Origin of the sequence: Spirillospora albida, assembly GCF_000718255.1 — a bacterium.
GTDB lineage: Bacteria > Actinomycetota > Actinomycetes > Streptosporangiales > Streptosporangiaceae > Spirillospora > Spirillospora albida.
This window is the reverse complement of record NZ_JOFJ01000021.1, coordinates 1-89,084: the sequence shown is the minus strand read 5'-3', so window position 1 is coordinate 89,084 and position 89,084 is coordinate 1. Positions and strand designations below refer to the sequence as shown.

The 89,084-nt window shown below is 71.7% G+C and carries 81 protein-coding genes; 46 read left to right on the top strand and 35 right to left on the bottom strand.

Going from position 1 to position 89,084, the window contains the following annotated elements; genetic code table 11:
- Positions 1–251: 251 nt before the first annotated feature.
- The 4 genes from IE99_RS0124410 to IE99_RS0124395 are packed head-to-tail and all read right to left on the bottom strand — an operon-like array spanning position 252 to position 3,246.
- A complete protein-coding gene (locus tag IE99_RS0124410) occupies positions 252–1,037 on the bottom strand; it encodes an SDR family NAD(P)-dependent oxidoreductase (RefSeq protein ID WP_030175429.1) in 786 nt (261 codons plus the stop codon).
- A gap of 1 nt (position 1,038) precedes the next feature.
- Entirely contained in the window at positions 1,039–1,827 is a 789-nt protein-coding gene (locus IE99_RS0124405; protein WP_030175426.1) for an SDR family NAD(P)-dependent oxidoreductase, read from the bottom strand.
- Complete coding sequence (locus IE99_RS0124400) at positions 1,817–2,095, bottom strand: ferredoxin (RefSeq protein ID WP_245623325.1); 279 nt, start codon at positions 2,093–2,095, stop codon at positions 1,817–1,819. Before IE99_RS0124400 ends, IE99_RS0124405 begins: the two co-directional genes overlap by 11 nt.
- On the bottom strand, positions 2,095–3,246 hold the full coding sequence (locus IE99_RS0124395) for a 3-ketosteroid-9-alpha-monooxygenase, oxygenase component (protein WP_030175421.1): 1,152 nt from the start codon (positions 3,244–3,246) through the stop codon (positions 2,095–2,097). The genes IE99_RS0124400 and IE99_RS0124395 overlap by 1 nt, the downstream gene beginning before the upstream one ends.
- 183 nt (positions 3,247–3,429) lie before the next feature.
- Between IE99_RS0124395 and hsaA the strand changes: the two genes are divergently transcribed.
- Positions 3,430–4,596 carry a 3-hydroxy-9,10-secoandrosta-1,3,5(10)-triene-9,17-dione monooxygenase oxygenase subunit gene (gene hsaA, locus IE99_RS0124390; protein WP_030175418.1) on the top strand — a complete coding sequence of 389 codons (1,167 nt, stop codon included), beginning with the start codon at positions 3,430–3,432 and terminating at the stop codon, positions 4,594–4,596.
- A 51-nt stretch (positions 4,597–4,647) separates the two neighbouring features.
- On the opposite strand, the gene IE99_RS0124385 is transcribed toward hsaA, so the two are convergent.
- Together IE99_RS0124385 and IE99_RS0124380 are read right to left on the bottom strand one after the other, a co-directional pair.
- Positions 4,648–5,799 (bottom strand): alpha/beta hydrolase family protein, encoded by a 1,152-nt coding sequence (locus tag IE99_RS0124385; protein ID WP_245623326.1) that lies wholly within the window; start codon positions 5,797–5,799, stop codon positions 4,648–4,650.
- A gap of 5 nt (positions 5,800–5,804) precedes the next feature.
- Complete coding sequence (locus IE99_RS0124380) at positions 5,805–7,346, bottom strand: FAD-dependent oxidoreductase (protein ID WP_030175412.1); 1,542 nt, start codon at positions 7,344–7,346, stop codon at positions 5,805–5,807.
- A gap of 178 nt (positions 7,347–7,524) precedes the next feature.
- On the opposite strand from IE99_RS0124380, the gene IE99_RS0124375 reads away from it, so the two are divergent.
- From IE99_RS0124375 to IE99_RS0124365, 3 genes are read left to right on the top strand one after another with little or no spacing between them, the layout of a single operon-like run.
- A complete protein-coding gene (locus IE99_RS0124375) occupies positions 7,525–8,151 on the top strand; it encodes a TetR/AcrR family transcriptional regulator (RefSeq protein ID WP_030175410.1) in 627 nt (208 codons plus the stop codon).
- Between the two features lie 48 nt (positions 8,152–8,199).
- Entirely contained in the window at positions 8,200–8,949 is a 750-nt protein-coding gene (locus IE99_RS0124370; protein ID WP_030175408.1) for an SDR family NAD(P)-dependent oxidoreductase, read from the top strand.
- 10 nt (positions 8,950–8,959) lie between these two features.
- The gene (locus IE99_RS0124365) at positions 8,960–9,736 is read left to right on the top strand and encodes an SDR family oxidoreductase (RefSeq protein WP_030175405.1); all 777 of its coding nucleotides are present in this window, start codon (positions 8,960–8,962) and stop codon (positions 9,734–9,736) included.
- 53 nt (positions 9,737–9,789) lie between these two features.
- On the opposite strand, the gene IE99_RS0124360 is transcribed toward IE99_RS0124365, so the two are convergent.
- Entirely contained in the window at positions 9,790–10,710 is a 921-nt protein-coding gene (locus IE99_RS0124360; protein WP_030175396.1) for a 3-oxoacyl-ACP reductase, read from the bottom strand.
- A gap of 155 nt (positions 10,711–10,865) precedes the next feature.
- On the opposite strand from IE99_RS0124360, the gene IE99_RS0124355 reads away from it, so the two are divergent.
- From IE99_RS0124355 to IE99_RS0124330, 6 genes are all read left to right on the top strand, one after another.
- Positions 10,866–12,467, top strand: a complete 1,602-nt coding sequence (locus IE99_RS0124355) for an acyl-CoA synthetase (RefSeq protein WP_030175393.1) — start codon at positions 10,866–10,868, stop codon at positions 12,465–12,467.
- Between the two features lie 73 nt (positions 12,468–12,540).
- Complete coding sequence (locus IE99_RS0124350; protein WP_030175390.1) at positions 12,541–13,671, top strand: steroid 3-ketoacyl-CoA thiolase; 1,131 nt, start codon at positions 12,541–12,543, stop codon at positions 13,669–13,671.
- A gap of 8 nt (positions 13,672–13,679) precedes the next feature.
- Positions 13,680–15,833: an acyl-CoA dehydrogenase family protein gene (locus IE99_RS0124345; RefSeq protein ID WP_030175387.1), complete on the top strand. Its 2,154-nt coding sequence runs from the start codon at positions 13,680–13,682 to the stop codon at positions 15,831–15,833.
- Between the two features lie 2 nt (positions 15,834–15,835).
- Complete coding sequence (locus tag IE99_RS0124340) at positions 15,836–16,435, top strand: PaaI family thioesterase (protein ID WP_030175384.1); 600 nt, start codon at positions 15,836–15,838, stop codon at positions 16,433–16,435.
- Positions 16,436–16,576: 141 nt separating this feature from the next.
- Entirely contained in the window at positions 16,577–17,974 is a 1,398-nt protein-coding gene (locus tag IE99_RS0124335; protein ID WP_030175381.1) for a pyridoxal phosphate-dependent decarboxylase family protein, read from the top strand.
- Positions 17,971–19,581, top strand: a complete 1,611-nt coding sequence (locus IE99_RS0124330) for a xylulokinase (RefSeq protein ID WP_084219897.1) — start codon at positions 17,971–17,973, stop codon at positions 19,579–19,581. The genes IE99_RS0124335 and IE99_RS0124330 overlap by 4 nt, the downstream gene beginning before the upstream one ends.
- Here IE99_RS0124330 and IE99_RS0124325 read toward each other — a convergent pair.
- Both IE99_RS0124325 and IE99_RS0124320 read right to left on the bottom strand, forming a co-directional pair.
- Positions 19,527–20,138, bottom strand: coding sequence for a dihydrofolate reductase family protein (locus IE99_RS0124325; RefSeq protein WP_030175375.1), 612 nt, complete (start codon positions 20,136–20,138; stop codon positions 19,527–19,529). The genes IE99_RS0124330 and IE99_RS0124325 overlap by 55 nt on opposite strands.
- Before the next feature lie 173 nt (positions 20,139–20,311).
- Positions 20,312–21,391 (bottom strand): alkene reductase, encoded by a 1,080-nt coding sequence (locus IE99_RS0124320; RefSeq protein ID WP_030175372.1) that lies wholly within the window; start codon positions 21,389–21,391, stop codon positions 20,312–20,314.
- 100 nt (positions 21,392–21,491) lie between these two features.
- On the opposite strand from IE99_RS0124320, the gene IE99_RS0124315 reads away from it, so the two are divergent.
- The gene (locus IE99_RS0124315; protein ID WP_030175370.1) at positions 21,492–24,095 is read left to right on the top strand and encodes a helix-turn-helix transcriptional regulator; all 2,604 of its coding nucleotides are present in this window, start codon (positions 21,492–21,494) and stop codon (positions 24,093–24,095) included.
- A gap of 59 nt (positions 24,096–24,154) precedes the next feature.
- Positions 24,155–24,547, top strand: coding sequence for an SgcJ/EcaC family oxidoreductase (locus IE99_RS0124310; RefSeq protein WP_030175368.1), 393 nt, complete (start codon positions 24,155–24,157; stop codon positions 24,545–24,547).
- On the opposite strand, the gene casG is transcribed toward IE99_RS0124310, so the two are convergent.
- Positions 24,548–26,164 (bottom strand): steroid-24-oyl-CoA synthetase, encoded by a 1,617-nt coding sequence (casG, locus tag IE99_RS0124305; RefSeq protein ID WP_030175365.1) that lies wholly within the window; start codon positions 26,162–26,164, stop codon positions 24,548–24,550.
- Positions 26,165–26,382: 218 nt separating this feature from the next.
- Here casG and IE99_RS0124300 point away from each other — a divergent pair, with 218 nt between their 5' ends.
- From IE99_RS0124300 to IE99_RS0124230, 15 genes are all read left to right on the top strand, one after another.
- Complete coding sequence (locus tag IE99_RS0124300) at positions 26,383–27,144, top strand: SDR family NAD(P)-dependent oxidoreductase (RefSeq protein WP_030175356.1); 762 nt, start codon at positions 26,383–26,385, stop codon at positions 27,142–27,144.
- A gap of 65 nt (positions 27,145–27,209) precedes the next feature.
- The gene (locus IE99_RS0124295; protein WP_030175353.1) at positions 27,210–28,613 is read left to right on the top strand and encodes an ABC transporter substrate-binding protein; all 1,404 of its coding nucleotides are present in this window, start codon (positions 27,210–27,212) and stop codon (positions 28,611–28,613) included.
- Between the two features lie 25 nt (positions 28,614–28,638).
- Complete coding sequence (locus IE99_RS0124290; RefSeq protein WP_030175352.1) at positions 28,639–30,867, top strand: branched-chain amino acid ABC transporter permease; 2,229 nt, start codon at positions 28,639–28,641, stop codon at positions 30,865–30,867.
- Positions 30,854–31,585 carry an ABC transporter ATP-binding protein gene (locus tag IE99_RS0124285; RefSeq protein WP_030175350.1) on the top strand — a complete coding sequence of 244 codons (732 nt, stop codon included), beginning with the start codon at positions 30,854–30,856 and terminating at the stop codon, positions 31,583–31,585. The genes IE99_RS0124290 and IE99_RS0124285 overlap by 14 nt, the downstream gene beginning before the upstream one ends.
- Positions 31,582–32,283, top strand: coding sequence for an ABC transporter ATP-binding protein (locus IE99_RS0124280; protein WP_030175345.1), 702 nt, complete (start codon positions 31,582–31,584; stop codon positions 32,281–32,283). The genes IE99_RS0124285 and IE99_RS0124280 overlap by 4 nt, the downstream gene beginning before the upstream one ends.
- Positions 32,284–32,288: 5 nt before the next feature.
- Positions 32,289–32,630, top strand: a complete 342-nt coding sequence (locus IE99_RS0124275; protein WP_030175343.1) for a hypothetical protein — start codon at positions 32,289–32,291, stop codon at positions 32,628–32,630.
- Between the two features lie 110 nt (positions 32,631–32,740).
- Positions 32,741–33,922 (top strand): NADH:flavin oxidoreductase, encoded by a 1,182-nt coding sequence (locus tag IE99_RS0124270; protein ID WP_030175336.1) that lies wholly within the window; start codon positions 32,741–32,743, stop codon positions 33,920–33,922.
- A gap of 16 nt (positions 33,923–33,938) precedes the next feature.
- Positions 33,939–35,591 carry a steroid-22-oyl-CoA synthetase gene (gene casI / locus IE99_RS0124265; protein ID WP_030175335.1) on the top strand — a complete coding sequence of 551 codons (1,653 nt, stop codon included), beginning with the start codon at positions 33,939–33,941 and terminating at the stop codon, positions 35,589–35,591.
- Between the two features lie 18 nt (positions 35,592–35,609).
- A complete protein-coding gene (locus IE99_RS0124260) occupies positions 35,610–36,773 on the top strand; it encodes an acyl-CoA dehydrogenase family protein (protein WP_030175333.1) in 1,164 nt (387 codons plus the stop codon).
- Positions 36,770–37,711, top strand: coding sequence for a bifunctional MaoC family dehydratase N-terminal/OB-fold nucleic acid binding domain-containing protein (locus IE99_RS0124255; RefSeq protein WP_030175331.1), 942 nt, complete (start codon positions 36,770–36,772; stop codon positions 37,709–37,711). Before IE99_RS0124260 ends, IE99_RS0124255 begins: the two co-directional genes overlap by 4 nt.
- A complete protein-coding gene (locus IE99_RS0124250) occupies positions 37,711–38,793 on the top strand; it encodes an acyl-CoA dehydrogenase family protein (protein ID WP_030175329.1) in 1,083 nt (360 codons plus the stop codon). Before IE99_RS0124255 ends, IE99_RS0124250 begins: the two co-directional genes overlap by 1 nt.
- On the top strand, positions 38,790–39,203 hold the full coding sequence (locus IE99_RS0124245; RefSeq protein ID WP_030175327.1) for a MaoC family dehydratase: 414 nt from the start codon (positions 38,790–38,792) through the stop codon (positions 39,201–39,203). Before IE99_RS0124250 ends, IE99_RS0124245 begins: the two co-directional genes overlap by 4 nt.
- Complete coding sequence (locus tag IE99_RS0124240) at positions 39,203–40,378, top strand: lipid-transfer protein (RefSeq protein WP_051713162.1); 1,176 nt, start codon at positions 39,203–39,205, stop codon at positions 40,376–40,378. Before IE99_RS0124245 ends, IE99_RS0124240 begins: the two co-directional genes overlap by 1 nt.
- Positions 40,375–41,199 (top strand): MaoC/PaaZ C-terminal domain-containing protein, encoded by an 825-nt coding sequence (locus IE99_RS0124235; RefSeq protein WP_030175323.1) that lies wholly within the window; start codon positions 40,375–40,377, stop codon positions 41,197–41,199. The genes IE99_RS0124240 and IE99_RS0124235 overlap by 4 nt, the downstream gene beginning before the upstream one ends.
- Positions 41,196–42,764, top strand: a complete 1,569-nt coding sequence (locus IE99_RS0124230) for a FadD3 family acyl-CoA ligase (protein ID WP_030175319.1) — start codon at positions 41,196–41,198, stop codon at positions 42,762–42,764. Before IE99_RS0124235 ends, IE99_RS0124230 begins: the two co-directional genes overlap by 4 nt.
- Here IE99_RS0124230 and IE99_RS0124225 read toward each other — a convergent pair.
- Positions 42,748–43,668: an acyl-CoA dehydrogenase family protein gene (locus IE99_RS0124225; RefSeq protein ID WP_030175317.1), complete on the bottom strand. Its 921-nt coding sequence runs from the start codon at positions 43,666–43,668 to the stop codon at positions 42,748–42,750. The genes IE99_RS0124230 and IE99_RS0124225 overlap by 17 nt on opposite strands.
- Positions 43,665–44,795, bottom strand: a complete 1,131-nt coding sequence (locus IE99_RS0124220) for an acyl-CoA dehydrogenase family protein (RefSeq protein WP_030175315.1) — start codon at positions 44,793–44,795, stop codon at positions 43,665–43,667. The genes IE99_RS0124225 and IE99_RS0124220 overlap by 4 nt, the downstream gene beginning before the upstream one ends.
- Positions 44,796–44,916: 121 nt before the next feature.
- Between IE99_RS0124220 and IE99_RS0124215 the strand changes: the two genes are divergently transcribed.
- The 3 genes from IE99_RS0124215 to dmpG are packed head-to-tail and all read left to right on the top strand — an operon-like array spanning position 44,917 to position 47,656.
- On the top strand, positions 44,917–45,699 hold the full coding sequence (locus IE99_RS0124215; protein ID WP_030175312.1) for a 2-keto-4-pentenoate hydratase: 783 nt from the start codon (positions 44,917–44,919) through the stop codon (positions 45,697–45,699).
- Between the two features lie 9 nt (positions 45,700–45,708).
- Positions 45,709–46,608: an acetaldehyde dehydrogenase (acetylating) gene (locus tag IE99_RS0124210; protein ID WP_030175310.1), complete on the top strand. Its 900-nt coding sequence runs from the start codon at positions 45,709–45,711 to the stop codon at positions 46,606–46,608.
- A gap of 1 nt (position 46,609) precedes the next feature.
- The gene (dmpG, locus tag IE99_RS0124205; protein WP_030175309.1) at positions 46,610–47,656 is read left to right on the top strand and encodes a 4-hydroxy-2-oxovalerate aldolase; all 1,047 of its coding nucleotides are present in this window, start codon (positions 46,610–46,612) and stop codon (positions 47,654–47,656) included.
- 54 nt (positions 47,657–47,710) lie between these two features.
- Here the strand turns inward: dmpG and IE99_RS0124200 are convergent, their stop codons facing one another.
- From IE99_RS0124200 to IE99_RS0124185, 4 genes are read right to left on the bottom strand one after another with little or no spacing between them, the layout of a single operon-like run.
- Positions 47,711–48,340 (bottom strand): GTP-binding protein, encoded by a 630-nt coding sequence (locus IE99_RS0124200; protein WP_030175307.1) that lies wholly within the window; start codon positions 48,338–48,340, stop codon positions 47,711–47,713.
- Positions 48,321–48,692, bottom strand: a complete 372-nt coding sequence (locus IE99_RS0124195) for a DUF742 domain-containing protein (RefSeq protein ID WP_030175305.1) — start codon at positions 48,690–48,692, stop codon at positions 48,321–48,323. Before IE99_RS0124195 ends, IE99_RS0124200 begins: the two co-directional genes overlap by 20 nt.
- 6 nt (positions 48,693–48,698) lie before the next feature.
- Complete coding sequence (locus IE99_RS0124190; RefSeq protein ID WP_030175304.1) at positions 48,699–49,091, bottom strand: roadblock/LC7 domain-containing protein; 393 nt, start codon at positions 49,089–49,091, stop codon at positions 48,699–48,701.
- On the bottom strand, positions 49,088–51,517 hold the full coding sequence (locus IE99_RS0124185) for a sensor histidine kinase (RefSeq protein WP_051713160.1): 2,430 nt from the start codon (positions 51,515–51,517) through the stop codon (positions 49,088–49,090). Before IE99_RS0124185 ends, IE99_RS0124190 begins: the two co-directional genes overlap by 4 nt.
- Positions 51,518–51,704: 187 nt before the next feature.
- On the opposite strand from IE99_RS0124185, the gene IE99_RS0124180 reads away from it, so the two are divergent.
- Positions 51,705–53,285, top strand: a complete 1,581-nt coding sequence (locus IE99_RS0124180; protein WP_030175299.1) for a GMC family oxidoreductase — start codon at positions 51,705–51,707, stop codon at positions 53,283–53,285.
- Positions 53,286–53,306: 21 nt separating this feature from the next.
- Entirely contained in the window at positions 53,307–53,714 is a 408-nt protein-coding gene (locus IE99_RS0124175) for a roadblock/LC7 domain-containing protein (protein WP_030175296.1), read from the top strand.
- A gap of 10 nt (positions 53,715–53,724) precedes the next feature.
- Here the strand turns inward: IE99_RS0124175 and IE99_RS30705 are convergent, their stop codons facing one another.
- Positions 53,725–54,672, bottom strand: a complete 948-nt coding sequence (locus IE99_RS30705; RefSeq protein WP_051713157.1) for a DUF5954 family protein — start codon at positions 54,670–54,672, stop codon at positions 53,725–53,727.
- Positions 54,673–54,808: 136 nt separating this feature from the next.
- Between IE99_RS30705 and IE99_RS0124165 the strand changes: the two genes are divergently transcribed.
- The gene (locus IE99_RS0124165; RefSeq protein ID WP_037560012.1) at positions 54,809–55,675 is read left to right on the top strand and encodes an oxygenase MpaB family protein; all 867 of its coding nucleotides are present in this window, start codon (positions 54,809–54,811) and stop codon (positions 55,673–55,675) included.
- 12 nt (positions 55,676–55,687) lie between these two features.
- On the top strand, positions 55,688–56,299 hold the full coding sequence (locus tag IE99_RS0124160; protein WP_030175287.1) for a TetR/AcrR family transcriptional regulator: 612 nt from the start codon (positions 55,688–55,690) through the stop codon (positions 56,297–56,299).
- Here IE99_RS0124160 and IE99_RS0124155 read toward each other — a convergent pair.
- Positions 56,296–57,891 carry a right-handed parallel beta-helix repeat-containing protein gene (locus tag IE99_RS0124155; protein ID WP_051713155.1) on the bottom strand — a complete coding sequence of 532 codons (1,596 nt, stop codon included), beginning with the start codon at positions 57,889–57,891 and terminating at the stop codon, positions 56,296–56,298. The two genes, IE99_RS0124160 and IE99_RS0124155, sit on opposite strands and share 4 nt — an antisense overlap.
- A gap of 81 nt (positions 57,892–57,972) precedes the next feature.
- Positions 57,973–58,593 (bottom strand): 5,6-dimethylbenzimidazole synthase, encoded by a 621-nt coding sequence (gene bluB / locus IE99_RS0124150; protein WP_030175281.1) that lies wholly within the window; start codon positions 58,591–58,593, stop codon positions 57,973–57,975.
- Positions 58,594–58,686: 93 nt separating this feature from the next.
- Here bluB and IE99_RS0124145 point away from each other — a divergent pair, with 93 nt between their 5' ends.
- Together IE99_RS0124145 and IE99_RS30700 are read left to right on the top strand one after the other, a co-directional pair.
- Positions 58,687–59,310 carry a TetR/AcrR family transcriptional regulator gene (locus IE99_RS0124145; protein WP_030175280.1) on the top strand — a complete coding sequence of 208 codons (624 nt, stop codon included), beginning with the start codon at positions 58,687–58,689 and terminating at the stop codon, positions 59,308–59,310.
- Between the two features lie 132 nt (positions 59,311–59,442).
- Complete coding sequence (locus IE99_RS30700) at positions 59,443–63,027, top strand: WD40 repeat domain-containing serine/threonine-protein kinase (protein WP_051713152.1); 3,585 nt, start codon at positions 59,443–59,445, stop codon at positions 63,025–63,027.
- 37 nt (positions 63,028–63,064) lie between these two features.
- Here IE99_RS30700 and IE99_RS0124135 read toward each other — a convergent pair whose 3' ends face one another.
- Positions 63,065–63,496 (bottom strand): SMI1/KNR4 family protein, encoded by a 432-nt coding sequence (locus tag IE99_RS0124135; protein WP_030175278.1) that lies wholly within the window; start codon positions 63,494–63,496, stop codon positions 63,065–63,067.
- 136 nt (positions 63,497–63,632) lie between these two features.
- Here IE99_RS0124135 and IE99_RS0124130 point away from each other — a divergent pair, with 136 nt between their 5' ends.
- Together IE99_RS0124130 and IE99_RS0124125 are read left to right on the top strand one after the other, a co-directional pair.
- Entirely contained in the window at positions 63,633–64,955 is a 1,323-nt protein-coding gene (locus IE99_RS0124130) for a cytochrome P450 (protein WP_037560010.1), read from the top strand.
- A complete protein-coding gene (locus IE99_RS0124125) occupies positions 64,952–66,517 on the top strand; it encodes an AMP-binding protein (RefSeq protein ID WP_030175276.1) in 1,566 nt (521 codons plus the stop codon). Before IE99_RS0124130 ends, IE99_RS0124125 begins: the two co-directional genes overlap by 4 nt.
- 47 nt (positions 66,518–66,564) lie before the next feature.
- Here IE99_RS0124125 and IE99_RS30695 read toward each other — a convergent pair whose 3' ends face one another.
- The 4 genes from IE99_RS30695 to IE99_RS31470 form a co-directional block, all read right to left on the bottom strand.
- A complete protein-coding gene (locus IE99_RS30695; RefSeq protein WP_157610473.1) occupies positions 66,565–67,008 on the bottom strand; it encodes a hypothetical protein in 444 nt (147 codons plus the stop codon).
- Between the two features lie 220 nt (positions 67,009–67,228).
- Positions 67,229–67,657 carry an STAS domain-containing protein gene (locus tag IE99_RS30690; protein WP_051713149.1) on the bottom strand — a complete coding sequence of 143 codons (429 nt, stop codon included), beginning with the start codon at positions 67,655–67,657 and terminating at the stop codon, positions 67,229–67,231.
- A 64-nt stretch (positions 67,658–67,721) separates the two neighbouring features.
- A complete protein-coding gene (locus IE99_RS30685) occupies positions 67,722–68,351 on the bottom strand; it encodes a DUF5994 family protein (protein ID WP_157610472.1) in 630 nt (209 codons plus the stop codon).
- The gene (locus IE99_RS31470) at positions 68,335–68,760 is read right to left on the bottom strand and encodes a lipopolysaccharide assembly protein LapA domain-containing protein (RefSeq protein WP_169744476.1); all 426 of its coding nucleotides are present in this window, start codon (positions 68,758–68,760) and stop codon (positions 68,335–68,337) included. Before IE99_RS31470 ends, IE99_RS30685 begins: the two co-directional genes overlap by 17 nt.
- 198 nt (positions 68,761–68,958) lie before the next feature.
- Here IE99_RS31470 and IE99_RS0124100 point away from each other — a divergent pair, with 198 nt between their 5' ends.
- The 4 genes from IE99_RS0124100 (at position 68,959) to IE99_RS32115 (ending at position 72,863) form a co-directional block, all read left to right on the top strand.
- Positions 68,959–69,891: a tyrosine-type recombinase/integrase gene (locus tag IE99_RS0124100; RefSeq protein WP_030175258.1), complete on the top strand. Its 933-nt coding sequence runs from the start codon at positions 68,959–68,961 to the stop codon at positions 69,889–69,891.
- A gap of 204 nt (positions 69,892–70,095) precedes the next feature.
- Positions 70,096–70,575, top strand: coding sequence for a SigE family RNA polymerase sigma factor (locus tag IE99_RS0124095; RefSeq protein ID WP_037560006.1), 480 nt, complete (start codon positions 70,096–70,098; stop codon positions 70,573–70,575).
- Positions 70,572–71,762: a hypothetical protein gene (locus tag IE99_RS0124090; protein ID WP_030175252.1), complete on the top strand. Its 1,191-nt coding sequence runs from the start codon at positions 70,572–70,574 to the stop codon at positions 71,760–71,762. Before IE99_RS0124095 ends, IE99_RS0124090 begins: the two co-directional genes overlap by 4 nt.
- Before the next feature lie 405 nt (positions 71,763–72,167).
- Positions 72,168–72,863 (top strand): hypothetical protein, encoded by a 696-nt coding sequence (locus tag IE99_RS32115; protein ID WP_157610471.1) that lies wholly within the window; start codon positions 72,168–72,170, stop codon positions 72,861–72,863.
- Positions 72,864–73,169: 306 nt separating this feature from the next.
- Here IE99_RS32115 and IE99_RS0124080 read toward each other — a convergent pair whose 3' ends face one another.
- Together IE99_RS0124080 and IE99_RS0124075 are read right to left on the bottom strand one after the other, a co-directional pair.
- Entirely contained in the window at positions 73,170–74,486 is a 1,317-nt protein-coding gene (locus tag IE99_RS0124080; protein ID WP_051713143.1) for a hypothetical protein, read from the bottom strand.
- On the bottom strand, positions 74,476–74,976 hold the full coding sequence (locus IE99_RS0124075; protein WP_051713141.1) for a hypothetical protein: 501 nt from the start codon (positions 74,974–74,976) through the stop codon (positions 74,476–74,478). Before IE99_RS0124075 ends, IE99_RS0124080 begins: the two co-directional genes overlap by 11 nt.
- Before the next feature lie 229 nt (positions 74,977–75,205).
- On the opposite strand from IE99_RS0124075, the gene IE99_RS0124070 reads away from it, so the two are divergent.
- Positions 75,206–76,084, top strand: a complete 879-nt coding sequence (locus tag IE99_RS0124070; RefSeq protein WP_030175243.1) for a glycosyltransferase family 2 protein — start codon at positions 75,206–75,208, stop codon at positions 76,082–76,084.
- A gap of 45 nt (positions 76,085–76,129) precedes the next feature.
- Here IE99_RS0124070 and IE99_RS0124065 read toward each other — a convergent pair whose 3' ends face one another.
- From IE99_RS0124065 to IE99_RS32480, 6 genes are all read right to left on the bottom strand, one after another.
- Positions 76,130–77,179: an NAD-dependent epimerase/dehydratase family protein gene (locus tag IE99_RS0124065; RefSeq protein WP_030175240.1), complete on the bottom strand. Its 1,050-nt coding sequence runs from the start codon at positions 77,177–77,179 to the stop codon at positions 76,130–76,132.
- Positions 77,180–77,722: 543 nt separating this feature from the next.
- A complete protein-coding gene (locus tag IE99_RS0124060) occupies positions 77,723–78,118 on the bottom strand; it encodes a hypothetical protein (RefSeq protein ID WP_030175238.1) in 396 nt (131 codons plus the stop codon).
- Between the two features lie 155 nt (positions 78,119–78,273).
- Positions 78,274–78,732, bottom strand: coding sequence for a hypothetical protein (locus tag IE99_RS0124055; protein ID WP_030175235.1), 459 nt, complete (start codon positions 78,730–78,732; stop codon positions 78,274–78,276).
- Positions 78,729–79,574: an SAM-dependent methyltransferase gene (locus IE99_RS0124050; protein ID WP_051713164.1), complete on the bottom strand. Its 846-nt coding sequence runs from the start codon at positions 79,572–79,574 to the stop codon at positions 78,729–78,731. The genes IE99_RS0124055 and IE99_RS0124050 overlap by 4 nt, the downstream gene beginning before the upstream one ends.
- Complete coding sequence (locus tag IE99_RS31465; RefSeq protein ID WP_169744475.1) at positions 79,574–80,383, bottom strand: SAM-dependent methyltransferase; 810 nt, start codon at positions 80,381–80,383, stop codon at positions 79,574–79,576. Before IE99_RS31465 ends, IE99_RS0124050 begins: the two co-directional genes overlap by 1 nt.
- 169 nt (positions 80,384–80,552) lie before the next feature.
- Positions 80,553–81,035, bottom strand: a complete 483-nt coding sequence (locus IE99_RS32480) for a hypothetical protein (protein ID WP_030175226.1) — start codon at positions 81,033–81,035, stop codon at positions 80,553–80,555.
- A gap of 330 nt (positions 81,036–81,365) precedes the next feature.
- Here IE99_RS32480 and IE99_RS30680 point away from each other — a divergent pair, with 330 nt between their 5' ends.
- The 3 genes from IE99_RS30680 (at position 81,366) to IE99_RS32110 (ending at position 83,747) form a co-directional block, all read left to right on the top strand.
- On the top strand, positions 81,366–82,646 hold the full coding sequence (locus tag IE99_RS30680; RefSeq protein ID WP_051713138.1) for a helix-turn-helix domain-containing protein: 1,281 nt from the start codon (positions 81,366–81,368) through the stop codon (positions 82,644–82,646).
- Positions 82,643–83,215, top strand: a complete 573-nt coding sequence (locus tag IE99_RS0124030) for a GNAT family N-acetyltransferase (RefSeq protein WP_030175223.1) — start codon at positions 82,643–82,645, stop codon at positions 83,213–83,215. The genes IE99_RS30680 and IE99_RS0124030 overlap by 4 nt, the downstream gene beginning before the upstream one ends.
- Before the next feature lie 235 nt (positions 83,216–83,450).
- A complete protein-coding gene (locus tag IE99_RS32110; RefSeq protein WP_157610469.1) occupies positions 83,451–83,747 on the top strand; it encodes an SCO4225 family membrane protein in 297 nt (98 codons plus the stop codon).
- 205 nt (positions 83,748–83,952) lie between these two features.
- On the opposite strand, the gene IE99_RS0124025 is transcribed toward IE99_RS32110, so the two are convergent.
- From IE99_RS0124025 to IE99_RS0124015, 3 genes are all read right to left on the bottom strand, one after another.
- A complete protein-coding gene (locus tag IE99_RS0124025) occupies positions 83,953–84,357 on the bottom strand; it encodes a hypothetical protein (protein WP_030175220.1) in 405 nt (134 codons plus the stop codon).
- Between the two features lie 158 nt (positions 84,358–84,515).
- Positions 84,516–87,905 (bottom strand): fibronectin type III domain-containing protein, encoded by a 3,390-nt coding sequence (locus tag IE99_RS0124020; protein WP_157610468.1) that lies wholly within the window; start codon positions 87,903–87,905, stop codon positions 84,516–84,518.
- A complete protein-coding gene (locus tag IE99_RS0124015) occupies positions 87,902–88,084 on the bottom strand; it encodes a hypothetical protein (protein ID WP_030175214.1) in 183 nt (60 codons plus the stop codon). The genes IE99_RS0124020 and IE99_RS0124015 overlap by 4 nt, the downstream gene beginning before the upstream one ends.
- Between the last annotated feature and the right edge of the window lie 1,000 nt (positions 88,085–89,084).

Here is an 89,084-nt window from a genome sequence, read left to right as displayed (position 1 = left end):
CTTGAGGTCCACACCGAGTACCTGGACCGGCAGCAAGCAGCGTAGATCTGCCCGCAGATCACCATCAGTCAGCTGTCCGGAAAGCGCGGGGCCCCTCAAAGACCGCGGTCCTGGTCCATCGTGCTCTCATGGAGGGCTGGATTCGCAATATCCAGGTCGGGTGAATATTTCGATCTCGATTGGTCTGGCGGAGTGGACCATGACCTCACGACCTGGACGGGCGTGAGGTCGACATCGAATTGGTGAGCCGGTCAGCGTTTGGGGAGTATTTGGGCCATGGCGGCGTGGGCGGCGGCCACCTTGCGGTCGCGGGGGAAGCCGCTGCGCTTCTGGGCCGTTTCGTAGTTGCCGCCTGCCACCCAGACCGGGCCGTCGGCGAGGTGCTCCAGGCCCTCGCGGGCCACGTCGTCCGGTTCGGCGACGAGGAGGCCCGGGATGTCCATGTCGAGGCCGGCTCGCGCCATCGCGGGGGTGCGGGTCACGCCGAGGACGAGTTCCAGGACGTCCACGCCGTGCTCGCGCATCTCCAGCCAGAGGCCCTCGGCGAAGATGCGGCCGAACGCCTTCACCGCCGCGTACACGCTGATCTGCGCGTGCCCCATGTAGCCGGAGAGGGAGCCGACCAGCATGATGCCGCCGCGGCCGCGGTCCTTCATGAGGGCGCCGAAGTGGTGCGTCAGGGCGAGTTGGGCCGTGATGTTCAGGTCGATGACGTTCTGGAACGCGGCCAGGTCGCCGGTGACGAACTCGTGGCCGTAGCTGTTCGCGCCCGCGTTGAAGATCAGCAGGCCGACCTCGAGGTCGTCGGTGACCTCGCGGATGGCGGTGAGGGGGTCGGGCGCGATCAGGTCCAGCTCGATCGTCCGAACCTGGACGCCCTTCGCGCGGACGGCCTCGGCGGTGTCCTTCAGCGGGCCGGGCTTGCGGGCGATCAGCACCACGTTGATGCCCGCGTCCGCGAGGCGGTGCGCGAACGCCGAGCCGACGCCCTCCGAGCCGCCGGCGATGACGGCCCAGGGCCCGTACTTCTCGATCAACTCAGTCTCCGTCCAGGTCCGGGGTCCAGGCGACGCCGTTGATGTGGGAGCCGCCGTCCACGAACAGGGTGTTTCCGGTCAGGTAGCGTGCGCCTTCGCTCGCCAGGAAGACGGCGACGGGTGCGATGTCGTCCTCAGGGTCGCCGAGGCGTCCCATCGGGTTGGCGCGGTCGGCCGCGGCCTCGATCTCCGGGTGCTCGGACGCCATGCGCCGGAACGCGGCGCTCTTGGCGCCGGGGCAGATCGCGTTGACCACGACGCCGGTCGGCGCCCACTCGCGGGCGGCGGTGCGGGTCAGCGTCCGCAGGGCCTCTTTCGCCGAGTTGTACTCGAGGGTGCCCATGTGGGCGTTGACCCCGTTGAGGGAGCACATGTTGATCACGCGGCCCCAGCCGCGCGCCTTCATGTGCGGAAACGCCGCTTGCATCGCCCACAGCGGGCCGTAGTAGCCCATGGCGAAGCCGCGGGCGAGCTGGTCGTCGGTCTTGGTCTCGACGCGGGAGACCGTTCCGGCGCCCCAGGCGTTGTTGACCAGGATGTCGACGGAACCCCACGTGGCGACGGCGGTCTCCACCATCGCCTCGACCTGTTCCCGGACGGTGACGTCCGTGCGGACGAACCGGGCGTCGGGCCCCAGTTCCGCCGCGACGCGGGAGCCGGACTCCTCGTTCAGCTCCGCCACGAGGACGCGGGCGCCCTCGGCGGCGAAGCGGCGGGCCACGCCCCGGCCGATGCCGTCGCCCGCGCCGGTCACGATCGCCACGCGACCGGCGAGGGCGTCAGTGGTCATGCGGAATCGTGCTGGGGTCGGGGGTGTGCTCGTCCAGCACCGTGATCGTGCCGGCCAGCGCCGCCTCCTGGATCGCCGAGCGCAGCGCGCCGCAGGTGCCGAGCGGGTCGGCGCCCAGCTCATGGCAGGCGGCCGCCGCTTCGGCGGTCCACTGGATGCTCGTCTGCTCCCAGCTCGCCTTGCGCGCCAGCACCTCCGCCGCGCACGTCCGGCAGCGGACGGGCAGCAGCGGGCCGCCGTCGAGCAGCCGTTCGTCCTCGCGGATCATCAGGCCCGCGCTTCCTCGGCCTCGCGGCGCTTCAGGTTCTCCTCGACCTCGCGCTCCCACGACTCCACCGGACGCGTCGTGTCGATCTCGTACTCGAACCGGTCGGTCATCTCGGGGGTGACGTCGGCGACGTCCACGTAGAACTGCTCGTACCAGCGGCGCAGCTGGTAGACGGGGCCGTCCTCCTCGCAGAGGAGGGGGTTGTCGATCCGGGTCTTGTTCTTCCAGATCTCGACGTCCTGCTGGAAGCCCGCGAGGATGAAGGTCGACAGCTTCTCGGCGGTCGCCTCCGCGGCCGCCGCCGGCAGCTTGTCACTGTGCTGGACGATGATCCCCGAGTGCAGCGAGAACGAGTTCTCGTCGATCGGGTAGTGGCAGTTGATCAGTATCGAGGTCAGGTCGTAGCCCTCGTAGTGGTACGTCAGCTCGTCGATCATGAAGGACGGGCCGTGGTACGCGGCGACCGAGGTGTTGCCGAGCATCCGGGGGCCCTTGCCGCCGCCGTCGTCGCGTCGGGCGTCCGGGCGGCTCTTGCCCTTCATGATCTGGATGGCCGTCTGGCCCTCGAAGATGTTCTTGAAGTACGTCGGGAACGAGTTGTGGATGTAGAAGAAGTGCGCCATGTCCACGACGTTGTCGATGACCTCGCGCGCGTTCGTGTGGACGATCTGCTCCGTCCAGCGCCACTGCGTCCAGTCGTCGCGGCCGACGCCCTCGATGACGGGGATCGTCACGTCGTCGGGGGGCTGCTTGCCCTCGGGGTCGTTCCAGACGAACAGGAGCTGGTTCTTCTCCATCGTGGGGAACGCCGCGGTCCGCGCCCGCAGTGGCACCCGCCGCGAGTACGGGATCTTCTTGCAGCGGCCGTCGCCGCCCCAGCGCCAGTCGTGGAACGGGCAGGCGATCTCGTCGCCCTTGACGGTGCCCTGGGACAGGTCGCCGCCCATGTGCCGGCAGTAGGCGTCCAGGACGTTCGTCTTGCCGTCGCCACCGGTGAACACGACGAGCTTCTGGCCGAAGGCGTGCACCGTGTGCGGCTTGCCGTCCTTGAACTTCTCCGCCGGGCCCAGGCAGTGCCAGCCCCGGGCGAAACGGCTGGAGATCGCCTCCGCCTCGATGCGGCGGATCGCGTCCGACTCGACTGCGGTCACCTTGGATCATCCCTTCGGACGGCGGGTGTCTTCAGGAACGCACGGTATGTCGCAGGTCACGCCGCGGGCCGGCGAGTCCCGGTGGCCGGGACGTCCCGGCGCCTCCTCCGCGCCGCCCGTACTGTTCTGCGATAGGGCGCGGACCAGCGGGAACGCGCTGGCGCGACGGTAGGAGGAACGGAGATGGGCAACGAGGTCCTGGAGGCCGTGCGCGGGCTGCTGCCCGGGATCGCCGAGCGCGCCCCGGACGTCGACGCGTCGGGCCGCATCCCCGAGGCGTCGATCGCGGAGCTCGTCGCGGCCGGGTTCTTCCGCCTGCTGCAGCCGGCGCGGTACGGCGGGCGGGAGGGCGATCCCGCCGAGTTCTACGCGGCGGTCCGCGAGATCTCGGGGGCGTGCGCCTCGACCGGCTGGGTCTCGGCCGTCCTCGGCGTCCACTCCTGGCATCTCGGGCTGTTCCCGGACGCGGCGCAGCGAGAGGTGTGGGGCCGCGACCTCGACACGCTCGTGTCCTCGTCGTACGCCCCGGTCGGGCGGCTCACCCCCGTCGAGGGCGGCTACGAGGTGTCGGGCCGGTGGGGGTTCTCGTCCGGTTGCGAGTTCGCGTCGTGGGCGCTGCTCGGCGGGCTCGTCGTCGGCGCCGAGGGGCGTCCCGTCGACTTCATGACGGTGCTCGTCCCGCGCGCCGAGTACGAGATCCGCGAGACGTGGGACTCCATGGGGCTGCGCGGCACCGCCAGCCACGACATCGTCGTCGACCGGGTGTTCGTCCCGGACCACCGCGCGATGCGCAACTTCGACCAGGCGCGGCTCCGCTCCCCGGGCCGCAAGGTCAACACGGGGCCGCTGTACCGGCTGCCGTTCGGGACGGTGTTCACGATGACGATCACGTCCAGCGTCATCGGCACCGTCGCCGGCTGCTACAGCGCCTACGTCGACGCGATGCGCGACCGCATCCGGCTCAGCCTCGGCGGCGGCCGGTTCGTCGAGGACCAGTTCGCCCAGGTGTCCGTGGCGCGCGCGGCGTCCGAGATCGACGCGGCGGTCCTGCAGACCGAGCGGTCCGTCCGGGAGATCGTGGCGCACGCCCGCCGCAACGAGCGGATCCCGATGGAGACGCGGCTGCGGGCCCGCCGCGACCAGGTGTGCGGCACCGAGCGCGCCATCGCGGCGATCGACATCCTGTTCAAGACGGCGGGCGGCAACTCCCTGCACCGCGGCAACCCCATCGAGCGGGCCTGGCGCGACGCCCACGCGGGCAGCGTCCACGTCGCGAACGATGTGGAACGCGCCCTCGCCATGTACGGCCGGGGCGAGTTCGGCCTGGCGGTCGAGGACAACCTCGTCTGACGGCACGGAACGGCCCGCCCCCGACGGGAGCGGGCCGCCTTCCGGCTTCGATCAGCAGGTGGTCGGCGGGGTGCCGCCCTTGCGCAGGTTCTCCGTGTACGCGATCGCCTCGTCGAACGACGCGTTGATCACACCGCGGTGGTCCTGGCCCGCGTACTCGCTGTACGCGATCTTCGGGTACCGGCCGCACACGTCAGCGACGATGCCCTTCGTCGCTCCCGGGGTGACCTGGTTGTCGGCGGATCCCTGCAGGAACAGCGTCGGAACCTGCAGGTTCAGGCCCATCGGCTCCTGCGAGCGCCAGTACGCGGTGAACTGCGTGAGGTCGGCGTCCGGACGGAACACCTCCGTCGGGGGGACGCCCGCGCCGAGCTCCCGCAGGCCCTTCGTGCACGCGCTCTTGCGGGCCGCGTCGAGGAGCGGCTTGGCGCGCTCCGTCAGCAGATCGTCCGGGACGAACGACGGCTCGGCCGCCTCCATGCCCGCCAGCATCACGAACAGGAACGGCATCGCCCCCTCCGCACCCGGGTACCCGGCGCGGACGTAGGCGGCGGTCTCGCTCATGTGCGACCCCGGCGCGACCGAGATCGCGCCGCGCAGCCGCAGGTCGCGGGGCGGGCGGTCGGCGGCGGCGGTGAACAGCGCCGCCTGGCCGCCCTGGCTGTGCCCGGCGGCGAACCAGTCCCGGCCGATGCGCGGGTCGAGCCGGCGGGCGGCGCGGACGATGTCCAGCACCGTGTTCGCGTGGCTCTCCCCGTTCATGTAGGGGTGCCCGCCGGGCGTGCCGAGCCCCTCGTAGTCGGTCTGCACGACGGCGTAGCCGCGCGCCACCCACTTGTCGAGGTACTGCTCGGTGAAGGCGAGGTAGTCGTGCGCGGGACCGGCCGGGGTGTCGGCGGACGGCGCGCACACGTCGGCCGTGCCGGTCGTGCCATGCGCCCAGCTGAGCACCGGCCAGCCACCGCGCGGCGGCGTGCCCTTCGGCACCGCCACGGTGCCCGACACCGTGATGCGCTTCCCGCCCACGCCCTTCGACGTGTACGTGATGTACCGGTTGGCGGCGGCGCTCGGCAGCGCCGCCGCGTTGGCCAGCGGCCGGACGGTGAGCAGCCTGCCGCGCCGCTCGGGCGCGGCGGCCGCCGGTGCGGCGACGGCGCCGGTCGCGGCGACGGCCAGGGCGGCCGTCGCCGCGAGGGTCTTCACATGCTTCAAGCGGACTCCTTCGTGATGTGCCGGACGGCGCGGTAGGCGAACGCCATACCGGTCGCGATCGGGATGCCGGGGCCGGGATAGACGGCGCCGGTGAACGAAGCGCTGGTGTTCCCCGCCGCGTACAGGCCGGGGATGGGGACGCCGTCCCCGGTGAGGACGCGGGCGTCGGGGTCGGTGCGCAGGCCGCCCTTGGTGCCGAGGTCGCTCAGGACGACCCGTGCCGCGGTGAACGGCGGCTCCGCGACGGGGACGAGGCACGGGTTCGGGCCCTCGCCGGTGGCGAAGAACCGGTCGTAGGCGTCCTCGCCCCTGTGGAAGTCCTCGTCCACGCCCTTCTCGGCGAAGCCGTTGAACCGCTGGACGGTCTCCGCGAGGGCGGCGGGGTCGACGCCGATCTTCTGCGCCAGCTCCGCGAGGGTGTCCGCCCGCGCCCAGGTGCCGGCGGCGAGGTGCTCGGCCGGGTCCGCGCTCGGCATGGAGATCGCGGGAAGGCCGGGGAAGGCCGCGTCGAAGACCAGGTGGGCGGGGACGCGGCCGGGCGCGGCGGCGAGCTCGCGGCCCATCCGGTCGTAGGGGAGGGACTCGTTGGCGAACCGGCGGCCCGACGCGTCCACCATCAGCCCGCCGCGCAGGCCCAGCGTGAACGCGGCCCCGCCGCCCGGCATCGCGAGGCCGGGGCAGAACCAGCCCTCGCGCAGCAGGCCGGTGGCCGCGCCGATCCGCTCCGCCGCCGTGATCGCGTCGCCCGTGTTGGCCCCGGCCGGCGCCATCGTCCAGGCCGCGTCGCCCGGGACGCCCGCCGCGTCCCGCAGCTCGGCGTTCCCCTCGAACCCGCCGGCGGCGAGCAGCACGCCGCGGGACGCCCGCAGCCGCACCGGCCCGTCGGGCGTGTCCGCCTTGACGCCGGTCACGCGGCCGTCCTCGACGATGAGCCCGGTCAGGGCGGTTCGGGTGCGCACGACGCCGTTCCCCGTGTTCGTGAACGCGAGCAGCAGCCGTCCGATGAGCGCCCGGCCCTGGATCAGCGGCGCGTCCGGGTCGTGGCCGAGCCCGGCGCGGTCCCGCTCCACCGGCGGGCGGACGAGGTCCGCGAGCCCCCCGAGCCGGTCGGCGGAGATCGGCTTCGGGATGAACGAGCGGCCGTTCTCGACGCGCCCCTCGGCCGCGAAGTAGTCCGGGAAGGGCTGGAACCTGAACTCGAGCGCCGGGTCGTCCTCCAGGAACTCGACCAGTTCCGGCGCGGTCTCCAGGAACGCCTCGCGATGCGCGCCGCCCTCGTCGCCGAGCAGCGCCGTCAGGTACGTCCGCGCGGCCTCGGTCGAGTCGGCGAGCCCGGCCCGCCGCTGCACCGGACCGCCGGGCAGCCAGATCGCCGCGCCCGAGTACGCCGACGTGCCCCCGAGGAGCGGCGTCTTCTCCAGCACGGCCGTGCGCAGCCCGGCCGCCGCGGCGGCCAGCGCGCCCGCCAGCGCCCCGGCGCCGGATCCGGCCACCAGCACGTCGAAATCCCCGTCCCAGGATGCTCCCGCGTTCCCCACGTCCCGCCCCTTTCGGTCTCGGCGCGGGCACAACGTAAGCGCGGTCCTTCGGGCGGGGTCGGCCGGTCTCACTCAGCGGTATCCGGGTTACCCCCGGGGCCCTCCGGGGCCCTATGTATTGTCGTGTGTCACCGCATCGCCGCATGTCGGCACCGAGGAGCGCCTGAACGGGGGGACCGTGGCGAGGATCGCATCCGCCAGGCTGTCGGCCGAGCCCAGCTCGCCCGAACAGCACGACCGGCGGCTCCGCATCCTGCGCGCGGCGACCCGGATCGGCGGCGAGAAGCCCCTCGAGCGCGTCCAGATGCACGAGGTCGCGAAGGCCGCCGAGGTCGCGATCGGCACCCTGTACCGGTACTTCCCGTCCAAGACGCACCTGTTCACCGCCGTCATGGCCGACCAGGTCGTCCGGTTCGAGGAGAGCATGCCGCCGCCCGCCCCCGGCGTCGCCCCCGAGGACGCGGTCACCGACCTGCTGATCGCCGCGAGCCGGCAGCTGCTGCGCCGCCCGGTGCTCGCCGCGTCGATGTTCCGGGCGTCCAACTCCGCCGACGTCGCCACCGTCGCCGACACCATCAAGATCGACCAGACGTTCCGGGAGATCGTGCTGCGCCAGGCGGGCATCGAGGTCCCCACCGCGCAGGACGTCGCGCTCGTGCGGCTGCTCATGCAGTGCTGGTACGGCGTCCTGCAGTCGAGCCTGAACGGCCGCGCGTCCATGTCGGAGATCGAGAACGACATCCGGCTCGCCTGCCGCCTGCTGCTCGCCCCCCGCTCCAACGCGGAGACGACGCCCTCCCGGTGATCGGGACGGAGCGCCGCGACGCCCCCGCGGCTTCGCTAGCGTCCGGCTATGAATCGCTATGACGGCGTGAAGGTGCTGCTCACCGGGGCGGCTTCGGGCATCGGACGGGCCACGGTGAACCGGCTCGTCGCCGAGGGGGCCGCGGTCTGCGCGGTCGACATCTCCGAGGCGGGGCTGGCCGAGACCGCCGCCGGCGCCACCGGCCCCGGCAAGGTCGTGACCCGCGTGGTGGACGTGACCGACGAGCCCGCCGTGATCGAGACCGTGGCCGAGGCGGCCGCGACCCTCGGCGGCATCGACGTCCTGGTGAACGTCGCCGGCGTCCACAAGACCACCCCGATCGAGACGCTGGCCGTCGCGGACCTGATCATGCTGTTCAACGTCAACCTGGTCGGAACGGCCCTGTTCTGCCGGGAGGCGCTGAAGCACCTCCCGGACGGCACCGGCGTCATCATCAACACGTCGTCGCTGTCGGCGACCCAGGGCAACCCGTACATGACGGCGTACTCAGCGTCCAAGGGCGCTGTCCTGTCGTTCTCGCTGAGCCTCGCCGCGGAGCTGAGCGCCCGCAGGATCCGGGTCGTCCCGATCTCGCCCGGAAGCGTCGACACCGCGCTGACCCGCAACGCCGACATGTTCCCCGAGGGCATCGACCTCGGCTACTACGGCCGGCTCTTCGCACCCTTCGGCATCGCCGAGCCCGAGCAGATAGCCTCGGTGATCGCGTTCGCGGGCTCGTCGGACGCCGCCTACATGACCGGTGTCAACCTGCGCGTCGACGGCGGCTCGCACCAGTAAGGAGAACGTCATGGGACGCACCATCGCGCTCAGCGGATCGGCCTCCGGCATCGGCCGCACGCTCGCGGAACTGCTGCGCGAGCGCGGCGACGAGGTCATCGGGATCGACCTGAAGGACGCCGAGGTCATCGCGGACCTCGGCACGCCGGAGGGCCGGTCGGCTGCGGTCGCGGCCGTCCTGGAGCGCTGCGGCGGCCGCCTCGACGCCGTCGTGGCCTGCGCCGGGGTCGCGCACCCGACGCCGCTCGCGGTGACCGTCAACTACTTCGGCGCGGTCGCCCTCCTGGACGGCCTGCGCGGCGCGCTCGCCGCCGCCGAGCGGCCGCGCGCCGCCGTCGTCGGGTCGATCGCGGGCACCCAGGGCGTGCTGGAGGATGTCGTCCGCGCGTGCTTGGACGACGACGAGCCGGCCGCGCTCGCCGCCGCCGACAAGGCCGTCGAGAACAACATGGGGCTCATGCTCTACCCGTCGTCGAAGTCGGCGGTCGAGCAGTGGCTGCGCGCACGCTCCGTGTCGGCCGAGTGGGCGGGCGCGGGCATCCCGCTCAACGCGATCGCGCCGGGCATCGTCAAGACGCCGATGACCGAGCCGCTGTTCGCGGACGCGGGCATGGTCGAGGTCATGAACGAGGCCGTCCCGATGCCGCTGAACGGCCACTCCGACCCGATCGTGATCGCGGAGGCGCTGGCCTGGCTGATCTCCCCGGCCAACACCCACATGGCGGGCCAGATCATCTACGTGGACGGCGGCGCCGAGGCGACCCTGCGCGGCCCCTCGGTGTTCTAGGCAGATGCGAAAAGGCCGCCCTTCCCGGTGGAGGGCGGCCTTTTCGCGTCCGGTCAGTACTGGCTGGTGCCGGTGTCGTCGAGCTTGGCGACGCTGTACGCGGCGTAGGTGGCGTGCGGGTCGCGGTCCGCGAAGTACGGAGTGACCTTCTCGCCGAACTCCTCGACGGAGAAGACGCCGCCGTCCGCCGTGAACTTCTGCTCGACGGTCGGCGCGGCCATCAGCGCGACCATGTCGCCGTAGACGACGAACACCTGCCCGCTGATCGTCTCCGCCGCCGGGGACGCGAGGTAGGACACGAACGTCCCGACGCGCTCGGGCGCCATGACGTCCAGGCCGCCGGGCGCGGTGCCCTCGCCGAACTGCTGCTCGGTCATCGCGGTGCGCGCGCGGGGGCAGATGGCGTTGGCGCGGACGCCGTACCGGCCGAGCCCCGCCGACGTGGACAGGGTCAGCGCGACGATGCCCGCCTTCGCGGCGGAGTAGTTCGGCTGGCCCGCGCTGCCGAACAGGAACGCCTCGGACGAGGTGTTGACGACGCGCCCGTAGACCGGTCCGCCCGCGGCCTTGCTCGCGGCGCGCCAGTGGACGGCGGCGGCGCGCGACACCGACGCGTGCCCCTTGAGGTGGACGTGGATGACGGTGTCCCAGTCGGATTCCGACAGGTTGAACAGCATCTTGTCGCGCAGCACGCCCGCGTTGTTGACCAGGATGTCGAGGCCGCCGAAGGTGTCGACGGCGGCGGACACGAGGGTGTCGCCCATCGACCAGTCACCGACGTCGCCCTTCACCGCGAGGGCCCGTCCGCCCGCCGCCTCGATCTCGGCGACGACGTCGTCCGCGGCCGGACCCATGTCGTTGACGACGACGGCGGCGCCCCGCGCGGCGAGCGCGAGGGCCTCGGCGCGGCCCAGGCCCGCGCCCGCGCCCGTGACGATGGCGGTCCGGCCCGCCAGCGAGAGATCAGCGTTCATCGGTGCTCCCGGTTTCTGTTCGCGATGCTTCCGGAAGGCTAGTACGTATTCTAGTTCCGAGCCGGAGGGTCCCGCTGAGTGGTCCTGTAAGGCCAGCTAGATCGGTCAGTGGGACGGGGCTTGTCGATGATCAGAATAAATTCTAGTCTGCGGCCATGACGTTGAACCTGGCGAGCCTGTTCGAGCGGGTGGCCGCGGCGGTGCCCGACCGTCCGGCCCTGAGCTGCGGCGACCGCGAGCTGACCTTCACCGAGCTGGACGGGCGCGCCGGCACGGTCGCCGCCCGCCTGCACGCCGCCGGGGTCCGCCCCGGCGACCACGTCGGCGTGCACCTGCTCAACGGAATCGAGTTCGTCGAGACGCTGCTCGGCTGCCTGAAGATCAGCGCGGTGCCGATCAACATCAACTACCGGTACACCGACCGGGAGCTGCACCACCTCTACACCGACGCCGGGATCACGGCGCTGGTCGTCGGCGCGGAGTTCGCCCCGGCTGCGGCGCGGGTCGCCGACGACTGCCCGGCGCTGCGCAGCGTGTTCGTCGTCCGGACGGGCGATGCGCCGGACGAGGCGCCGCGGTGGCCGTCCGGGGTCGAGGTCACCGACCACGACGCGGACGGTTCGCTGCCCGCCCCGGCCGTGGAGCGGTCCACCGACGACCACTACATGATCTACACCGGCGGCACCACCGGGCTGCCCAAGGGCGTGATCTGGCGCCAAGAGGACTTCTACTTCGCCGCCCTCAGCGGCGGCAACCCGTACGGGGAACCGCACCGCACGCCCGAGGCGCTCGCCGCCGCTGCCGCCGCGAGCCCGCCGATCGGCTACCTCCTCACCCCGCCGCTCATGCACGGCGCCGCCGCGTACACGCTGTTCACCGCCCTGTTCATGGGCGCGTCCACGATCCTGATGCGGCGGTTCGAGCCGGTGGAGGCGCTCCGCCTCATCGACCGGCACAAGCCCCTCATCGTCGCCGTCGTCGGCGACGCGATCGCCCGCCCCCTGGCCGACGCGATCCGGGCGCACGACGGGGAGTACGACCTCTCGTCGGTCAAGGTGCTGGGCTCCGGCGGCGCGATCCTGTCGCGCAGCGTCCAAGAGGAGTTCGCCGAGCTGATCCCCGGCATCTTCGTCAACAACGGCTTCGGCGCGTCCGAGTCCGGCGTCGACGGGCGCATCAGCGTCGGCGACGACGGCCTGATGCGCCTCGCCGCGAACCCCCGCGTCATCGTCGTGGACGCCGAGATGCAGGCCGTCAAGCCCGGCTCGGACGAGATCGGCCACGTCGCCCGCACCGGACACGTCCCGCTGGGCTACCACAACGACCCGGTGAAGACCGCCGCCACGTTCCCCGTCATCGACGGCAAGCGCTGGGCGATCCTCGGCGACATGGCCCGCGTCGAGGAAGACGGCACCGTCGTCGTCCTCGGCCGCGGCTCCGGCTGCATCAACTCCGGCGGCGAGAAGATCTTCCCCGAGGAGGTCGAGCAGGCCCTCAAGTCGCACCCCGCCGTCATGGACGCCCTCGTCGCCGGCGTCGCCGACGACCGCTTCGGCGAGCGCGTCGCCGCCGCCGTCGAACTGCGCCCGGACGCCGCGCCCCCCATCGTCGACGAGCTGCGCGCCCACTGCCGCACCCACCTCGCCGGATACAAGATCCCGGCGGTGATCGCCTTCACCGGCGCGATCGTCCGCTCCCCGAGCGGCAAGGCCGACTACCGCTGGGCGAAGCGCTTCCTGACGGAGACGACGTCCTGAGCCGCGGCCCCGCCCGAACCACCACGGCGCCGAGCGCTCCCGCCGGCGACCGGAACGAAAGCAAGGAGTCCCCATGCCCGAGGTCGTGATCGTCGACGCCGTCCGGACGCCGGTCGGCAAGCGCAGGGGCGCGCTGTCCGGGCTGCACCCGGCCGCGCTCCTCGGCGTCGCCCAGCAGGGCGTCCTGGACAAGGCGGGCGTCGAGCCCGCCACCGTCGGCCAGGTCGTCGGCGGCTGCGTGACCCAGGCGGGCGAGCAGTCCAACAACGTGACCCGCAACGCCTGGCTCTACACGGGCCTCCCGTACGGGACGGCCTGCACCACCATCGACTGCGCCTGCGGATCGTCGCAGCAGGCCGTCCACATGGTCGCGGGCCTGATCGCGTCCGGCGCGATCCACACCGGAATCGGCTGCGGCGTCGAGGCGATGAGCCGCGTGTTCCTCGGCCAGGCCCTCACCCCCGAGACCGGCAGCCCCGCCCCGGACGGCTGGGAACTCGACATGCCCGACCAGTTCACCGCCGCCGAGCGCATCGCCCGCAAGCGCGGCATCACCCGCGCGGACGTGGACGCGTTTGGCCTCGCCTCGCAGGTCAAGGCCGCGAAAGCCTGGGCGGAGGACCGGTTCGCCGGGCAGATCGTCCCGGTCGAGACCGAGCACGGCGCCGTCACGCGCGACGAGGGCCTGCGCGAGACGTCCCTGGAGAAGCTCGGCACGCTCAAGCCCGTCATCCCGGACGGCATCCACACGGCGGGCAACTCGTCCCAGATCAGCGACGGCGCCGCCGCCGTCCTGCTGATGAGCGCCGACCGCGCCGCCGAGCTGGGGCTGCGGCCGCGCGCCCGCATCCTCGCGTCCGGCATGGTCGGCTCCGACCCCTACTACCACCTGGACGGCCCGATCGAGGCGACCGAGCACGTCCTGCGACTCGCCGGGATGAAGCTCGCGGACATCGACCTCGTCGAGATCAACGAGGCGTTCGCGTCGGTCGTGCTGTCGTGGGCGTCCGTCCACCGGGCCGACATGGACAAGGTCAACGTGAACGGCGGCGCGATCGCCCTCGGCCACGCCGTCGGCTCCACCGGCGCCCGCCTCCTCACCCAGGCCCTCTACGAGCTCGAACGGTCGGACAGGTCCACCGCGCTCGTCACCATGTGCGCGGGCGGCGCCCACGCCACGGCCACCATCATCGAGCGGATCTGAGGAACCACATGACCATCGGGCTGACCGAGGAGCACCGGGACCTGCGCGACGCCGTGCGCGCGTTCACGTCCCGCCAGGTCACGCAGGCGGTCGTGCGCACCGCCGTCGACGCCGAGACCGACGGGCTCCCGCCGTTCTGGGGCGACCTCGCCGCGCAGGGGCTTCTCGGCCTCCACCTGCCCGACGACCTCGGTGGGGCGGGCGCCGGGCTGCTCGAACTGGCCGTCGTCCTGGAGGAGCTGGGCCGCGCCATCACGCCGGGACCGTTCCTGCCGACCGTCCTGGCGAGCGCCGTCCTGCACCGAGCCGGGCATACCGACCACCTGCCCGGTCTCGCGGACGGCACCGCGATCGGCGCGGTCGGTCTCCGCCCCGGCGGCCTGGTGCTGACGGACGGTGTCCTGAACGGCACCTCCGAGCCCGTGCTGGGCGCCCAGGTGGCGGACCTCTTCATCCTCCCCGCGCGGGACGGGGGCACGACCGCCCACGTGCTCGTGCCCGCCTCGTCCGTCCAGGTCGAAGCCCTGCCGAGCCACGACCTGACCCGCCGCCTGGCCCGCGTCACCGCGTCGGGCGCGCCCGTGACGGTGCTGGCGATCGACGAGCAGACCGTCCTCGACCTCGCCGCCACGCTGTTCGCCGCGGAGGCGTCCGGCCTGGCCGACTGGGCGACGGCCACGGCCGCCGAATACGCCAAGGTGCGGACGCAGTTCGGGCGTCCCATCGGGCAGTTCCAGGGCGTCAAGCACCGCTGCGCCCGCATGCTCGCCCACGCCGAGCAGGCCCGCGCCCTCGCCTGGGATGCCGCCCGCGCCTGGGAGTCCACCCCCGGCGAGGCGTCGCTCGCCGCCGCCGTCGCGGGCGCGACGAGCGTCCAGGCCGCGTTCCAGACCGCCAAGGACTGCGTCCAGACCCTCGGCGGCATCGGCTTCACCTGGGAACACGACGCGAGCCTCTACCTGCGGCGCAGCCAGACCCTCCGCGTGCTGCTCGGCTCCACCTCGACGTGGCGGCGCCGCGTCGCGACCCTCACCCTGGACGGCGTCCGCCGCGAACTGCGTGTGGAGCTGCCGCCGCACGCGGAGAAGATCCGAACGGAGATCCGGGCCGAACTGGAACCGGCGAAGGCCCTGACCGGCAAGGACCGCACGACCTACCTGGCCGACCGCGGCTACACGTCCCCGCACCTCCCCGCCCCCTGGGGCAAGGGCGCGGACGCCGTCACCCAGCTCGTCATCGCCGAGGAGATGCGCGCCGCGGGCCTCCGCGCCCACGACATGATCATCGGGAACTGGGTCGTCCCCACCCTGATCGCGCACGGGTCGCCCGCCCAGCACGAGCGCTTCCTCCCCGGCTCGCTCCGCGGCGACATCCGCTGGTGCCAGCTGTTCAGCGAACCCGGCGCCGGCTCCGACCTCGCCGCCCTCACGACCCGCGCCGAGAAGGTCGAGGGCGGCTGGACGATCACCGGCCAGAAGGTCTGGACGTCCATGGCCCGCGAGGCCGACTGGGGCATCCTCCTCGCCCGCACCGACGCGTCCGTCGCGAAGCACAAGGGCCTGTCGTACTTCCTGCTCGACATGAAGTCGCCGGGCATCGACATCCGCCCGCTCCGCGAACTCACCGGCGACACCCTCTTCAACGAGGTGTTCCTGGACGGCGTCTTCATCCCGGACGACCTCCTGGTCTCGTCCCCGGGCGACGGCTGGAGACTCGCCCGCACCACCCTGGCGAACGAGCGCGTGTCCCTTTCGAACGACTCGTCCCTCGGCAGCGGGGGAGAGGCCCTCCTCAAGCTGGTCGGCGACGACCCCGACCGCCTGGCGACGCTCGGCGGCATCCTCTGCGACGCCCAGTCCAGCAGCCTGTTCGGCCTCCGCACGACGCTCCGCTCCCTCGCGGGCGGCCAGCCCGGCGCCGAATCCAGCATCGGCAAACTGATCGGCGTCGAGCACATCCAGCAGGTCTGGGAGACCGCCGTCGACTGGATCGGCCCCGAAGCCCTCACCGGAGAGGGCGCCGGCGGAATGCAGGACCCCACTTGGATGTTCCTCAATTCGCGGAACATGTCGATCGCCGGCGGCACCACGGACGTCCAGCTCAACATCATCGGCGAGCGGCTGCTCGGCCTGCCCCGCGACCCGCAGCCCTCGGAAAGGTGATCATGACGACCGAACCGTACGCCGACACCCGCGCGACCTCCGCCGAGGACGCGGCCGCCGCGGCCCGCCGCGTCATCGCCGGCCTGGTCCGCGCGGGCGACCTCGGCGGCGCCGACATGGCCTCCATCGCCGACCGCCTCAACGAGATCGCGGACGAACTCGACGCCACCGCCCCGACCGTCGAGGCGCGCCTGCGCGACATGTGGGGCAACGGCAGGCCCAACCACGACCCCGTGGCGGGCGGCGAGAACCCGATCGCGCCTCCCCTCAGCTACGCGGGCAAGGACGACGGCTCCATAGAAGCGCAGGTCACCCTAGACCTGCCTTACCAGGGCCCGCCGTCCTGCGTCCACGGCGGCGTCTCCGCACTCCTCCTGGACCACACCCTCGGCGTCGCCAACGGCTGGGCGGGCCTGCACGGCATGACCGCCGAACTGACCCTCCGCTACCACCGGACGACCCCGCTCTTCGAGCCCCTGACGATCACCGGCCGCCACGTCTCGCGGGACGGCCGCAAGATCCGAACGATCGGCGCCATCCACGCGGGCGGCGAAGCCTGCGTCACGGCGGAGGGCCTCTTCGTCACCCCCCGCACGGCCTGACACACGGCCCGTCCGCCCGGTCCGCCCCGGGCGGACGGCGGGTCCATCGGCCCTCGACGGGGGACGTAAGTCCCTACTTCTCCGCCGTGGCCCACCTCACGATCGTGAGGACAGCACGACGGGTCTGAAGGGCGGGCGCACGTGACGGACTACCCCTACGCCGACCGGTTCGAGGTCTACGCGCGGCTCCCCGAGGAAGGGCGCCCGCAGGCCGAGATCCTCGCCGAGCTCAGGGACATGGCGGCCGGCGAGGACGCCTTCTGGGAGACCGGCAAGGCGTCCGGCACGGTGTACTGCGGCGACCACGACCACTACGCCTTCATGACGGAGACGTACGGGCTGTTCGGCCACGCCAACGTGCTGCAGCGCGACATGTTCCCCAGCGCGACGAAGTTCGAGGGCGAGATCCTCGCGATGACCCTCGACCTGATGCACGCGGACGCCGTCACCGGCACCTCCCCCGCCGGTGTGGTGACGACCGGCGGCACCGGCAGCATCCTGCACGCGATGCTCGCCTACCGGGACGCCGCCCGCGGGCGCGGCGTCACCCGCCCGAACCTCGTCAAGCCCGAGACCGCGCACCCCGCGTTCGACAAGGCGGGGCACCTGTTCGGCATCGAGGTCCGGGACGCGCCCGCCGACCCCCGCACGACCCGGGTCGACGTCGGCGCCGCCGGCGGACTCGTCGACGACGACACGATCGTGGTCGTCGGCTCCGCCGGCAACTACGGCTACGGGACGATCGACCCCATCGAGGAGCTTTCGGACCTGGCGCTGAGCCGCAACGTCGGCCTCCACGTCGACGGCTGCCTGGGCGGGTTCATCCTCCCCTTCGGAGAGGAACTCGGCCTCGACATCCCGCGCTTCGACTTCCGCGTCCCCGGCGTGACGAGCATCTCCGCCGACACCCACAAGTACGGGTACGGGCTCAAGGGCACGTCGACGCTCCTGTTCCGCGACGGCTCCCTCCGGAACGAGCTGTACTTCCTGCACACCGGATGGAGCGGCGGCAAGTACCTGTCGCCCGGCATCGAGGGCTCCCGCTCCGGCGGCCTGCTCGCCGCGACCTGGGCCGGGATGGTCGCGCTCGGCCGCGCCGGCTACCGCCGCCACGCCGAGCAGATCTTCACGACCGCCCGCCGCATGATCGACGCCGTCCGGTCGCATCCCGAACTGCGCGTCCTGGGCGAGCCGACGTTCCTGTTCAGCTTCACCTCGGACGACTTCGACATCTACCACGTGTACGACTTCATGGCCGGGCGCGGCTGGCGGCTCAACGGCCAGCAGTACCCGAACGCCGTCCACATGGCGGTGACCCGGCCGCAGACCCGCCCCGGCGTCGCCGAGACCTTCGCCGCCGACCTCGCCGACGCCGTCCCGTACGCGAGGGAGCGGCACGCGGCGGGCGCCGCCCCCATGTCGGGCGCCGTCTACGGCGGCGTCGAGGGCGGTCTCACCGACGAGGCCGACGGCTTCATCCGCCAGATCATGGCGGGGATCCTCGACACCCACCAGTCGCTGCCCCCGGCCCGGTCATGACCGCCCGGTACGTCCTCGCGGTCGATCTCGGCTCCACGGGGCTTAAGGTCGGCCTGGTCACGGTCGCCGGAGACCTCGCGGCCTGCGAGTGCGCGCCGGTCACCACCCACCGCCCCGGCGGCGGCGCGTCCACGCAGGACGCGGACCGGTGGTGGGACCTCGTCACCGCCGCCGCCCGCCGCGTCACCGCGTCCGTCCGGCCCGACCAGATCATCGCCGCGTCCTGCACGGGCCAGTGGGCGAGCACCGTCCCCGTGGACGCGGCGGGACGCCCCGTCGGCGACTGCCTCCTCTACGACGACACCCGCGGCGCCCCCTACTCCCGCGCCCTCATCGCCGGTCCCGTCGCCGGGTTCGCGCCCCGCAACGCCCTCGCCTGGGTGCGCCGGACCGGCGGCGCGCCCTCCCCGTCCGGCGCCGACCCCATCGGCCACCTGCTGTTCCTCCGCAACGAGCGGCCGGACGTGTACGCGGCGGCCCGCTGGTTCATGGAACCGGTCGACTACCTCACGATGCGGCTGACCGGCGTCGCGTCCGCCACCCACGCGTCCATGGCGGCGGCGTGGCTGACCGACAACCGGCGCCCGGACGTCCTCCGCTACGACCCCGGCCTCGCCCGCCGCGCCGGGATCGACGCGTCCCGGCTCCCGCCGCTGCGGCCGATCGGCTCGATCGTCGGCCACGTGCCGGACGGCACCGCCGCCGAACTGGGCGTCCCTCCGGGCCTGCCGGTCGTCACCGGCCTGCCCGACCTGCACGCGGCCGTCTGCGGCGCCGGCACCCTGGACGACTTCCAGGCCCACCTCGCCATCAGCACCACGTCCTGGATCGGGCTGTCCGTCCCGTTCAAGAAGACCGACGTGCTCCGCTCGATCGCCAGCGTCCCGGGCCTCGCGAACGGCTCCTACGTCGTCGCCGACAACCACGAGACCGGCGGCCGGTGCCTGCAGTGGCTGCACGAGACCGTCTTCGGCGCGGCGTCGACCACCGCCGCCGACTACGAGCGGCTCGTCGCCCGCGCCGCCGCCGCCCCGCCCGGCAGCCGCGGTGTCATCTTCACCCCCTGGCTGGACGGCGAGCGCTCCCCGGTCGACGACCGCGACGCCCGCGCCGGCCTCCACAACCTGTCGCTCACCACGACGCAGGACGACCTCGTCCGCGCCGTCCTGGAGGGCGTCGCGTACAACAACCGGTGGCTGCACGAGGCCGTCGAGCGGTTCGCCGGGCGCCGCCTGGACCCGGTCCGCGCCATCGGCGGCGGCGCACTGTCCGACCTGTGGTGCCAGATCCACGCCGACGTCCTCGGCCGCACGATCGAGCGTGTCGCCGACCCCGTGTACGCGAACCTGCGCGGCCAGGCGGTCTTCGCCGGGCTGGCGCTCGGCGCCGTCCGCCGCGAGGACGTCCGCACCCGGATCGACGGCGTCTTCACCCCCGACCCGGCCGCGCGCGCCGAGTACGAGAGGCTCTACCGCGAGTTCCCCCGCCTGTACCGCGGCCAGCGGCGCATGTTCCGCCGCCTGGCCGCCCACCGCACCCCGGGCCCTGGCGCTCAGCCGCGCTCGCCCATGTCCCCGGTCCCGGGAGTGCCCTCGGCGAGCCCGTAGCGCAGGAACACGGTGCCCTTCGGACCGGCCGCCGGCGGTTCGAGGAGCGTGACGTTCGTGGGCACCGCGCCGCCGTCGAACACCTTCTTCCCGACGCCGAGCACGATCGGGTGGATCCAGAGGTCGAGCCGGTCGAAGAGCTTCTCGCGCAGGAGGGTCTGCACCAGGTTCAGGCTCCCGACGACCTTGATGTTCTCGTGCCGGTCGCGGATATCGCGGACCGCGCCCGCCAGATCCGGGCCGAGCTGCACGGACCCCTTCCACGAGAGGTCGGGCTTGCCGCGCGAGGCCACGTACTTCGGGACGCTGTTGAAGAGCGCCCCGAACTCGTCGTCCTGGTGCGGCCAGTAGGAGGCGAAGATGTCGTACGTCCGCCGGCCGAGCAGGAGGGCGTCCGTGCCCTCGTACGCGGAGGCGACCTGCTCCCCGGCGACCTCGTCGAAGAGGGGCGCCTGCCAGCCGCCGAACGGGAACCCCAGCGGGTCCTCGTCGGGCCCGCCGGGCGCCTGCCCGACGAGGTCGAGCGTCGCGAACAGTTCGATGTGGATGAGGCCCATGACCTACCCCCGTTGAGTCGGTGACGTCAGTCGGGAGGTAGACCCGCGTACCCCGACGAACTCATCGCCGCCGTCCAGCGTCAGCTCCGTGACGGGTGCGGCCAGGGCGACAGGCGGGCAGGGCGGCCGCGTCCGCGCGGCCGCCCTGCCCTTGGTCGCCTCGCCCGGCCGGGTCAGCCGTCCAGGGTCGGGTAGTCGGTGTAGCCGCGGTTGTCGCCGCCGAAGAAGGCGGCCTTGTCGGGCTCGTTGTAAGGGCCGCCCGCCTGGATGCGGGCGGGCAGGTCCGGGTTGGCCAGCCACAGTTCGCCGAACGCGACCGCGTCGGCGACCCCGTCCCGCAGCGCCTCGGCGCCCTCCTCCGGGTTCGAGGGGAACGACTCCGGCGTCGGGTGCGGGTTGAGGATCAGCGTGCCCGGCCACTCGGAGCGGATCAGCGCGGTGATGTCCCGGTTGGCCGACTCCATGACGTGCACGTACGCGAGCCCGAGCGGGGCGAGCGCGCGCGTCAGCGCGACGTACAGGTCGGCGGAGTCGGTCTCCGTCATGTTGTTGTAGGGGTTGCCCGGCGAGACCCTGATGCCGAGGCGTTCGGGGCCGATCGCGTCGCCGACCGCGGTGGCGACCTCGACCGCGAAGCGGATCCGGTTCTCGATCGAGCCGCCGTAGGCGTCGGTGCGCCGGTTGGTCCCGTCGGCCAGGAACTGGTGGATCAGGTACCCGTTGGCCCCGTGCAGCTCCACGCCGTCGAAGCCGGCGTCGATCGCGTTGCGGGCGGCGGCGGCGAAGTCCGCGACCGTTCCCGCGATCTCCTCGAGGGTCAGCTCGCGCGGTGTCGGGTGGTCCAGCACGCCGTCCGGCGTGAACAGCTTCTCGCCGGACGCGATGGGTGACGGCGCCACCGGCAGCCCCCCGTTCGGGTACAGGACGGGGTGTCCTATCCGGCCCGCGTGCATCAGCTGCGCGAAGATGCGGCCGCCCTCGGCGTGCACCTTGCCGGTCACCGTCCGCCAGGCGTCGACCTGCTCCCCGGTGTGCAGTCCGGGCGTCCAGATGTAGCCCTGTGCGATGACGCTCGGCTGGACGCCCTCGCTGATGATCAGGCCCGCCCCGGCGCGCTGCGCGTAGTACTCGGCGGTCAGCTCGGTCACCTTGCCGTCGTGGACGGCCCTGCTGCGGGTCATCGGGGCCATCACCAGGCGGTTGGGCAGCTTCAGCTTTCCCACGGTCACCGGCTCGAACAGTTCCTTCGTCATCGCGGCTCCTCGGTCGTCGTTACTGATCAAGAAGCTACGAGCCGGGCGCCATGGCCCGAATCCGTATGGTTTCGGTACTTCGGCCCCGTAGTTTGGAGGCGTGATCTACGGAAGGGACACCGAACGCGCGCGGATCTCGGGCCTGCTCGCGGGCGCGCGGGACCGGCGCAGCGGCGCCCTGGTCCTGCGCGGCGAGGCCGGGATCGGCAAGTCCGCGCTGCTCTCCTGGGCCGCCTCGACCGTTCCGGACGCCTGCGTGCTGCGTGCGACGGGCTTCGAGGCAGAACGGGACATCCCGTTCGCCGGGCTCCTCCACCTGCTGTGGCCCGTCCGCGACCGCCTCGACGCCGTCCCCGGGCCGCAGGCCGCCGCGCTTCGCGCCGCCCTCGGCATGGACGGGGCGCCCGGCCCGGACCGCTTCCTCACCGGGCTCGCCGTCCTGTCGCTGCTGGCCGAGCTCGCCGAGGACGGCCCGGTGCTCTGCCTCGTCGACGATGCGCAGTGGCTCGGCTCCGCCTCCGTCGAGGCGCTGCTGTTCGCGGCGCGCAGGCTCGCCGCGGAGGGCGTGGTGATGCTGTTCGCCGCCAGGGACGACGGCTTCCCCGCGACGGGACTCCCCGAGTTGCACCTCCCCCGCCTCGGTGACGACGAGGCCGGACGCCTTCTCGCCGACCGGAGCATCGCCCCTTTCGCCCGGCACCGGATCATCCTCGAGGCGGACGGCAACCCGCTCGCGCTGATCGAGTTCGGGGCGGCCGGGGCACGGCACCCGAGCGGTTCGGTCCCGCTGCCGGTCGCCGACCGCGTGGTCGCCTCGTTCCAGGCCCAGATCGACCGGTTGCCGGAGTCCACCCGGCTGATGCTGCTGATCGCCGCGGCGGAGGGCCGCGGTTGGCTGCCCAGCCTGCTCGGCGCGGCCGGGGAGCTGGGCGTCGGCCTGCCCGATCTGGCGGAGGCGGAGCGCGCGGGACTGGTGGAGGTGTCCGGCACCGCCATCGCGTTCCGCCACCCCCTGGTCCGGGCCGCCGCCTACCAGGGGGCGGCGACCGCCCGCCGGGTCGCGGTCCACCACGCGCTCGCCCGCTCCTCCGATGATTCGGGCTGCCGGGCCCGGCACCGGGCCGCCGCGACGCTGGCGCCGGACGAGGGCGTCGCCGCCGATCTCCAGGCGGCCGCCGAAGAGGCCCTCCACTGCCATGGCTACGCCACCGCCGCGTCGCTGTACCGGCAGGCCGCCGACCTCACACCCGACCCGGATGCGCGGGCCCGGCGCCTCGGCGCCGCCGCGGCCGCGATCCTGCGGACCGGCAACACCGGAGAGGCCGACGAGCTGGCCCGGCAGGCCGAGAGGCTGACCGCCGACGCCGGTGAGCACGCCCGGCTGGCCCGCGTCCGCGCCACCGTCGAGTACGAACGCGGCGAGCCCCGCCGGGCCGCGCGGATGCTCCTGGAACGGGCGCCGGACTCCGCGCCCGACGACGCGCCGGCCATGCTCCGCGCCGCCGCGACCTACGCCTGGACGTCCGGCGACGCGGCGTCCGTCGTCCGGGCCGCCGCCCTGCTGCGCGAGGCCGGGCACCCGCACGAGGCCCTCGACGGCATGGCTCTCGTCGTCCAGGGCGACTATGCGCGGGGGCTGCCCGCGCTGGCCGAGTCGAGCGGGGACTCACCCGAGGATCGCCTCGCGACGGCGCTGATGCTCGGCGACGACGACGCCGTTCTCGAACTCGCCGCCGTCGAGGCCGCGCACCTCCGCGAGAACGGCCTGATCGGTGCGCTGCCCACCGTTCTCAAAGCCCTGGCCCGGGCCCAGATCGCCGCCGGGCTCCACCGCGACGCCGAGGCGACGGTCGCGGAGGCGACGGCCATCGCCCGCGACACCGGCTTCGAGCGCCGCGCCGTCCGGCTCGGTGCCGGGCTGGCCCGGCTCGCGGCGATCGAGGGCGATGAGGAACGGGTGCACGCGCTCATCGCGGACGCGCCCGGCGGCGGGCAGGCCGACGCCGCGCTCGGCCTGCTGGACCTCGGCCTCGGCCGCTACGAGCACGCGCATCGCCGACTGGACGAGACCGTGCGCGGACCGCGTCGGCACACCCCCGAGGTCATGCTGGCCACCGCCGACCTCGTCGAGGCCGCCGTGCGCGGCGGCGCCCCCGGACGCGCCGTCGAACCGCTGGAGCGGTTCCGTTCATGGTCCGAAGCGGGCGGTCTGCCCTGGGCCCGGGCGGTGGCGCTGCGCTGCCAGGCCCTTCTCGACGACGCCGAAGAACCCTACGTCCAGGCGATGGCCCTGCACGAGAAGGGCGGCCGCCCCTTCGAACGCGCCCGTACGGAACTGCTCTACGGCGAGTGGCTGCGCCGCGCCCGCCGCCGGTCGGACGCCCGGGCACCGCTCCACTCCGCTCTGAAGATCTTCGACGGGCTGCGCGCCGCACCCTGGTCGGAGCGGGCCCGCGCCGAGCTGCGTGCGACCGGCGAGACCCGCACGGCCGCCGCGCCCACCGCGTCCGACGTGCTCGACCGCCTCACGCCGCAGGAGCTCCAGGTCGTCCGCCTCGCCGCGGACGGCGTCAGCTCCCGCGACATCGCCGCGCGACTCTTCCTCAGCCCCCGGACGGTCGAGTACCACCTCTACAAGGCCTATCCGAAACTGGGCGTCTCGTCCCGCAAGGAACTGGCCGCCCTCACGCTGACGCGGGTGTGAGTCAGGTCATGGCGCGAAGGGCTGGACCTTGAGTTCGGTTGAGGTTTCAGAATCGGCGTATGGCTGGGAACAGAGAGAAAGAGCTGGTGGCGATCGCCGAGGTCGTGGCGGCCGTCGAGCACGCGCAGAACAACGAGCTGGTGGACGAGTTCGTCTCGCTGTTCCGGGCGGACGCCATCTGGACGACCGGCGGCGGGAAGCGGCTGTTCGGACGCGACGCGATCGCCGCGTTCACCCGGCAGGTACTGCCCGGGGGCATGGCCGGCACGACCGCCACTTATGAGGTCGAGTACGTCCTGTTCATCCGGCCTGATGTCGCGGCCGTCAAGGTGCGGCAGGTTTCGCGGACGGGCGACGAGGTGGCCGTGGGAAGCCCCATGTACGTGATGAGCAAGGAGGACGGGCGGTGGTCGCTGACCGCCAACCAGAACACCCCCGTCCTCGATGGGTGACTACAGGACGGATTCGACCTCGCGGCGGATCACCTTGCCCGTGGCGTTGCGGGGCAGGGACTCCGTGGTGAGCTTCCAGCGGGACGGGACCTTGAAGTAGGCGAGGCGCTCACCGGCGAATTCGGTGAGCGCTTCTTCCGTGGGGAACTCCGCGTCCTCGGAGAAGACGACGACCGCCGTGACCTCTTGGCCCAGGTCGGGGTGGGGGGTGCCGAGGGCGATGCACTCGCGGACGCCCGGGAAGTCGGCCAGGGCGTACTCGATCTCGGCCGGGTAGACGTTCTCGCCGCCGCGGATGATGAGGTCGGAGCGGCGGGTGGTGAGGAAGAGGCGGCCGTTCTCGATGACGCCGATGTCGCCGGTGTGCAGCCAGCGGTCGGCGTCGATGGCGGCGGCGGTCGCGTCCGGGTCTTCCCAGTAGCCGAGCATGTTGTAGGCGCTGCGGACGCAGACCTCGCCCTCCTCGCCCTCGGGGAGGGGCTTGTCGTCGGCGCCGCGGATCTCCAGCTGGACGCCGATCGCGGGGCGGCCGAGGGTGCCGGGGGCCTCCATGAGGTCGAGGGGGGACGCGGTCGCGACCGCTGTGCAGGATTCGGTCAGGCCGTAGCTGTCGACCAGGGCGTTGCGGGCCGGGGGGAAGGCGGCGCGGAGCTTGTCCTTGAAGGCCGGGGACGAGGGCGCCGACGCGAGGGCGAACGCGGTGAGGGAGGACGTGTCGTACTTCGACAGGTCGTCGTGCTCCAGGAGCCGGTTCGCCATCGTGGGGACGGCGCCCCAGTTCGTGACGCGTTCCCGTTCGATGAGGGTGAGGACCTTGTCGACGTCGAAGCCGCCCAGGTGCATGACGACGGCGGAGCCGGTGGCGAGGCGGGGGACGGCGAGGTTGTGCAGGCTCGCGATGTGGAAGAGGGGGAGGGCGAGCAGGTAGCGGCGGTCCTCGGGCCTGGTGGGGTCGCCGAACATCTGGATGAGGGCGTCGTTGGTGCGGTGGTACTCGACCACCGAGGTCAGGTTGCGGTGGGTGTGCACCGCGCCCTTGGGGCGTCCGGACGTCCCGCTCGTGTAGAGGATGACGGCGGGGTCGTCCTCGGCGACGGGCGGGATGTCGAAGGCGGCGGTGCCGGCGGTCATCGCCGGGACGTCCTGCTCCACGGTGAGCGCGCCCGGGACGTTGGCGGCGCGCTTGGCGTCGGCGATGACGACCTTCGGGGCGGTGTGGCCGAGGGCGTACTCGACCTCGCGGCGGGTCCACCAGGCGTTGTAGCCGACGGCGACGGCTCCGGCGGCGATCGTCGCCCAGAACGCGATGATCCACTCGGGGGAGTTGGCGGCGTAGAGCGCGACGCGGTCGCCGGGCCGGACGCCGTGGTCGTCGCGCAGGGCCTTGGCCATCGACGCGGCGCGGCGGGCGTGGTCGGCGAATGAGATGCGGGTTTCGGCGGTGACGATGTAGTCGCGGTCGCCGAAGTCCGCGGAGCGGGTCAGGACCTCGCCCAGGCTGCGGGCCCGGTTCGCGAACACCGGGATTCGGGCGCCCAAAACCTCCTCCGGACGGAGTTCAAAAGTGCCGCCGGGACCGACCAGCCGCTGCATGATCTCCATTGCCGTGGGGGTCATCGAGCCTCCTCATCTCCGTGCCGAAGGGCTCATTGTGTCCAGGGTCACTGTGGCTGACCAGGGTGTTCCGGTGAGTGGGACTCCACGGTACGCCGGGGGTGACCGCGTTCGGTCCCGGTGAGCGGGACTCGCGGTGGCGCGTGGCCCGCGTCACATCACGATGACCGGCAACCGAGTACCGGATGACCGGAAATCGGGATGGCGCGATGGGAGTACCGATGGGAAGTCTCGACGGGTCGGTGGCGGTCGTCACGGGCGCGGGCCAGGGCGTCGGCCAGGGCATCGCTCTGGCGCTCGCCGCGGAGGGCGCGGCGGTGGCCGTGCTCGGCCGGACGCCGGCGAAGCTGGAGACCACCTGCGGGCTCATCCGGGAGCGCGGCGGACGGGCCGAGGCGTTCACCTGCGACGTCACGGACACGGAGGCCGTTCCCGAGGTCGTGGCGGCCGTCGTGGAACAGCTCGGCGGTGTCGACATCCTCGTCAACAACGCCTACACCGGCTCCTACGGGCCGCTGCTGGAGATGAGCGACGACGCCTTCCGGAACGGGTTCCGGTCGGGGCCGTTCGCGGCGTTCGCGTTCATGAAGGCGTGCCACCCGCACATGAAGGCGCGGGGCGGCGGCAGCATCGTCAACCTCGTCACGTCCGCCATGGTCCGCTGGGACCCGTCCACCTACGGGGCCTACGCGGCGGCCAAGCAGGCGCTCCGGTCGCTCACGAGGACGGCCGCGGCGGAATGGGGCCCGGACGGCATCCGCGCCAACAACATCGCCCCGCACGCCCTGTCGCCGGGGCTCAAGTGGTGGGCCGAGAACAACCCCGAGGCCGCCGAGGAGTTCCGCGGGACCATCCCGCTCGGCTACATCGGCGACTGCGAGCAGGACATCGGCCGGGCCGTGGCCGCGCTGGTCGGCCCGGGCATGCGCTACCTGACCGGCGCCACGATCCCTCTCGACGGCGGCCAGGCCTACTTCGGCTGACCTCCGCTTTCCCACCCCACCGGCCGGCCGTGTCCGCACGTCCGGTGAAAGGAGCATGTCCAGAAATGAAGGCAGACAAGTTCGGACGTCTCGCTGCGGGCGCGCTCGCCCTCGCGATGCTGACCACGGCGTGCGCCGGAGAGCGATCCGGTTCCGACGGCGCCTCCGGGGACGGGGGCGACGGCGCGAAGAACGCCGCCACCTCGTTCGGGACGCTGCCGTCGCCCTGCGGCGGCGGTGACGCCAAGGGCGCCACCGACCAGGGCGTCACCGACAAGGAGATCACGATCGGGTTCGGCGACGACCGCGGGTTCGCCTCCGCGCCGGGCCTGTCCAAGGAGATGGGCGACGCCGTCAGCGCCATGATCGCGTGGTGCAACGAGCAGGGCGGCATCAACGGGCGCAAGATCAAGGGCAACCAGTACGACGCCGCCTACATGCAGTCCGCGAAGGTCGTGCAGGAGGCGTGCAAGCAGGACTTCATGCTCGTCGGCCAGGGCTTCGCGATGGACGAGGCGGCCGAGCAGTACCGCGTCGGCTGCAAGCTGCCGACGGTCGCGGGCTTCACGGTCGGGCCGAACTCGTCCATGGGCCCGATGAAGTACGAGGCCGTCCCGTACCCGGTGGACATGCTCAACATCAGCGGGATGCTGCTCGCGCAGAAGAACTTCCCGAACTTCAAGACCAAGACCGACATCCTGCTGTCGACGTCCCCGGCCGTCTCCGCCGGTACCAACAAGATCGCCGGTGCGATGAAGCAGCAGGGCATCACGCCGCTGGACTGCGGCGTCCGGCTCAACGACCGCGGCGAGAGCAACTACATGCCGTTCGCCGAGAAGCTCAAGAAGTGCGGCGCCGAGTTCCTCTGGTCGTCCGACTCCCCGGACGCCGGCCAGTTCAGCCTGCTCGACACGATCGCGCGGGCCGGGATCAAGCCGAAGTACGTGTTCGAGGCGACCTGGTACAGCCCGCACGTCTCCGGGTGGAACAAGGCCGGGAACGGCGACGGCCTCCACGTCGGCATGATCTTCCAGCCGTTCGAGAACGCCGACAAGGCCCCCGCGGTCAAGCAGTACATGGACCTCGTCAACGCCAAGAAGGGCAAGGTCGCGCTGCTCGGCATGCAGGCCACGTCCTCGTTCCTGCTGTGGGCGCAGTCGGCCAAGGCGTGCGGCTCCGACCTCACCCGCCAGTGCGTCATCACCGAGCTGTCGAAGGTCCACGAGTGGACGGGCGGCGGCCTGCACGCGCCGACCGACCCGGGCAACAACAAGCCGGCGTCCTGCGGGCTGATGGTCAAGCTCACCGGCACGAAGTACGAGCAGGTGTTCCCCAAGAACCGCGGCGAGTTCGAGTGCGGCGCGGAGTTCGTCATCAAGACCGACCCGAAGAACTGGGGCACCGAGCTGACGGACGAGCGGATCGCGAAGAAGTTCCTGACCGGCGACGTCATCAAGCCCAAGGCCTGATCAACCGCCCCCTGGTGGTGACCCCATGACGACGTTCCTGACGTATACGGTCCTCGGCCTGGTCCTGGGCGCGGTGTACTCCATCGCCGCGTCCGGGCTGGTCCTGACCTACAACACCTCCGGAATCTTCAACTTCGCGCACGGCGCCCAGGCCATGTTCGGCACGTTCCTGTACTGGCACTTCACGCAGGTGTGGAACTGGCCGACGTGGCTCGGGCTGATCGCGGTGATCGGCGTGGCCGGTCCCGTGATGGGCGCGGCGCTGCACGCACTGATCATGAAGGGGCTGCGCGGTACCGCCGATGTCACGAAGATCATCGTGACGGTGGCGGTGCTGCTGGGAACGGTCTACCTGGCGCAGTGGATCTGGAACCCGGACGAGGCCCGCACCATCGACATGTTCTTCGGTGCGGGCGCGAAGGTCACCCTCGCCGGGGTGACCGTCCGGTACCACGAGATCGTCTGCCTGGTCGCCGCCGTGGCCATCGCCGCCCTGCTGCGGGTGCTGTTCACCCGCAGTAGGGCGGGGGTGGTGATGCGGGGCTCGGTCGACGATCCGGACCTGCTGCGGCTGAACGGCCACGACCCCGAGCGCGCCGCGATGCTGTCGTGGGCGCTCGGCTCCACCCTCGCCGTGCTGGCCGGGGTGCTGGTCGTCCCGATCAGCGGCGGTGCGATGGACGCGAACATGCTGACGCTGCTGGTCATCGACGCGTTCGCGGCGGCGATGTTCGGCAGGCTGCGCAGCCTGCCGCGGACGTTCGCCGGCGCGATGGTGCTGGGCCTGACCGTGACCTACGTCCTGGCGTACCTGCCGTCGGCGGGCACGTTCACGGGCAACCTCCGCGTCTCGCTGCCGATGATCATCCTGTTCGTCGTGCTCGTGGTGCTGCCGCAGGACCGGCTGCGCGGTGCCGCCGTCCGGACGCGGGAGCGCTACCGCGTGCCGTCCGTCCGGTCGGCGGCGGTGTGGGGCGCGGTACTGATCGCGGTCGTGTACCTCTACAGCCTGCTGCTGCCGGACGCGGGCGTCACCGCGTTCGCGCTCGGCATGACCTTCGCGATCGTCGCGCTGTCGCTGACCGTCCTGACCGGCTACGCGGGCGAGCTGAACCTCGCGCCGCTGTCGTTCGGCGCCATCGGGACGATCGTCGCGTTCCACTTCGGTGTGACGGGGGAGGGCCTCGCGGCCCGCCTCAACGTGCAGGGCGTGCTGCTCGGCGTGCTGGTCGCGGCGGTGGTCGGCGGGCTCGTCGCGCTGCCCGCACTGCGCCTGCGAGGTCTGTACCTGGCGCTCGCGACGATGGCGTTCGGCGTGTTCCTGTCGAACATGGTGCTGCGCGACACCACCGAGCACGAGTGGTTCGGGCAGAGGTTCACGATCTTCCCGGACGGTTCGCTCGTCATCCCGCCCCTCAAGGCCGGTCCGCTCGACCTGCGCGACGGGACGGCGTTCCTGATGACCGCGACCGTACTGTTCGCCCTGCTCGGCATCGGTCTGGCCGCGCTCCGCAACAGCGGGTACGGGCGGCGGCTCGCGGCGATGAAGGACAGCCCGGCGGCCACGGCGATGCTCGGGCAGAGCCTCGTCCGGCTGAAGCTGTCCGTCTTCATGATCTCCGCGGGGATCGCCGGGCTCGGCGGCGTGCTGATGTCGTCCGCGCACGGGACGGTCTCCCAGGAGACCTTCACGATCACCGGGAGTCTGGCGCTGCTGATGCTCGTCGTCGTGGCGGGGATCGGCTACATCAGCGGGGCCCTGTTCGGCGGGCTGATCGCCGGCGTCGGGTCGGCCGTCCTCGTGTCCACCTTCAACGACCTGGCGCTGGAGCACGAGTCCATGTCGTCGCTCTACACGGCGGTCGGGCAGCTCGTCCTGGTCGGGACGGCGCTGGTCGGGATGGGCGTCGGCAGGAACCCGAGCGGGTTCGTCCACGACGTCGCCGAGGCGTACCGGAGCCTGCGGGCCGCCAAGCCCGTCCTGTACGGGGGCGGCGCGGCGGGCGCGGTGCTGTACGTCCTGGCGCTGACCGATGTGATCGGGACGTGGACGTTCGCGATCGCGGCGCTGTGCGTCCTCATGCTGCTGCCGGTGATCGGCAAGAGCGTCCTGGAGGAGAAGGGGAGGCGCGAGACGCCGCTGGAGCTCCTCGGGATCGACGAGCCCTACACCGACGAGCTGCGCGCCCGACTCGACCGCGAGCTGGGCCTGCCCGCCACCGTCCGGAAGGGAGGGGCCGGTGTCCCTGCTTGAGACCCGCGGGATCACCGTCCGGTTCGGCGGCAACACCGCCGTGGACGACGTGAGCCTGACCATGGCCGAGGGTGAGATCACCGGGCTGATCGGCCCGAACGGCGCCGGCAAGACCACGATGTTCAACACCGTCACCGGGTTGCAGAGACCGGCGTCCGGCAGGGTCCTGCTGGACGGGACGGACATCACCTCCCTGTCCCCGGCCAAGCGCGCGCGGCGCGGGATGGCGCGCACCTTCCAGCGGCTGGAGCTGTTCCTGTCGCTGTCGGTGCGCGACAACGTCCGCGTCGCGGGCGACGTCCTGCGCGCGACCGCCCGCAAGCGGTTCGACCTGGACGAGGAGACCGACAGGATCCTGGAGCGGACGGGCCTCACCGACATCGCCGGACGCGACGTGTCGGACGTCCCGATCGGGAGGGCCCGCGTCGTGGAGGTGGCGCGCGCGCTGATGACCTCGCCGCGCGTCCTGCTGCTGGACGAGCCCGCGTCCGGCCAGACCGAGCAGGAGACGGAGCGGTTCGCCGAGATGCTGAAGGGCCTCGCGGGCGACGGCCTCGCGATCTGCCTCGTCGAGCACGACCTGCCCCTGGTGATGGGGCTGTGCTCGCGGATCCACGTCCTCGACTACGGGTCGCTGATCGCGTCCGGGACACCGCAGGAGATCCAGGAATCCCCGGAGGTCATCGCGGCCTACATCGGCACCGAGGAGGCGACATGACAGAACCGCTCCTGGAACTGAGCGGTGTCAAGGCCGGGTACGGCGCCATCGAGGTCCTGCACGGCGTCGACCTCGCGTTGCGGCCCGGGACGCTGCTGGCGTTGCTCGGCCCGAACGGCGGAGGCAAGTCCACCGCCATGCGGGTCATCGCGGGCCTGCACCCCGCCACCGGCGGGGAAGTGCGCTACGCCGGACGGACGGTGAACGGCATCTCGGCGCAGGACGCCGCCCGCCTCGGTATCTGCTCCATCCCCGAAGGACGGGGCGTGTTCCCGAACCTGACGGTGCGGGAGAACCTGTGGGCCGCCACGGGGACCGGCGCGAGGCTCAAGGACATGGAGGAGAAGGCGTACGGCCGGTTCCCCATCCTCGGCAAGCGCCGCGACCAGCTCGCCGGGTCCCTGTCGGGCGGTGAGCAGCAGATGCTCGCGCTGTCGCGGGCGCTCGGCACCGACCCGGCGGTCCTCCTGCTGGACGAGCTGTCCATGGGCCTCGCACCCAAGATCGTGAGCGAGATGTACGAGACGGTCGCCGAGCTGGTCGCGGGCGGCCTGTCGGTGCTGGTGGCGGAGCAGTTCGCCCGCGCCGTCCTGCCGATCGCCGACTCCGCCGCGCTGATGCTGCACGGCCGGATCGCGGCGACGGGCACGCCCGACGAGATCGAAGACCGGCTGGCCGGCGACTACCTGGGAGGTTGACCGAAATGCTCACCGAGGACCGACGCGAGAAGTTCAAGGACGACGTGGCGAACCAGAAGCTGAAGACGGACGGCTCCAAGCACGACGGGCTGATCCGCATCATCGGCGTCCTGCTGATGGTCGTCGGCGTGGCCGGGGCGTTCGTCGCCTACAACGGCTCGCTGACGCAGGACGATCTTCGCGACATCGGCTCGTTCCAGATCCTCGCGGTCGGGTTCCTGGCGCTGACCGTCCTCGGCGGCGCCCTGTACCTGGCGGCCGCGGTGACCCGCGTCCTGCGGCTGTGGCTGCTGCGCCAGCTCGCCGAGTTCGACCAGCTCAGCGAGGTGCTGAAGGGCCGCGACTGAGCCGCCAGGCCGCCCTGCCGCTCCCAGTCAGCGGGATGCCCGGAACGTCCGGGCGTCCCGCTGATTAACGTCAAGGCGCCACCCCAGAGGTGGCGGAGGAAGGACCCCAGATGACCCAGCCCGTACCCGACGTCCTCGCCCCGGCCCGCCTCGGGCCGGTGACGCTGCGCAACCGCACGATCAAGTCGGCGACGTACGAGGGGCTGAGCAAGGACAACCTGGTCACCGACCGGTTGATCGACTTCCACGTGCGGCACGCCCGCGGTGGCGTCGGGATGACGACGGTGGCGTACTGCGCGGTGGCGCCGGACGGCCGCACCGACCGCAAGCAGATCCTCTGGACGGACGCGGCGCTGCCCGGTCTGCGGGACCTGACCGAGGCCGTCCACGCCGAGGGCGCGGCGGTCTCCGCGCAGATCGGCCACGCCGGGCCGGTCGCGAACCCGAAGGCCAACGAGGCGCCAGCGCTGGCGCCCGGACGCCACTTCCACGCGACCACCCAGAGCTTCACCAAGGCCGCGACGCGCGCCGACCTGAGGCGGGTCGTCGACGGGCACGCGCACGCGGCCGGGATGGCGATCGAGGCCGGCTTCGACGCGGTCGAGGTCCACCTCGGGCACAACTACCTGGCCAGCTCCTTTCTCAGCCCGAAGCTGAACCACCGCGACGACGAGTACGGCGGGTCGCTGGAGAACCGGGCGCGGCTGTCACGGGACATCGCCCGCGCCGTCCGCGACCGGGTCGGCGACCGCATCGCGATCATCGCGAAGATGAACATGGACGACGGCGTGCCCGGCGGGTTCTGGCTGGACGAGGCCGGGCAGGTCGCGCAGTGGCTGGAGGCCGACGGCACCGTCGACGCGCTGGAGATGACGGCGGGCAGCTCGCTGCTCAACCCGATGTACCTGTTCAAGGGGGACGCGCCGCTCCGCGAGTTCGCCGCGCTGTTCCCGCAGCCGATGAAGACCGGCGTCAAGGTGTTCGGCAGATGGAAGCTGCGCAGCTACCCCTACCGGGACCTCTACCTGCTGGAGCACGCGCGGCAGATCCGCGCGGCGGTGAAGCTGCCGATGATCCTGCTCGGCGGCGTCACCGACAAGGCCGGCATGGACACCGCGATGGCGGAGGGCTTCCAGTTCGTCGCGATGGCGCGGGCGCTGCTGCGCGAGCCCGACCTGATCAACCGCATCCAGGCCGAACCCGCCACGAAGTCGCTGTGCATCCACTGCAACAAGTGCATGACGGAGATCTACGCGGGGACGCGCTGCGTCCTCGCGAACCAGGCGTCCTGAGCCGGGGAGGGGGAACGTGGAGACGATCGCCGATCTGCTGCTGGCGCGGCTCGGGGACGAGCGCCCCGGGCTGCGCGGCCGCGAGCGGTCGTGGACGTGGGACGAGGTCGTCCGGGCGAGCGCCGTCCGGGCGGACGTGGCCCGGGAACTGCGCCGGGACGGCCCGTTCCACATCGGCGTGCTGCTGGACAACGTCCCGGAGTACGTCCTGTGGCTCGGCGCGGCGGCGCTCGGCGGCGCGACGATCGTCGGGATCAACCCGACGCGGACGGGAGCGTACCTGGAGCAGGAGGTCCGGCACACCGACCTCCAGCTCCTGGTCACCGATGAGGCCGGGGCGAAGCTCCTCGACGGCCTCGACATCGGCGTCCCCCGTGACCGCTTCCTCCTCATCGACTCGGAGGAGTACGCCGCTCTCCTCGACCGGCACGCCGGTGCGGAACCGGCCCGCGACCCCGCGATCACCCCGTCCACGCAGATGCTGCTGCTCTTCACGTCGGGGACGACCGGTGCCTCCAAGGCGGCGCGCTGCTCGCAAGGGCGGCTGTACGGGCTGGGGCAGGCCAACAGCGCCAAGTACGACGTGAAGCGCGACGACGTCTCGTACTGCCCGATGCCGCTGTTCCACGGGAACGCGCTGATGGCGCTCTGGGCGCCGTCCCTGTACGCGGGGGCGTGCGTGTGCCTGGCGCCGAAGTTCTCCGCGTCCGGGTTCCTGCCCGACGTCCGCTTCTACGGCGCGACGTTCTTCACCTACGTCGGCAAGGCGATCGGCTACGTCCTCGCCACGCCGGAGCAGCCGGACGACGCCGACAACACCCTCACGCACGGGTTCGGGACGGAGGCGTCGCCGGAGGACAAGAAGGAGTTCCTCCGGAGGTTCGGCGCGCGGCTCGTCGAGGGCTACGGCTCCAGCGAGGGCGCCGGCATGGTCAGGCTGGCGAAGGACGCGCCGGAGACCGCGTTCGGCGTCCCCGCCCACGACGGCGTCCGGATCGTCAACCCCGAGACCCGCGAGACCTGCGCCCCGGCCGTCCTCGACGAGCACGGGCGCGTTCTGAACGCCGAGGCGGCCGTCGGTGAGATCGTCGACGTGCACGGCGCCGCGAAGTTCGAGGGCTACTACAAGAACCCGGAGGCGGACGCCGAGCGCGTCCGGCACGGCTGGTACTGGACGGGCGACCTCGGCTACCTGGACGAGCGCGGCTTCCTCTACTTCGCGGGCCGGTCCGGCGACTGGATCCGGGTCGACTCCGAGAACACGTCGGCGCTGCAGATCCAGCTGGTGATCCGCCGCCACCCGAAGGTCGTGGACGCGGTGGTGTTCGCCGTCCCCGACCCGCGCTCCGGCGATCAGGTGATGGCGGCGATCGAGGTCCCGGACGGCGTCGCCTTCGCCGACCTCGACTTCGCGGCGTTCCTCGCGGCGCAGCCCGACCTCGGCACGAAGGGCGCTCCCCGGTTCGTCCGGGTGTCGGCCTCGCTGCCGACGACGGGGTCGGGGAAGCTCGCGCGCAAGCAGCTCCAGATCGAGGGCTGGCGCACCGGCGACCCCGTGTACCGGTGGATCGGCCGCGGCGCCCCCGCCTACGTCCAGATGACGGCCGACGACAAGGCGGAGCTGCGTGCGGAGTTCGCCGCCAACGGCCGCCTGAGGTTTCTCCCATGATCGACCGGAAGGGTGTCCATGGACCTGCGTGAGTCCGCAGAACAGCAGAGGCTGCGCGCGGAGCTACGGGCGTATTTCGCGAACCTGCTGCCCGAGGACGAGCGCCGCCGCGCCGGCGAGGAGGGCGTCGGCGGGCCCCGGTTCCGCGAGATCGTCAAGATGCTCGGCAACGACGGGTGGCTCGGTTACGGCTGGCCGACCGAGTACGGCGGGCAGGGCAAGTCGATCGCCGAGCAGTACGTGTTCTTCGACGAGGTGCAGCGGGCCGGCCTGCCGTTCCCGTTCGTCACCGTGAACACGGTCGGCCCGACGCTGATGAGGTACGGGACGGACGAGCAGAGGAAGCGGTTCCTGCCCGGCATCCTGTCCGGCGACATCGTCTTCGCGATCGGCTACACCGAGCCGGACGCCGGTACCGACCTCGCGTCGCTGCGCACCCGCGCGGTCCGGGACGGCGACGACTTCGTCGTGGACGGCAGCAAGGTGTTCACGTCCGGCGCGAACACCGCCGACTACGTGTGGCTGGCCTGCCGGACGAACCCGGACGCGCCGAAGCACAAGGGCATCTCGATCCTCATCGTCCCGACGGACGCGGAGGGGTTCTCCTGGAGCCCGATCCAGTGCGTCGGCGGCATGGTGGTGACGGCCACCTACTACGGGAACGTGCGCGTCCCGGCGTCCGACGTCGTGGGCGACGTGGACGGCGGCTGGGGCCTCATCACCACGCAGCTCAACCACGAGCGCATCGGGCTCGCCGCGCTCGGCGGCCGGATGATCCGGCTCTGGGAGGACGTCGCCGCCTGGGCGCGGGACGAGGGCGTCGCGGACATCCCGTGGGTGCGCCGCGACCTCGCCCGCACCTACGCCAAACTCGAGGCGATGCGGCTCATGAACTGGAAGATGACCGCGGCCGTCGAGGCGGGCGAGCTGTCCGGCGCGCAGGCCGGGGCGACGAAGACGTACGGGACGGAGACGCACATCGACGTCCAGCGGACGCTGACCGGGGTGCTCGGCGCGGCCGGGCGGATCCGCCCGGAGTCGCCGGGCGCGGCCCTCGCCGGGCAGATCGAGCAGCTGTCCCGGCAGGGCATCGTCAACACGTTCGGCGGCGGCGTCAACGAGGTCCTGCGGGACATGGTCGCCGTCCAGGGACTCGGACTGCCGAGGTCGAGGCGCTCATGAACTACGAGGAGAGGCTTCAGTCCTGGGTCGGGCGGCGGCTGAGCGAGCCCCGGCGCGGCCAGGACCCGGTGAACGTGCCGATGATCCGCCACTGGGTCGAGGCGATGGAGGACGACAATCCCGTCTTCCTGGACGAGGACGCCGCCCGCGCCACCGGACGCGACGGCGTCGTGGCGCCCGCCTCGATGATGCAGGCATGGACGATGCGCGGCTACAAGGCGTCCGTGAACGCCGACTCAGCCCCGCCGACCGGCGGCGATGAACTCGTCGCGCTGCTGGCGGAGGGCGGCTACACCTCCGTGGTCGCGACCGACTCGGAGTTCACGTTCGAGCGGGAGCTCGTCCCGGGCGACCACGTCAGCGTGGAGGAGCGCGTCGAGTCGATCTCCCCGGAGAAGACCACCGGCCTCGGCACCGGCCGCTTCATCAGCACGATCCGCACCTACCGGGACGCGAACGGCGAGGTCGTCGCGACGCAGAAGTGGCGGACGCTCCGGTTCCGTCCCGCCGAAAAACCCAAGCCGAAGGCGCTGCGGCCCCGGCCCGCGATCAATCCCGACAACGCGTTCTGGTTCGAGGCGGCGAAGGAGCACCGGCTCGTCATCCAGCGGTGCGCCGACTGCAAGTCGCTGCGGCACCCGCCCGGCCCGTGCTGCCCGCAGTGCGGCTCGTTCGCGTGGGACACCGTCGAGTCGTCCGGGAACGGCCACGTCTACAGCTACGTGGTCAACCACCATCCCCGGCACCCCGCGTTCGACTACCCGCTGATCGTCGCGGTGATCGAGCTGGCGGAGGGCACCCGGCTGATCGCGAACATGACCGGGATCGAACCGGCCGACGTCCGGATCGGCATGCCGGTCGCGCTCGACTGGATCGACCCCGACCCCGACCTTTCGCTGCCGGTGTTCCGCCCGGCCGGACCGAGGAGCCAGACCTGATGGACTTCACCCTTGGCGAGGAGCTGGAGGAGGTCCGGGGGCTCGCCCGGCAGATCTTCACCGACCACGCCACGCAGGAGCGCATCCGCGCCGCCGAGACGTCGGAGCGGCGCTTCGACACGGCGCTGTGGACGGAGCTGGCGTCCGCCGGGCTGCTCGGGGTCGCGCTGCCGGAGGAGCAGGGCGGCGCAGGGCTCGGCATCGGCGCGCTCGCCGTCCTCCTGGAGGAGCAGGGCCGGTTCGTCGCGCCCGTCCCGGTCTGGCCGGCGGTCGTCGCGGCGCTGACGCTCGCCGAGCACGGCACCCGGGACGACCTGGTCACCGCCGTGGCCGAGGGCACCGGACGGCTCACGCTCGCGCTGGAGGAGTTCGGCCCGCACGACCCGGCCGAGCCGCGCTGCACCGCCGCCGGAGACGGCGATGGCTGGCGGCTCACCGGGACGAAGGCGGTGGTTCCCACGGCCTTCGGGACGAGCCACGTGCTCGTCTCCGCCGCGACCCCGGACGGTCCCGGCCTGTTCCTGATGGAGACCGGCGCCGAGGGCGCTTCCTGGGAGCGGGCCGAGACGACCAGCCACGACGCGGCCGGGAACCTGACGCTGGACGGAGCGCCCGCCGAACCACTCGGCGACGGAGCGCTCGCGACCGCGCTGCGCCTGACGCGCGTGGCGGTGACGGCCGTGCAGATCGGCGTGGCCGAGGGCGCGATGCGGCTCGCCGCCGACTACCTCGGCGAGCGCGAGCAGTTCGGACGCCCGCTCGGCACCTTCCAGGCCGTCCAGCACCAGCTCGCCGACTCCTTCATCGAGATCGAGGCCATCCGCGTCTCGCTCTGGCACGCGGTCTCGCTGATCGCGGCCGGGGAGCCCGCCGACGCGGCGGTCCTCGTCGCGAAGTGGTGGGCGGACGAGGCCGGTCTGAACGTCGTCCACCGCACCCAGCACCTGCACGGCGGCGTCGGCGTGGACGTCGACTACCCTGTCCACCGGTACTTCCTGTGGGGCAAGCAGAACGCGGGCGTCCTCGGCGGCGCCTCCGCCGACCTCGACCGCCTCGGCGCGCTCCTCCAGGAGGCGTCGTGAGGTACGAGGACGTGACGGTCGGCCAGGAGCTGCCCGAGCTGGCCATCCCGCTGACCCGCACGATGATCGTCGCGACGGCCCTCGCCGGCCGCGACTACCAGGACGTCCACCACGACCCGGACCTCGCCGTCCAGCGCGGCTCCAAGGACGTCTTCATGAACATCCTGACCAGCAACGGCCTGGTCGAGCGGTTCGTGACGGGTTGGGCCGGCCCCGCCGCCCGCGTCAAGGGCATTAAGATCCGCCTCGGTGCCCCCAACTACCCGGGGGACACGATGACGATGACCGGCAGCGTGTCCGCCAAGGACGACGACGCCCGCCGCGTCGAGGTCGCCGTCCGGGGCGTCAACGCGATAGGCCCGCACGTCACCGGCACCGTCACCATCGAACTTTCGGAAGGAGCCGCGTGATGAGCGTGCTCCCAGGCGCGGCAGCCATCGTCGGCATAGGCGCGACCGAGTTCTCCAAGGAGTCGGGGCGCAGCGAGCTCCAGCTCGCCTGCGAGGCGGTCCTCGCCGCGATCACCGACGCGGGGCTGGAGCCGTCCGACGTGGACGGCATGGTGACGTTCACCGCCGACACCAGCTCCGAGATCCACATCGCCCGCAACCTCGGCATCGGCGAGCTGACGTTCTTCTCCCGGATCGGGCACGGGGGCGGCGCCGCGTGCGCGACCGTCCAGCAGGCCGCGATGGCGGTCGCGACCGGCGTCGCGGACGTCGTCGTCTGCTACCGGGCGTTCAACGAACGGTCCGGCGAGCGGTACGGGCTGGGCCAGGCGAACCGCCCGATGGACGTCAGCGCCGACCGCGCCGCGTACTCGTGGATGACGCCGTTCGGGCTGTCGACCCCCGCGCAGTGGGTCGCCATGTTCGCCCGCCGGTACATGCACGAGTACGGGGCGACCAGCGCCGACTTCGGCCGCGTCTCCGTCGTCGACCGCAGGCACGCCGCGACGAACCCGAAGGCGTGGTTCTACGAGCGGCCGATCACCCTGGAGGAGCACCAGGCGTCCCGCTGGATCGCCGAGCCCCTCCGCCTCCTGGACTGCTGCCAGGAGAGCGACGGCGGCCAGGCGCTCGTCGTCGTGTCCGCCGAGCGCGCCCGCGACCTGCCGCACAAGCCCGCCCTGATCTGGGGCGCCGCGCAGGGGTCCGGCAACGAGCAGCACATGATGACGTCCTACTACCGGTCCGAGATCTCCGGCATTCCGGAGATGGGCCTTGTGGGGCGGCAGCTGTACGCGCAGAGCCGCCTCACCCCCGCCGACGTGCAGGCCGCGATCCTGTACGACCACTTCACCCCGCTCGTCCTGCCGCAGCTCGAGGAGCTCGGATTCTGCGGCAAGGGCGAGGCGAAGGACTTCATCGCGGACGGCAACCTGGAGCTGGACGGGCGGCTGCCGATGAACACCCACGGCGGCCAGCTCGGCGAGGCGTACATTCACGGCATGAACGGCATCGCCGAGGCCGTCCGGCTCATCCGCGGCACGTCCGTGAACCAGCCGCGCGACATCCACACCGTCCTGGTCACCGCGGGAACGGGCGTCCCGACCAGCGGCCTGATGCTGGGAGCGGACGCGTGAACGGCGCAGATGTGAAGAACGCCGGAGACTGGCGCGGCCGCCACCTCGGCACGCGCACCGTCGCCTACGACGACACCAAGCCGATCCTGTACGCGCTCGCCGTCGGCGCGCGGGCCGCCGACCTCGACCTCGTCTTCGAGCGGGACCTCCGCGTCCTGCCGACGTTCGCCCTCACGCTCGCGCAGTGGGCGCCGGACGTGCTCGGCTCGGCCGGGGCGTTCGACGTCACCACGGCGGTGCACGGCACGCAGCGGCTGGCCGTCCGGAGGCCGCTGCCCGCGTCCGGCGAGATCACGATGGACGCGCGGGTCGCGGAGGTCTGGGACAAGGGCCGCGCCGCGGTCTTCGACGTCGCGGTGGAGAGCGACCACTTCGAGGCCACCTGGTCGCTGTTCGCGCCCGGACGCGGCGCGTTCGGCGGCGAGCGCGGGCCGTCCGCGGCGACGCGCCCGGAGGCCGTCCCCGACCACACGACGCAGGTCGCCACGCAGCCGAACCAGGCGGCGCTGTACCGGCTCCTCGGCGACCGCCACCACCTGCACATCGACCCGGACGCCGCGAAGGTCGCCGGGATGCCGCGCCCCATCATGCACGGGCTGTGCACGCTCGCCGCGGTGACGCTGCCGCTGGCCGCCGCGACCGGCGCGCACCCCGCAGACCTGGTGGAGCTGGAGGGCCGGTTCGCCGCCCCGGTGTTCCCCGGCGACCGGCTGACGCTCGCGGCGTGGACGGGCGGGGGAGACGGCGCCCGGTTCGAGGCGGCGGTCGACGGCACCACGGTCCTCAGCGCCGGCCGAGTGAGGTTCGAGGAGGTTCCATGAGTGAACTGACCATTCCGGGTGTGCTCGCCCGCGCGGCGGAGGCGTTCCCGGACGCCGAGGCCGTCGTGGACGGCGACGTCCGCGTCACGTTCGCGGAGCTGCGCGAGCGGGCGCGGGAGGCCACCGCCGCGTTCCTGGCGGCGGGCGTGGGGAAGGGCGACCGGATCGCGATCTGGGCGCCGAACGGTGTGCGGTGGATCGCGGCCGTGCTCGGCGCGATGGGCGCGGGCGCGGTGCTCGTCCCGATCAACACCCGCTACAAGGGCGACGAGGCGCGCTGGCCCCTGTCCAGGGCGAAGGTGAAGGTCCTCTTCATCGAGGACGGCTTCCTCGGCCTCGACTATCCGGGCATGCTCGGCATGGACGGCGACGGCGAGGTCCCCGGCCTGCCGGACCTGGAGGCCGTCGTCACGTTCAACGGCGAAGAGCGCGCGGGCGTCATGGGCTGGGAGGGGTTCATCGAGACCGGCACCGACTACTCGAGCGAGGAGATCGACGAGAGCATCGCGAGCGTCGAGCCGGGCGACGTCGCCGACATCCTGTTCACGTCCGGGACGACGGGCCGCCCCAAGGGCGCCATGGTCACGCACGAGCAGAACGTCCGGACGTACTCCGCGTGGACGAACCGGAACGGCCTCTCCGAGGGCGACCGGTACCTGATCGTCAACCCGATGTTCCACTCGTTCGGCTACAAGGCGGGCGTGCTGGCGTGCCTGCTGCGCGGCGCCACGATGGTGCTCCAGCGGGTCTTCGAGCCCGGCCAGACGATGCGGCTGATCGAGCAGGAGAGGATCACCGTCCTGCCCGGCCCGCCCACGATCTACACGTCGCTGCTGGACGCGCCCGGCCGCGCCGACCGCGACCTGTCCTCCCTGCGGCTCGCCGTCACGGGCGCCGCGGACGTTCCCGTCGCGCTCGTGCAGCGCATCCGAGCGGAGCTGTTCCCGCAGGTCATCACCGCGTACGGGCTGACCGAGTCGTCCGGTACCGTCACGGCCTGCTCGCTGGACGACGACGACGAGACGATCGCGACGACCTGCGGCCGGCCGATCGAGGACGTCGAGGTGAAGATCGTGGACGAGAAGGGCGCGGAGGTCCCGGCGGGAACCGACGGCGCGATCCTCGTCCGGGGCTACAACGTCATGCTCGGCTACCTGGACGATCCGGACGCCACGGCGGAGACGATCCGCGACGGGTGGCTCGACACGGGCGACCAGGGCCGGCTGGACGGGCGCGGCAACCTCCGCATCACCGGCCGGACGAAGGAGATGTTCGTCGTCGGCGGCTTCAACGTGTACCCGGCCGAGATCGAGGACGTCCTCGCCCGGCACGACGCGGTCGCCGAGTCCGGTGTCGTCGGCGTGCCCGACGCGCGGATGGGCGAGGTCGGCCGCGCCTACGTCCGGCTGCGCCCCGGCAGGACCGCCGCGCCCGAGGAGCTGATCGCGCACTGCCGCGAGCGGCTCGCGAACTTCAAGGTCCCCCGGGAGGTCGTCCTGGTGGACGACCTCCCGAAGACCGCGTCCGGCAAGGTCCGCCGGGTGGAGCTCAGAGAGCGCGCATGACCCGTGCCCGGTGCTCGGCGGGGGAGCCCCACGCCGAGTACAGGGCGCGCGCCTTGCGGATCCACAGCGACGGGTCGTACTCGTCGGTGTAGCCGATGGCGCCGTGCACCTGGAGGGCGGTCTTGGCGGCCAGGTAGGACGCCTCGGACGCGGCGACCTTCGCGGCGGACACGTCCCGGGTGAACTCCGGCGTCCCGTACGCGAGCGCCGCGCCGCGCAGCAGCGGCCGCGCGAACTCCAGCTCCACCATGACGTTCGCCAGATGGTGCTTGAGCGCCTGGTACTCGCCGATGGCGCGGCCGAACTGCCGCCGCGTCCTCGCGTAGTCGACGGACACCTCAAGCAGCGCCTGCCCGATGCCGAGCTGCTGCGCCGCGCACAGCAGCACGCCGAAGTCGGTCGGGTCCCCGCCGCCCTCGACCGCGAACAGGCGGCGGGCGGGGTCGAGCGACGTGCGCACGTCCCCGGTCACCGCGGCCTCGCGGCCCTCCCCGTCCAGGACGAGGTCGGCGGCGTCGGCGTCCAGCGCGTACGGGACGGCCAGCGAGACGACCGCCTCGCCCTCCGCGATCCGCGGCAGCCACGTCCCGGCCAGGGAGCCCCCGGTGCGGCCCAGCAGTTCGGCGGCGGCCAGGGTCTCGACGTACGGGCCGGGCGCGGCGGACCGGCCCAGCTCCTCGACGGCCGTGACGACCTCGACGGGGAGCGGCCCGGCGCCGCCGTGCTCCTCCGCGACGGCCAGCGCGAACAGGCCGGTCTCGGCGACCGACGCCCACAGCCGCCTGCCGGGCGCGCGGTCGCCGGCGGCCCAGGCGCGGGCCGCCGCCGCGGTGCCCGCGTCGGCGAGCAGCTTGCGGAGCGTCTCGGCGAACAGCTTCTGCTCGGCGGACAGGACGAACCTCACCGGGCCCCCCTCGGCAGGCCGAGCAGCCGCTCGGCGATCACGTTGCGCTGGATCTCGTTGGTGCCCGCGTAGATGGGGCCGGCGAGGGAGAACACGTAGTTCTCCAGCCACTCCGACTCCAGCTCCCCGTCGGCGCCGAGCAGGTCGAGCGCCGTCTCGTGCAGCGCCACGTCCAGCTCCGACCAGTAGATCTTGTTCAGGGACGACTCGGACCCGATGTCGTCCGACCGGGAGATCGTCTCGAAGCCCTTGAGCCGGTAGGCGCGCGAGCGGATCCACGCGTCCGCGACCCGGTCGCGCATCGCCGTGTCGGACGGGTCTGCGCGCTCCTTCCACAGGCCGACGAGCCGCTCGGTCGCGGCGGTGAACCGGCCGGGGGAGCGGAGCGTGAGGCCGCGCTCGTTCCCGGCGGTGCTCATCGCGACCCGCCAGCCGTCGCCGGGGGCGCCGATGACGTCGGCGTCCGGGACGAACACCTTGTCGAGGAACAGTTCGGCGAACGCGGGCTTGCCGTCGAGCCGCCCGATCGGGCGCACCGTCACTCCCTCGGCGTCGAGGGGGAACATCAGGTACGTCAGCCCCCGGTGCCGCTCCGACTCGGGGTCGGAGCGGAACAGGCCGAAGCCCCGGTCGGCGAACGCGGCGCGGGAGCTCCACGTCTTCTGGCCGTCCAGGAGCCAGCCGCCGTCGGCGCGGGTGGCGGTGGCGCGCAGCGACGCGAGATCGCTGCCCGCGCCCGGCTCCGACCACGCCTGCGCCCAGATCACCTCGCCCGCCGCCATCGGCGGCAGGATCCGGGTGAGCTGCTCGGACGTGCCGTGCTCCAGCAGCGTCGGCGCGAGGAGGTTGATGCCGTTCTGGCTGACCCGTCCCGGCGCGCCCGCCGCGTAGTACTCCTCCTCGAAGACCAGCCACTGGAGGAGGGACGCGCCGCGCCCGCCGTACTCGCGCGGCCACGACACGACGCCGAGGCGCGCGCCGCCGAGGGCCTTCTCCCACTCCCGGTGGGCGGCGAAGCCCTCCTCGGTCTCCAGGGACGGGAGCGGCTCGGCGGGCACGTGCGCGCGCAGCCAGTCCCGCACCTCGGCGCGGAAGGCCGCGTCCTCCGGCCCGAAATCGAGATCCATTGAGCCTCCCCAATTTTCTAACAACTGTTTGGTAGAGTACGCGGCCCGTCGCGGTGAAGGGCCCTCCCGCCCAGTGGGACCGAACGAGCGTCGGCGCGGAGCGGCTCGTAGCGTCACGGGCATGCTGACCAACGAACGGCGCCGCGAGGTCGCGGACCGGCTCTGGGCCGCGGAGCTGGAACGATCGCCGATCGCGCCCCTCACGGAGACGTATCCGGGCATCGACGTGGTCGACGCCTACGAGATCCAGCTCGTCAACATCCGGCGGCGGCTGGACGCGGGCGCGGTCGTCCACGGCCACAAGGTCGGCCTGTCGTCCAAGGCCATGCAGCAGATGATGGGCGTGGACGAGCCCGACTACGGCCACCTGCTCGGCGACATGGCCCTGTCCGAGGGCGAGCCCGTCGCCGCCGACCGGTACTGCCGCCCGCGCGTCGAGGTCGAGGTCGGGTTCGTGCTCGGCGCCGACCTGCCCGGCGAGGACTGCACCGAGGCGGACGTCATCGCCGCCACCGAGCGCGTCGTCCCCGCCCTGGAGCTGATCGACAGCCGCATCGCCGACTGGAGGATCAAGCTCGAGGACACCATCGCCGACAACGCGTCGTCCGCCGGGTACGTGATCGGCGAGGGCCGCTCCCCGAAGGACCTCGACCTGAAGGCGATCGACGCGACCCTCCGGCGCGACGGCGAGTTCGTCGTCTCCGGACGCTCCGACGCCGTCCTCGGCGACCCCGTGATCGCCGTGGCCTGGCTCGCCCGCAAGGTAGCCTCATTCGGCGTCCGCCTGCACGCCGGGCACGTCGTCCTGCCCGGCTCCTGCACCCGCGCGATCGACGTCGCCGCGGGGCAGACCTTCACCGCCGACTTCACCGATCTCGGCTCCGTCTCGCTCACCTTCAAATAGGAGGAAACCATGGCGGCGACCGCCGCGATCGTCGGCCCCGGCAACATCGGCACCGACCTGCTCTACAAGCTGCTGCGCAGCGAGAACATCGAGCCCCGCTACATGGTCGGCGTCGACCCCGGGAGCGAGGGCCTCGCCCGCGCCGCCAAGCTGGGGCTGGAGGCCAGCGCCGAGGGCATCGACTGGCTGCTGTCCCGGCCCGAGCCGCCCGACCTCGTCTTCGAGGCCACCTCGGCCTACGTGCACCGCGCCGCCGCGCCCCGCTACCGGGAGGCGGGCATCACGGCGATCGACCTGACGCCCGCCGCCGTCGGCCCCGCGATCATCCCGCCGGCCAACCTGCGCGCCCACCTGGACGCCCCGAACGTCAACCTCATCACCTGCGGCGGCCAGGCCACGATCCCCATGGTCTACGCGGTGTCCCGGGTCGCCGAGGTCGACTACGCCGAGATCGTCGCGTCCGTGTCGTCGGTGTCCGCCGGCCCCGGCACCCGCGCGAACATCGACGAGTTCACCCGCACCACCGCCAAGGGCATCGAGACGATCGGCGGCGCGAAGCGCGGCAAGGCGATCATCATTCTGAACCCGGCCGAGCCGCCCGTGATGATGCGCGACACGATCTTCTGCTCGATCGCGCCCGACGCCGACCGCGACAAGATCCTCGAATCGATCCACGACGTGGTCGCCGAGGTCCAGGGCTACGTGCCCGGCTACCGGCTGCGCGCCGAGCCGCAGTTCGACGAGCCGTCCGACGTCAACGGCGGGATGGCGCGCGTCGCGGTCTTCCTGGAGATCGAGGGCGCCGGCGACTTCCTGCCGCCCTACTCCGGCAACCTCGACATCATGACCGCCGCCGCGACCCGTGTCGGCGAGGCGTTCGCCGCGCAGATCACCGCGAAGGAGGACTGAGATGGCGCCCTACTCCGGCACCCTCGACATCCGGATCACCGACTCCTCGCTGCGGGACGGCTCGCACGCCAAGCGCCACCAGTTCACGCTGGAGCACGTCGTGGACGTCGTCGCGGCGCTGGACGCGGCGGGCGTCCCCGTCATCGAGGTCACGCACGGCGACGGCCTTGGCGGCTCGTCCTTCACCTACGGGTTCTCCAGGACGCCCGAGCAGGAGCTGATCAAGGCAGCGGTGAAGACCGCCACCCAGGCCAAGATCGCATTCCTGATGCTGCCGGGCGTCGGCGTCAAGGACGACATCCGCGAGGCCGCCGACAACGGCGGGTCCGTGTGCCGCATCGCGACGCACTGCACCGAGGCGGACGTGTCCGTCCAGCACTTCGGCCTCGCCCGCGAGCTCGGCCTGGAGACCGTCGGCTTCCTGATGATGTCGCACTCCCAGCCGCCGGAGGTCCTCGCGAAGCAGGCCCGCATCATGGCGGACGCGGGCTGCCAGTGCGTGTACGTCGTCGACTCGGCGGGCGCCCTCATCATGGAGGACACCTCCGACCGCATCGCCGCCCTCGTCACCGAACTCGGCGACGACGCGCAGGTCGGCTTCCACGGCCACGAGAACCTCGGCCTCGGCGTCGCCAACAGCGTCCTCGCCGTCCGGGCCGGGGCGAAGCAGATCGACGGGTCGGTCCGCCGGCTCGGCGCCGGCGCGGGCAACACCCCCGTCGAGGCGTTCGTCGCCGTCTGCGAGAAGCTCGGCATCCGCACCGGCATCGACGTCATGAAGATCGTGGACGCGGCGGAGGACGTCGTCCGCCCCGTCATGGACTCCGAGTGCCTCCTCGGCCGCATGGAGATCATGATGGGTTACGCGGGCGTGTACTCCAGCTTCCTCAAGCACGCCGCCCGGCACGCCGAGCGCTACGGCGTCTCCGGCGCCCAGATCCTCGTCCGCGCCGGCGAGCGCAAGCTCATCGGCGGGCAGGAGGACCAGCTCATCGACATCGCGCTGGAACTGGCCGCCGAGAGGGACGCGGAGAAGAACGCCTCCTGAACCCCGCGGGCACGCCCTCCGTCCCCCGGGGCGGAGGGCGTCGTCCGCCCCGGGTCAGATGACGCCGGTCCGCACCGTCGCGTCGCCCAGCACGTGCTCGATCATCGTGATCAGCACGCCCTTCGCCGACTCGCGGTGCCGGACGTCGCACATCACCAGCGGGACCGTCTCCTCCAGGTCGAGCGCGATCCGCACGTCCCGCGGATCCTTCCGGGCCGCCCCGTCGAAGCAGTTCACCGCCACGACGAACGGGGTGCCGCGGTCCTCGAAGTAGTCGACGGCCGGGAAGCAGTCCGCGAGCCGCCGCACGTCGGCGAGGACGACCGCGCCGATCGCGCCGTGCGCCAGCTCGTCCCACATGAACCAGAACCGCTGCTGGCCGGGCGTCCCGAACAGGTACAGGATCAGGTTGTCCTCGAGCGTGATGCGGCCGAAGTCCATCGCGACCGTGGTGCTGGTCTTGCGGTCCACGCCCGCCGTGTCGTCCACCCCGACGCTCCGGTCGGTGAGGAGCTCCTCGGTGCGCAGGGGGCGGATCTCGCTGATCGCGCCCACCATCGTCGTCTTGCCCACGCCGAAGCCCCCCGCGATGAGGATCTTCGCGGTGATCGGGCGGTCCGCGTCGGGCGGCGCGCCGGTCCCGGCGGTTCCGGGGGGCGCTGTCTCAAAGTGCGCGGAGTCCATGCAGCAGCTTCCTTAGTACGAACTCGTCGGGCGCGTCGCCCGCCGGGGTCGGCTTCAGCGCCCGGACCAGGTTCTCGTCGCGCAGGTCGTCCACCAGGACGCGGACCACGCCGACCGGCAGGTCCACCTCCGACGCCAGGTCGGCGAACGCGATCGGCCGCCGGCACAGCGCCAGCAGCATCCGGTGCTCCGGGCTCAGCCGCAGCCGCGGGCTCTCCGGGATGTTCGTCGCCTCCAGGACGACGATGAGGTCGAGGGCGTCACCGCGCGGCCGCGTCCGGCCCCGGGTGAGGGTGTAGGGCCGGACCACCGGTCCGGCGTCCTGGTCGAGCCATCTGTCCTTCGGCGCCATCGCCGGTCACCCCGCCGAGCCCGCACCCGCGTCGGCGAGCCGGGTCGCGAGTTCCGCGATCTCGTAGGCGATCGCGCCCGCGTCGGCGTCGGCGCGGGCGAGCACGGCGACCGTGGCGGCCTCCCCGGCCGGGGCCATGAAAAGGATCACCGTGTCCATCTCGATGACGCTCTGCAGCACCGATCCGCCGTCGAACCGGCGGCACGCGCCGCGCGCGAGGCCCTGGACGCCGGACACCAGGGCGGACAGGTGCTCCGCGTCCTCCTGGCTCAGGCCGCCGGACGCCGCGACGACGAGTCCCCGGCGGGACAGCACGACCGCGCCCGCCACGCCGGAGACGCGTCCGGCCAGGCCGTCGAGCAGCCGCTCCACCTCGGAGGCCGTGCGGGGCATGGTCATCGCTCACCTCGGTTCCCGGCGCCGGGGTCGGGTTCCCGGTCGCCTGAGTCGTCCGCACCGGTGGGCGTCGCGCGCCCGCGCTGCCACCCGCTCTGCATCGAGGCCATGACGGACCGCGCCCGGTCCGGCGACCGGCCGCCCGGACGGGGCGTCTCCCCGGTGCCGTTCGCGCCGCCGCCCCGCAACTCGGGCGCCAGGTTCGCGCGGCGCACCCGGCGCGGCATGCCCGCGTGGGTCGCGCCGTTCGCGCCGTTCCCGCCGTTCGCGTCCTCCGCCGCCGGTCCCTGCGCCGGCACGGTCACCGGTACCGGCGCGGCCTGCGGCTGCGTTCGCGGCTGCGTTTGCGGCTCGGGCTGGGGTTGGGGCTGGGCCATGTGCCGCGGGACGTGGTGCGCGCCGACGGAAGCCTGCGGCCCGGTCTCGTACACCGCCTGAGGCCCCGTCTCGTACGCGGGCTGCGGGCCGGTCGGGAACTCCGGCCGCGCCTCGGGCTCCGGGGGCTCCTGGCCGATGCCCTCGCGCATCTCGTCCGGCGTCACCACGAGGAGGTGCGGCAGCAGCACGATGGTCTTCAGGCCGCCGTAGGCGTTCGGGACGAGCGACACCCGGATGCCGTGCTTGTGGGCGAGGTGCCCGACGACGAACAGGCCGAGCTGGTCGCCGTCCGACAGGCTGAACTCCGGCGGCCGGGCGAGCTGCTCGTTGACCGCGGCGAGCCGCTCCGGGCTCATGCCGAGCCCGCGGTCGTGGATCTCGACCACGAACCCGTTCCCGACCAGCCCCGCGTTGATCTCGACGTGGGTGTTCGGCGGGGAGAACGAGACCGCGTTCTCGACCAGCTCCGCCAGCAGGTGGATGAGGTCCGCGACGGCGCCGCCGACGACCGACTCCTCGGCGTTGCTCGCGACCTCGACCCGCTGGTAGTCCTCGATCTCGCCGATCGCGCCGCGCAGCACGTCCAGGACCTTGACCGGGCGGCGCCAGCCGCGGCCCGGCGTCGCGCCGGACAGGATGATCAGGCCCTCCGCGTGCCGGCGCATGCGGGTCGTGAGGTGGTCGATCCGGAACAGGTCCTCCAGTTCCTCCGGATCGCTCGCCTTCCGCTCCAGCGTGTCGAGCATGGTCAGCTGCCGGTGCAGCAGCGACTGGTTGCGGCGGGCCAGGTTCCGGAACACCTGGTTGACGGCCTTGCGCATGTCGGCCTGGCCGATGGCCGCCTCCACCGCGGTCCGCTGCACGGACGAGAACGCCTCCGCGACGTCCGCCACCTCGGCGGTCCTCCCGATCCGCAGCGGCGGCGCCGCCTCGTCCGGGCAGACGTCCTCGCCGCGGCTCAGCCGGCCGACGACCTCGGGCAGCCGCTGCTCGGCGAGCTCGCGCGCCGCCGACCGCAGGCCGTTCAGCTCCCGGCTGACGCGGCGGCCGAACCGCAGCATCAGGAACGCCGACAGCAGGACGGCGAGGAGGCCGACGCCGCCGACCAGCCCCAGGCGCAGCAGGATCGCGTCGCCGGACGACTTCGACCGCTCGCCGAGGATGTTGCGGGACACGCCGAGCGCCCTGGCGAGACCGCCGATGTAGGTCTCGGTCGCCGTCTTCCACGCCATGGGCTTGATGGGCAGCCGGGCCCTGCCGCCGGGATGCGCCATGATGCGGTCCTCCAGCGCCCGGAGCTCCCGGTACGCGGGGGACGCGAGCAGCTGCGCGTAGGGCGCGCTGATCCGCGGCTCGAACTGGGCGATGGAGTCCGCCATAAGGTACCGCTGCTCGTTGACGAGCCGGGTGAACGTGGCCCGCTCGTCGGCCGACATCACCCCGCCCGCGATGAGGGCGCCGCCGCCGAGCGTCGCCGAGCGCGCGGCGAGCTCCTGCGCGAGGGACGCCTGGGTGAGCTGGTACGCCTGGCGGTAGATCGTGTGGTCCTTGATTCCGATCATCCGGAAGACCAGGCCGAAGTGCGCGTCCATGACGTCGTTGTAGGAGTTGAAGACGGTGAGCTTCGCGGTCGTCCCGGAGTCGATGCCCTGCCGGACGGCGCCCAGCTGGTCGATCTTGCTCTCCATGGTGGCGAGCCGCTGCTTCATCTCGTCGTTCAGCCCGCGGCGGAACGAGTCGGACCGGAAGGCCCGCCGGACGCTGTCGAGGGTGCCGTCGGTGCGGCGGCGCTGCGCGTCCATCGCCGTCCGGGGGAGCTGCCCGCGGGCGCTCAGCCACATCACCGACTCGGTCCGCTCCTGCGCGACCTGGACGAGCATGGCGGTGGCGGCGTCGCCGTAGACCCGGTTGACGGTGTCGAGGTTGCGCTTCTCGAGCGCGTCCGAGACCGCCCCCTGCGCCGCGAAGCCCCAGAGCGCGACGAGCGAGACGAGCGGGATCGTGAGCAGGCCGAACAGCGTGAAGCGGATCGACCCCCGGCGCGCCCTCATCGTGCGGGACGCCGTTCCGCGCGGAGGGCCGGGCGGGCGTTCACATCGTTCATCGTCGCGTCTCTCAACTCGATCATGCGGGACGGAACACCGCGTTACGGTAGCGGGCGATTTGCACGACTGTAACCATTTTGTGGATCTTCGGGTGGCACCGGTGGGATTATCGCGCGGAGACGAAGGAGCCCTCTTGCACGATTTCGACTACATCATCGTCGGAGCCGGATCCGCCGGTTGCGTGCTCGCCGACCGGCTCTCCGCCGACCCGGATGTCACGGTGCTCCTTCTGGAGGCCGGCGGACGCGACCGCAGTCCGCTGATCCGCATTCCCAAAGGGTTCGGCCTGCTCATGGACCATCCGTCCCTGGCCTGGCATTTCCCCGTCCGGCCGATCGGGCCGTCCGGACGCGTCGAGGACTGGGTGCGGGGCCGGACGCTCGGCGGCTCCAGCGCCATCAACGGCATGGTCTACAACCGCGGAGCGCGCGCCGACTACGACGCGCTCGGCGACCCGGACTGGGCCTGGGACGTGCTCCTTCCCGTCTTCAAGGAGATCGAGGACAACGCCCTCGGAGGCACCGCCACCAGGGGGGTCGGCGGCCCCCTCCCGATCTCGACGGCGGCCGTCGCCGAGGAGCTGTGCGAGGAGGCCATGGAGTCGGCGGGGCGGCTCGGCTGGCGGCGCGTCCAGGACCTCAACGAATCCGATGACGAGCGCATCGGCTACGCCATGTCCACGATCCGGGACGGCCGCCGCGTCAGCGCGGCCCACGCGTTCCTCCGGCCGGCAGAGAAACGTCCCAATCTGACCGTTGTCACCGACGCCCATGCCACGCGAATTCTGGCCGAAAGTGGCCGCGCGATCGGAGTCGCCACTCGGGCCGGCGACTATCGCGCGAACGCCGAAGTGATCATCGCCACCGGCAGCCTGGCCACTCCGAAACTTCTTCAGCTTTCCGGCATCGGTCCCGCCGATGTCCTGCGCGACGCCGGAGTGGACGTTCTCGTCGACAGCCCGAATGTCGGCGCCCGCCTCCGCGAGCACCGCTGCTTCAAACTCCAATTCCGCCTCAAGGACGACCTCGGCTACAACCGGCTGCTCGGCACCGGCCCCCGGCAGGCCCTCGCCGGCCTGAAGTACCTCGCGTCCCGGCGCGGCCCGCTCGCCGTCCCCGCCTACGACGTCATCGGGTTCTTCAAGTCGCGCCCCGGGCTCGACCGTCCCGACGCCCAGTTCCTCTTCGCGCCGTTCTCCGCCGCGCCGCAGGTGCCCGGCAAGGCGCTCCGCCTCGAGCGCGAACCCGGCATGAGCGCGCTCGGCTACATCCTGCGGCCCGACAGCGAGGGGAGCCTGCGCATCACGTCCGCCGACCCCGACGCCCCCGTCGACATCGACCCCGGCTACCTCACCTCCGACCACGACCGGAAGGTCGGCGTCGACATCTTCCACCGCGTGCGCGAGCTGTTCACCCACGACCCGATCGCCGGCCGCGTCCAGGCCGAGATCGACCCCGGACCCCGCGTCCGGGACCCGCAGGACGTCATCGACGCCGCCCTCGACCAGGGCTACTGCGGCTACCACACCATCGGCACCTGCGCGATGGGCCCGGACGGCACCGACGTCGTCGACGGGGCGCTCCGCGTCCGGGGCGTCGAGGCCCTCCGCGTCGTGGACTGCTCCGTCCTGCCGTCGATGGTGTCGGGCAACCTGAACGGACCGATCATGGCGATGGCGTGGCGCGCCGCGGAACTCATCCGCTCCGGCGCCTGACCCGACGAAGGAGAACACCCCGTGACGACGCAGCGGACCGAGACGTCCGGCCACCTCGACTGGCTCATCAACGGCCTCGTGGAGCGGGTCCCCGAGGTGACGATGGCCGTGGTGCAGTCCGCCGACGGCCTGCTGATGGGCGCGTCCGCCGGACTGACCCGCGCGGACGCCGACTACCTGTCCGCGCTGGCCGCCGGCCTGCAGAGCCTCGCGCAGGGCGCCCGCCGCCGCTTCCAGGGCGGCTCCGTCCACCAGAGCATCATCGAGATGGAGAACGCCTTCCTGTTCGTCACCGCCGCCGGCGAGGGCGCGTCCCTGACCGTTCTCAGCGACGCGAACGTGGACCCGGGCACGATCAGCTACGAGATGGCCGTCCTGGTGAAGCGGGTGGGCGAGCATCTGTCCTCCCAGCCCCGGCCCACGTTCTGACCCGGCGGCGTCAAAGGCCCCGGTCGGCGCCGCAGCGGTCCTGGTCGGACGGGCGGGTGCCCTCGGGGCCGTCCCGGCCGAGCCGGATCAGGCGTGAGACGCGGACGACGCGGAACCGGCGGCCGATCACCTCGATGTCGTGGCCGGACGACGCCCTGATCTCCGCGCTCGCGCGCGCCCACTCCGCGAGCTCCGCGCCGGTCGGCGGGTCGTTCCGGAACGCGCGGAGGCGGGGGAGCAGGTCGATGAAGTAGCCCGCCAGGTTGCCGACGGCCTGCCGCGGGGTGCTCCCGCCGGTCAGCGGCTCCCACGCGGCGCCCTTGACCTCGACGACGGTGAACGTCGGGGGCAGCAGGACGAGCCCGGGGTGCGTGCGCATCGCCTCGCGCGCCTCCTCCCGGACGGCCGGCGGGACGCCCGGCGGCAGAGGCGTGTAGGCGATCAGGTTCAGCCGCAGCTGCGCCTCCCACTGGCCCGCCGGGGCGCGCGGGTCGAGCAGGTGGTCGGCGAGCGGCGGGTCGGCGGCGGGCGCGTCGTCGGTGGGGCGGGGCGGCTCCATCGTCCTGTCGCCGAGCAGGGTGAACTTCTCGATCCGGATGATGCGGAACCGCCGGTCGCGGACCGGCCAGTCGTCCCGCCGGTCCTGCGCGCCGTCCTCGGGGTCGAGGCGTCCGGCGGCGGCGAGCAGGCCGGCGGCGTCGGGGGCGCCCGCCGCCGCGCCGCGCAGGTGGCGGCCGAGGGCGTGCCGGGCCTCGGACGGCTCGGTCGCGCCCGCGTAGCGGACGCGCCACTCCCGGCCGCGCTGCTCGGCGAACCCGAAGTCGGGGGACCCGGCGGGCAGCAGCCGGGGGTAGGCGCGCATCCGCTCGCCGATCTCGCCGTCCCGCACGGCCGCCACCGGCTCCAGGTCGGAGACCAGGTTGATGGTGTCGTACCCGGGCATCGGCGGGAAGCTCATGCCGCCATCCTGGCCCGCGCCCGGTCGCCACGCACGGTGTTCGCCCGATCTCATGGTGAAACCGGAACGCCGGTGACAAGCGTCCGGATATTTGATACAAATTTCGTATCACAGTCTCAAAGCAGGGTGATGCGGCATGACCGAGACCGACGTCCGCCGGACCGCCGCCGGATCCATCCCCGGCCCCGGCTCCCTCATCTGGCGCTACGCCGGAGACTGGCGCGGCGTCTTCGGCGGCCGCGCGATCCTGCTCCTCCAGGTCGCCCACCCCGTCGTCGGCGCGGGCGTCGGCGACCACTCCCAGTTCGTCGAGGACCGCTGGGGACGCCTCACCCGCACGGTCGAGTCGACGATCGACTTCCTCGGCTACCGGGGCGAGGAGCGCGGACGCCTCGAGGCGGCGCGGCTGCGGGAGATCCACAAGGACATCAAGGGCGTGGACGCCCAGGGCCGCCGCTACCACGCGCTCAACCCCGAGGCCTACCTGTGGGTGCACGCCACCCTCCTGCACGGCATGATCCAGACGCAGGAGCTGTTCGGCACCCCGATCACGCCTCGCCGCGCGCGCGTCCTGCACGAGGAGTGGACCCGCCTCGGCCTCGCCCTCGGCATCACCGAGCGCCACATCCCGGAAAGCCCGGCGACCTTCCGCGAGTACGTCGACTCGATGATCCACGACCGGCTGGAGAACAACGACACCGTCCAGCTCCTCATCGAGCTCGACCGCAGGCCGCTGCCGCCCCCGCCGGGCTGGCCGCTGCCCGCGTCCGCCTGGGGGCACCTGGCGACGCCGCCCTCGGCCCTCTTGCGCCGGACGGGCATCGCGTCCCTCCCGCCCGTCCTCCGGGACCGGTTCGGGCTGCGCTGGACGTCCGCCGACGAGCGCCGCTTCCAGATCTTCGCCCGCTCGATGCGCGCCGGCGACAAGGTCATGATCGACCGGCTGCGCTACTCGCCCATCGCGTCCCGCGCGATGCGCAGGGCCCGCCGCGCCCAGACGTAGGCTGGGCGCATCATGAGCGATTCCCGCCTGCTGCGCGACCTCCTCACCCCACCGGAGGACTCCGGCCCCCAGGTCGACCGCATCCTCGACGCCGCGCTGGAGCTGTACGGGACGTTCGGGCTGCGCCGCACCACCATCGACGACGTGGCCCGCGCGTCCGGCCTGGGCCGCGCCACCATCTACCGCCGCTTCCCGTCCAAGAACGACCTGGTCACGGGCGTCCTCCTGCGCGAGGCCCGGCGCTTCTTCGCCGAGCTGGACGAGGCCGTCGCGGCCTGCTCCACCCTGGAGGACCGGCTCGTCGAGGGCTTCGCGACCACCCTGCGCATCAGCCGCGAGCAGCGGCTCGTGCACCGCCTCCTCGTCCTCGAGCCCGAACTGCTGCTCCCGCACGCCACCGGCCAGGCGGGCCCTCTCCTGGCCGCCGCCCGCGGCTACCTGGCCCGCCGTCTCCGCGCGGCCCAGCGCCAGGGCGACGCCGGCGACTTCGACGCCGAGGTCGTCGCCGAGATCCTCATCCGCCTGACGCACTCCCTGCTGCTGACCCCGGCGGGCCACATCCCCCTGGACGACGAGGGCGCCCGCGACTTCGCCCGCCGCTACCTCACGCCCATGCTGCGCTAGGGCTTGGGCGGGGCGTCGAACCAGTCGCAGCCCCGCGGGCGCGGCTTGTCCCGGGCGTACTCCGAGCAGGGCAGGGCGCCAAGGACCTTCACCGGGTTGCCGACGAAGGAGAAGAACGTCCAGCCGGACGGCCGGTCGCAGGTCGGCAGCTTCGCCGGGTCGGACTTCACCGCACCCCAGGACGAGGTGTTGCCCTGCCAGCAGTTGCCGTCGCCCTGCTCGTCCCACCAGACGTCCAGGCCGTTCGGCAGTTTCGCGCCGCCGGGCGCGATCCCGAACACGTTGCCGGTGTAGCGGTTGCGGTGCGAGGTGTCGCGGAACTTCAACAGGTCGTTCTCGCCCCGCAGCGGCGCCGGGACCCAGATCTGCCGGAACCCGCTTCGCCAGTTGTCGTACAGCCGGTTGTTGGCGTAGTTGTTGTCGTTGCCCCCGCCGAGGAGCAGGCCGGTGCCGACCGGGACGGGCGGTGCCGGGCAGACCACCCCGCGCTCGTGGCCCCGGTCGCGGGGCGCCTTCGCGCAGGTGCCGTCCCAGACGTTGCCGTAGTGGTTGACGTTGTTGCTGTAGATGAGGTTGTTCTCGAACGTCGCGTGGTTCTGCGGCAGGCCCGGGTGGCCCGGGAAGGCGCTGTCCATCGAGACGCCCGCCGAGTTGTGGTGGAACGCGTTGTCGTGGGCGTAGACGGAGTCGCCGGCCGTCCCGGAGTAGCCCAGCGCGTTGTGGTGGGAGTCGCAGCGCCTGATCTCGATGGAGTGGCGGCGGCCGTTGAGGGGCGACGCGGAGCCCGGGTAGATGCCGGCGTCGCCGTTCCCGTGTCCCTCGCAGTCGGTGTAGAGCCCGTGGTCGCTGGCGAAGGTGAGGAAGCCGTACTCCTCGTTCCACCGGGCCAGCGAGCGGTCGATGACGAAGCCGTCCTGCTCCAGGATGTAGACGCCGTTGAACTCGAACAGCTGCGTCGTGATGTTGCGCAGGTAGAACCCGTCGGCACGGTCGGCGCGGATGCCGTTGAGCTTCGCCCACGATCCGTCCCGCTCGAACCCGCCTTCGAGGACGACGTCCGTCGTCTTCTGCCCGGTGCCCTCCAACTGGAGGTCGCAGCGGGGGCTGTCGCAGGTGTGGTCGTCGTCGTCCGGCGTCCGGTCACCGAACACGGCGACGAGCTGCTGCAGGTTGGGGCAGGCGTACTGCTCGGCGTACGTCAGGAGGTGCTTGCTCGCCAGTTCCGCGCACCGCCCAGTCGGCTCCGCGCGGCTCGGCTCCTCCCGGTACGTTCCCGGCAGGACGTAGATGGTGGTGCCGCGCTCCCTCACCGCGTTCACCGCCGCCTGGACGTGCTCGTACCCGCACTCGCCCAGCAGCTTCCGATTGAGCCACCGCAGACGCCCGGTGTACCGCTCGATGAGCGCGGCCGACTCCGGCTTGCACACCACGAGCCGCTGCGCGGCGGGCGCCTCCCGGTACGTGGGCACGCGCCCGGTCCCCGCGGGGAACCTCACCTCCCGCTCGGCATGGGCGAATGCCGGAACGGCCATCACCCCCAGGACGAGCGCGAAGACGAACCCGATGACGGTGGTGCGCGAGTGACCCCTCATGGCCGGGAATATGAACCTGTTTCAGAATCCTGACCAGCCCCCCACCCCGTCCACATCGGGCCACCCACGCGCCCCACACGGTCACCAGCGGTCGTGGTGGAGGACGGTTTCCAGGGGGCGGCGCCGCCGCCAGCCGTGCCGTTCGAGGTCGGGCGTGGTCTGGAGATGGGTCACCGGGCCCAGGCACAGCCACGCCACCGGGCGGATCCCGTCGGGGATGCCGAGCAGGCCGCTCAGGAACGGCTCCCGGTAGAACGACACCCAGCCGACGCCCAGGTCCTCGGCGGTGGCGGCGAGCCAGAGGTTCTGGATGGCCAGGCAGACCGAGTAGAGGCCCGCGTCGGCGATGGCGTGCCGCCCGAGCACGGCCGGGCCGCCGCGCGCGGGGTCGTAGGTCACGACGATCGAGAGCGCGGCCTCCAGGACTCCGTCGATCTTGATGCGGGAGAACCGCTCGGCGGCGTCGCCGTCGAGGGTCGCGGCGAAGACGTCCCGTTCCCGCCGCACATGCTCGTGGAACTCCCGGCGGACGGCCTCGTCGCGCACGACGATGAAGTCCCACGGCTGCGAGAGCCCGACGCTCGGCGCCGTGTGGGCCGCGTCCAGGACGCGCCGGAGGACGTCCTCCGGAACCGGCTCACCGGTGAACTCGGCGCGCACGTCGCGCCGCCGGCGGATGACGTCGTACAGGTCGGTGCTCATGGACATGCCCCCCGCTCGGTTCGTGGCAGCGGAACCGTACCAAGCGGATGATCTTCACTCGGGCCGGGCGTCCGGGTGTCCTACAGTGGGCGGATGTCCACTTCTCGGCGGCTGCCCCGGGGCCGGAGCGCGCTGCCGCTGGAAGAGGTGGCGCGGGTCCACCGCGAGCGGCTGTGCCGGGCGATGGCCGACGTCATGGCGGAGAAGGGGTACATCGCCACCTCGGTCGAGGACGTCCTGAAGCGGGCGAAGGTGTCGCGGCAGAGCTTCTACCGGTTGTTCGGAAGCAAGCTCGACTGCTTCATGGCCGCCCTCGAACGCTCCAGCGGGCTGATCTCCGAGTGGGTGATCGGCTCCGTCGCTACGGACAGCGACCCCCTCGCCCGCTACGACCAGGCCATCGGCGCCTACCTCCAGGGCATCGAACTGGAATGGGCCTCGGCCCGGCTGTGCCTGGTCGAGGCCTACGCCGCGGGGCCGGCGGCCCTCGCTCACCGGCGCGAGATGCAGGCGGCCATCGCCGACATCCACGCCGCGGTGCTCGGCGTCACGGGCGAGCGGGGGCTGAGGGCATGCCGCATGCTCGCCGCGTCCACCGTGGCGCTCGTCACACTGCCGGTCGCGGAGAACGACCGCGAGGCCCTGCTCGGCCTGCGCCCCGAAATGGTCGCCCACGTGCGGGCCCTCTGGAACGCCGGGGTCTTCGGCGCCGCCTGACGGCCGGGCCCGCGCGGGCTCCAGGACGGGGATTCACCGAACAATCTCCTGATTCGCCTACCGCGCGCGCCTCAGAAAGACAATGATGTCTTTCTGACGGTGACGGCCCCTGCCCCGCGAGGATGCGCACAGATGTCCAGCCCCCTGCTCGACGGAGATCCCCGGCAGCTCGGCGGCTACTGGCTGGCGGCGCGGCTCGGCGCCGGCGGCCAGGGAGTCGTCTACGAGGGGTACGACGCCCGGGGCGTCCGCGTCGCCGTCAAGGCCCTGCACGCGGGCGCCGTCACCCCCGCGTACCGGGACGCGCTGCGCAAGGAGGTCGCGACCCTCCAGCGGGTCGCCTCGTTCTGCACGGCCCGCATCATCACGGCCGACCTGGACCACTTCCCCCCGTACATCGTCAGCGAGTACGTCCCGGGCCCCGACCTGCAGAACCGGGTCGACCACAACGGGAAGTACGGCCCCGGGGAGCTCCACCGGCTCGCGATCGGCATCGCGACCGCGCTGGCGTCGATCCACCGGGCGGGCGTGGTCCACCGCGACCTGAAGCCGGCGAACGTGCTGCTCGGCCCGGACGGCCCGCGCGTCATCGACTTCGGTATCGCCAAGACCGACGACATGTCGCGCAGCGCGACCGGCCGGCTGAAGGGCACGCCGCGCTGGATGGCGCCGGAGCTGTTCCGCGGCGAGCGCGCCACGCCCGCCGTCGACGTGTGGGCGTGGGGCGCGATCGTGCTGTACGCCGCGTCCGGCGCGCCGCCGTTCGACGGCGACACCCTGCCCGCCCTGATGCACCAGATCACCACGCGCACGCCGGACACGGACGTGCTCGGCGAGCCGCTCCGCGGTCTGGTCGAGGCGGCCCTCGACCGGGATCCGGCCGAGCGGCCCGCGTTCCAGGACATCCTCACCGGCCTCCTCGGGGGCGAGGCCGGTGAGGTCCTGGAGGCCGGGACGCGGGCCGCGGCGGAGAGCGCCCGCCCGTCGATGACGCTCCCGCCGTCCCTCGCCGACCTCGCCGAGCAGGTCTACGGCCGCCTCGACCCGCACGCGCAGCAGGCGGTTCCCCGCATCCTGCTCCGCATGGTGGTCGCCGGGCCGCACGCCGACGACGTGCTCCGCCCGGTGCCGCTCGGCGACCTCGCGGACGGGGAGACCGATCAGCACACCGTGCGGCGCGTCCTGCACGACCTCGGCGGCGCGGGCCTGCTCCGCCGCGTCGACGGCGACTCGGCCGCGATCGCCGTGCCCGCCCTGCTGCGCGCCTGGCCGCGGCTGCGCGACTGGGTGGAGGCGGAGCGGGACGGCCTGAACGGGCATCACGCCCTGGCGGACGCCGCGCGCCGCTGGAACGCGGGCGGGCGCAGGCCCGCGGACCTGCTCCAGGGGACGAGCCTGGACGAGGCGGTCGGCTGGGCGTCCACCGGCCGCCGGCAGCTCACGCTCAACCTCGCCGAGCGCGCCTTCCTGGAGGCGTCGGTCGAGCAGACCCGCCACCGCGCCCGGACGAGGACCATCGTCACCGGCGCGCTGGCCGCGCTGCTCCTCGTCGCCACGATCGCCGGGAGCGCGGCCGGGGTGCAGAGCTGGAACCTGGCCAGGGCCAACGCGACCGTGTCGGAGCAGCGGGACGCCGCCGTGGGCCTGCAGCTCGCGGCGCAGGCCGTCCAGCTGCGGCGCACCGACCCGACGCTCGCGCGGCGCCTCGCCGTCGCCGCCGCCTCCCTCGCCGGGGACACCCCCGACACGCACAACGCGCTGCTCGCCCTGTCGTCGCAGTGGGAGCAGGACATCTGGGCGCCGCCGGGCACCGACGGGTCCTGGAACGACGTCCCGGCCGCGAGCGGCGGGCCGAACGTCTACTGGAAGCGCGATCAGCGCACGGTCATCGTCGCCGACGCCGCCGCGCGCCGGGTGACGCGCACGATCAGCGTGCCGGGCGCGCCGCTCACCGGGATGGACGTGACCCTCGACGGCGGCAGGCTCTTCACCCTCCAGACGGACGGCACGATGACGTTCTGGGACCTGGCGAAGGGGACCGCCCGCCCGCTGCCGTACAAGCACCAGGCCGGGGCCGGGCTGTGGATCAGCCCGACCGGGGCCAAACTCGTCAAGACGCTCAACGGGCAGATCACGGTGCTGGAGACCGCGACGGGCAGGGAACTTTTCCGGGCCAAGGGCAAGACCAGCGTGTGGGGCCCGGCGCTGCCTCCCGACGAGCGCCACCTCGTCATGCCGCTGGAGGACGGCAAGGACCGCATGCGGCTCGCCTGGTGGGACCTGACGACCGGCGAGGAGCTCAAGGGGCGGCACAACCGCCCGGGCCGGCACCCGTTCGCCGGCGCCCGGCAGTTGCGGGACACGACGTTCAGCCCGGACGGCCGCTTCCTCGCGACCCGCGTCGGCGACGTCATCGTCGTCCTGAACGCGCGGACCCGGGAGATCCGGACGACGCTGAAGGTGCCGAAGGGCGCGGGCGACGACCCGGGCCTCGACTTCAGCCGGGACGGCGGCCACATCGCCACCGGCATGACGATGTGGAGCACCGACCCCGGTATCGACGAGGCGCCGTACCTGAGCTACACGCCGGACGCCATGTGCAGCGGCACCCGCTTCAGCCGGGACGGGACGAGCCTGCGCTGCGTCGGCCACGACGACCGGATCCGCTCGATCGACGTGTCCGGCTTCACCCGCCGGCTCCGGTTCTCCCCGTTCTCCGCGCAGTCGCGGATCAGCCGGGACGGGACCACCCTCGCCGTCCGCACGACCGACGGCAGGGTCCAGATCTGGGACACCGCGACCCGCACCCGCCGGGCGGACCCGGGCATCGGGCACCCCGTCGGCCGCGAGATGGTCCTGTCGCCCGACGGCCGTCTGCTCGGCCTCCCGGGCCCGGACGGCAAGGTCGAGATCTGGGACCTCCGGGCGCGCAGGATGCGCGGCACCGTCGACACCGGTCCGCCGGCGGCGACCAGGCCGCCGCCGTCGTTCTCACCCGACGGCAGGGCGCTGGCCGTCCTGGTCTCCGGCGCGCCCACCGTCCTGAGGTTCTGGGACACCGCCACCGGACGCCCGCTCGGCGAGGCCCGCGCACCGCAGCAGACCTTCGCGGACGACGGGACGCGGATCGTCTGGAGCGAGGACGGCCGCCGGGTGGTCTCCGTCCCGGTGCTCGGCGTGGTCGGGTTCCCCTCCGGGAAGACCCTCGTCGCGCCCGGCGCGCTCGGCACCGCCGCGGTGTCCCGCACCGTGCAGGCGCTCAGCCCCCAGGGCGTCCTCGCGACCGTCGAGGGGGTGACCGACCAGCGCTCCTTGACGTTCTGGGACGCCGCGACCCTGAAGCCGAAGGGCGCCCCCGTCCGGCTTCCCGAGGGCAAGACCCCGATCACGGCGATCTCCCCGGACGGCCGCCTCGCCGCCACCGCCGACAGCAAGGGCAGGATCGACGTCTGGGACGTCCGGACCCGCCGCCATCTCGGCCTGGCCCTCACGGGCCACACGACGAACCACGACACGGTGATCCAGTCGCTCGCCTTCAGCCCCGACGGCACCCGCGTGCACAGCGTCGGCCAGGACGACGCCAGCCTCATCACCCATATCGTCGCGCCCCGCCTCCTCGAGCAGGAACTCTGCAAGAGATCGGGCCGGTTGACCCGGCAGGAGTGGGACCAGCACGTCCGCAGGATCGGCGGGATCGGCTACCGGAAGACCTGCTGACGCCGGGCGCAGCCGGAGCGGCCGTTCGGCGGACGGGTCACAGCCGGACGGCGCCGGTGAGCCACCCTTCGATGAAGTGCTCCAGCGACGGCGCGATGCAGCGGCGGTTGTCGGTGCGGTGGTCCCAGACGAAGATGTCCGGGCGCCCCTCCGGGACGAGGGCGTAGGCGAACAGGCTGCCGTCGCCGGGCACGTCGGAGAAGAACAGCAGCTGGTCGAACGCCATGTAGAGCCGCTTCAGCGCGGGATAGGTGCGCATCTCCAGATTGCCCTGGACGAGCTGCTCGGTGGAGAAGACCAGGTTGTAGCCGCCCGCGTCGGTGACGCCGTCGGTCTCACCGAGCAGCTTGGCCAGGTCGTCGGGGAGCAGGTGCCCGAGGGCCTCCTCGGCCCGGTCCAGCGCCTGATCCGTGGCCGGAGGGGCGAACCGGGCGTCGGGGGTGTGCTGTTCGATCAGCTCGCGCCACATTGGCGCATCATGACGAAGCCGGGCCCGTGCCGTCCAGTCGCGCAGGCCCGCCCGCGTGCTCCAGGTCACATTGACCAAGGGAGATACAAAGAGACATATTTCTCCATATGTATCTTTGCGGGATGGGGGCGGCCCTGTGACGTCCGGAACGCTCCCACCGGAGCTGCAGGAGTTCGACCTTTCGGGGCTGTCGTTCTGGACCCGCCCGGAGGCCCACCGGCTGGAGGCGTTCCGCCGGATGCGCGAGCTGGACGGCGCGGCCTTCGTCCCGATCGCGAAGCTGCCGTTCGTCAAGTCCAAGCCCGGGTTCCACGCGCTCGCCCGGCACGCCGACGTGATCGAGGCCAGCCGCCGCGCCGACCTGTTCAGCAACGAGCCGACGGCCAACTCGCTCACCGAGATGCCCGCCTGGGCGGGCCGCTTCTTCGGCTCGATGATCAACATGGACGACCCGCGGCACGCCCAGATCCGCCGCGTCGTGTCCCGGGCGTTCACCCCGAAGGTCCTCGCCAGGGCCGAGGAGGACCTCCAGCGCCGCGCCGCCCGCATCGTGGACGACATGATCGCCGAAGGCCCCCGCGACTTCGTGGCGCAGGCCGCCGCGCGGCTGCCCGTCGAGGTCATCTGCGACCTGATGGGCATCCCCGATCGGCACCACGAGCTGGTGCTGAACCGGACCAACGTCATCCTCGGCTACAGCGATCCCGAGTACAACGGGATCCGGGCCGACGAGCGCTACATGTCCGGCGACCCGCGCAGGCTCGACGTGCTGAAGGGCGCGGTCAAGCTCGTCCGGGCGGGCCATGACCTGTTCCGCCTGGTCAAGCGGCTGGGGGAGGAGCGCAGGAAGCGTCCGGGCGACGACCTGATCTCCAAGCTCGTCAACGCGAACGCCGACGGCGAGTCGCTGACCACCCAGGAGACCGGCTCGTTCTTCATCCTGCTGGTCACCGCCGGCAACGAGACCACCCGCAACGCGATCGCGCACGCGCTCCGCCTGTTCACCGAGTTCCCCGACCAGCGCGCGCTGCTGACCGAGGACTTCGAGGGCCGGATCGCGACCGCCGTCGAGGAGATCGTCCGGTACGCGACCCCGGTCATCCAGTTCCGCCGCAACGTCACACGCGACTGCGAGCTGAACGGCATCCCGCTGAGGAAGGGCGACATCGCCGTCCTCATCTACACCGCGGCCAACCGGGACGAGACGGTGTTCACCGACCCCGACGCCTTCGACATCACCCGCTCGCCGAACCCGCACGTCGGCTTCGGCGGCCCCGGCCCCCACTACTGCATGGGCGCCCACCTGGCCCGGCGCGAGATCACCGTCATGCTGCGCGAGCTGTTCACCCGCCTCCCCGACATCCGCGGCGAGGGCGAGCCGGACTACCTGCTGTCCCATTTCATCCACGGCATCAAGCGCATGCCCTTCACGTTCACCCCGCCCGCGGAGGGCCGGTGACGACCGGCCGCGACCGCCTCGCCTGGCTGGCCGCCGCCTGGCGCGCCGGAATGCTCGCGCCCATGGCGCCGCCGACCCTCGCGAGGGTCGCCAGGGCGATGCGCGCCTACGGCCCGCTCGGCGCGGCCACCGCGGTCGGCGCCGCTCGCTTCGGCGACCGCACCGCCGTCATCGACGACCACGGCCCGATCGGCTACCGCGACCTCGACCGGGCCGCGAAGGCACTGGCCACCGCCTGGGCCCGGCGCGGCATCGGACCGGACGCCCGCGTCGCGATCCTGTGCCGCAACCACCGCGGCCTGCTGCTGGCGCTCTCTGCGGCGGCCAAGCTCGGCGCCGGGATCGTCCTGCTCAACACCGACTTCGCCGCCCCGCAGCTCCGCCGCACCGTCGAGGAGCAGGGCATCACCGCCCTCGTCCACGACGACGAGTTCGCGCCGCTGGTGGAGGGCATCGACGTCCTGCGGTACACCGCCTGGTCCGACGGCGGTCCGTGCGACCTGGACGAACTGACCGCCGGCCCCGCCCTCACCCCGCCGCCGCCACCCCGCGCGAGCGCCCTGGTGATCCTGAGCAGCGGCACGTCCGGACGCCCCAAGGGCGCCCTGCGCTCATCCGCGCCGAGCGAACCGCTGGCGCTGCCCGGCGGCATCCTCACCCGCATCCCGTTCCGCCGGAACGAGGCCGTCCTGGTCGCCCCGCCGCTGTTCCACGGCTGGGGCCTCGCCTCCGCGACGCTCGCGCTGGCCCTGGGCTCCACGCTCGTCCTGCACCGCCGCTTCAACGCCGAACGGGTCGTCGCCGCGCTGGCCGAGCACCGCTGCACCACGCTGATCGCGGTGCCGACCATGGTGAGCCGGATCCTGGCCGTCCCGGACCTGAAGGCCCGCGATCTGTCGGCGCTGCGCATCATCGCCACCGGCGGCGGCCCGCTCACGGCCGCCCTCACCCGCGAGGCGACGGACGCGTTCGGCCCCGTCCTCTACAACTTCTACGGCTCCACCGAGGCGTCCTGCATCACCATCGCCACCCCGGCCGACCTGGCCGCCGCACCCGGCTGCGCGGGCACGCCCCCGCCGGGGACCGCCGTGCGCATCCTGGACGAGGAAGGACGCCCCGTCCCGCCGGAGACCATCGGGCAGGTCCACGTGGACGGCCCCACCCGCTTCGACGGCTACACCTCCGGCGAGCCGGTCACCGCGACGCTGCTGCCCATCGGCGACCTCGGCCACCTCGACGCGGCGGGCCGCCTCCACATCGACGGCCGCGCCGACGACATGATCGTCTCGGGCGGCGAGAACGTCCATCCCGCCGAGATCGAGGACCTGCTGGCGGCCCACCCCGCCATCACCGAGGCGGCCGTCATCGGCGTCCCCGACGACGAGTTCGGGCAGCGCCTCCGCGCCTACGTGGTCGCCTCCGGGGACCTCGACCCCGACCAGGTGAAGAAGCACGTGGCCGCCAACCTGGCCCGGTACAAGGTCCCCCGCGAGATCGTCTTCCTGGACGAACTCCCTCGGACCCCGACCGGCAAGGTCGTCAAACGCGAACTGCCCGCCTGAAACACGGCGGCCCGCCCGCCCTGTCGGATCCCGGAGGATCGCCGGCTTCACCGGTCGGGGGCGGAGGTGCGCGGCCGGCACCAGGTGAAGGTGTGCGTGTACCAGGTGGCGTTGCCGTCGCAGGTACGGCGGGCTCCGTAGGTGAGGGCGATGATCCTGCGGCCGATGTCGCCGTCGGTGCAACGGTCGTCGGGGCCGGGCCGGTCGGCGGTGCCGTCCTGGATCTCACCCAGGAGCAGGCGGGCGGCGGGGCGGAGCTCCAGCCGGAGGCTGACCGGACCGGCGCCGCGGGTGGACAGGTCCTGGGCCAGCGCGGCCATCTGCTGGGCGAGGGCGTCGGCCACCGGGCCCAGCCCCCACCGCCTGAGGGCGGCCTGGATCGTCCGGCGGGCGTGCGCGGCGGCCGGCCGTCCGCGAGGCAGCTGCCACCGGGCGACGCGCGGAGCCGCCGGTGCGGCGCCGTCGGCACCGTCGAGGGGCACGGTGGTCATGGAGATCTCCATAACGAGCGGGCCCGGGCCGGGTCCCGGGTCGGACGGCGGGACCGGGCGAGGGCGGTACCGCCGCCCGTCGTATGCCCCGAGTTCGCGTGCTCATGCGGCCGCGCCGCTCCGTTGGCGTCCGTGCGCGCGCAGGCTTCGCGACCGTCGGCGAGAGAGGAGACGAAACCCTCTCCGCGGGTGTACTCGGTAGGGGAGTGCACGGCCGGCGTCACCCCAGTCGGACCTCCGCCCGCCCAGGGCCGCGAACGTCGTGCATCCCGTGGTCGGCGGTGAGGCTGTGGTCCAGGCCGGTGATCCTCAGCAGCTTGGTGATCTGCGGTCGGACGCCGGCCAGGCGCATGGTGATGCCGAGGGCGGTGGCGCGGCGCTGGACGCCGACCAGGACCGCGAGTCCGGCGGCGTCGCAGAAGGTGACCGCGCCGAGGTCCAGGATCAGGGTCCGGGAGCTGTTGCGCAGCATGCCGATCAGGTCCTCGCGCAGCGCCGGGGCGGAGGCGATGTCCAGCTCGCCGTGCAGGGCGGCGATCGTGTGGCCGGCGCGGCGCGTGGACGGGCCCGTCTCGGCGCGGGTCTGCTCCCGGCCCACCGCGGTGCACCCGGTGCAGGTGGTGGTGTGCCTGGTCATCAGGATGTTCAAGTCGTGCTCCGATCGCTGTGGGGGCCGTACCGGGCCGGGCGGCGGGCCCGGTACGACGCGGGGTTCAGAAGTGCGAGGTGGATCGAACGCCGCCGGGGCGCTCGCGAAGGCGCCCGCCGTCGGTCTCCCAGACGCTCCTGGCGGCCCTGTCGCTCTCAAGCGCCTGGTCGGCGTTCGCGGGATCGTCCGGTCGGTCCGTTCCCGGGCCGGTCAGCGCGGTGAGCGTGGCCAGCAGCTCCGGGGTGCGCAGGTGGGTGGTGGTGTAGGCGGCCAGTTCCAGTCCGGCCGAGGCCACGCCGGGTTCGGTGCCGGGCGGGACGGTGAACAGCTCGACACGGCGGCCGTCGGCGTAGATCGCGGTGAGCTGGCCTGCGGGCAGGGAGTCGAACCAGCTGAGGCGCACCACCCGGGTGTCGTCCGGGCCGTCGACGCGCAGCAGGCGGGGCCGGGAGTCCCAGTCGGCCACACGCAGCAGGACGTGCGTGATGGGCCGGTGGTCGTCGACGGGACCGTACGCCTGTAGGGCCAGGATCAGGCCGGGCAGTTCGGCGACCGGGTCGGTCGAGCGCGGCCACCAGCCGCCGTCCAGGGACACCGGCGGGCTGCCGGCCGGGCGGGGCGGCCGCATCCGCATCCGGGGCGTCGAGGGCGGCGAGAGGCTGATGGTCGTTCGTCGTTCAGCGGTGGTGTGCATGGCCTGAACTCGCTTCCGTGCCGGTCGGCCGGCCGTTGAGCCGCGGTTGGTCGTCGTGCGGTCGGTCGGCGGGTCGCAGCCCGGCCTGGTCGTCGGCGCGGCGTCGACGGGTCTGGCGGCGGACCTGGGTGATGCGGGCGGTGCCCATGATCAGCGTGATCAGGATCCCGGTGACCAGCGCGATCAGCAGCGCGACGGCCAGCGGCAGATCGCCGTGCATGCCGGCGAAGGAGATCCGCACGGTGCCGGTGTTGCTGAGCAGGAACACGATGAAGGCGAGCAGGAGGACCGCGGCGGCCCACAGGCCCGTCCACGCGGCACTGGTGCGAGACACCGGTGCCGGTCGTGACCGGGCGTTCGCCGCCGAATCGGGCTGCTTCGGAATGTGTGACGATCGCAGGATCGGCATGAGGTCCCCCTTTCGGGGGGAGCCGGTGTGGCGAGTCGGCCTCAGGACGGGGTAGTCGTCGTTACCGGATGCTCCCACTCTAGCACTGAACTTCTGATATTGTCGAATATTAGAAGTAGTCATGCGGCTGAGCTGCTGATACCGCCGCTGCTCGGCGCGAGAAGTCACGAGACGACTTCTGATACCACGAGGAGTGCGGTGACCAGACGCCGCCGGCAGGTACCCGACGCCTACACCGCCGTCCACACCGAGTACGCAGCCGCCCTGGCCGACGCGTCCCTGGACGCCGACACCCGCCGCGCCTACGACTCCCGTGTCCGCGCCTACCTGGCCTGGCTCGAGACCACCCGCGATATGGACGGCGGCGACCCCTTGGCCGACGCGAACACGCGCGACGACGCCGCCCGCGGCTACAAGGACCACCTCAAGAGCGAGCTCGGGCGATCCGACAACACCGTCAACGCCCACCTGACCGCCCTGGACCACTTCTACGACCACCTCGGCCTGGGCAAGGTCGGCGTCCGCCGCGTCCCCGCCGCCCGCCGGGCCCCCCGCGCCCTGACCGCTCGCGACCAGAAGCGGTACCTGCGCGCCGTCGAGCGCCGCGCCCTGGCCCGAGACCGAGCCATCGGACGGCTGCTGTTCTACTCCGGAATCCGCGTCTCCGAGCTGACCGCCCTGAACATGGGGGACGTGCCCCTGTCGGCCCGCAGAGGCGAGGTCCACATCCGCTCCGCCAAGGGCGAGACCTCCCGCACGATCCCCCTCACCGCCCCCGCCGCCCGCGACGCCGTCACCGCGTGGAAGGCCGACCGCGCAACCTGGCCCGGCGCCGAAACCGCGGCGCTGTTCCTCAACCGCCGCGGCGGCCGCCTCACCGCACGGGCCGTCGACCACCTCCTGGACGACATCTCCCTCGACGCGGACCTGATCGACGAGCGCGGCGGCCCGACGGTCTCCGCCCACATCCTGCGGCACACCTTCGCCACGAACCTGCTGGGCGCCGGGGTCGACATCGTCATCGCCGCCGAACTCCTCGGCCACTCCCGCCTCGACGCCACGCGCCGCTACACCCTGCCCACCCGCACCGACCTCGAAGACGCCGTCGCCCGCCTCCCCGCCGACCGATAGCCCGGCGAACGGACATGATCAGATCTCGGCCGACGGTCTCGCCCCGACCCGGCGAAGGCGTACGGCCCACCACCGGCACGTGCCGCGAACCACCCGCCTGCCGGGTGCCCGTCCGATCTCGGAATCGGATCGCCGGGCCGGGCAACCGGATCGGCCGGCCGACTGTCCTTGGGGGGCAACAGCGTCGAGTGGCGAGGTAACGCGGTGGATGTGGACTTCCGAGAATGGGCGGCCGTGCGGCTTCCCGCACTGCTGAGATACGCGCACTTGCTGACCGGGGACCGGCATCAGGCGGAGGACGTGGTGCAGACCGCGCTCGTCCGGATGCTCGTGGCCTGGCCGAGAGTGCAGCGCAAGGACGACCCGGAGGGGTACGCCCGCAGGACGATCACCCGGCTGGCGATCGACTCGCGGAAGGCGAGATGGCGCGAGCGGCTCACCGACGCGCCGCCGGAGAGGCCCGTGGGGCCGGCGCCGGACGAGGACCGCTGGGAGATGTGGGAGGCGCTGGCCGCCCTGCCGCGCCGGCAGCGGGCCGTGGTGGTGCTCCGCTACTACGAGGACCTGTCCGAAGAGCAGATAGCCGATGTGCTCGGCTGCTCGCGGGGGACCGTCAAGAGCCAGGCGAGCAAGGCCCTCGCGAAGCTGCGGGCCCGATTCGAGGCCGCGGAGGTGGCCAGATGAAAGAGTTCGACTCGATGCTGCGCGACACGCTGCAGGACGAGCACTGGGCCATGGCGGTGGAGCCGGGCATGCTCGACTCCGTCGTCGCGGGAGCCCGCCGGGTGCGGCGCCGCCGCCGGGTCACCGCGGCCGTGGCGGCCGTGGCGACGGGGATCGCGCTGGTCGCGGGTCTTGGAGCCGTCCGGGCCGAGGATGCCCGGCCACCGGTCGTCACGCCGCCGAGCGGCTTCGATCTGCCGGGCGACGAGCCGGTCGTGGACATGCTCGCCACCCCGGATTCCCTCTACGTCCTCACGGACCGCGTCCACCGCCTCGACCGGAAGACGGGAGCGGTGCGGGCGACGTCCCGCAGGCTGCCGACGAGCGACGGAGAGCTGCTCGCTGCGGGGCCGACCATCTGGGTGCGGAAGGGGGCCGGTGACCTCGACGGCGGTGGCAGGGCACAGCTGTTCGGATTCGACGCGGCCGGGCTCGGCCAGACGGCGCATGTCGCCGGAGCAAAGGTCCTCGACCCGCAGGACGGAGTCGAGCAGGAGTGGCTGGGCACGCCGACGTCGCTGTGGTCGGTCGCGGCCTCCCGGGACGGTCGCACGAAGCTGATCCGCCGCGCCCCCGACTCGGGGAAGGCCGTCCGCGAGGTGTCGTGCGACTGCACGGTCCCCCTGGTGGCGATCGATGAACAGGCCGACGTGGCCTGGTTCGAATCCGAGGACGGCACGGAACGCTCCCGGCTCGTGGCGATCCGCCTCTCGGACGGCAGGACCCGGGGCGGCTTCACGATCGCCGAGCCCGACGTCTACACGGTCCCCGGAGCGGCGGGCTCCCTGTGGGTGGTCCCCCTGGGCGACGGCGCGGCGGGCCCGGCGGTCCTGCTGGGGCCGGACGCCCGCAGGATCCAAGGCCGGACCTTCGGGTTCGTGCCCCGGCGGGCGGAGGACGGGAGCCAGGACGAGGAACCGGCGCGTCTCCTCGGCGCCCGGCGCGTCCTGATCGCCGCTCCCGCGCGGAACGGCCTGCTCTGTGTCGACCGATCCAGCGGCGCCCTGCTGAAGACCTATCCCCTGCCGGAGGGGGGCCGACTGGCGGAGGGCAGCGAGTTCCGCGCCACCGGCGACGACCACGAGTTCTACGTGCTCGATCAGGACCGTGTGAAGGTCCACCGGGGCCCTGACGGCTGCCTGAGCTGAGAACCACGTCCCCCGGCGGCTTCGCGGAGCCGCCGGGGGGACCTGGGCGAACGGCGGTCATATCGGCTCCGAAAACGACAAAAGCCGAACGCGAATGATCACGTCCGGCCGAGTCGAAACGGGTGCGCCGTCAGGGACTTGAACCCCGAACCCGCGGATTATTCCTTGGGGGTCTCGGTCTCTTGGAGACCAATCCGATCTAGGGCCGAAGGAGTGCGTCCGCCCAGGTAGATGGCGGGTTACGGGAGCTGAGGACCTTGGAGCCCTTGGAGTCCGTTGGAGCCCCACTAGACCCCTTCCGTGGGGATCGAGTGGGGATCGTGGGGAGTGATCTCTCCACCTCACCGGCCATCTACCTGCGGCGATGCTGCCGCCTCTGGCCCTCTCCAGGAGAGCGCCAATCCGTTGACCAAACAGCAGTACTCCGCAACTCTCTCTCGACCGGCACGCGCTGCCGTCATCCTCGGTGTGCCTACCTCACTGGTCGCGGTGGCGGCCCTGAGCTACGAGCCTCAGCGAGCTCTCGGTGAGGCAGTGGGATGGGGCGCCGGTGTCGCATGGCTCTTGCCGGTCGCGGTCATCGTCTGTGAGCTGGTATCCACAGTCGTCTACTTCTCCGCACCGCGGGGACGCGCGCGGAGATCCGCCGCAACCGGCGTCCTGATGGCCATCGGACTGAGCTACGGCCTCTCGTCCACCTGGCACGTCCTTCATCCCGGTAACGCCCCCTTGCCGGTGACGCTGGCCGTCAGTGCCGTGCCGAACCTCGTCGCGGCCCTCATGCTGCACATCGCCCTGACGATCTCTGGCGCCGCGGAAGTCGAGCCGGCAGAGCCGCAACTGGAAGCCCAACCCCCGGCCGCCCTTCCGGCTCCAGAACTCACAGCAGTGTGCGAGGAGCCCGCTCCGCTTCAGGAACCCCTTACGCCGACCAGGCCCAGGAAGACGGTCTCCGCCAAGGCGGAAGCCCTGGCGTTCCTGCGGAAGCTTCCGGAAGGCGAGCTGCCTTCAGCAGTGGAACTCGCGGCGAAGTTCGATCGAACAGACCGCTGGGGCAGAGACGTCCTGGCAGAGTTCCGCGCGCCACAACCAACTGCCTGACAACACCAAGCCCCCCGGCCACGGCCGGGGGGCATTCGCGTCTCTGGGGACCGTTACGGGTTGCGCGAAGCACGTGCGCGGATACCGGACTTCGCAAGCGTGCCCAAGCCACGCCGCCTCGGATCCTTGGGTGTCTCCGCGGTATCGGGTGATGGGCGGCTCCACAGGCCCCGGGGGGTGCCGTGGCCGGGGACCGTTGGTCAGGGGGCTTCGAAGCCAGCGGTGGTCAGGGTGGGTGCGGCCTTGCGGAGACAGGACCGAGGCGGCGCGGACGGCTTCGAGCAGGGCGGGTGAACGGCCGGATTGCTACTGGGCTGCGAGGTGTCCGGCTGCTCTGCCCGTCGTGTCGCGTCGCATCGCGGTCAAGTTCAGGTCGGCGAGGCGGGGGATCGGCCGGACGTCAAGGTGTTCTTGCGGGTGAAGTAGGCCGCGGTGATCGACGTGGGCGGTCCAGATGGTGCAGGTGGCGTTCGGATAGGAGGGGTTGATGCCGATCTCTCCCTTGGGGAGGAACCCGGCGAACGGTGTGCTGATCTTTCGGGTGTTCCAGTGGGTCCACGCGGCGAGGGCTTTGCTCTGCTCAAGGGCGAGGTAGAGGTCGGGGTAGCGGGGCAGGGGCCGCGTCAGCCGGTAGATCGTCTGGCCGAGCAGGGACGGTGCGAGGCGGGCGAGCTCGTCGAAGTCTCGGTGGTGGAAGGTGCAGGCGGTGGCGTCTTGGTGGTGATCGAGGCTGAGGACGGCCAGGAGGTGGGTGAGGCGGTCTCGCGTGTAGGTGGTGACGTCGCGGGTGAGGGCGGGGTCGATCCGGTCGATGAGCGCGGTGAGTTGCTGGTGGGCGGGGTGGAAGCGGGCGAGGTCGAACAGCGTGGCCATGCCGTCGACGGCGGCGAACGCCAGATCTTTGGTCAGGCGGCTGTGGAGTTCGCCTTGGGCGGCGTAGGCCTTGGTCTGGCCGGTGGTGCTGTGGAGCATCAGGTACTCCGACAGCACCTCGAAGTACAGGTAGCCCAGGAACGGCAGGGTCGGGACGGCCGCGGCGAGGTCATCGACGAAGGTTTCGGGGTCGGTGCGGTGGCCGGCGGCGTTGGCCATGGCCCGGTCGAGGAACGGGGCGGCGCGGCCGATCGCTGTGACGGCCGCGGTGCGGAGCTGGTGGTGCTCGGCGGCGGTGAGGTAGCTGGAGTGGGTGAGGAAGGTGTCCAGGTGGATGCGGCCCATGCGCAGGTAGTCGATGCCTTCCGCCGGGGCGGGCCCGTCAGGGGCGATCTCGATGACGAGGGGTGCGGCCCAGGGGCGGTGCTCCAGCAGGTGGGCGCCGAGGTTGTGGGGTCGGAGCCCGCCGTGTTCGGGGGTGAGTGGTGTGCAGTAGATCGCGGCGGCGAGGCAGCCGGTGGAGGCGTACAGGTGGCCGGTGGCGCGGATGGCGTCGAGCGCGACGGTGGTGTGGAGCAGGTGGAGTGGCCGTCCGCTGGTGATTCGGTCGGTCATGGTGTTGCGGGCGAGTAGGTGCCCGTTGGGGCTGTCGCGGAGACGGGACTGCCACGCGGCGCTGCTGACGGCGAGCCCGGCGGGTTCGGGCCGGTCGTCGGTCCGGGTGTGGTCGGTGTGCGCGTCATCCCACATGGCCGGTTCCCTCCGCGAGGATCGTGTGGTGGGCGTGGGTGAGGGCGGTCTCGGGGGTGGCGCCGTCGAGGCGGGCTTCTTCGGTGAGCACGACCAGGCGGTGGGCGAGCGGCGGCATCCAGGTGGGGACCTGGACGGTGAGCCGGGACAGGTCGGGCCACCAGCGGGCCAGTGGTAGGCGGTACCGGTCGAGGGCGTCGGCTGCGCGTAGCAGGCCGACGAGCGGGTCGCGGTCCGGCTGGTCGCCGTCGTGGAGGCCGACGGCGTGGGCGGCGCGGTCCAGGAGCGGTGCGTCCAAGACGACGTCGAGCGCCGCGAGGATGCCGGGTCCCTGCGCACGCAGCCATGCGGCGGCGCGGTGACCGTGGCCGGAGTCGGTGCGGTCGTTTCGGCGGCGGCAGTCGTGGATCGCGGCGGCGACCGTGAGGGCGCGGGTGTCGTCTGGCGGGAGGCCGGATTCGGTGGCCAGAAGGGCGGCGAGGATGCTCACCCGGGCGCCGTGCAGGACGCCGTGAAGGCCTTCGGCCTGCTGTGCGCTGGTGAACCAGGTAACGTGCGGGACCAGCGTCGGTGGCCGGCAGATGACTGTTGGATGGCCGGGCGGTGCATTGTCGGTGATCCACTCAAGGGTTCCCCGGTCCATCACCTGGTGATCGGGGAGTTCGCGGGCTTGTGCGAGCGCGCGCAGGGTCGGCGGAGACGAGTGCATGGGGCCTCCAATGGAAAGGGCGGGCGGCAAGGTGAAGCTGGGCGTGGCGATCGTGACGATGGGGACGCGCCCCACGGAGCTGGCGGCGCTGCTGGACTCGGTCCTGCGCCAGACCGTCCCCGCGGATCGGATCGTCGTCGTCGGCAACGGCTGCCGGTTGACGGGCCTGCCGGACGGGGTCACTGCGGTGGAGCTGCCGGAGAACGAGGGGGTCACCGGGGGCCGCAACGCGGCGCTGGCCGAACTCACCGACGTCGACCTTGTTCTCGATCTCGACGATGACGGGCTGCTGGTCGACGACGAGGTGTTCGCGCGGATCGTCGCCCTGTTCGAGGGCAATCCGCGGCTGGGGATCGTCGGGTTCCGGATCGCCGATGAGACCGGCGTGACGCAGCGCCGCCACGTGCCGCGACTGCGGGCCGGGGATCCGATGCGGGGCGGCCGGGTGACCGGGTTCCTCGGCGGCGCGCACGTGCTGCGGTCGGCCATGCTCACCGAGGTCGGCCCGTGGCCGGAGGCGTTCTTCTTCGCGCACGAGGAGACCGACATGGCATGGCGGGCGCTGAACGGCGGCTGGGAGGTCCAGTACGCGCCGGAGCTGCTGCTCCAGCACCCGCGCACGTCCCCGACCAGGCATGCGTTCTTCTTCCGGCTCAACGCACGCAATCGCGTCTACCTGGCTCGGCGACACCTGCCCGGTCCTCTCGTCCCCGTTTACCTGGGTATCTGGATCGTGCTGACGGTGCTGCGGACTCGCAGCGCAGCAGGGTTGCGGGCGTGGTTCGGCGGGTTCGCGGAGGGATGGCGGACGCCGTGCGGGTCCCGCCGGCCGATGGCCTGGCGGACGGTGTGGACGATGACCCGGCTGGGGCGCCCGCCGATCATCTGAGCCATCCGGACCCGCCTGGGCGCAGGCGGCCCCGGATGGCAGGGATCAGGCGGACCTTGCGGCCTGCTCACGGAGCCACCCCGGGACGGCTTGGGGATGAGCGGTCAGCCACTCGACGTACCGGCGGACACCTTCGGTGATGGTGATGGTCGGCTTCCAGCCGAGCGCGGAGAGAATCGGGCGGGTGTCGGCGTAGCCTCCGAGCGGGTCGCCCTCGGGCATCGGCGTCTGCACGATCTCCACGTCGGGGTAGTGCAGGCGGACGAGGTCGGCGACGTCGCGGATGGAGGTGGCGACGCCGGTGCCGATGTCGAGGGTCTGATCGTGGGCGGCGGGGGCTGCCAGCGCCCGGATGGTCGCCTCGGCGATGTCTGCGACGTGGATGAAGTCGCGGACCTGACGGCCACCGCCATTGAGGTGGAGCGGCAGACCGACCGACGCCCTCATCGCCATCCACGCCACCACCCAGGAGTGGGAACCGTGCTTGATCACCTGCGGGTGGCCGTAGACGCTGAAGTAGCGGACCACGCAGTGCGATACCCCGGCGGCGCCGAGGACGAGCGCCATCTGGTGCTCGCCCCACACCTTGGTGTTGGCGTATACCGACAGCGGGTTCACCGGGGTGGTGCCGGTTCCGAACTGCTGCGCCTGCCCGAGCACGGGGTGGATGCCGTTGCCGTACACGCTCGCCGATGATGCGAACACCATCCGGCGGACCCTGGTGGCGTGCGCCGCGACGGCGTCCAGCAGCACCTGCGTCCCGGTCACGTTCGCGGTGATCGCCTCCATCGGGTTGCGGGTGCAGGCGGCGACGTCGGCCAACGCCGCCGCGTGGATCACGTAGTCGGATCGGGCGGCGACTTCGTTCATCAGGTCGGCGTCGGCGACGTCCCCCACGATGGTGTCGGGGTCGGCCGGGTCGATCCCGAACAGGCCGGCGTAGACCTGCTCGGGGTAGGCGCCGAGCTTCCCGACGACCAGGACCCGCGCGCCCAGCTTCCGCAGCCGTGCGGTGATCTGGCTGCCGATCAGGCCTGCGCCGCCGGTCACCAGGACGGTCGTCCCGTCGAACTCGGTGTTCACGGTGAAGGTCATTGTGATCCTCCGGTGGCGCTGCAGAAAGGAGGACCGTAGCCCGGGGCGCGCGCCGTCTGCCGCCGGGCCGCGGGGTCTAGGGGCGGGCCTTGGGCTCGCCTTCGTCGGGACGGGTGATCTTTTCCTGGAGGTTCTGCCACCATCGTTCGACGACCTCGCGGGGGGCCGGTTCAGTCCACCAGATCTCCTTGGGCGGCCTGTCGCGGTCCGGCCCGGCGTCGTCGGCCGGGATGTATGCCGGGTGTATATGGCCAGGATTCGGTAACCGCCCTGCCCGTCCGGTCCCTTTTTCACGGTGAGCCGATCACCGGTGTCGGGGTAGAGGGAGAGGTTGGTCTGGTGGGAGACCTGGAGCGATAGGCGGTCGGTGGGAACCCAGACCGGTTCGGTTGGCACCGGCCCGGACGCGCCGTCGGGGCCGGGCTCGTGCGGAATCATCGTGCTCGGGTCCTTTGCGGGCGGTGCCGACTGGGAGGGGGAGCCGCGGCCGGTGAACCCCGACCGATCCGCCGACTGCGGCTCCCGGTATGGGCGGGAGGGCGGTCAGTAGGCGCTGGTGGCCGTGCGGTCGGCTGCCTCTGCGGTGAGGGTGCGGACGATCATCCTGGCGGCCTTGGCAGGGTTCCAGCCGAGCCGTTGGTGTCCCCACACGTAGCCGTGGAGCCAGTGGCTGGTCACGGTGATGGCCGGGCCGGTGCGGTGGCCGACGGTCAGGCGGCGATGTCTGGTCGGGCTCCAGCGCGGAAGGTGCAGGGGCCGTCCGTTGACTCTGATCGCGATGTGGATCAGCGGTTCGTAGGGGTGGTAGCGGCTCCCGCAGTCGGCGGTGATGTCCGGGTAGGTGCGGAGCGCGTCCCGGAGCGGCTCGAACATCCCGTTGGTGGCCACCGCCCCGCCGTACCGGCGGGCCGCGACCATGGCGTAGAGGTAGAAGGGCATTCAGGCACCTCCAGGGGTGCGCGCTCGGCTTGGTGGAAGCCGGGGCGGCGCTGCTGCGCCGCCCCGGGGCTTTGCGTGGGGTGGCCGGGGCGCCTCGTGGTGAGCCGGTGCTCTCGGGCGGCGCCCCGGCCGGGACGTCCCTGGGGGCCGGGCCATCAGGGGCGCCCGTCTCCTCGCCCCACCCGCCAGTGCGACGTCCCTGCGTGGGCGGGACCGGCCCGGCGGGTGTGGGTGTGGGGCGCAGGAGGGGTCTGGGGGACGAGCGGGACGTATGGGCGGGTGAGGGTCTGCTCGATCACGGCCTGGTGCCGGTCGGCGGCACCGGCGTTGAGCGCACACATCGCCTGCTCCAGCTGGAAGGGGTCGGCGGCGGTGACCTGCTGGTCGCCTCGCCAGGCCATCCAGGCGTCCGCGGCGCCGACGATGCGCCAGCCCAGGCCCTCATGCCGGGCACGCAGCGCCCGGAGTCGGCCGGTGTCCGCCGCGCCGGACGCCGCGTTGGCACCGGTCGATGTGGTCGGCTTGGGGTCGCGCGGGGGCGCGGAGGTGAAGAGGCTGGGCTTGGTGTGTGCGCCGCTGCCCCTGAGCCCGAGCCACGCGGTGAGGCCGGTCATCGGATCACCGCCATCCCGCACAGCGACTCCACGGGCTGCGGTGTGCCGATCTCCAGGGGCTCGGGCCGCCAGAGCGGTGGCGTCACCACGCCGGGGTCGAGGAGCTCCAGGTCGTTGAGGATGCTCTCGATCTCGTCTGGGGTGCGGAGCTGGTAGGGGGCGGCGCCGGAGTTGTTGTAGCGGTCCTGCGCTCGACTGCGCTCGTCCAGGGTGCTGGTGCCGTCGGCCAGCACCAGGTAGCTGCCCAGCGCGACGGCGTCCACCAGCCGCTCGACGATCTCGCGTGCCTCCTCGGTGGTGGAGATGTGCCCGAGGATGCCCAGCAGCATGACCGCGACCGGTTCGTCCAGGTCCAGGATGGGTTCTGCTCCGGCCAGGATCGTGTCGATGTCGCGCAGGTCGGCGTCGACGTAGGCGGTGGCACCCTTCGGAGTGCTGGTGAGCAGGGCGCGGGCGTGGGCGAGGACCATCGGGTCGTTGTCGACGTACACGATCCGGCACCGGGGGTCGACACGTTGCGCGACCTCGTGGGTGTTGTCGACGGTCGGCAGGCCGGTGCCGATGTCCAGGAACTGCCGGATCCCGACCTCACCGGCCAGATGCCGGACGGCGCGGCCGAGGAACGCCCGCTGTGCGCGGGCGACGTCAACGATGGCGGGAAACGTCCTCTTGTACTCGTCACCGGCAATCCGGTCGACCGCGTAGTGGTCCTTGCCGCCCAGCCAGTAGTTCCAGATCCGGGCGGAGTGCGGGACGGTGGTGTCGATCTCCGGGCCCAGCGCCTCCGCGGGAGGCGCCTCCGCGGTGGGGACCGGGTCATGGAGGTCGTCGAAGCGGGGCATCATCGGCTCCGATCGGTGTAGGGGATGGTGGCGACTTGGCCCAGCACCCGGATCGTCGCGCCGGCCACGGGACCCTGCGGCGGACGTAGAGGCGACCAGTCATGGACGTCGCACAGGAGCGGGCCGACGCGTTCCCAGCCGGAGTCGGCCACGAGCGCGGCGATGTCCTCCTGGGGCCGGAACAAGAGCTCGGCGTGTCCGTTCGGGCACCCGAGCGCCTTGACCACGCCGTTGATGCGGGCCGGGTCAACGCCGGTGGAGGTGGCGTGGGCGAGGATCAGCGTGCTGCCGGGCGCCAGCCGGGTCCGCAGCAGCGTCATGACCTTGGTGGGATCGTGCAGAGGGCGCAGTAGTCCCGTCATCAGGACGATCACGGGCTCGTCGAGGTCCAAGCCGGATTTCAGGTGGAGCTGGTCGAGGAGGTCGGCGGGGTCGTTGATGCTGGCCTTGACGACTTTGTCGTAGCCGCGCAGATGTCGGCGCCCCAGGAGCGGGTCGTCTTCGACGGCGACCACACGCGGCGGGTCGGAGTACCAGATGTCGCGCAGGTGCCGGGCGGGGGTCGCGACTTCGACCTCACCCGGGACGCCGACCTCGATCATCTGCCGGAGGCCGGGCTCGGTCGCCCAGCCGACCGCATGGCTGGCGAACAGCAGGGTTTCGCGCACGACATGGCCGATGTCGGGCACTACCCGCCGCATCCGCGTCGCGGCGGTCCCGTCGGCTCTGCTGTGGGTCCAGCCACCGAGCAGAGCATTGAAGACCCCGGCAGGTGTGGGCGGTCCGGACTCCAGCGTCAAGACGTTCATCGCTGCACCCGCTCGGGCTGAGGTCGAACGGAAGACCGGAGCCCGGTCTGGCTGAGGGACGCGCGGCGGCCAGACCAACACCCGTGGTGATCTGCGGCCGACCGCCGCGCGTGCGCCCGCACCCCTACGGGCTCCCAACCAAGAGGGACGCGGACCGGGGAGTGGCTCATCATGTGGACTCGCCTCGCTCTGCCGGGATCTCAGCGAGGTCGACTCCGGCGGCCCGCCGCGATTGCAGAGCCGGCCGCTGGGGAACGTCAGATCCGCCGCCGAGCCCGCAAGCCCCCTTGCGTGTCGAGATCCACCCAGCGAGTCCCTGCATGACATCGTTGGTGTCAGCGGAAGCGGGCCGTGGGTTGTCGCCTTCGGCCTCGGTGAAGGTGAGTGATGCCTTCACGCCTTCAATGGCACGGGCGAGTTCGTTCACCGGCGCGAGCCGGTCGCCCTCTGCCCAGACATACCAGAGCCCAGCGCGCTCGATGACGAAGATCTCGCCGGACAGCAGTTCCCAACCACGGCCGTCGCGAACCTCGGTGTTCGTCACCTCCAGCGTCGGCGGCGTCTGTCCGAATCGCCGGACGACGCTGAGGTGCGGCGCGCTGGACAGCGCATCAGCGAGCGTGTCCAGATGTGTGCTGGCTGGTTCGGCCACCTCGTCCTCCAGTGGTTGGGACTTCCCCCAGCCAGCCAGACCCCTGCGCGGCTCACAATCACCAGTTCAGCGCCATGCTCACCTTGAAGGTGGTGCGGAATTGGCATCAGGACTGGTGGCGACCGGAACGCACCGGCTCTACCGTGGGTGGCAGAGATCCCACCCCTGGTTACCGGGAAGGCGCGGACGATGCCGGAACAGAAGTGGTGCCCCGGCTGTCGCACCACGCTGCTCTCGCGGTACAACTCTGGGGTCGTCTGCGGAAGCTGCGAACGTCAGGCGCACGCTGCTGGAGCCGGAGTACCGGCGTGGTTATGGGATTCACCGCCGATGCGGCAGGCCCTTGCCGATCAGAATCTCGCCGGCGTGCTGGCGTTGCTGCGCAGCACCGTCGGGCTCACCCAGCAGGAGATGGCCGACCTGGTCCCAGGCTGGACCAAAACCAAGGTCACCCGCATTGAGTCAGGCGAGCGCGGCACCATGTACGACATCCGCGAACTGCTGGCGTGGGCGGATGCGGTGTGCATGCCGCGTGAGGCCTTGCTTCCGCTCATCACCGGCAGACCCGACGCAGACCTCGGCGTGCTCCCAACGCCCGGAGACGAGATGGATCGAAGGACCTTCAATGGGGCCCTCGCCGCCCTAAGCGCCTCAGCGCTGCTCCCCGGCGTGTTCGCGGCACCGGAGCGGATCTCTCAGGCGCACATCACCTACCTTCAAACCTGCAGCGACGAGCTATGGACCCGCGATTGGGTGGTGGGTGGGGCGGCGCTGCTCCGGCAGGCCATGCGGCTACTCGGCCAGGCCCGCGCCATGCTCGACGAGAGCGACTACACCGAACGGATCGGATCGGACCTGCTGCGCGTGGCGGCGAGCATCGCGACCTGCAGCAGCTTTCTCGCCTTCGATGCCGGCCAGCTCGCCCTTGCGCGCCGAATCGTGCAGGAAGCCGCCAGCCTGGCCGATGGCAGCGAAGACCCCGCTTTGCGGGCCCACGCCTACGCGACCATGGCGTTGCAGTCGACCGCGCTCGCGCGGATGTCGGGGAAGAAGGGACCGGCGCGGGAGGCGCAGCGGGCTCTGCGGATGGCCGAGCGAGCCGCCAAGCACCATCCGTCCCCGCGCGTCCACGCATTGATCAACATGCGCAAAGCGACCGCGAACGCGCTCCTGAACGATGAGACCGCAGCGCGTGCCGCGCTCCTCGCCGCCCATGACGAGCTCGATCGCGGTGACCACCCCGACGACCCGATGCCACTGGCGTTCGTCACTCGCACCGAAGTCCTCGCACATGAGGGCTGCGTCGCCGCCGACCTCGGCAAGCCCGGTAAAGCGGTCAGGTTGTACACCGATGTGGTCACGGATCCGGATCTTGCGCCCCGCAACCGGGTGTACTACCGGGCGACTCTGGCGGGGAAACAACTGGCCGCCGACGACGTCTGTGGCGCTCTGACCTCGGGAAGCACGACCTTGGATGAGGCCGAAGGAACGGTCGCCTCGCCGCGCTCCCTCAACCTGCTGCGGCCTCTCGCCGCGCACGATTCCGACTTCCGTGAGCGCTTGGCGACGGTGGCCGCAAAGCTGTCGGCGACAGTACCGTCGTCGCCATGACGGACCTGAGATTCCGCCGATACGGCGCAGCCGGCGCCCGCGCGATCCGGCAGACCATCGAGGACATCTACCGGGACGCCTACGCCGCAGCGGTCGCCTCAGCCGATCCGTTCGACTCGCCCGAGGCGTTCATGACGCGATTCGACTCCTACACCAGCCGCGACGGCGAGTTCGACATGGTCGTTGCCTACGACGGCGACGTGGCCGTGGGACAGGCATGGGGATGGCCCCTTGGGAAGAACGCCGCATGGTGGCGCGGGCTCGTTGAGGAGCCTGAACCGGGATTCACCACCGAGACCGGGTCCCGGACCTTCGCCCTCAGCGAGATCATGGTCCGGCAGGACCGCACCGGACGCGGGATCGCCCACGCCCTGCACGACGAGCTGCTCGCCGCCCGCAGTGAGGACCGAGCCACACTGCTGGTCGAGGCCGAGAACGAACGGGCCTACCGGGCGTACGTCTCGTGGGGGTGGACGCGAGTGGGGCAGTTGCAGCCGGGATGGCCATCGGCGCCGCTGTTCGACGTTCTGATTCGGCAACTGCCGCTTTCATCCTGTGACTTAACATAATTATTATCGACCATCAAGGACGAGTTGGGCAGGTGAGTGCACTCGACTCAGATCGGTCATCGACTCGTTCACCTGGCGGAATCGGCTTGCCTTTGTCGGCGCCGAATGTCGGCGTCCCGCTGGCCAAGGGAACATACGTCACCGATGTCCTGCGGCGCGTCGTGCCGCCTCCTAGGGCGGAAGTGGGTCGTGCCGTGACCGCTATGTTCAGTCCTGCCCGTCGAGCCTGAGGTTGTTGATCCGCTGCCGCAACTCGTCTACCCGGCGACATCGCCGCTGGGTATGTGTCTATAGCGCTGTTGTCGTCGGCGTCACCGCCTTTATTCTGGTTGATCTCGCGGTCACCGGGGACACTTTTTCACCGATCTGGCCCTATTTTGTCACGATGCCCGCATCGCTGGTCACCGATCTTTTTCTCAGTGTTGTTGGAAGCGCCACACTCATAGCGATGTTCGCGGCCAGTGTGTTTCAGGGACGGCTGATCTGGCGGCTCCTGCGTGGGCGCAAGATGCAGCGGCGCGACTTCAAGTAGGCGCGTCGGCGACTTCTGTGCGGCGCAGCGGCCGGCGCTGGTCGTCCGGCGATCCCCCTTTAGCGCGGCTCGTGCGAGCAACTTGTGACTCGGAGGGTCAATGATTGTGCGGCGTCTGCGTGAGCGATTGCGGGAAACCGCACGACGGTTCCGGCACCGAGCTGCACCAGTGGGCGTGAGTCGATGCCGGAACCGTCGTTTCCGATCAGCGGCCTGGCGGGAAGAGGTCGCCCTCGGCGCAGAACCTCCCGTCTATCTGTCTGCCGGGTTGCGGGACCGAGCCCACGAGGGCGGCATAGGTGTGGGCCGGAAAGGAGTACTTGTCACCCCCGTTCGGGTCCGGCCACTGGCCTCTCTTTCCGTAGGAGTTGAGGTCGAGCAGGATTTTCTGCCCGCGGGATCCGTAGGATAGGCAGGCGTGCCAGAGCTGGCCCGCGTTGTCGTCCTGCCGAATCTCTGCCCGTACGTTTCCCTGCACGGCGTCGGCGAAGTGGGTGATGAGCCACTTCGCTCCGGCTTCGGCTTTGCTGCCGCCCCGATGCCGGGTATCCAGGTCCACGTCAAGGTTTGCGAGCCGGGCCACGTCGCGGCGGCGCAGCTGGAGTATCACTGAAGACACCGTGCCGCGCAGTGCACGATCGCCTCCGCCGGTCAGGGTCACACCTGACGGTGGGGCGGGATCACGGTCGTCCGGCCACAGGGTCACCGCGGTCGCAGTGCCGACCGTAATGGCAGCGAGGGACAAAGCTATGCGGAAACGCATACAAGTCACCTTAGGATGTAGGCGAAACCCACCTGTGGGTAGTCCTTGGCGGTCGGCCAGAACGGCTTGTCCCGTTCGCTGCGACCACTGGAATGGTGGGTGTAGTAAACACCGTACTTGTCGTTCCTGGTCTTCTTCGTGAGAACTGACACGTGACCGACCTTGGACCAGCTCCGGTGCCGCCAATACATGACGTCCCCGACTTCCACCGAGTGGAAGCCCGGTTCCCAGTAGACGCGGTCACGTGCGTAGCCGAAATGGTAGTAGTTGTTATAGGCGCCCGCCCAGGTCCACGACTTGTTCACGGAGTTGGCCCACCACGCCTTCGAGCTGCGATACCAACCCGTGTAGACGCGTGCTTTGCCGCCGTAGTAGATGGCCTTGGAGACGAAGTTGGCGCAGTCGTTCTTCTCGTCGTGCCGCACCTTGTAGTTACGCCAGGCCCACGTGCCGATTCCGCGGACGCTGACGCCCTGAGCTTTGACAGGGGCGTCAGCAGCGGCCCGAGTCGGTGTGGCCGACGCGTTCACGTCGATGAAGTGGCTGTCGTCTATCGGCTGCTCTGCCTCCTGCTTGGAGGTGAAGGCGTTGATCTCGAGGTCGCCGCCAGCGCCCCCTGCGCCGATCGAGGTCAGGTCGGCGTGCTGCGGATCGGCGGCCGCCATCGCGCGGGTCGCCGGTGCGCCCGGCAGGGTAAAGACGAAGTTGCGCTCCTCCTCGAAGTCGCTGTTCGTGCGGTTCTCGGCGGAAGTGCCGACCTCATTGGCATAGACCGTTGTGCCGCTGAGCGTGGCCCGGACGGTGATGGTCCTGCTCGCGGCGGAGTAGCCGATGAACACCTTAGGAACGTTGAGCGTGGTGCTCAGCTGCGCGGCCTTGGCCTCGGCGGCCTCGTCGCGGGTCTCCACGATGCCTGTGGCCATGGTGTTGAGCATGTTGCGGAACAACTCGCCCTCGGAGTTGCCCGTCACTGCCTCGGCAGCGGTGTTGTAGCGCTTCTCCATCAGCCCTTCGCGGCTGGAGACGAACTGCTTCACGGCCTCGACGAACTTGGCAGCGTCGCTCGGCAGCGCTTCCGGGGTCGCATCTCCGCCCGTTGCCCACTCGCCGGCGCCGTGGGCGTTACGCGCACGAACCCTGAAGCGGTAGCCGGTCCCGTTGGTCAGGCCGGTGACCGTCAGTTCCGGCTTGTCGCTGCTGAGTGAGTTGACGACCGCACCGCTCATGTCGAGTACTTGGACGTCGTATCCGGTGACAACGGAGGCGGGGTCGGTTCCGTCCTCGGAAGGGACCGGGGCCGCTCCTGCGTCCTTGGGTGGGGCCCACGCGAGTTGCGCCGACGCGCCGCCCGCCAGGGCCGTGATGTCGTCGACGGTTCCGGGGACGGTTGCGGGGATGTAGTCCACGGTCAGTGACAGGCCCGAGGCGGGGAAGGCGACGGCCGGAAGCGCTTCGCCCGCCAGCTTTAGGATCAGTCCGTCGTTGTGGCCCTCACGCCACTGGGTCGCCAGGCCGCCCAGGTTCAGCTTCGCAGGATTCAGAGTGGTGGTCTCGTCGACCGCCTCGGACGCCGCGTTCGCCACCGCCTCGGTGCCGGTGGGCGTGTCGGTCCACGCCTTCTCCGGCTGGTACCCGGACAGCTTCATCGTGGTGCCGCAGGAGGACCCGCAGGTGGCGGCGCCGAGGTCCAGAGTGGCTCCGGTGACGCGGGCACCGTCCGGTAGCGAGCTTAGGTCGACCTTGACCACGGTGATCTGCTCATCGTCACCGGTGCCTCCCAGGTTGACGGCGGTAGCGTCGGCCAGCAGGCAGGGGGCTCCATCGCACGCCTTGTCGCCGGCCTTGGCGCTCGTGACCTTGATCTTGTCAGCGCCGAGCTTGAGCTGCGTGGTCTGCGGGTCCGGCGCGGGCTGGGGAACTGTGAACGACGCAGACGCCGTCTGCGGTCCGCAAGCGCCATCGACGCAGGCGTCCATGCGCCAGGTGTAGGACTTGCCGGGTTCGACCAGGTTCTCGGGCAGCCGCAGGCTCAGCCTCTCGCCGCCCTTGACGATGCCCTTGCCCAATGGACTTCCGCCCACCGTGGCGCCGACCTCGTCATAGAGATAGAAGCGGCCGGTGACCGGGCCGCCCGACGGACGGTTGACGGTTCCGGAGAGCACTGGCAGTTCGGGAGTGTCCAGCGAGCTCGTGAGGCCCGTCGGCACGAGCGGCGCGTCGACGACGAGCCACCGCCATGTCGACCAAAGGCTGTCCTGGCCATCGGCAGCCTTGACGCGGAAGCGGTAGGCGCCCGGGTTGCTCAGCACGTTGGCTGGGACCGTCCACGTACCCGCCTCGCCTGTGGGCACCGACGATGCCGTCCCGCCGGCCACCGGCGTCTCGCTGTGCATGGGGGCCACCTCGAAGGTGTAGGTGACCGGGCGCTTGTCCACGGACGAGGCCAGCGCAGACAACTTCGGCGTTGTGCTATTGACGCGGATGCCCTCGGCCCAGGTCGAATCGGACGGTGTGGCCGCCAACTCGGTGAATGAGAGCCCCTTGCGGAAGTAGCTGTACACGTCGATGCTGACGGTCGCCGACGTCGTGCCGGTGTTGCGGATCAGTACCTTGCCGTCTGTCCCGAGCTTGGCCACGGCGGACGCCGTCGACTGAACGTTGGCGTCATAGCCGACGGTGTGCGTGCCGGGAGCGGTCGTTCCCGAGGGGTGAGAGGTAAGAGCACCGGCGGCGCTGCTCTTTGCCGTCAGGCTGACCGAGACGGCGTCGACACCAGACGCGGGAACACCGCCTTTGCCCAGCGGGGCGAGCGAGTAGGTGGCGCCCGCCGCGATGACCGCGTTCGTGACCAGTCGCGCCGGCTGGACCCCGTGCAGCGTGGGTCCGGCGGGGGCGCTCTTGGTGAAGTACCCGGCGACGTCGACCCAGACCGTGACGGGCGAAAAGCCGAGGTTGTGGATATTGATCTTGCCGTCGGCGCCGACCTTGGTTATAGCGAAATTCTGCAGCGCCAGGCCGGCCGCGTAATCGATCGTGGCGTCACCGGGCCACGCGTCCCCGGCGGCGTAGGCGCGCAGGGTGCCGGTCGAGGTCGCCTTGGCCCGCAGCGTGTAGGCCAGCGACTCGACGTTGGAGGCGGGAACACCGCCCTTGCCCAGTGGCGCAAGTTCGTAGTTGCCGTTGGCAGGGATCGTCACAGCATTGGCGATGCGCGCGGGCGGCAGCGGGGCGTAGGTGCTGCCGGAGGTTCCACCCGCGTCGGCAAGCGAGTAACCGTGCAGGTCCAGGTAGAGTCGGACCGGCCCCGAACCCGTGTTCACCACCTTGATGTTGCCGTCGGCGCCTACCTTGGCGGTGATCAGGTTGGCCGCGTACACCTCCTTGCGATAGCTCACCGCGACCGCTGCGGGGGCCGGACGCCATCAGAGGGGTGGACGGTGATCGTGCCGGTGCCGGACGAACCCTTGGCCGCGACGTTCAGGGCGACGGTGTCAACACCCGTCCAGGGAACGGTGCCGACGCCGACGACCCGAACGGTGCGGGTCGCACCGGCCGCGATTTCGACGTTGTCCACAGCCCTGCCGCGCGTCGGGAAATACTCCCCTGAAGCCGATTGTGAGGCCTCCGCGTCAGCCCTGTGCCAGCCGAATCCCGCTGGAACCGACAAGGCGGTTACCATAAGTGTCCATATCATCACCAATTGCAATGTTCGTTGGTGATGACGGAGGAAGGATGTGTACATGGTCTCCGTTTCGTTCCGCCAGCGTCCAGAGTGAACGCCGGGTGAACAGCCGAGCTGGAACGCTCCAACCGGCAGATCGAAATCGAAACATAGCCATCGCCCCTGGTCGCCGCCAGTGTGATGAACAGCACATCCTGCAACGCGCTGCCGAGGTCCATCGGTACACGTACTTGTGGGCTGTTGCGATCCGTCCGCCAGTCTCTTCAAAAGTGACCCGATCGTGCCTAGAAATCACTGCTGTCCGGATCGGTGGTGCTGGCGAAGCCTCGGTGGATCACGGGTTGTACAGGAGCAGCCTTCGTGCGGGTGATCCAACTCACCGCCACGCAAGGACAACCGTCGGGTTGGTATGACCGTCTTGCTTCTCTGTGCTCGGGGCCTGCGTCGCCGGGCCTGCCTGGGCGGCCGCCGGTAGGTGAAGCTTCAACACCTCGGCAGCCCGACGGCCGCGTCTTCCGGCTACGAAGCCAGAGCCCGAACAGAGATCACCCATCGCTGGGATTGCGGCTAGTTGGCTGGCGTCGCTAGTTTCGGTCCATGCAAAAACGCAATATCGGTCTGACCCTTGTGGTGGCCGTGGCCTCGGGTGTCGCTCTTGTGACGGCGATGTCGCCCGACGGGACCACCGGGGTCACGCAGACGGCGACCTCTAGCGAGGTGGCTGCTGCACCGTGCGCGCAGCCGGCCGGGCGGCCGTGGTGCACTCAGTCACTGTCGGCCGATCAGCGCGCCATGAGCTTCCCCCGGTAGCACGGACACCCGATCTGAGTTGACCTTGATCAACTTGGGAAGGAGTGTCTCGTGCCACCACCTCACCCGCCGGAGTTCCGGC

Excerpts from the sequence above, each read along its gene's own strand:
- IE99_RS0124405 (WP_030175426.1), bottom strand. The coding sequence starts at position 1,827 with ATGACCACTGACGCCCTCGCCGGTCGCGTGGCGATCGTGACCGGCGCG.
- IE99_RS0124400 (WP_245623325.1), bottom strand. The coding sequence starts at position 2,095 with ATGATCCGCGAGGACGAACGGCTGCTCGACGGCGGCCCGCTGCTGCCC.
- hsaA (WP_030175418.1), top strand. The coding sequence starts at position 3,430 with ATGGGCAACGAGGTCCTGGAGGCCGTGCGCGGGCTGCTGCCCGGGATC.
- IE99_RS0124370 (WP_030175408.1), top strand. The coding sequence starts at position 8,200 with ATGAATCGCTATGACGGCGTGAAGGTGCTGCTCACCGGGGCGGCTTCG.
- IE99_RS0124365 (WP_030175405.1), top strand. The coding sequence starts at position 8,960 with ATGGGACGCACCATCGCGCTCAGCGGATCGGCCTCCGGCATCGGCCGC.
- IE99_RS0124360 (WP_030175396.1), bottom strand. The coding sequence starts at position 10,710 with ATGAACGCTGATCTCTCGCTGGCGGGCCGGACCGCCATCGTCACGGGC.
- IE99_RS0124355 (WP_030175393.1), top strand. The coding sequence starts at position 10,866 with ATGACGTTGAACCTGGCGAGCCTGTTCGAGCGGGTGGCCGCGGCGGTG.
- IE99_RS0124350 (WP_030175390.1), top strand. The coding sequence starts at position 12,541 with ATGCCCGAGGTCGTGATCGTCGACGCCGTCCGGACGCCGGTCGGCAAG.
- IE99_RS0124345 (WP_030175387.1), top strand. The coding sequence starts at position 13,680 with ATGACCATCGGGCTGACCGAGGAGCACCGGGACCTGCGCGACGCCGTG.
- IE99_RS0124340 (WP_030175384.1), top strand. The coding sequence starts at position 15,836 with ATGACGACCGAACCGTACGCCGACACCCGCGCGACCTCCGCCGAGGAC.
- IE99_RS0124330 (WP_084219897.1), top strand. The coding sequence starts at position 17,971 with ATGACCGCCCGGTACGTCCTCGCGGTCGATCTCGGCTCCACGGGGCTT.
- IE99_RS0124325 (WP_030175375.1), bottom strand. The coding sequence starts at position 20,138 with ATGGGCCTCATCCACATCGAACTGTTCGCGACGCTCGACCTCGTCGGG.
- IE99_RS0124320 (WP_030175372.1), bottom strand. The coding sequence starts at position 21,391 with ATGACGAAGGAACTGTTCGAGCCGGTGACCGTGGGAAAGCTGAAGCTG.
- IE99_RS0124310 (WP_030175368.1), top strand. The coding sequence starts at position 24,155 with ATGGCTGGGAACAGAGAGAAAGAGCTGGTGGCGATCGCCGAGGTCGTG.
- casG (WP_030175365.1), bottom strand. The coding sequence starts at position 26,164 with ATGACCCCCACGGCAATGGAGATCATGCAGCGGCTGGTCGGTCCCGGC.
- IE99_RS0124300 (WP_030175356.1), top strand. The coding sequence starts at position 26,383 with ATGGGAAGTCTCGACGGGTCGGTGGCGGTCGTCACGGGCGCGGGCCAG.
- IE99_RS0124295 (WP_030175353.1), top strand. The coding sequence starts at position 27,210 with ATGAAGGCAGACAAGTTCGGACGTCTCGCTGCGGGCGCGCTCGCCCTC.
- IE99_RS0124290 (WP_030175352.1), top strand. The coding sequence starts at position 28,639 with ATGACGACGTTCCTGACGTATACGGTCCTCGGCCTGGTCCTGGGCGCG.
- IE99_RS0124280 (WP_030175345.1), top strand. The coding sequence starts at position 31,582 with ATGACAGAACCGCTCCTGGAACTGAGCGGTGTCAAGGCCGGGTACGGC.
- IE99_RS0124275 (WP_030175343.1), top strand. The coding sequence starts at position 32,289 with ATGCTCACCGAGGACCGACGCGAGAAGTTCAAGGACGACGTGGCGAAC.
- IE99_RS0124270 (WP_030175336.1), top strand. The coding sequence starts at position 32,741 with ATGACCCAGCCCGTACCCGACGTCCTCGCCCCGGCCCGCCTCGGGCCG.
- IE99_RS0124260 (WP_030175333.1), top strand. The coding sequence starts at position 35,610 with ATGGACCTGCGTGAGTCCGCAGAACAGCAGAGGCTGCGCGCGGAGCTA.
- IE99_RS0124255 (WP_030175331.1), top strand. The coding sequence starts at position 36,770 with ATGAACTACGAGGAGAGGCTTCAGTCCTGGGTCGGGCGGCGGCTGAGC.
- IE99_RS0124250 (WP_030175329.1), top strand. The coding sequence starts at position 37,711 with ATGGACTTCACCCTTGGCGAGGAGCTGGAGGAGGTCCGGGGGCTCGCC.
- IE99_RS0124240 (WP_051713162.1), top strand. The coding sequence starts at position 39,203 with ATGAGCGTGCTCCCAGGCGCGGCAGCCATCGTCGGCATAGGCGCGACC.
- IE99_RS0124230 (WP_030175319.1), top strand. The coding sequence starts at position 41,196 with ATGAGTGAACTGACCATTCCGGGTGTGCTCGCCCGCGCGGCGGAGGCG.
- IE99_RS0124220 (WP_030175315.1), bottom strand. The coding sequence starts at position 44,795 with ATGGATCTCGATTTCGGGCCGGAGGACGCGGCCTTCCGCGCCGAGGTG.
- IE99_RS0124215 (WP_030175312.1), top strand. The coding sequence starts at position 44,917 with ATGCTGACCAACGAACGGCGCCGCGAGGTCGCGGACCGGCTCTGGGCC.
- IE99_RS0124210 (WP_030175310.1), top strand. The coding sequence starts at position 45,709 with ATGGCGGCGACCGCCGCGATCGTCGGCCCCGGCAACATCGGCACCGAC.
- dmpG (WP_030175309.1), top strand. The coding sequence starts at position 46,610 with ATGGCGCCCTACTCCGGCACCCTCGACATCCGGATCACCGACTCCTCG.
- IE99_RS0124200 (WP_030175307.1), bottom strand. The coding sequence starts at position 48,340 with ATGGACTCCGCGCACTTTGAGACAGCGCCCCCCGGAACCGCCGGGACC.
- IE99_RS0124195 (WP_030175305.1), bottom strand. The coding sequence starts at position 48,692 with ATGGCGCCGAAGGACAGATGGCTCGACCAGGACGCCGGACCGGTGGTC.
- IE99_RS0124190 (WP_030175304.1), bottom strand. The coding sequence starts at position 49,091 with ATGACCATGCCCCGCACGGCCTCCGAGGTGGAGCGGCTGCTCGACGGC.
- IE99_RS0124185 (WP_051713160.1), bottom strand. The coding sequence starts at position 51,517 with ATGAGGGCGCGCCGGGGGTCGATCCGCTTCACGCTGTTCGGCCTGCTC.
- IE99_RS30705 (WP_051713157.1), bottom strand. The coding sequence starts at position 54,672 with ATGAGCTTCCCGCCGATGCCCGGGTACGACACCATCAACCTGGTCTCC.
- IE99_RS0124165 (WP_037560012.1), top strand. The coding sequence starts at position 54,809 with ATGACCGAGACCGACGTCCGCCGGACCGCCGCCGGATCCATCCCCGGC.
- IE99_RS0124160 (WP_030175287.1), top strand. The coding sequence starts at position 55,688 with ATGAGCGATTCCCGCCTGCTGCGCGACCTCCTCACCCCACCGGAGGAC.
- IE99_RS0124155 (WP_051713155.1), bottom strand. The coding sequence starts at position 57,891 with ATGAGGGGTCACTCGCGCACCACCGTCATCGGGTTCGTCTTCGCGCTC.
- bluB (WP_030175281.1), bottom strand. The coding sequence starts at position 58,593 with ATGAGCACCGACCTGTACGACGTCATCCGCCGGCGGCGCGACGTGCGC.
- IE99_RS0124145 (WP_030175280.1), top strand. The coding sequence starts at position 58,687 with ATGTCCACTTCTCGGCGGCTGCCCCGGGGCCGGAGCGCGCTGCCGCTG.
- IE99_RS30700 (WP_051713152.1), top strand. The coding sequence starts at position 59,443 with ATGTCCAGCCCCCTGCTCGACGGAGATCCCCGGCAGCTCGGCGGCTAC.
- IE99_RS0124135 (WP_030175278.1), bottom strand. The coding sequence starts at position 63,496 with ATGTGGCGCGAGCTGATCGAACAGCACACCCCCGACGCCCGGTTCGCC.
- IE99_RS30695 (WP_157610473.1), bottom strand. The coding sequence starts at position 67,008 with ATGACCACCGTGCCCCTCGACGGTGCCGACGGCGCCGCACCGGCGGCT.
- IE99_RS30685 (WP_157610472.1), bottom strand. The coding sequence starts at position 68,351 with ATGCACACCACCGCTGAACGACGAACGACCATCAGCCTCTCGCCGCCC.
- IE99_RS31470 (WP_169744476.1), bottom strand. The coding sequence starts at position 68,760 with ATGCCGATCCTGCGATCGTCACACATTCCGAAGCAGCCCGATTCGGCG.
- IE99_RS0124090 (WP_030175252.1), top strand. The coding sequence starts at position 70,572 with ATGAAAGAGTTCGACTCGATGCTGCGCGACACGCTGCAGGACGAGCAC.
- IE99_RS0124080 (WP_051713143.1), bottom strand. The coding sequence starts at position 74,486 with ATGTGGGATGACGCGCACACCGACCACACCCGGACCGACGACCGGCCC.
- IE99_RS0124070 (WP_030175243.1), top strand. The coding sequence starts at position 75,206 with ATGGAAAGGGCGGGCGGCAAGGTGAAGCTGGGCGTGGCGATCGTGACG.
- IE99_RS0124065 (WP_030175240.1), bottom strand. The coding sequence starts at position 77,179 with ATGACCTTCACCGTGAACACCGAGTTCGACGGGACGACCGTCCTGGTG.
- IE99_RS0124060 (WP_030175238.1), bottom strand. The coding sequence starts at position 78,118 with ATGCCCTTCTACCTCTACGCCATGGTCGCGGCCCGCCGGTACGGCGGG.
- IE99_RS0124055 (WP_030175235.1), bottom strand. The coding sequence starts at position 78,732 with ATGACCGGCCTCACCGCGTGGCTCGGGCTCAGGGGCAGCGGCGCACAC.
- IE99_RS0124050 (WP_051713164.1), bottom strand. The coding sequence starts at position 79,574 with ATGCCCCGCTTCGACGACCTCCATGACCCGGTCCCCACCGCGGAGGCG.
- IE99_RS31465 (WP_169744475.1), bottom strand. The coding sequence starts at position 80,383 with ATGAACGTCTTGACGCTGGAGTCCGGACCGCCCACACCTGCCGGGGTC.
- IE99_RS30680 (WP_051713138.1), top strand. The coding sequence starts at position 81,366 with ATGCGGCAGGCCCTTGCCGATCAGAATCTCGCCGGCGTGCTGGCGTTG.
- IE99_RS0124030 (WP_030175223.1), top strand. The coding sequence starts at position 82,643 with ATGACGGACCTGAGATTCCGCCGATACGGCGCAGCCGGCGCCCGCGCG.